General features: G+C 58.3%; 112 protein-coding genes and 2 tRNA genes (2 of these 114 only partly in view). 61 read left to right on the top strand and 53 right to left on the bottom strand.

Annotated elements, in window-relative coordinates; genetic code table 11:
- Together BLT54_RS02415 and BLT54_RS02410 are read left to right on the top strand one after the other, a co-directional pair.
- Positions 1-571 carry the 3' portion of a TRAP transporter small permease gene (locus BLT54_RS02415; RefSeq protein WP_074640660.1) on the top strand. The gene continues 131 nt to the left of window position 1, outside the view, so 571 of the gene's 702 nt are visible here — the last part of the coding sequence; its start codon lies beyond the left edge, outside the window; its stop codon occupies positions 569-571.
- 5 nt (positions 572-576) lie between these two features.
- The gene (locus tag BLT54_RS02410) at positions 577-1,971 is read left to right on the top strand and encodes a TRAP transporter large permease (protein ID WP_074640658.1); all 1,395 of its coding nucleotides are present in this window, start codon (positions 577-579) and stop codon (positions 1,969-1,971) included.
- 80 nt (positions 1,972-2,051) lie between these two features.
- On the opposite strand, the gene trpD is transcribed toward BLT54_RS02410, so the two are convergent.
- Entirely contained in the window at positions 2,052-3,083 is a 1,032-nt protein-coding gene (trpD, locus tag BLT54_RS02405) for an anthranilate phosphoribosyltransferase (RefSeq protein ID WP_074640655.1), read from the bottom strand.
- Entirely contained in the window at positions 3,080-3,667 is a 588-nt protein-coding gene (locus BLT54_RS02400; RefSeq protein WP_009571480.1) for an anthranilate synthase component II, read from the bottom strand. The genes trpD and BLT54_RS02400 overlap by 4 nt, the downstream gene beginning before the upstream one ends.
- A 286-nt stretch (positions 3,668-3,953) precedes the next feature.
- On the opposite strand from BLT54_RS02400, the gene BLT54_RS02395 reads away from it, so the two are divergent.
- Positions 3,954-5,456 (top strand): divergent polysaccharide deacetylase family protein, encoded by a 1,503-nt coding sequence (locus BLT54_RS02395; RefSeq protein ID WP_074640653.1) that lies wholly within the window; start codon positions 3,954-3,956, stop codon positions 5,454-5,456.
- Here BLT54_RS02395 and BLT54_RS02390 read toward each other — a convergent pair.
- Positions 5,453-5,881 (bottom strand): carboxymuconolactone decarboxylase family protein, encoded by a 429-nt coding sequence (locus BLT54_RS02390; RefSeq protein ID WP_074640650.1) that lies wholly within the window; start codon positions 5,879-5,881, stop codon positions 5,453-5,455. The genes BLT54_RS02395 and BLT54_RS02390 overlap by 4 nt on opposite strands.
- Entirely contained in the window at positions 5,808-6,242 is a 435-nt protein-coding gene (locus BLT54_RS02385; protein ID WP_074640648.1) for a MerR family transcriptional regulator, read from the bottom strand. Before BLT54_RS02385 ends, BLT54_RS02390 begins: the two co-directional genes overlap by 74 nt.
- Before the next feature lie 153 nt (positions 6,243-6,395).
- On the opposite strand from BLT54_RS02385, the gene BLT54_RS02380 reads away from it, so the two are divergent.
- Entirely contained in the window at positions 6,396-7,166 is a 771-nt protein-coding gene (locus BLT54_RS02380) for a DUF2189 domain-containing protein (protein WP_074640645.1), read from the top strand.
- 407 nt (positions 7,167-7,573) lie between these two features.
- Entirely contained in the window at positions 7,574-8,053 is a 480-nt protein-coding gene (locus tag BLT54_RS02375) for a hypothetical protein (RefSeq protein ID WP_074640642.1), read from the top strand.
- Between the two features lie 255 nt (positions 8,054-8,308).
- Here the strand turns inward: BLT54_RS02375 and BLT54_RS02370 are convergent, their stop codons facing one another.
- The 6 genes from BLT54_RS02370 to bcp all read right to left on the bottom strand — a co-directional run bounded on the left by BLT54_RS02370 (position 8,309) and on the right by bcp (position 13,140).
- Complete coding sequence (locus BLT54_RS02370) at positions 8,309-9,199, bottom strand: DMT family transporter (protein WP_074640640.1); 891 nt, start codon at positions 9,197-9,199, stop codon at positions 8,309-8,311.
- A gap of 97 nt (positions 9,200-9,296) precedes the next feature.
- The gene (locus BLT54_RS02365; protein ID WP_074640638.1) at positions 9,297-9,572 is read right to left on the bottom strand and encodes a hypothetical protein; all 276 of its coding nucleotides are present in this window, start codon (positions 9,570-9,572) and stop codon (positions 9,297-9,299) included.
- Positions 9,573-9,708: 136 nt separating this feature from the next.
- Complete coding sequence (locus BLT54_RS02360) at positions 9,709-10,239, bottom strand: bactofilin family protein (RefSeq protein ID WP_074640635.1); 531 nt, start codon at positions 10,237-10,239, stop codon at positions 9,709-9,711.
- Positions 10,229-11,533 (bottom strand): M23 family metallopeptidase, encoded by a 1,305-nt coding sequence (locus tag BLT54_RS02355; protein ID WP_074640633.1) that lies wholly within the window; start codon positions 11,531-11,533, stop codon positions 10,229-10,231. Before BLT54_RS02355 ends, BLT54_RS02360 begins: the two co-directional genes overlap by 11 nt.
- A gap of 300 nt (positions 11,534-11,833) precedes the next feature.
- Positions 11,834-12,685 carry a ferritin-like domain-containing protein gene (locus BLT54_RS02350; RefSeq protein WP_074640630.1) on the bottom strand — a complete coding sequence of 284 codons (852 nt, stop codon included), beginning with the start codon at positions 12,683-12,685 and terminating at the stop codon, positions 11,834-11,836.
- Complete coding sequence (gene bcp / locus BLT54_RS02345) at positions 12,682-13,140, bottom strand: thioredoxin-dependent thiol peroxidase (RefSeq protein ID WP_074640628.1); 459 nt, start codon at positions 13,138-13,140, stop codon at positions 12,682-12,684. The genes BLT54_RS02350 and bcp overlap by 4 nt, the downstream gene beginning before the upstream one ends.
- Before the next feature lie 131 nt (positions 13,141-13,271).
- Here bcp and BLT54_RS02340 point away from each other — a divergent pair, with 131 nt between their 5' ends.
- The 6 genes from BLT54_RS02340 (at position 13,272) to BLT54_RS02315 (ending at position 22,774) form a co-directional block, all read left to right on the top strand.
- Positions 13,272-16,766, top strand: a complete 3,495-nt coding sequence (locus BLT54_RS02340) for a YhdP family protein (protein ID WP_074640626.1) — start codon at positions 13,272-13,274, stop codon at positions 16,764-16,766.
- Positions 16,767-16,791: 25 nt separating this feature from the next.
- Positions 16,792-17,865, top strand: coding sequence for a tRNA preQ1(34) S-adenosylmethionine ribosyltransferase-isomerase QueA (gene queA, locus BLT54_RS02335; protein WP_074640624.1), 1,074 nt, complete (start codon positions 16,792-16,794; stop codon positions 17,863-17,865).
- Between the two features lie 85 nt (positions 17,866-17,950).
- Positions 17,951-19,234 carry an MFS transporter gene (locus BLT54_RS02330; protein WP_074640622.1) on the top strand — a complete coding sequence of 428 codons (1,284 nt, stop codon included), beginning with the start codon at positions 17,951-17,953 and terminating at the stop codon, positions 19,232-19,234.
- A 128-nt stretch (positions 19,235-19,362) separates the two neighbouring features.
- On the top strand, positions 19,363-19,971 hold the full coding sequence (locus BLT54_RS02325) for a DUF924 family protein (RefSeq protein WP_074640620.1): 609 nt from the start codon (positions 19,363-19,365) through the stop codon (positions 19,969-19,971).
- Positions 19,972-20,251: 280 nt separating this feature from the next.
- Positions 20,252-21,661, top strand: a complete 1,410-nt coding sequence (gene lpdA / locus BLT54_RS02320) for a dihydrolipoyl dehydrogenase (protein ID WP_074640618.1) — start codon at positions 20,252-20,254, stop codon at positions 21,659-21,661.
- Positions 21,662-21,808: 147 nt separating this feature from the next.
- Positions 21,809-22,774 (top strand): LysR family transcriptional regulator, encoded by a 966-nt coding sequence (locus BLT54_RS02315; protein ID WP_074640616.1) that lies wholly within the window; start codon positions 21,809-21,811, stop codon positions 22,772-22,774.
- A 74-nt stretch (positions 22,775-22,848) separates the two neighbouring features.
- On the opposite strand, the gene BLT54_RS02310 is transcribed toward BLT54_RS02315, so the two are convergent.
- Entirely contained in the window at positions 22,849-23,208 is a 360-nt protein-coding gene (locus BLT54_RS02310; protein ID WP_074640614.1) for a rhodanese-like domain-containing protein, read from the bottom strand.
- Between the two features lie 256 nt (positions 23,209-23,464).
- Between BLT54_RS02310 and uvrA the strand changes: the two genes are divergently transcribed.
- Together uvrA and BLT54_RS02300 are read left to right on the top strand one after the other, a co-directional pair.
- On the top strand, positions 23,465-26,359 hold the full coding sequence (gene uvrA / locus BLT54_RS02305; protein ID WP_074640612.1) for an excinuclease ABC subunit UvrA: 2,895 nt from the start codon (positions 23,465-23,467) through the stop codon (positions 26,357-26,359).
- A 4-nt stretch (positions 26,360-26,363) separates the two neighbouring features.
- The gene (locus tag BLT54_RS02300; RefSeq protein WP_074640610.1) at positions 26,364-26,786 is read left to right on the top strand and encodes an NUDIX hydrolase; all 423 of its coding nucleotides are present in this window, start codon (positions 26,364-26,366) and stop codon (positions 26,784-26,786) included.
- Between the two features lie 67 nt (positions 26,787-26,853).
- Here the strand turns inward: BLT54_RS02300 and BLT54_RS02295 are convergent, their stop codons facing one another.
- The 4 genes from BLT54_RS02295 to BLT54_RS02280 all read right to left on the bottom strand — a co-directional run bounded on the left by BLT54_RS02295 (position 26,854) and on the right by BLT54_RS02280 (position 31,161).
- The gene (locus tag BLT54_RS02295; RefSeq protein WP_074640608.1) at positions 26,854-27,480 is read right to left on the bottom strand and encodes a GNAT family N-acetyltransferase; all 627 of its coding nucleotides are present in this window, start codon (positions 27,478-27,480) and stop codon (positions 26,854-26,856) included.
- Between the two features lie 19 nt (positions 27,481-27,499).
- Positions 27,500-28,213, bottom strand: a complete 714-nt coding sequence (locus BLT54_RS02290) for a hypothetical protein (protein ID WP_074640606.1) — start codon at positions 28,211-28,213, stop codon at positions 27,500-27,502.
- Positions 28,214-28,331: 118 nt separating this feature from the next.
- A complete protein-coding gene (gene serS / locus BLT54_RS02285; protein WP_074640604.1) occupies positions 28,332-29,624 on the bottom strand; it encodes a serine--tRNA ligase in 1,293 nt (430 codons plus the stop codon).
- 73 nt (positions 29,625-29,697) lie between these two features.
- Positions 29,698-31,161, bottom strand: coding sequence for a pentapeptide repeat-containing protein (locus tag BLT54_RS02280; protein ID WP_074640601.1), 1,464 nt, complete (start codon positions 31,159-31,161; stop codon positions 29,698-29,700).
- 82 nt (positions 31,162-31,243) lie between these two features.
- Here BLT54_RS02280 and BLT54_RS02275 point away from each other — a divergent pair, with 82 nt between their 5' ends.
- The 9 genes from BLT54_RS02275 to BLT54_RS02235 all read left to right on the top strand — a co-directional run bounded on the left by BLT54_RS02275 (position 31,244) and on the right by BLT54_RS02235 (position 38,086).
- Positions 31,244-31,642, top strand: coding sequence for a VOC family protein (locus BLT54_RS02275; protein ID WP_074640596.1), 399 nt, complete (start codon positions 31,244-31,246; stop codon positions 31,640-31,642).
- 157 nt (positions 31,643-31,799) lie between these two features.
- A complete protein-coding gene (gene yajC, locus BLT54_RS02270) occupies positions 31,800-32,123 on the top strand; it encodes a preprotein translocase subunit YajC (RefSeq protein WP_074640594.1) in 324 nt (107 codons plus the stop codon).
- Positions 32,124-32,198: 75 nt separating this feature from the next.
- Entirely contained in the window at positions 32,199-34,826 is a 2,628-nt protein-coding gene (gene secD / locus BLT54_RS02265; RefSeq protein WP_074640591.1) for a protein translocase subunit SecD, read from the top strand.
- Positions 34,827-34,939: 113 nt separating this feature from the next.
- Positions 34,940-35,293, top strand: a complete 354-nt coding sequence (locus BLT54_RS02260; RefSeq protein WP_074640588.1) for an Mth938-like domain-containing protein — start codon at positions 34,940-34,942, stop codon at positions 35,291-35,293.
- Positions 35,294-35,323: 30 nt separating this feature from the next.
- Entirely contained in the window at positions 35,324-35,944 is a 621-nt protein-coding gene (gene ccmA, locus BLT54_RS02255; protein ID WP_074640586.1) for a heme ABC exporter ATP-binding protein CcmA, read from the top strand.
- Positions 35,941-36,597: a heme exporter protein CcmB gene (gene ccmB, locus BLT54_RS02250; RefSeq protein WP_074640584.1), complete on the top strand. Its 657-nt coding sequence runs from the start codon at positions 35,941-35,943 to the stop codon at positions 36,595-36,597. The genes ccmA and ccmB overlap by 4 nt, the downstream gene beginning before the upstream one ends.
- Positions 36,598-36,655: 58 nt before the next feature.
- Complete coding sequence (locus BLT54_RS02245; protein ID WP_074640581.1) at positions 36,656-37,393, top strand: heme ABC transporter permease; 738 nt, start codon at positions 36,656-36,658, stop codon at positions 37,391-37,393.
- Entirely contained in the window at positions 37,390-37,545 is a 156-nt protein-coding gene (ccmD, locus tag BLT54_RS02240; protein WP_074640579.1) for a heme exporter protein CcmD, read from the top strand. The genes BLT54_RS02245 and ccmD overlap by 4 nt, the downstream gene beginning before the upstream one ends.
- A complete protein-coding gene (locus BLT54_RS02235; protein ID WP_074640577.1) occupies positions 37,538-38,086 on the top strand; it encodes a DsbE family thiol:disulfide interchange protein in 549 nt (182 codons plus the stop codon). Before ccmD ends, BLT54_RS02235 begins: the two co-directional genes overlap by 8 nt.
- A gap of 96 nt (positions 38,087-38,182) precedes the next feature.
- On the opposite strand, the gene BLT54_RS02230 is transcribed toward BLT54_RS02235, so the two are convergent.
- Positions 38,183-39,463 (bottom strand): O-acetylhomoserine aminocarboxypropyltransferase/cysteine synthase family protein, encoded by a 1,281-nt coding sequence (locus BLT54_RS02230; protein WP_074640575.1) that lies wholly within the window; start codon positions 39,461-39,463, stop codon positions 38,183-38,185.
- Positions 39,464-39,901: 438 nt separating this feature from the next.
- Here BLT54_RS02230 and arsC point away from each other — a divergent pair, with 438 nt between their 5' ends.
- Positions 39,902-40,243 (top strand): arsenate reductase (glutaredoxin), encoded by a 342-nt coding sequence (gene arsC, locus BLT54_RS02225; RefSeq protein ID WP_074640572.1) that lies wholly within the window; start codon positions 39,902-39,904, stop codon positions 40,241-40,243.
- Positions 40,244-40,298: 55 nt separating this feature from the next.
- Here the strand turns inward: arsC and BLT54_RS02220 are convergent, their stop codons facing one another.
- Complete coding sequence (locus tag BLT54_RS02220) at positions 40,299-41,018, bottom strand: helix-turn-helix transcriptional regulator (RefSeq protein ID WP_074640570.1); 720 nt, start codon at positions 41,016-41,018, stop codon at positions 40,299-40,301.
- 101 nt (positions 41,019-41,119) lie between these two features.
- On the opposite strand from BLT54_RS02220, the gene BLT54_RS02215 reads away from it, so the two are divergent.
- From BLT54_RS02215 to BLT54_RS02200, 4 genes are all read left to right on the top strand, one after another.
- A complete protein-coding gene (locus BLT54_RS02215) occupies positions 41,120-41,743 on the top strand; it encodes a glutathione S-transferase family protein (RefSeq protein ID WP_074640568.1) in 624 nt (207 codons plus the stop codon).
- Positions 41,744-41,831: 88 nt separating this feature from the next.
- Positions 41,832-42,449 (top strand): flavin reductase family protein, encoded by a 618-nt coding sequence (locus BLT54_RS02210; RefSeq protein WP_074640565.1) that lies wholly within the window; start codon positions 41,832-41,834, stop codon positions 42,447-42,449.
- A 71-nt stretch (positions 42,450-42,520) separates the two neighbouring features.
- Positions 42,521-43,318: a heme-dependent oxidative N-demethylase family protein gene (locus BLT54_RS02205; protein ID WP_074640563.1), complete on the top strand. Its 798-nt coding sequence runs from the start codon at positions 42,521-42,523 to the stop codon at positions 43,316-43,318.
- Positions 43,319-43,481: 163 nt separating this feature from the next.
- The gene (locus tag BLT54_RS02200; RefSeq protein ID WP_074640561.1) at positions 43,482-43,985 is read left to right on the top strand and encodes a hypothetical protein; all 504 of its coding nucleotides are present in this window, start codon (positions 43,482-43,484) and stop codon (positions 43,983-43,985) included.
- Positions 43,986-43,994: 9 nt separating this feature from the next.
- On the opposite strand, the gene BLT54_RS02195 is transcribed toward BLT54_RS02200, so the two are convergent.
- Entirely contained in the window at positions 43,995-44,450 is a 456-nt protein-coding gene (locus BLT54_RS02195) for a tetratricopeptide repeat protein (protein ID WP_074640560.1), read from the bottom strand.
- A gap of 480 nt (positions 44,451-44,930) precedes the next feature.
- Positions 44,931-47,684 carry an aconitate hydratase AcnA gene (gene acnA / locus BLT54_RS02185; protein ID WP_074640557.1) on the bottom strand — a complete coding sequence of 918 codons (2,754 nt, stop codon included), beginning with the start codon at positions 47,682-47,684 and terminating at the stop codon, positions 44,931-44,933.
- 306 nt (positions 47,685-47,990) lie between these two features.
- Here acnA and BLT54_RS02180 point away from each other — a divergent pair, with 306 nt between their 5' ends.
- Both BLT54_RS02180 and BLT54_RS02175 read left to right on the top strand, forming a co-directional pair.
- On the top strand, positions 47,991-48,740 hold the full coding sequence (locus BLT54_RS02180) for a DUF1223 domain-containing protein (protein WP_074640556.1): 750 nt from the start codon (positions 47,991-47,993) through the stop codon (positions 48,738-48,740).
- A 111-nt stretch (positions 48,741-48,851) separates the two neighbouring features.
- The gene (locus BLT54_RS02175; RefSeq protein ID WP_245707933.1) at positions 48,852-49,514 is read left to right on the top strand and encodes a hypothetical protein; all 663 of its coding nucleotides are present in this window, start codon (positions 48,852-48,854) and stop codon (positions 49,512-49,514) included.
- Between the two features lie 28 nt (positions 49,515-49,542).
- Here BLT54_RS02175 and BLT54_RS02170 read toward each other — a convergent pair whose 3' ends face one another.
- The 5 genes from BLT54_RS02170 to purB all read right to left on the bottom strand — a co-directional run bounded on the left by BLT54_RS02170 (position 49,543) and on the right by purB (position 54,320).
- Positions 49,543-50,484 carry a lysophospholipid acyltransferase family protein gene (locus tag BLT54_RS02170; protein WP_074640555.1) on the bottom strand — a complete coding sequence of 314 codons (942 nt, stop codon included), beginning with the start codon at positions 50,482-50,484 and terminating at the stop codon, positions 49,543-49,545.
- Between the two features lie 7 nt (positions 50,485-50,491).
- The gene (locus BLT54_RS02165) at positions 50,492-51,391 is read right to left on the bottom strand and encodes a DMT family transporter (RefSeq protein WP_074640553.1); all 900 of its coding nucleotides are present in this window, start codon (positions 51,389-51,391) and stop codon (positions 50,492-50,494) included.
- Positions 51,392-51,478: 87 nt separating this feature from the next.
- Positions 51,479-52,600 carry a flagellar motor switch protein FliG gene (locus BLT54_RS02160; protein ID WP_342707827.1) on the bottom strand — a complete coding sequence of 374 codons (1,122 nt, stop codon included), beginning with the start codon at positions 52,598-52,600 and terminating at the stop codon, positions 51,479-51,481.
- 175 nt (positions 52,601-52,775) lie between these two features.
- Positions 52,776-52,940, bottom strand: a complete 165-nt coding sequence (locus tag BLT54_RS22460; protein WP_176832806.1) for a hypothetical protein — start codon at positions 52,938-52,940, stop codon at positions 52,776-52,778.
- A gap of 75 nt (positions 52,941-53,015) precedes the next feature.
- A complete protein-coding gene (purB, locus tag BLT54_RS02155) occupies positions 53,016-54,320 on the bottom strand; it encodes an adenylosuccinate lyase (protein ID WP_074640552.1) in 1,305 nt (434 codons plus the stop codon).
- A gap of 105 nt (positions 54,321-54,425) precedes the next feature.
- On the opposite strand from purB, the gene BLT54_RS02150 reads away from it, so the two are divergent.
- Positions 54,426-55,025: a GAF domain-containing protein gene (locus tag BLT54_RS02150; protein WP_176832805.1), complete on the top strand. Its 600-nt coding sequence runs from the start codon at positions 54,426-54,428 to the stop codon at positions 55,023-55,025.
- A gap of 60 nt (positions 55,026-55,085) precedes the next feature.
- Positions 55,086-55,532 carry a DUF6314 family protein gene (locus BLT54_RS02145; protein ID WP_074640549.1) on the top strand — a complete coding sequence of 149 codons (447 nt, stop codon included), beginning with the start codon at positions 55,086-55,088 and terminating at the stop codon, positions 55,530-55,532.
- Here the strand turns inward: BLT54_RS02145 and BLT54_RS02140 are convergent.
- The 4 genes from BLT54_RS02140 to BLT54_RS02125 all read right to left on the bottom strand — a co-directional run bounded on the left by BLT54_RS02140 (position 55,486) and on the right by BLT54_RS02125 (position 58,640).
- A complete protein-coding gene (locus tag BLT54_RS02140) occupies positions 55,486-56,172 on the bottom strand; it encodes a hypothetical protein (RefSeq protein ID WP_074640548.1) in 687 nt (228 codons plus the stop codon). The genes BLT54_RS02145 and BLT54_RS02140 overlap by 47 nt on opposite strands.
- A 101-nt stretch (positions 56,173-56,273) precedes the next feature.
- The gene (locus BLT54_RS02135) at positions 56,274-56,699 is read right to left on the bottom strand and encodes a DUF1284 domain-containing protein (protein WP_074641450.1); all 426 of its coding nucleotides are present in this window, start codon (positions 56,697-56,699) and stop codon (positions 56,274-56,276) included.
- 123 nt (positions 56,700-56,822) lie between these two features.
- Positions 56,823-58,229, bottom strand: a complete 1,407-nt coding sequence (gene glnA / locus BLT54_RS02130) for a type I glutamate--ammonia ligase (RefSeq protein WP_009571426.1) — start codon at positions 58,227-58,229, stop codon at positions 56,823-56,825.
- A 72-nt stretch (positions 58,230-58,301) separates the two neighbouring features.
- The gene (locus BLT54_RS02125; protein ID WP_074640546.1) at positions 58,302-58,640 is read right to left on the bottom strand and encodes a P-II family nitrogen regulator; all 339 of its coding nucleotides are present in this window, start codon (positions 58,638-58,640) and stop codon (positions 58,302-58,304) included.
- A gap of 262 nt (positions 58,641-58,902) precedes the next feature.
- On the opposite strand from BLT54_RS02125, the gene BLT54_RS02120 reads away from it, so the two are divergent.
- Complete coding sequence (locus BLT54_RS02120) at positions 58,903-60,477, top strand: bifunctional ADP-dependent NAD(P)H-hydrate dehydratase/NAD(P)H-hydrate epimerase (RefSeq protein WP_074640545.1); 1,575 nt, start codon at positions 58,903-58,905, stop codon at positions 60,475-60,477.
- A 141-nt stretch (positions 60,478-60,618) separates the two neighbouring features.
- Here the strand turns inward: BLT54_RS02120 and BLT54_RS02115 are convergent, their stop codons facing one another.
- Positions 60,619-60,939 carry a Hint domain-containing protein gene (locus BLT54_RS02115; protein WP_074640544.1) on the bottom strand — a complete coding sequence of 107 codons (321 nt, stop codon included), beginning with the start codon at positions 60,937-60,939 and terminating at the stop codon, positions 60,619-60,621.
- 149 nt (positions 60,940-61,088) lie between these two features.
- Here BLT54_RS02115 and BLT54_RS02110 point away from each other — a divergent pair.
- Positions 61,089-61,173: transfer RNA gene (locus BLT54_RS02110), tRNA-Leu, on the top strand.
- A 106-nt stretch (positions 61,174-61,279) separates the two neighbouring features.
- Here BLT54_RS02110 and BLT54_RS02105 read toward each other — a convergent pair.
- Positions 61,280-63,865, bottom strand: coding sequence for a Hint domain-containing protein (locus BLT54_RS02105; protein ID WP_083351649.1), 2,586 nt, complete (start codon positions 63,863-63,865; stop codon positions 61,280-61,282).
- Positions 63,866-64,188: 323 nt separating this feature from the next.
- Between BLT54_RS02105 and BLT54_RS02100 the strand changes: the two genes are divergently transcribed.
- On the top strand, positions 64,189-66,024 hold the full coding sequence (locus BLT54_RS02100) for a Hint domain-containing protein (RefSeq protein ID WP_074640542.1): 1,836 nt from the start codon (positions 64,189-64,191) through the stop codon (positions 66,022-66,024).
- Here BLT54_RS02100 and BLT54_RS02095 read toward each other — a convergent pair.
- The 7 genes from BLT54_RS02095 to BLT54_RS02065 form a co-directional block, all read right to left on the bottom strand.
- On the bottom strand, positions 65,990-66,928 hold the full coding sequence (locus tag BLT54_RS02095) for an AEC family transporter (RefSeq protein ID WP_074640541.1): 939 nt from the start codon (positions 66,926-66,928) through the stop codon (positions 65,990-65,992). The two genes, BLT54_RS02100 and BLT54_RS02095, sit on opposite strands and share 35 nt — an antisense overlap.
- Before the next feature lies 1 nt (position 66,929).
- Positions 66,930-67,730, bottom strand: coding sequence for an MBL fold metallo-hydrolase (locus BLT54_RS02090; RefSeq protein WP_074640540.1), 801 nt, complete (start codon positions 67,728-67,730; stop codon positions 66,930-66,932).
- Positions 67,727-68,545 carry a TatD family hydrolase gene (locus BLT54_RS02085; RefSeq protein ID WP_074640538.1) on the bottom strand — a complete coding sequence of 273 codons (819 nt, stop codon included), beginning with the start codon at positions 68,543-68,545 and terminating at the stop codon, positions 67,727-67,729. The genes BLT54_RS02090 and BLT54_RS02085 overlap by 4 nt, the downstream gene beginning before the upstream one ends.
- A 41-nt stretch (positions 68,546-68,586) precedes the next feature.
- The gene (locus tag BLT54_RS02080; RefSeq protein ID WP_074640537.1) at positions 68,587-69,753 is read right to left on the bottom strand and encodes a DNA polymerase III subunit delta'; all 1,167 of its coding nucleotides are present in this window, start codon (positions 69,751-69,753) and stop codon (positions 68,587-68,589) included.
- Positions 69,750-70,382, bottom strand: coding sequence for a dTMP kinase (gene tmk / locus BLT54_RS02075; RefSeq protein ID WP_074640536.1), 633 nt, complete (start codon positions 70,380-70,382; stop codon positions 69,750-69,752). The genes BLT54_RS02080 and tmk overlap by 4 nt, the downstream gene beginning before the upstream one ends.
- Positions 70,383-70,407: 25 nt before the next feature.
- Entirely contained in the window at positions 70,408-71,613 is a 1,206-nt protein-coding gene (locus tag BLT54_RS02070; RefSeq protein ID WP_143026716.1) for a D-alanyl-D-alanine carboxypeptidase family protein, read from the bottom strand.
- 100 nt (positions 71,614-71,713) lie between these two features.
- Positions 71,714-72,643 (bottom strand): SPOR domain-containing protein, encoded by a 930-nt coding sequence (locus tag BLT54_RS02065; RefSeq protein WP_176832804.1) that lies wholly within the window; start codon positions 72,641-72,643, stop codon positions 71,714-71,716.
- 266 nt (positions 72,644-72,909) lie between these two features.
- Between BLT54_RS02065 and BLT54_RS02060 the strand changes: the two genes are divergently transcribed.
- Positions 72,910-72,999: transfer RNA gene (locus BLT54_RS02060), tRNA-Ser, on the top strand.
- A 343-nt stretch (positions 73,000-73,342) separates the two neighbouring features.
- Here BLT54_RS02060 and ald read toward each other — a convergent pair.
- The 3 genes from ald to BLT54_RS02045 form a co-directional block, all read right to left on the bottom strand.
- Positions 73,343-74,455, bottom strand: coding sequence for an alanine dehydrogenase (gene ald, locus BLT54_RS02055; protein ID WP_074640534.1), 1,113 nt, complete (start codon positions 74,453-74,455; stop codon positions 73,343-73,345).
- Between the two features lie 176 nt (positions 74,456-74,631).
- Positions 74,632-75,708: a surface lipoprotein assembly modifier gene (locus tag BLT54_RS02050; RefSeq protein ID WP_074640533.1), complete on the bottom strand. Its 1,077-nt coding sequence runs from the start codon at positions 75,706-75,708 to the stop codon at positions 74,632-74,634.
- A gap of 89 nt (positions 75,709-75,797) precedes the next feature.
- On the bottom strand, positions 75,798-76,502 hold the full coding sequence (locus tag BLT54_RS02045) for a hypothetical protein (protein WP_074640532.1): 705 nt from the start codon (positions 76,500-76,502) through the stop codon (positions 75,798-75,800).
- Positions 76,503-76,866: 364 nt separating this feature from the next.
- Here BLT54_RS02045 and tig point away from each other — a divergent pair, with 364 nt between their 5' ends.
- The 3 genes from tig to BLT54_RS02030 all read left to right on the top strand — a co-directional run bounded on the left by tig (position 76,867) and on the right by BLT54_RS02030 (position 79,486).
- Entirely contained in the window at positions 76,867-78,195 is a 1,329-nt protein-coding gene (gene tig, locus BLT54_RS02040) for a trigger factor (protein ID WP_074640530.1), read from the top strand.
- A gap of 195 nt (positions 78,196-78,390) precedes the next feature.
- Positions 78,391-79,080, top strand: a complete 690-nt coding sequence (gene aqpZ / locus BLT54_RS02035) for an aquaporin Z (RefSeq protein WP_074641441.1) — start codon at positions 78,391-78,393, stop codon at positions 79,078-79,080.
- A gap of 94 nt (positions 79,081-79,174) precedes the next feature.
- Positions 79,175-79,486 carry a hypothetical protein gene (locus BLT54_RS02030; RefSeq protein WP_074640529.1) on the top strand — a complete coding sequence of 104 codons (312 nt, stop codon included), beginning with the start codon at positions 79,175-79,177 and terminating at the stop codon, positions 79,484-79,486.
- Here BLT54_RS02030 and BLT54_RS02025 read toward each other — a convergent pair.
- The 4 genes from BLT54_RS02025 to rpsF all read right to left on the bottom strand — a co-directional run bounded on the left by BLT54_RS02025 (position 79,483) and on the right by rpsF (position 81,393).
- Positions 79,483-79,968 carry a lytic transglycosylase domain-containing protein gene (locus BLT54_RS02025; protein WP_083351647.1) on the bottom strand — a complete coding sequence of 162 codons (486 nt, stop codon included), beginning with the start codon at positions 79,966-79,968 and terminating at the stop codon, positions 79,483-79,485. The two genes, BLT54_RS02030 and BLT54_RS02025, sit on opposite strands and share 4 nt — an antisense overlap.
- 205 nt (positions 79,969-80,173) lie before the next feature.
- Positions 80,174-80,776: a 50S ribosomal protein L9 gene (gene rplI, locus BLT54_RS02020; protein ID WP_074640528.1), complete on the bottom strand. Its 603-nt coding sequence runs from the start codon at positions 80,774-80,776 to the stop codon at positions 80,174-80,176.
- Positions 80,777-80,787: 11 nt separating this feature from the next.
- Positions 80,788-81,015: a 30S ribosomal protein S18 gene (rpsR, locus tag BLT54_RS02015; RefSeq protein WP_005852865.1), complete on the bottom strand. Its 228-nt coding sequence runs from the start codon at positions 81,013-81,015 to the stop codon at positions 80,788-80,790.
- 21 nt (positions 81,016-81,036) lie between these two features.
- On the bottom strand, positions 81,037-81,393 hold the full coding sequence (gene rpsF / locus BLT54_RS02010; RefSeq protein ID WP_009571394.1) for a 30S ribosomal protein S6: 357 nt from the start codon (positions 81,391-81,393) through the stop codon (positions 81,037-81,039).
- Positions 81,394-82,036: 643 nt separating this feature from the next.
- Here rpsF and BLT54_RS02005 point away from each other — a divergent pair.
- The 4 genes from BLT54_RS02005 to BLT54_RS01990 all read left to right on the top strand — a co-directional run bounded on the left by BLT54_RS02005 (position 82,037) and on the right by BLT54_RS01990 (position 84,764).
- Positions 82,037-82,321 (top strand): hypothetical protein, encoded by a 285-nt coding sequence (locus BLT54_RS02005; RefSeq protein WP_143026715.1) that lies wholly within the window; start codon positions 82,037-82,039, stop codon positions 82,319-82,321.
- Positions 82,322-82,525: 204 nt separating this feature from the next.
- Positions 82,526-83,455, top strand: a complete 930-nt coding sequence (fabD, locus tag BLT54_RS02000; RefSeq protein WP_074641437.1) for an ACP S-malonyltransferase — start codon at positions 82,526-82,528, stop codon at positions 83,453-83,455.
- A gap of 110 nt (positions 83,456-83,565) precedes the next feature.
- Positions 83,566-84,303, top strand: coding sequence for a 3-oxoacyl-[acyl-carrier-protein] reductase (gene fabG, locus BLT54_RS01995; RefSeq protein WP_074640524.1), 738 nt, complete (start codon positions 83,566-83,568; stop codon positions 84,301-84,303).
- A 227-nt stretch (positions 84,304-84,530) separates the two neighbouring features.
- A complete protein-coding gene (locus BLT54_RS01990; protein ID WP_009571390.1) occupies positions 84,531-84,764 on the top strand; it encodes an acyl carrier protein in 234 nt (77 codons plus the stop codon).
- Positions 84,765-84,867: 103 nt separating this feature from the next.
- On the opposite strand, the gene BLT54_RS01985 is transcribed toward BLT54_RS01990, so the two are convergent.
- Positions 84,868-86,043, bottom strand: a complete 1,176-nt coding sequence (locus BLT54_RS01985) for a PilZ domain-containing protein (protein ID WP_143026714.1) — start codon at positions 86,041-86,043, stop codon at positions 84,868-84,870.
- A gap of 195 nt (positions 86,044-86,238) precedes the next feature.
- Between BLT54_RS01985 and fabF the strand changes: the two genes are divergently transcribed.
- From fabF to cysE, 19 genes are all read left to right on the top strand, one after another.
- A complete protein-coding gene (gene fabF / locus BLT54_RS01980) occupies positions 86,239-87,501 on the top strand; it encodes a beta-ketoacyl-ACP synthase II (protein WP_074640520.1) in 1,263 nt (420 codons plus the stop codon).
- Positions 87,501-88,667: an endolytic transglycosylase MltG gene (mltG, locus tag BLT54_RS01975; protein WP_074640518.1), complete on the top strand. Its 1,167-nt coding sequence runs from the start codon at positions 87,501-87,503 to the stop codon at positions 88,665-88,667. The genes fabF and mltG overlap by 1 nt, the downstream gene beginning before the upstream one ends.
- A gap of 700 nt (positions 88,668-89,367) precedes the next feature.
- Positions 89,368-90,780 carry a DNA-packaging protein gene (locus BLT54_RS01965; protein WP_083351646.1) on the top strand — a complete coding sequence of 471 codons (1,413 nt, stop codon included), beginning with the start codon at positions 89,368-89,370 and terminating at the stop codon, positions 90,778-90,780.
- Positions 90,781-91,266: 486 nt separating this feature from the next.
- Positions 91,267-92,487 carry a phage portal protein gene (locus tag BLT54_RS01960; protein WP_074640515.1) on the top strand — a complete coding sequence of 407 codons (1,221 nt, stop codon included), beginning with the start codon at positions 91,267-91,269 and terminating at the stop codon, positions 92,485-92,487.
- A gap of 1 nt (position 92,488) precedes the next feature.
- Entirely contained in the window at positions 92,489-93,064 is a 576-nt protein-coding gene (locus BLT54_RS01955) for an HK97 family phage prohead protease (RefSeq protein WP_074640513.1), read from the top strand.
- A 102-nt stretch (positions 93,065-93,166) separates the two neighbouring features.
- Positions 93,167-94,381, top strand: a complete 1,215-nt coding sequence (locus tag BLT54_RS01950; RefSeq protein ID WP_074641433.1) for a phage major capsid protein — start codon at positions 93,167-93,169, stop codon at positions 94,379-94,381.
- Positions 94,382-94,552: 171 nt separating this feature from the next.
- A complete protein-coding gene (locus BLT54_RS01945) occupies positions 94,553-95,149 on the top strand; it encodes a head-tail connector protein (RefSeq protein WP_074640511.1) in 597 nt (198 codons plus the stop codon).
- A complete protein-coding gene (locus BLT54_RS01940; RefSeq protein ID WP_074640509.1) occupies positions 95,149-95,490 on the top strand; it encodes a head-tail adaptor protein in 342 nt (113 codons plus the stop codon). The genes BLT54_RS01945 and BLT54_RS01940 overlap by 1 nt, the downstream gene beginning before the upstream one ends.
- A complete protein-coding gene (locus tag BLT54_RS01935) occupies positions 95,487-95,897 on the top strand; it encodes a DUF3168 domain-containing protein (protein WP_074640507.1) in 411 nt (136 codons plus the stop codon). The genes BLT54_RS01940 and BLT54_RS01935 overlap by 4 nt, the downstream gene beginning before the upstream one ends.
- 25 nt (positions 95,898-95,922) lie before the next feature.
- Positions 95,923-96,336 carry a phage major tail protein, TP901-1 family gene (locus tag BLT54_RS01930; RefSeq protein WP_074640505.1) on the top strand — a complete coding sequence of 138 codons (414 nt, stop codon included), beginning with the start codon at positions 95,923-95,925 and terminating at the stop codon, positions 96,334-96,336.
- 3 nt (positions 96,337-96,339) lie between these two features.
- On the top strand, positions 96,340-96,654 hold the full coding sequence (locus tag BLT54_RS01925; RefSeq protein WP_074640503.1) for a gene transfer agent family protein: 315 nt from the start codon (positions 96,340-96,342) through the stop codon (positions 96,652-96,654).
- A gap of 10 nt (positions 96,655-96,664) precedes the next feature.
- On the top strand, positions 96,665-96,892 hold the full coding sequence (locus BLT54_RS01920; RefSeq protein WP_083351645.1) for a rcc01693 family protein: 228 nt from the start codon (positions 96,665-96,667) through the stop codon (positions 96,890-96,892).
- Positions 96,885-97,562 carry a phage tail tape measure protein gene (locus BLT54_RS01915; RefSeq protein WP_074640501.1) on the top strand — a complete coding sequence of 226 codons (678 nt, stop codon included), beginning with the start codon at positions 96,885-96,887 and terminating at the stop codon, positions 97,560-97,562. Before BLT54_RS01920 ends, BLT54_RS01915 begins: the two co-directional genes overlap by 8 nt.
- A 54-nt stretch (positions 97,563-97,616) precedes the next feature.
- Complete coding sequence (locus tag BLT54_RS01910; protein ID WP_074640499.1) at positions 97,617-98,249, top strand: DUF2460 domain-containing protein; 633 nt, start codon at positions 97,617-97,619, stop codon at positions 98,247-98,249.
- On the top strand, positions 98,249-99,148 hold the full coding sequence (locus tag BLT54_RS01905) for a DUF2163 domain-containing protein (protein ID WP_074640498.1): 900 nt from the start codon (positions 98,249-98,251) through the stop codon (positions 99,146-99,148). Before BLT54_RS01910 ends, BLT54_RS01905 begins: the two co-directional genes overlap by 1 nt.
- 4 nt (positions 99,149-99,152) lie before the next feature.
- Positions 99,153-99,593, top strand: a complete 441-nt coding sequence (locus tag BLT54_RS01900; RefSeq protein WP_074641429.1) for an NlpC/P60 family protein — start codon at positions 99,153-99,155, stop codon at positions 99,591-99,593.
- Positions 99,593-103,498, top strand: a complete 3,906-nt coding sequence (locus BLT54_RS01895) for a baseplate multidomain protein megatron (RefSeq protein ID WP_074640496.1) — start codon at positions 99,593-99,595, stop codon at positions 103,496-103,498. Before BLT54_RS01900 ends, BLT54_RS01895 begins: the two co-directional genes overlap by 1 nt.
- The gene (locus tag BLT54_RS01890; protein ID WP_074640494.1) at positions 103,491-104,204 is read left to right on the top strand and encodes a DUF2793 domain-containing protein; all 714 of its coding nucleotides are present in this window, start codon (positions 103,491-103,493) and stop codon (positions 104,202-104,204) included. The genes BLT54_RS01895 and BLT54_RS01890 overlap by 8 nt, the downstream gene beginning before the upstream one ends.
- Positions 104,205-104,473: 269 nt before the next feature.
- The gene (gene cysE / locus BLT54_RS01885; protein WP_074640492.1) at positions 104,474-105,286 is read left to right on the top strand and encodes a serine O-acetyltransferase; all 813 of its coding nucleotides are present in this window, start codon (positions 104,474-104,476) and stop codon (positions 105,284-105,286) included.
- A gap of 20 nt (positions 105,287-105,306) precedes the next feature.
- Here cysE and BLT54_RS01880 read toward each other — a convergent pair whose 3' ends face one another.
- The 8 genes from BLT54_RS01880 to BLT54_RS01845 form a co-directional block, all read right to left on the bottom strand.
- Complete coding sequence (locus BLT54_RS01880) at positions 105,307-106,431, bottom strand: hypothetical protein (RefSeq protein ID WP_143026712.1); 1,125 nt, start codon at positions 106,429-106,431, stop codon at positions 105,307-105,309.
- Positions 106,355-107,677 (bottom strand): pyruvate dehydrogenase complex dihydrolipoamide acetyltransferase, encoded by a 1,323-nt coding sequence (locus tag BLT54_RS01875; RefSeq protein ID WP_074640489.1) that lies wholly within the window; start codon positions 107,675-107,677, stop codon positions 106,355-106,357. The genes BLT54_RS01880 and BLT54_RS01875 overlap by 77 nt, the downstream gene beginning before the upstream one ends.
- 12 nt (positions 107,678-107,689) lie before the next feature.
- A complete protein-coding gene (locus BLT54_RS01870) occupies positions 107,690-109,078 on the bottom strand; it encodes a pyruvate dehydrogenase complex E1 component subunit beta (protein ID WP_074640487.1) in 1,389 nt (462 codons plus the stop codon).
- Between the two features lie 19 nt (positions 109,079-109,097).
- Positions 109,098-110,123 (bottom strand): pyruvate dehydrogenase (acetyl-transferring) E1 component subunit alpha, encoded by a 1,026-nt coding sequence (gene pdhA / locus BLT54_RS01865; protein WP_074640485.1) that lies wholly within the window; start codon positions 110,121-110,123, stop codon positions 109,098-109,100.
- 254 nt (positions 110,124-110,377) lie between these two features.
- Positions 110,378-110,986 carry a transglycosylase SLT domain-containing protein gene (locus tag BLT54_RS01860; protein ID WP_143026711.1) on the bottom strand — a complete coding sequence of 203 codons (609 nt, stop codon included), beginning with the start codon at positions 110,984-110,986 and terminating at the stop codon, positions 110,378-110,380.
- 57 nt (positions 110,987-111,043) lie between these two features.
- A complete protein-coding gene (locus tag BLT54_RS01855; protein ID WP_074640483.1) occupies positions 111,044-111,346 on the bottom strand; it encodes an FtsB family cell division protein in 303 nt (100 codons plus the stop codon).
- Positions 111,347-111,556: 210 nt separating this feature from the next.
- On the bottom strand, positions 111,557-112,450 hold the full coding sequence (locus tag BLT54_RS01850; RefSeq protein ID WP_074640481.1) for a fructose bisphosphate aldolase: 894 nt from the start codon (positions 112,448-112,450) through the stop codon (positions 111,557-111,559).
- A gap of 310 nt (positions 112,451-112,760) precedes the next feature.
- Positions 112,761-112,830, bottom strand: partial view of a phosphoglycerate kinase gene (locus BLT54_RS01845; protein ID WP_074640478.1) — the 3' portion only. It continues 1,118 nt past the right edge of the window; the window shows 70 of its 1,188 coding nt (coding positions 1,119-1,188); the start codon falls outside the window, past its right edge — the gene reads right to left on this strand; its stop codon occupies positions 112,761-112,763.

The raw sequence follows: 112,830 nt of genomic DNA, 5'->3' as shown, positions 1-112,830 counted from the left end.
CCTGTTCAACGACTCCCTGATTTGGGGGCTTGAGGTGGTGTTGATCCTGTTTGCCTGGCTGGTGCTTTTGGGCATCCCTTACGGGTTCAAAAAGACCTCGCATCTGGGTGTGGATGCGGTGATCAATATGTTGCCGTCGCGGGGGCACCGGATTTTGGCGCTGCTGTCGGCGCTGGCCTGTGTCGTCTATGCGGCGCTCTTGATGAAAGGGGCCTGGGATTACTGGGCACCCTTCGCCGGGCTTCAGCCCACAACAGGCCGCTGGTTCCCGACCGGCATCGACTCGGGTGTGCGCGACCGGGCATTTTATGTCACCGATCAAATCCCGATGCTGGGGATTTTCCGCTGGTTAGAGGCGGCGATCAACTATGGCGACAGCTATGACAAGCTGCCCCGCGTTGTGCCCTATTTCATCATCCCGCTCTCAGCCGCCCTTTTGGTGCTGCGTGTGGTTCAGGCGACGATCCGCATCATCCTTGGCACCCAGTCGATCCTGATCGTCTCCCATGAAGCCGAAGAAGACGTCGAGCGTGTCGCATCCCATCCTGCACACCCCGAACACGAGGTATAACCCCTATGGATGTCATTCTTCTTTTCGTCATGATCATCGGGTTCTTGCTGATCGGCGTGCCGATTGCGGTCTCTTTGGGTCTGTCCTCGATGATCTTTTTGTTGGTCTTCTCCGACACCTCCCTGGCCTCCGTCGCACAGTCCATGTATCAAGCCATGGCCGGGCATTATACGCTCCTCGCGATCCCGTTTTTCATCCTCGCCTCAAGCTTTATGTCGACGGGCGGCGTGGCCACGCGCATCGTGCGGTTTTCCATCGCCTGCGTCGGCCACATGCACGGCGGTTTGGCGATTGCGGGCGTGTTTGCCTGTATGATCTTTGCAGCTCTTTCCGGCTCTTCGCCTGCGACCGTGGTGGCCATTGGCTCCATCGTCATCGCGGCGATGCGCAAAATGGGCTATTCGCGGGACTTTGCCGCGGGCGTGATCTGTAACGCGGGCACTTTGGGTATCCTGATCCCGCCGTCCATCGTGATGGTGGTCTATGCCTCCGCGGTGGACGTCTCGGTCGGTCGGATGTTCCTTGCGGGCGTCATTCCGGGGATTTTGGCGGGCACGATGTTGATGATCGCGATCTATGTCATCGCGCGCATCAAGCACCTGCCAAAAGGCGAATGGGCGGGCTGGGGCGAAATCTACGCCTCGTTCAAAGACGCGTTTTGGGGCCTGATGTTGATCGTCATCATCATGGTCGGCATCTATGGCATTCCGGGCATCACCGGCGCAATCTTTACACCGACCGAAGCCGCCGCCGTCGCCTCTGTCTATGCCTTCCTTGTGGCCTCCTTTGTCTATCGCGACATGGGGCCGCTGGCGGGGCGGAACGGGGCGGGACCGACCCCTTTGTTGCGAAAACCGCAAGCCTTGCTCACCGCATGGTTTCACCCAGACACGCGCCAAACCCTGTTTGATGCGGGCAAATTGACCGTGATGCTGATGTTCATCATCGCCAATGCCTTGATCCTCAAACATGTGCTGACCGATGAACAAATCCCACAACAAATCGCCAATGCGATGCTGTCGGCGGGCTTTGGCAAGATCATGTTCCTGATCATGGTCAATGTGATTTTGCTCATCGGAGGCCAGTTCATGGAGCCTTCGGGCCTGATCGTCATCGTCGCGCCCTTGGTGTTCCCGATTGCGATTGAACTTGGGGTGGATCCGATCCATTTGGGCATCATCATGGTGGTGAACATGGAGATTGGCATGATCACGCCGCCGGTGGGTCTGAACCTGTTCGTCACCTCCGGCGTCGCCGGGATGCCGATGATGGCGGTGGTCCGCGCAGCCCTGCCGTTCCTTGCGATCCTCTTTGTGTTCTTGATCCTTGTGACCTATGTGCCGTGGATTTCGACGGTTCTGCCGAATGCGTTGATGGGGCCTGAGATTATAACAAAGTGATCTGAGCCAAAGCACAGACATGAAAAAGGGGCCTTTTGGGGCCCCTTTTGTTTGAGTATTTAGGTCACGGTAAAGAGGGCTTAGTGCCGTGAGGTCAGTTCCGCCAGCGCGGTCAGGCGACCGATGGCCTCACCTGAGGCGATGCTCTCTTTGGCAATCTCGACGCCGTCTTTCAGGGTCGTCGCCTTGTCCGCCACAACCAATGCCGCCGCCGCGTTGAACAGGACCGCATCGCGATAGGCGCCGGTTTCGCCGTTCAACAGCGCAATCATCGCGGCGCTGTTTTCCTGCGGTGTGCCGCCAAGGATGTCTTTCAGGCGATGCACCGGCAGGCCCGCGTCTTCGGGGTGGATTTCCATCGACTTGATCACGTCACCGTCAAGGGCCGCCACCGCCGTTGTGCCAGTGATCGAGATTTCATCCATCCCATCCGCGCCATGCACCAGCCAGGCTTTTTCAGAGCCGAGCATTTGCAGCGTTTCGGCCATCGGAAAGATCAAATCAGGCGCGAAAGCCCCGGTGAGTTGACGTTTCACGCCCGCCGGGTTGGTCAGAGGGCCCAAGATGTTGAAAATGGTTTTACAGCCCAATTCGACCCGCACAGGCCCGACATATTTCATCGCCGGGTGGTGCATCGGTGCCATCATAAAGCCGATGCCAATCTCGCGCAGCGCCTCTTCGACCACGTCCTTGCCGACCATGACATTGACGCCACTGACCGACAACGCATCGGCCGCCCCCGATTTCGAGGACAGGTTGCGGTTGCCGTGTTTGGCCACGGGCACACCCGCGCCCGCGACGACAAAGGCGGTGGCGGTGGAGATGTTGAGCGTGCCCAACCCGTCGCCACCGGTGCCGACGATGTCCATCGCGCCCTCAGGCGCCGCAACCTTGACGCATTTGGCGCGCATCACAGAAGCGGCTGCGGCATATTCCGACACCGCCTCGCCGCGCGCGCGCAACGCCATCAAAAAACCGCCGATCTGGGCATCCGTCGCCTGGCCTTCAAACAGAATTTCAAAGGCCTCCACCGCTTGCGAACGGCTCAAAGGCCCCTCGGAGGCGGCAAAAATCAGCGGTTTCATCGCATTGGGGTTCACAGGGGCGCTCATGCCGCTTCCTCCGCTTTGAGTTGATTGAGGAAGGTGCCGATCATCTCGTGACCATGTTCGGACCGGATGCTTTCCGGGTGAAATTGCACACCTTCAATCGGCAGGGTTTTGTGACGCAGCCCCATGATGGTGCCATCCGCCAATTCCGCCGTGACCTCAAGACAGTCGGGCAGGGTGGCGCGATCCACGATCAGCGAATGGTAGCGCGTGCCTTGCAAGGGCGAGGGCAGGCCGGCAAAGACGCCTTTGCCCTGATGATAAATCTCGCCCATCTTGCCATGCACGATCTCATGACAGCGCACGACATTGCCGCCAAAGGCCTCGCCAATGGACTGATGCCCCAAACAAACGCCAAACAACGGAATGCCCGCATCGGCGGCGGCATGAACCAAGGGCACACAAATGCCCGCCTCATGCGGCGTTTTCGGTCCCGGTGACAACACGATGCCAGACGGGCGCAGCGCCATGGCTTCTTGCACGTTCAAAGCATCATTGCGCACCACCTTGGCTTGCCACCCCATCTCGCCAATGTAATGGACGAGGTTGTAGGTGAAACTGTCGTAATTATCGATCAGAAGCAGCATCGCTTTGGTCCTTTGGCGTGACATGACGCGGTGAAATCCGCACATAAATCCGCACAGACACCGGCCAAGCGCCGCGCGGGGAGGGTTTGTGGCATGAAAGGGGGATGATCCTTTGATAAAGCCGGGTTATACATGATCCAAGGACCCTGAGGGGTCAAGGGGTTCGCCTTGACCAAAAGGGTGTAATCACGGCCTGATACCGCTGATTGTAAAAGGGCCGATAGAGCAAATGACAGGGCCGATGTGCGTGACACATCCGGCAACAGGGCAAGGAGCGCCAAAGACAATGGGGCGGGGAATTTTCACTGGGTTGATTTGGGGCGGTGTCGTTGGATTTGGGATCCTGACGGTCGCAAATGAGATCGTCGCACCTGTGACGTTGGACGTGACCCCTGTGGCATCGACCCCAATGGCATCCCCCCCTGCGGCACCTGCGTCCGCCGAGACGCAAGTGATCCCCGAGGGCACAACAGAGACCACCCCCGCCTTGACCACCGCGCCTGAGGGCGAGGAGGCCCCGGAGATTGCCGCCGATATGGCCGCAGCCGATCCAAACCGGTCCGGCACCCAGCCCGATGTGCGCACGCCCGAGGGCCAGGAAACGCCGCCCGAAACTGAAACAGCCGCCGCCGCCGCCCCCGAAATCTCCGCTCCCACCGGGCCGCACTCCGCCCCTGATGAAACGATGGAGAAGACGGCCAAAGCGCCTGTGATCGAACCGGTTTTGACCCCGCCACAAGGGCTGGCTCCCGAGGCCGAAACCCCAGACGCGCTGCCCTTTGCGGTGGAAAATGCGCCTCTGCCAACGCCTGAAGGATCGGATGTGGCGCCAGAAAGGACCGAGATGCCAGACAGCACTTCGATCGACACCGCTCTGATGGAAGCCGCACCGGAAGCGCCGGTGTTGAGTGGCCCAGCCCCCAAAGCGATGCCCGGCACGTCAGAGACCGGGATGCCGCAAACGACCGATCCCCTCAGTGAGCCGCAAGCGACGATTCGACCGGGCGAAAAGGTTGGCTCCTTTACCGAGCGCGAAGATGCCCGCAAATCCGTGCGCCTGCCCTCAATTGCCGCAGAGCCGAATGCCGATGGTGCCGCCCCCATGGTGCTGGCCGACGATCTTCCCGCCCTTGTGGCCTATTCCGCCGATTACGCCGGGACACCTGCGGGGCCAATGATGAGCATCGTTTTGGTGGATATTGCCGTGCTTGGCCCCAATGATCCGATCCTGTCCAAACTGCCGTTCCCGGTCACCTTTGCCGTCGATGCGGTCGCGGCGCGGGCGGGCGATCGGGCCAAAACCTACCGCGATAAGGGGCTTGAAGTCATGGCCATGGTGTCCTTGCCCGAAGGGGGGACACCGCAAGACGCTTCTGTGACCTTGCAACAGGCCGCCGAGCTTGTGCCGGTGTCCATTGGTTTTTTGGACGTCCCCTCGGGCACTTTCCAAAGCTCGCGCACCATCGCTGCCCAAGTTGTCGCAACGGCCCAAGACAGCGGGCGGGGGATATTGACTTTCCCGCGTGGGCTCAATGCCTTGGAGCAAGAAGCCCAGCGGGCCGATGCGCCCGCAGCCTTGGTGTTTCGCGATTTCGATGGTCGCGGTCAAGACATCGCCGCGATCAAACGGTTTTTGGATCAGGCCGCCTTTCGCGCCAATATCGACGAGAAAATCGTCCTTCTCGGTCGCTCAAAACCCGAGACGATTCAGGCGCTGGCTGAATGGTCCTTGGGCAATCGGGCGGCGGCGGTTTCGATCGTGCCTCTGTCCTATTTGCTGACGCATTAAGACATCTCCCCGGCCTCTTGCTTCCCGGCCTCTTGGTGCGCGAACACAGCCTTGGCCGCGGCAATGCCATTGAGCGCGGCGGGAAATCCGGCGTAGACGGACATTTGCATCAGGATCTCGGTGATCTCCACCCGTGTCAGGCCGACATTCAGCCCGGCGGCAATATGGACTTCCAATTGCGGGCGTGCCGTGCCCATGGCGCAAAGCGCGGCGATGGTGGCGATTTCGCGGTCGCGCAGGCTGAGGTCCGGGCGGCTGTAAATATCGCCAAAGGGAAATTCCAACAGGTAGGTGGCAAAATCCGGCGCGATCCCGGCAAGCGAGGCGATCACGTTTTCGCCCGCCTCACCGTCAATCGCGGCCAAGGCGGTTTTGCCGCGCTCCAGTCGGGTTTGTGATGTTGTCTTTGGTGTTGTCTGCGTCATTTGGGTCCATCCTTTCAGTCTCGCCATATCCGGCGATTTTGGTGTCGAGGACGGTGAGGGCGCTGTGAATCTCGGCCAGATGCGCGCGCACCCGGTCGCGATGTTCGCTCAAAAGTGCGGCGCGCGCGGGCCCGGTGCTGTCGCCCTGGGCGCGCAGCTTGGCATAGCGGAGCATGTCGCGGATTGGCATTCCGGTGGTTTTCAACCGGGACAGAAACCCGATCCAGACCACGCTGTCTTCGCCATAATCGCGCCGCCCGGAGCCATCGCGATGGGCATGGGGCAAAAGCCCGATCCGTTCGTAATAGCGAATGGTGTGGGCGGTGATCCCGGTGCGTTTCGCCAAATCTCCGATCTTCATGCCACCCTCTTTTCTTCGACGCTTTTGACCCTAGGGCTTTGAGCGCACTCTAAGTCAAGAGCGGATCTGCATATCACGCGTGCTTGACAGGCTGCGACATTTTGTCGTGAACTCGCAGCGAGGAGAACGGCGCACTGCCGACAGGGAGAGTTTATGGAACAGGTTCAGGCGGTGGCTGCGGCCCCGGTGCCCGATGTGGCGCATTTAACGATCTCGGATTTACGCGCCGCCCTGCGCGGCGGCTGGCGCGATTTTCGCCGCGCCCCCGCCTTTGGGATTTTCTTTTCCGCCGTCTATGTGTTGATCGGGTTTGGGTTTATCCTGTTTGGCGCGGGTACGGTGGCGTGGACCTTTGCCTTTTCGCTGGCCTTCCCGCTGTTTGCACCCTTTGCCGCCGTTGGCCTCTATGAGGTCTCTCGCCGGATGGAGGCGGGGGCGGCGCTCGATTGGTATCAAGTCCTGAGCGTTGTGAAGGCCGAAAAAGACCGGCAAATCCCGTGGATGGGGGCAATCATCGTCATCTATGTGCTGTTCTGGTCGTTCTTTGCCCATATGCTTTTTGCCCTCTTCATGGGCCTTTCGGCGATGACCAATATCAGCTCCTCTTATGAGGTGTTTTTGACCCCGAACGGTTTGACCATGATCGCGGTCGAGTTGGGCGTGGGCAGCCTGTTCGCCTTTCTGCTGTTTTCTCTCACGGTGACCTCCCTGCCTCATCTGTTGGACAAAGAGGTCGATTTCGTCACCGCCATGCTGTTGTCGTTTCGCGTGGTCAAAGACAATTTCTGGGTGATGCTGATCTGGGCAGGGCTGATCGCGATATTGTCGATCATAGCCTTGATCCCGTTGTTTTTGGGCCTGTTCATCGTCTTGCCGGTGATGGGCCACGCGACATGGCATCTCTACCGCCGGGCTTTGATTTAAGGCGATGGGTGTGATCCGCTGCCGCAGCTTTGCTGACGTTCGTCGCGCATCCTTAACGTGATGCGACGGATTTTCGGCATCCTATCAGCAGACCGTGCTATGCATATTGTCCCAACCGCCAAGCATGTCTGACCCAAACCGGACCTTGATCGCAACGTGCAGCGGGGTCTGCTATGTGGGACCGAGTTGCCTTTAGCCGCAACTCTCCCAACGTCCGGTTTTGGAATCGGGGCCAAAACAAAGGCCTTGAATGCGACTCCCACCACGGCAAGTAATTTTTAGAAGCTTTTTGCATTTATGGTGCTGGTGGTCGCAACAGTCATTGTCGTGACATCGGGAATGCGGGTATGCTTAGGTGGTGTAGAAATTGCTGCTTTCATCCAAAAATTACGAAGGGGGACGTAAAGATGGGTCCATTCGAACTTCGCACAATGTCAGAACATGGATTACTATTCATAAAGATGGTCTTCGCATTGCAGGATGCTATTGCGAAGTACAGCGATGCAAATGAGGCCGACCGGGTAAAAGCTGCTGAGCTGCTGCGAAAGATGGCGGCTTGCCTAAAAGAAATCGACCAGGAGGTGGCGGCGGAAAAACCGAACCCCACAAAACACGTCGGGTCGATGCGAGTATATCTATCAACCTTCAAGTCGCGTTTCGCGCCTGTCATAGGTGACCGAGAAGCTGAAAAGCTAGAACACGAGCTGATGTCACTGTTTGACACGACGGAAGGCGATGACGGCCCCATGATCTCAGGGTTCATCGCTTTGAAGAAATACGCCGAAGAGGGTCTCGTTGACGATGAGCATCTTAGAGCATCACTGATAACTCTTGTTCAGGTGCGAGAGCAATTGGAAGCCACGGCAGACGTCATCGAATTTGAATGAAGAGCGTTCGGGGTTTGGAGGCACTGGATCGGTGCTTATTCTTCTCGAGACCGAGAAAGCCGACATCCACTACATGTGAGTAAGTTGGGAGGTTCGGCCTCGTTCCCGCCATTCGCTGCGCTGTGGGCGAAGGCTCGGTTTTCCATTTGGGTCAGTTGCGACCGCTAAGGTCAAAGTCATGTGACATATGGTATTTGCGCGGACGGTGGTCTCTCGCTGCGGATTGAAGGATAAAGGGCGGTCTGCGGGCCGCCTTTACGCTCTGCGCCGGGAACTGATCATCAGCAACACACCGGCACCGACAATCACGGCACCCCCTGCCAGTTCCATCGCGTCGGGGCGCTCGCCAAAGACCAAAGCGCCCAGGATCATCGCGAACAACAGGCGCACATAGCGAAACGGCGTGACCACCGACAATTCGCCCATGCGCATCGCCATGGTGATGCCGGTGTAAGCGATGACGCCGACGACCACCGCCACCGACAAAAACGCCAGATCGACCAGCGAAGGCATGACCCACGCGTCGCCCCAGAGCAACAGGATCGCGCCCGAGGGGATGAGCGCGGCAAAGCCCGTGACGCCCAATTGCGCGTAGGACAGGATCGGGGGCGCGGCGCGGGTGGCCAGATCGCGCCCGGCAAAGCCGATCATGCCCAGCACTGCCAGGATCGACAGGGGCGTAAAGCCCGACAATCCCGGCCTGAGCACCATCAACACGCCGACAAAGCCCAATGCGATCAAGGCCCATCGCAGCGGCGAGACCTTTTCGCGAAAGATCAAAACGCCGGCGGCGGCCACGACCAAAGGCGTGGCTTGCAAAATCGCGGAGGTGGTGGAGAGGGCAGTGAGCGCCAGAGAAAGGGTGAAAAACACCCGGCCCATCATTTCAAACAGGGCGCGAATGGCCATCACGCGGCTGAAGAGGATCGGGTGAAAAATCCGTTCGCGGCGCTGACGTGTCAGCAGGGCAAACACCGTCAAACCGCCCAGACCGAACAAGATCAACACTTCGCCCACCGGCAAATGCGCGGTGACCGATTTCAACGCCATATCTTCGATCGAGAACCCGGCCATGGCCATGACCATCAACAGCGCGCCGCGCAGATTTCCGGCTTTGAGAAGGGTCAGGTCAGGGGCGAGGGTCATGGCGGCTCCACTATAGCGTGCGCGCCACCATGACCGGGACGACTGTGGGCCTCAAGGGCAAAACAGCTTTGCAGTTTTGCACCCTGTCCCGCTCAGATCACTTGCCCTTTTTCTTTTCGCCCAAAGACATTGGCTTGGCCGCGCCAAAATTGGCGGTGGCCAAGACCTTGGTCTTTTCTTGTTTCGGCTTTTTGACTTCTTTATTGCCGCGCTTGTTGTCGCCTTTTCCCATGATGATCTCCCAATGATCTTGCATGTCGATATGACCCTCCGGCGACAGGCCGAAGGGGTCTCCCTCAAGAAAATCAGGGTTGCCAGACGGGGCCTCAAAAGGCGGGGACCAAGCCAGGGCGATGATTTCGGTGAGTCGCAAACGCCGCTCTCTGGGCGGACGTGCTGACGATAATCTACGCCTGCGGCCCAATCTGCGCAAGTGTGGCGGTCCGAGAGCCCGATGCGAAAAAAGGCGACCCGAAGGCCGCCTTTTAAAAGTCAAATATGAGACCCGATCAGGCGGGTTTGGCCGGGGTCGGTTCCGGCGCTTTCGCAGGCTGGGGTTTTGCCCCACCCGCTTTCGAACCGATCGACAAAGGATCGTCAGCGCGCTGAACGGAGCCTTCAAAATGCGCACCGCTCTCAATCGCGATGGTTTTGTGGATGATGTCGCCTTCGACCCGCGCGGTTGAAGTCAGGCGGACTTTCAAGCCACGCACACGACCGACAACACGCCCATTGACCACCACATCATCGGCAATCACTTCGCCTTTGATCATCGCGGTTTCACCAACCGTCAAAAGATGGGCGCGAATGTCACCCTCAACCGTCCCTTCGATTTGAATATCGCCGGAGGTTTTCAGATTGCCCACGACAGTGAGGTCAGAGGACAGCACCGATGCGGGCGGTTTCGCCTTGGGCGCGGATTGGGAGAAGTCAGGGGCCGGAGTTTTCGGCAAGGCGGGCTTTGCAGCCGCCGTTTCGGGTTTTGTGATATCCTCGCCCTGTTTCGGGCCGGGTTCATTGATCCTGCTTTTAGAAAACATCGTTGGCAGCCTTAATGTAGATCATCGGGTTGACGGCCTTGCCCTGTACACGGACTTCATAGTGGAGGTGCGTGCCAGTGGAGCGGCCAGAATTCCCCATAGCACCGATTTGCTCCCCACGCGAGACTCTTTGACCAACTTTCACAAGAAGTTGGGATTGGTGAGCATAACGTGTCTCGATCCCGAACTCATGTTGAATTTTTACCAAACGCCCATAGCCCGAGGACCAGCCGGAAAATGTCACCACACCATCGGCGGTGGCATAGATCGGCGTGCCATAGGCGGCGGCGAAATCCGTTCCTTCATGCATCCGTCCCCAGCGTGGGCCAAAGCCCGAAGTGTAACGAAAGCCGTTTTTGAGCGGTAGGGCGAAGGGGGCTTTTTGGGCGGCGATCCGGTAAATGTTGAGCTTGTCCATCTTGTCGATCAGCGCATTGGCGCGCATCGAATCCGGGTCGATCATGCCGCCCTTGGTCGAAAATGTGATCGGGGTCAGCGGACCACCCTGGCCGGAATAGCCACGTTTGACCGTGGCGAGCATCGAGTCGACCGGCATCCCGGCGGCTTTGAACATTTTATCAAGCGGGGCAACGGACACGGTCATCGCATCTTCGAGCTGGGTGAAAATACGGTCATTCTTTTCTTCCATCAGCTTGAGATCGGTTTCCAACACATCGGCCATTTTCATCGCCTGGGACGCGGTCAGGGCCATCTCGTCGCGTTCTGCCGCCGTATCGGCCAGCGCCACGGCCAACACATCCACGGTGCTTTCCATATCCTGCGGCGTCATCCCCTTGGCCGCATTCGCGTCGCCATTGAGTTTGGACAGAACCTGTTCTTCGCTGAGCTGCGCTTCGTCGCGGGCTTTCAACGCATCGCGCAGATTGGCCTGAATCACATCCACGCCGGTTTCCAATTCGCGCACGCGCTCCTCAGAGGCCAAAAGCTGGGATTGCATGGCGGAGATTTGTTTGAGCGCGGTGTTGAACCGCTCCTGGGCGGCGGCGGCCTCGTTGGCGCGCATGTCGCGCTCATGGGCCAGTTCCGCCACGCGGTTTTCAAACAACACAAGATCACGCCCTGCCTGTTCGCGCAGATTGCCCGACCCGATGCTGTCCATCAAAATGATCGCGGAGGCGACGATCATCCAAGCCGCGATCACCGTTGTTCCGGTTACGGCCACCAATTGTGTCAGGGGAGAAAGCCGCAGATAGCGGGTCTCAGAGTCAGACCGCAGAAACACCCGGCGTTCGGGGAGTCTGCGCTCAAGCATGTGATTGAGCTTGTGTATCATTGTTAGGCTAAAACCGTCCTCATTCCCATCTCTCTCCGCCTTAGACCTTGTGAACTTTGAGTTTTGCACGTCTTTTGCGTGGCTTTTCCCAAATCGGCACTGACAATAAACAAGCGGTTGCACTCTGTTAGCGAACGAAGTCCAAGCGGGCAACGCTTTTGCCTTCCTGTCGGCGGTTTGGGCGAGCCATGGGCGGGAAATGACTGTTTGTGGGCGGTTTTTTGCCTATGTGAGCGCCACCATATCGGGTGACATTGCGCCCCCCCGCGACCGCCTGTCGCAGGGGGTATCCTTGACGCTTTATCGCCAGGCGGCGGGCATCTCATCGGACAGGGGCCAATAGAAATCCGGCGGCATCCCGGCTTCGGCGCGTTTTTCGTCATTAAAGGGTGGCTTGGTGCCCGACGGGAAGAACCGGCGCACAAGGGCGTGAAACTCTTCGGTCGGGTCCAGTCCCTCGCGGCCACAGAGAAAGTTGAACCATTTGGCCCCATAGGCGACATGGGACACTTCTTCGGCATAGATCACGTTCATCGCCTCCACCGTTTCGCGGTCTTTGGCATTTTGGAAAATCTTGATCATGCCCGGCGTCACATCCAAACCGCGCGCCTCCAACACCATCGGCACAACCGCCAGCCGCCCCATGATGTCCGCCACCGTATCCTCGGCGGCGCGCCACATGCCCGCATGGGCGGGCAGAGCGCCGTAAAAGGAGCCGAGCGCCTCAAGCCGGTCACATATCAGATTGAAATGTTTGGATTCTTCATCCGCCGCCTTGACCCAGTCGTCATAAAACCCAATCGGAAAGGGCACATGGGTGAAGCGCGCCACGATGTCCCAATGTAAATCGACCGCGTTCAGTTCGATATGGGCAATCGCGTGCAAAATCGCGATCCGGCCTTCGGGGCTGCCGGGTTTGCGCCGCGGCACATCGCGCGGGTCAAGCTGTTCGGGCCTGTCCGGGCGCGCCGGTTGCAGCGGCGGATGGGCCGTGCCGATCTCAATCGGGGTGCCGTCTGGCGCGCGCGACTGTCGCCACATCTCGGCATAGCGGTGGCTGAGCGCGGTTTTTTCGCGCCCACCCTTCGTGCGCAGCACCGCCTCGGCCATTTGCGCCAGCGTCAGGGGCCCTGTGTTCAAAGTCGCGCTCATGCGGTGGCGACCGCAAGAACCTCGTCCGCGTGTCCTGTGACTTTGACCTTGGGCCAGACATGGGCAATTTTACCGTCTTCATCAATAAGAAAGGTTGCGCGGACGATGCCCCAAAAGGTTTTGCCATACATCTGTTTTTCCGCCCAAACGCCATAGTCTTCGCAGACCGTGCCGTGTTCATCGGACAAAAGCGGGATGCCGAGACTGTGTTTGGCGCAGAAATTGTCGTGTTTTTTGACGCTGTCCTTGGACACGCCAAAGACCTGAATGCCCGCCGCCGCAAAGTCATCTTTGAGGGCGGTAAAATCCAGTGCCTCGGTGGTACAGCCCGGCGTGTTGTCTTTCGGGTAGAAATACAGCACCACTTTGTGCCCGCGCAGATCGGACAGGGTCACATCCGTGCCGCCATCGCGGGGCAGGGTGAAATCCGGGGCCATGGTTCCTTGGTCAAGCATGTCGATCTCCTTATAATGCCGTGTGAACACTTTTACGCTGTGAATACTTTTACGCGTTGCGCAGGCTTTCGGTTTCGTTTTAGGCCGCTTTACGACAAGATGAAACCAACACAAGCCTCAGAGCAGTTAAAATGAGCGAGCGTCCACCCCCGGATCACACGTCGGAGCAAACGTCTGATCACACGTCTGATCACACGCCGGGCACCGACCCGGAGCACAGCCCGGAGATGTCCGAAGCGCAGACCGCAGAGAGTGCGGCAGAGTCCCCCTCTGCGTCCCCCTCTGCGGCGGCCTCCGCTGTGGATGCGCCAGCCTTGGGGGCTGAACTGGGGACTGAGCAGGGAACCGAGACCGAGGAAACCCCCGCCGAGGCCCGCAAGCGCCTGCATCCGGCGCATCGCTTTGGCCTGTGGTCGCTTGCGCTCATGGCCCTTGTCGCGCTGTTCATCGGCATCGCGGTTCTGGCCTTCACCGGGCGCACCGTCATCCTGCCCGACGCGATCACCTCGCGCATCGAGACAAAGATCAACTCTGATCTCAACGGTGCCAAAATCTCCATCGGTCAGATCGTGGTCCTGGTCGATAAAACCTTTGTGCCCCGCGTCACCGCCCGCAATGTCGGCTTGATTGATGGCTCCGGTGCCGAAATCGCCCGGCTCAATGAATTGCGCGCGGTGCTCTCAAAAGACGCGCTCAAACAGATGCGGTTGCGGCCTGACACGCTGCGCCTTTCAGGGGCGCAGGTCACGGTGCGACGGCGGGCTGATGGGACGTTTGCCCTGGATTTCGGCGGCGCGCAGGGCACGGCAGGCTCGGCCGCGGAAGTGTTGGAGGCGATTGACCGCGCCTTTTCCACCGAGCCCTTGTCGAAAATCTCCCGCGTTGAGGCGCGCGAAATCACCGTTTCGCTGGAAGACGCGCGATCGGGCCGCTTGTGGCAGGCGACAGACGCTGCCGTGATCCTGCTCAACTCGGATGAAAACTTTGACATCACGCTGAATTTTGAACTGTTCAACGGCACCGAAGACCTTTCCGATGTCGAGGTGAGTTTTGCCTCGCAAAAAGGCTCTTTGGCGACGGTCATGTCGCTGAGCATGGACAATGCGCCGACCCGCGATTTCGCCCTGCAAAGCCCGGCCTTGTCGTTTTTATCCGTGGTCGATGCGCCCGTCTCCGCCGCCATGCGCGCCGAATTTGATACCAAGGGGAGGTTGGCGCAATATTCTGGCAAACTTGCCATTGGCGCCGGTCAGATCGTTGCCGGGGAAGGGGCCAAGCCTTTGGCCTTTGAAGGGGCGAGCGGGTATTTTGACTATGACCCCAGCAAAGAACGGATTGAGTTTCCTCAGTTTAGCCTCAAAACCGACGCGCTCGACATCAGCGGGCGCGGCCATATTTTGCTGCGTGATTTTGATGGGGCCTGGCCGCAGGTCTTTACCAGTCAATGGCGGTTTTCCGAGCTGAAACTTGCCCCCGATGGTGTGTTCTCCGAGCCTTTGGTGTTCGATCAAGGCATGGCTGATCTGCAATTGCGGCTCGCGCCTTTTAGCCTGGAGATTGGCCAGATTGATCTCAAACAAGGAGATATTTGGCTGCGCGGCGCGGGGCGCGCAGCGGCCACGTCCGAGGGTTGGCAGGCCGGGCTGGATCTCAAGGTTGATGCGCTGAGCCATGCCGAATTGATGGCGCTCTGGCCGCCAAAAGCCATCGCCAAAACCCGTGATTGGATGACCGAAAACATCCACTCCGCCACCTACCGCGACCTCAATGCGGCGCTGCGGTTTGTGCCTGGGCAAAGCGCGCCGACGCTGGCGCTCGATTGGCGTTTTGACGACCTCGACCTGCGCTATATCCCGGTGCAACCGCCGCTTTTGGGCGGGCATGGTTACGGGTCGATTTTTGGCAATGCTCTGACGGTGGTCTTGGATGGCGGCGCGGTCACGCCCCCTATGGGTGGCGCGGTCGATATGGCGGGCACGGTGGTGCGCATCCCCAATATCACCGAAAAACCCGCGCGTCTGGACATCGCTTTGGCCACCCAATCGACGATTGAGGCGGGCCTGTCCTTGGTGGCGGAAAAACCGTTTTCGGTGCTCAATGAGGCCGCCTTTGGTCCCGATGTGGCCAAGGGGCAGGCCAACCTGCGCGGCCTGATGTCCTTTCCGCTCAATAAGATCGTGACCTTTGAGGATGTGAATTTCCTGCTTAACGGCACGCTGAGCGATGTCTCGTCGGATCGACTGATGCGCGGGCAGGTGCTCTCCGCCGACCAACTGGCGCTGACCGTCGATCCCTCGGGTCTGACCCTTGCGGGGTCGGCGCGGATCGGGACGGCACAGGCCGCCGGACAATGGCGCAAAAACTTCGGCCCTGATCATCGCGGCACATCGGATATGACCGGGCGGATCACCCTCAATCAGGCGCTTTTGGATACGTTCAAGATCGCTTTGCCGGACGGCACGGTGGCGGGCGACGCGACGGGCACGCTGTCCGTGGCACTGCGCAAAGGCCAGCCGCCGAAATTCGATATTTCCTCTGACCTCTCGGGCATGCGGCTGAGTTTCGCGCCGCTCAAATGGGGTAAACCCGCCGGAACGCGCGGCTCGTTTACGATCTCAGGCACGGCGGGAGATCGGCCGGACATCACCAATCTGGCGCTTTCGGCGGCGGGGCTTGAGGCCACGGGCGGGCGGGTGACGTTGACGCCCGAGGGTGCGCTGGATCGGCTGGATGTGGATCGGTTCAAACTGGGTGGGTGGCTCGATGTGCCCGCCTCCTTGGTCGGGCAGGGACCGGGTCAGCCTGTGAAAGTCGAAATCCGTGGCGGGCGGTTTGACCTGCCGGGGGCAACGTTTGGTGGCTCTTCGGGGTCGGGCACGGGTGCTGCGATCCCAATAGAGGTGCGCCTTGATCGGTTTGAGATCACCAAGGGTCAAGAGTTGAACGCCTTTTCAGCGCGCCTGTCCCTGGCGGACGGGGTGACGGGGTCATTCCGGGGCGATCTGAACGGCACGGGCACCTTGACCGGCACGGTGCGCCCCGGTCCCTATGGCCCAACGATCACCGCAACCTCGAAAGATGCCGGGTCCATCGTGACAGCGGCGGGGGTTTTGGAGCGGGCGTCGGGGGGAGAGATGAGTTTTGGCCTGACCGCCTTGCCCGAAGCCGGCAGCTATGACGGGCGAGTGGTGATCCATGACATCCGGGTGCAATCCGCCCCGGCGCTGGCCGAGCTTTTGTCCGCGGTCTCTGTCGTCGGCCTGATTGATCAGATGACCGGGGCGGGCGGCATTCAGTTTTCGCAAGTCCAAGGCGATTTCATCCTGCGTCCGGGCAAATTGAGCCTCCGCGATGGCACCGCCGAAGGCCCCTCTCTTGGCATTACCCTCGAAGGGCTTTATGACACCAACGCAGGTCAGGTGGACCTCCAAGGTGTCGTCTCGCCCGTCTATTTTATCAATGCTCTGGGGCAGGTTGTGGCACGCAAAGGCGAGGGGCTGTTTGGCTTTACCTATACGCTCACGGGGGATGCCAAATCGCCCGCTGTCGGGGTCAATCCGCTCTCGATCCTGACGCCGGGGGCGTTGCGCGACATCTTCCGTAAAAAGCCCGCCGGGGGCGAGTAACCCAATCCGCCTGATGTGAGGCCATATGAAACTGTCTGATTTCGATTTTGATCTGCCCGAGGCTTTGATTGCCACACGGCCCGCCAAACCGCGCTCTTCGGCGCGGCTTTTGGTGGCCACGCCAGACAGTATCACCGATGGTCATGTCACCGATCTTTTGGACTGGTTGCAGCCCGGCGATCGGTTGGTGTTGAACGACACCAAAGTGCTGCCCGCGCGCCTGACCGGCAAACGTGGCCGCGACACGGCACAGGGCTATCAAGAGGCCAGGATCGAAGTGACCCTGTTGGAGCCACAGGCGCAGGCGGGGCATGGCGGGATGATCTGGCGCGCACTCATCAAGCCGCTCAAAAAGATCAAAGAGGGCGAAGAGGTGCGGTTTTCCGATGATCTGTCCGCCACTTTGGTCGCCAAAGACGAGGGCGAGGCGATTGTCGCCTTTAACCTCAAAGGCGAGGATTTTGATGCGGCCTTGGCACAGGCCGGGTCGATGCCCTTGCCGCCGTATATCGAGGCCAAACGCAAAGCCGACGCCCAGGACAAAGAGGATTACCAAACCGTCTGGGCCCGCAATATGGGGGCGGTGGCCGCGCCCACCGCTTCGCTGCATTTCGATGAGCCGCTGCTCAAGGCGCTGGCGCAAAAGGGCGTCGAATTCACCTATGTGACGCTGCATGTCGGGGCGGGGACGTTTTTGCCGGTCAAGGTCGACAATGTCGAGGATCACAAAATGCATGCGGAATGGGGCGAGGTCTCAGAAGGCGCGGCGCATGAGATCAACACCACCAAGCAACGCGGCGGGCGGGTGATCCCGGTCGGCACCACGGCGCTGCGGCTGATCGAATCCGCCGCGCCCGCGCCCGGCGTGATTGCACCGTTTTTGGGTGAGACCGATATTTTCATCAAACCCGGCTATCAGTTCCGCATTACAGATGCGTTGATGACCAATTTCCACCTGCCCAAAAGCACGCTTTTGATGTTGGTGGCGGCGCTGATGGGGCGCGAGCGGATGCGCGCGGTCTATGATCATGCCCTGTCCGAAGGCTACCGGTTCTTTTCCTATGGCGATGCCTCGCTTTTGCTGCCGCAACGCGATTGAGGTCGTGAGGCCCGATGTCTGTGGCATAAGACCTCGCCACACACCGCGGGTTTCCCTCCTCCTCGAATCCCAATAGGGTCCGGGGATGAAACAAGTCCTCGCCTCCTCCTCGCCGCTTCTTTTGGGCATTCTTTTACTGATGATCGGCAATGGTTTGCAGGGTTCCCTTTTGGGGGTTCGTGGCGGGCTTGAAGGTTTTTCGACGCTGGAAATCTCCATCGTCATGTCGGGCTATTTCTTAGGCTTTTTGGGCGGATCACGCGTCGCACCGCTGCTCATCCGCCGCGTCGGCCATGTGCGGGTGTTTGCGGCCCTTGCCTCTTTTATCTCCGCCGCGCTCATCCTGTTCCCGGTGGTCGCGGACCCCTGGGTCTGGACCGCTCTGCGGGTCTTGTTGGGGTTCTGTTTTTCCGGCGTTTATGTGACCTCGGAAAGCTGGCTCAACAATGCCGCCTCCAACGAAGTGCGCGGCAAGGCCCTTTCGGCCTATATGTTGGTTCAGATGGTCGGCATCGTCGTTGCGCAATGGATTCTGTCCCAAGGTGACCCGTCGGGGTTCATTTTGTTCATCGTCCCTTCGGTCTTGGTCTCGATCTCTTTCGCGCCGATCCTGTTGTCTGTGACGCCCACCCCCGCCTTTGAAACCTCCAAGCCGATGACGTTCAAAAAGCTGTTTGAAGTCTCGCCTCTGGGCTGTGTTGGCATGTTCCTGATGGGCGGTGTCTTTGCCTCGCAAATGGCGATGGGCGCGGTCTATGCCACCCAATCGGGCTTTTCTTTGGGCCAAATCTCCACCTTCATTGCCGCAATTTATATTGGCGCTGTGGCGTTTCAGATGCCGATTGGCTGGGTTTCGGATCACATTGACCGGCGCAAAGCGATCTTTGGCGTTGCGGGCATGGGCACGGTCGCCTGTCTCGTCGGCATTCTGATTCCCGGCAACTATGTGCTTGTTTTGGGCATCGCCTTTGTGGCGGGCGGGGCGGCGAATCCGCTCTATTCGCTGCTGATCGCCCATACCAATGATTACCTCGCCCCCGAAGACATGGCCGCCTCCTCTGGTGGGCTGTTGTTCATCAATGGGGTGGGGGCTGTCGGTGGGCCGCTGATTGCCGGTTGGTTGATGGGCAATATCGGTCCGCGTGGCTATTGGTTGATGCAGGCGGTGTTGATGGGGGGCGTGGCCGCCTATGCGCTGTGGCGGATGACCCGTCGCGCGTCTGTGCCGGTGGATGAAACCACGTCTTATGTCGCCGTGATGCCCTCGGCCTCGCCTGTGGTTGGGGAAATGGCCCAAGAGGTGGCGATTGAACGGGCCGAAGAGGCAAGCCATGAGGATGAGCCAGATCACAGGTCTCAAAACGGCTGATGAGGCTTGCGAGTGGCATTTTCAGCAACATTGATAATAGTTTGACATCAACATTATAATTAACTTGCGCACCACTCTTTTGGATTGTAACGGTTTTACAACGATGACGCCGTCGAGAGGAGCGACTGATGGCCCAGACTCACACCCAATCCCCGCAGAAAACGCCAGAGGATATTCTTGCCTTTTGGCTGGATGAGTTGACCCCGGCAGATTGGTATAAGGTGGATGAGGCCCTTGATGCGCGCATCCGCGATCAGTTCCTCTCTACTTGGGAAAAGGCTCAGGAGGGCGCCTATTCGCTCTGGCTGACCCATGCCTCCGGCGCGCTGGCCTATATCATTCTCAATGATCAAATGTCGCGCAATATGTTCCGCGGGCTGGGGCGCGCCTTTGCCTCTGACCGGATCGCCCTCACCGCCGCCAAGGCCGCGATTGATAAGGGCTGGGACATGCGCATTGATGCGCCCGCGCGGCAATTTTTCTACCTGCCTTTGATGCATTCCGAAAACCTCACCGATCAGGACCGCTGTGTGCGCCTGATGTTTGAACGCCTTTCGGAACAGCCCGACAATCTGCGCCACGCACAGGCGCATCGCGAAGTGATCCGCATGTTTGGCCGCTTTCCTTACCGCAACGCGGCTTTGGATCGGCGCTCAACCCACGTCGAGGCGCAATTTATCACTTCTGGTGGCTACGGCGCGGTGCTCAAAGACATGGCGGCGGCACGCGCGGCCTGATCCGGGCGCGGTTTTCCGAGCTTTCAAATCCTCGACCCAATCCATGCGTCTCCCGCTCAAGCTATGCGCTGAGCGGGACGCAGCCTTTCGGGCTGAGTGTTGCGCGCCCCGTTGCCACGATTTTCAAGATAGTTTAGCATCAAACTAAATTGTTTTGTCGTCGCTCGGGATCGCGGATCAACAGCAATGCGACGGCACGATTGAAATGGCGCGGGCCTTTTCGCTGACCTCATAGGGCAGGGCGCAAAAGGCGTTGATTTTGGTTTCGGGAGGACCCTCCATGTCTGACACATTTTCTGGCACATCTTTTGACCTCGTGGTCATTGGCGCAGGACCGGGCGGCTATGTCGCCGCGATCCGTGCGGCGCAGTTGGGGCTCAACGTCGCCTGTGTCGAGCGCGAAAACCTGGGTGGGATTTGCCTGAACTGGGGGTGTATCCCGACCAAGGCGCTGTTGCGCTCCGCTGAAGTCTATCACCAAATGCACCGGGCCAAGGAATTTGGCCTCTCCGTCGACAACATCGGCTTTGACCTTGACGCCATTGTCAAACGGTCACGCGGCGTCGCCAAACAGATGAACGCCGGGATCAAAGGCCTGTTCAAAAAGAACAAGGTTACCGCGATTATGGGCGAGGCCAAATTGGCCGGAAATGGCAAAGTCTCTGTCAAAACCAATGATGGCAAGGACGAGATCCTGACCGCCAAAAACATCATCGTCGCGACGGGCGCGCGGGCGCGGCAATTGCCGGGCCTTGAGGGCGACGGCGACCGGGTTTGGACCTACCGCGACGCTTTGGTGCCCAAACACATGCCGAAAAAGCTGCTTGTCATCGGCTCGGGTGCGATCGGCATCGAATTTGCCTCTTTCTACAACACGCTCGGCGCGGACACGACTGTGGTCGAAGTCATGGACCGTGTCTTGCCGGTCGAGGACAAAGACATCTCTGCTTTCGCCAAAAAGCAATTCGTTAAACAGGGCATGACCATCCACGAAAAATCCGGCGTCAAACAGCTGGACCGAAGCAAGGACAAGGTCGTCGCCCATATCGAAATCAACGGCAAAATCGAGAAACACGAGTTTGACACGGTGATTTCCGCCGTCGGCATCGTTGGCAATGTCGAAGGTCTCGGCCTTGAGGAGATGGGCGTCAAAATCGACCGCACCCATGTCGTCACCGACGAATATTGCCGCACCGGGGTCGAAGGCGTTTACGCCATTGGCGACATCGCGGGCGCGCCATGGTTGGCGCATAAAGCCTCGCACGAAGGCGTCATGGTGGCCGAACTTATCGCCGGTCTGCACCCCCATGCGATCAAGCCGAACTCGATTGCGGGCTGCACCTATTGTCATCCGCAAGTCGCCTCCGTTGGTCTGACCGAAGCCAAGGCCATTGATGCCGGATATGAGATCAAAGTTGGCAAATTTCCCTTTATTGGCAATGGCAAAGCCGTTGCGATGGGCGAGGCCGAGGGTCTGGTGAAAACCGTGTTTGACGCCAAAACCGGCGAGCTTTTGGGCGCGCATATGGTGGGCGCGGAAGTGACCGAAATGATCCAAGGCTACGTCATCGGTCGCGAACTTGAAACCACCGAAGAAGACCTGATGAACACGGTCTTCCCGCACCCGACCATGTCGGAAATGATGCATGAATCGGTGCTCGACGCCTATGGCCGTGCGCTGCATATTTAAGCTGACGTCGCTTTGAATGAAAAAAGCGCCCCGGCTCTGGGGCGCTTTTTATTTGCAAAACCATATCGTTTCATAAATACATGTGGGCAAAGCCCCGCAAGATAGCGCGCCCCTTGTGCGCAAATAGATGTGATGTAATGTGTCAATATGACTGACTGGGATTCTCTTCGTTATATTCTCGCCGTTGCGCGCGAAGGTGGCCTATCTGGCGCCGCCAGAGTGCTGGGCGTGAACCATGCCACCGTGTCGCGGCAATTGGCCAAGGCCGAAGACACCGCCGGTGTGCGGTTCTTCACCCGCCTTGCCTCCGGCCTGCAACCGACCGAAGCGGGGCAGGTGGCGATTGCCCATGCCGAAGAGGTCGAGGCGCGCATGGTTGCGCTCGATATGGCGCTCGCTGCTCGCGACGAGACCGAAGAAGGCGAATTGAAAGTCACCATCCCGCCGCTTTTGGCCGACAATCATTTCGCGCAGGATCTCAAAACATTCAAAGAGCTGCACCCGGCTATTGATTTGCAAATCGTCGGCGCGACGGAGGTGTTGAACCTGCACCGACGCGAGGCCGATGTGGCGATCCGGGTGACACAATCGCCCGAGGAAAGCCTCTGGGGCCGGATGATGTCGTCGCAACGCGCCGGGTGGTTTGCGGCCCCGAGTTTCATTGAACAGTATAAAGACGTGATCGAGGGGCGCGATACTGAAACGCATCTGCCGTATATCGCGTTTTTGGCTTGGGCGCAGACCAATCCGACCGCGCTTTTTGCCGATCTGCCAAGTTGCCGCGTGGCGATGCGTACCGATGATATGATCACGGCCATGGCTTTGGCGCGTCAGGGCGTGGGCATGGTCCGCACCGCGCATTTTCTGGGGGAAAGCGACCCGCATTTGGTGCGGGTGCCGGGGCTGAAGCTGACCGACCATACGCCGCTTTGGGTCTTGACCCACCCGGACCTGCGCCATGTGCCGCGGGTGACCGAATTCATGCGCTTTATCGCCGGACGGTTCACCGCGCGCCGGGGCTATTACATGGGCCCGGATGCCAGTTCCGCCGATACCGTCATTCGACCCGATGGGGCGAAGTTTGAGGGCACGGTGTCCGAGGCCGCTGAGTGATCCGTTCAATGTCAGACTGATAAAGGGCGGCCAAATGGCCGCCTTTTGTGTGTTTTACGCGAGGTGAAAGCGTCTTAGACGTTTACAACCTCACCACCACCGGCAACCCAATTGTGCAGCCCGCCAAGGTTTTGCACATCCTCATGGCCCAACCGTTTCAACAGGGAGGCCGCATTTGAGGAACGCGCACCGGAGGCGCAGTACAGCACCTTGGTGAGTTTCGTGTCTTTGAACGCGGGCAGGCAGTCGGGCGAACGCGGATCACATTTCGCCGCAATCACCGTCAGCGGCACATGGATTGCGCCCTTGGCCGTGCCCGTCATGTGCAACTCTTGCTTGTCGCGCACATCGACCAAGATCATCGTGCCCTGTTTCAGACCCGCTTTGACCGCATCCACAGAAATTTTCGGCCCACCGCCAAACAGTCCAAACATTTCATTCCACCTTTGCAATCTGTTGCATGTCTTTGCGCTGCTTCTAGGCCTGAGGGCAAGCGTGTGTCTGTGATGAAATCACCAAAGCCCTGTTCGGGCGTGCCGATGGTGGAAAAAACAGCACGCACGGCAAAAGTTCTTGTTACGTTCTTATTTTCCTATTGGAACATAGGCCACGCTCGCCTAGATATGGGGAGCGGCTGCGCCGGGGCAAAGATCTCGGTCAGATCGGGTGTGGACAGAGGGCAAGTGGGCTATGGTCGAACTCAAAACTATCGAAGTGCGCGGCGCGCGCGAGCACAATCTCAAAAACGTTGATGTGGATATTCCGCGCGACGAATTGGTGGTGATCACCGGCCTGTCCGGGTCGGGCAAATCCTCTTTGGCTTTTGACACGATCTATGCCGAGGGCCAGCGCCGCTATGTCGAAAGCCTGTCTGCCTATGCGCGTCAGTTTTTGGACATGATGGGCAAGCCGGATGTGGATCACATTTCGGGCCTGTCGCCCGCGATCTCGATTGAGCAAAAAACCACCTCGAAAAACCCGCGCTCGACCGTCGGCACGGTCACCGAGATTTACGACTATCTGCGCCTGTTGTTTGCCCGCGCCGGGACGCCCTATAGCCCCACCACAGGTGAGCCGATTGAGGCGCAACAGATCCAGGACATGGTCGATATCATCATGCGGATGCAGGAGGGCACGCGCGGCTTTCTTTTGGCCCCGATCGTGCGCGACCGAAAAGGCGAATATCGCAAAGAATTCCTAGAGTTACGCAAACAGGGCTTTCAACGCGTCAAGGTTGACGGCGCGTTTTACGAGCTGGATGAACCGCCGACATTGGACAAGAAATTTCGCCATGACATTGACGTGGTGGTGGACCGTTTGGTGGTGCGTGAGGGCTTGGAAACGCGTCTGGCCGACAGCCTGCGCACCGCGCTTGATCTGGCCGATGGCATTGCCATTTTGGAGACCGCGCCAAAAGAGGGCGAGGGCGATCCAGAGCGTCTGACCTTTTCGGAAAAATTCGCCTGTCCGGTGTCGGGCTTTACCATTTCGGAAATCGAACCGCGGCTGTTTTCGTTCAACGCGCCGTTCGGGGCCTGTCCGCAATGTGACGGGCTTGGGGTTGAACTGTTTTTCGACGAACGCCTGGTCGTGCCCGATGCGGCGTTGAAAATCGCCGACGGGGCCATCGCGCCCTGGCGCAAAGGCAAAACGCCCTATTTCCTCCAGACCATCGAAGCGCTGGCCAAACATTACGGGTTCAAAGCCTCGACGCCGTGGAAATCCATCCCCGAGGACGTGCAAAAGGTCTTTCTCTATGGCTCCGGCAAAGAGGAAATCCCGTTCCGCTATGATGACGGTGGCCGCGTCTATGAGGTGACCCGCAGCTTTGAGGGCGTGATCCCCAATATGGAACGCCGTTACCGCGAAACCGACAGCAATTGGGTGCGCGAAGAGTTTGAGCGCTATCAAAACAACCGGCCTTGCGGGCTGTGCGGTGGCTATCGCCTGAATGAAGCGGCGCGGGCGGTCAAGATCGGCTCCGTTGTAGATGGGGAAACCGAACTGCTCCATGTCGGCCAAGTGGTCGAAAAGTCGATCAAACAGGCCTATGAGTGGACGCTGGGCGTGATGGACGCGCTCTCACCGCAGAAACAAGAAATCGCCCGTGCCATCGTCAAAGAAATCCGCGAACGGTTGGGGTTTTTGAACAACGTAGGTCTTGAATACCTGACCATGTCGCGCAATGCCGGAACCTTGTCAGGTGGTGAAAGCCAACGCATCCGACTGGCCTCGCAAATCGGATCGGGGCTTCAGGGTGTGCTTTATGTGCTTGATGAGCCCTCCATCGGGCTGCACCAACGCGACAATGATCGCCTCATCGGTACGCTGAAAAATCTGCGCGATCAGGGCAACACCGTGATCGTGGTCGAGCATGACGAGGATATGATCCGCGAGGCCGATTACGTCTTTGACATGGGGCCGGGGGCGGGGGTCCATGGCGGGCAAATCGTTTCCAAAGGCACACCGCAAGAGATCGAAGCGGACGCCGCCTCGCTCACCGGGCAATATCTTGCGGGCACCCGCGAAGTGTCGGTGCCAAGCAAGCGGCGCAAAGGCAATGGCAAGACGCTGACCGTGGTCAAAGCCACCGGCAACAACCTCAAAGAGGTGACGGCGGAGTTCCCGCTGGGCAAATTCATCTGTGTCTCTGGCGTGTCCGGCGGCGGGAAATCGACGCTGACCATCGAGACGCTCTATAAAAACGCCGCCACCAAACTGAACGGCGCGCGCGAAACGCCGGCACCTTGTGAGACGATCAAAGGCTTTGAGCACCTCGATAAGGTCATCGACATCGACCAACGCCCAATCGGCCGCACCCCGCGCTCCAACCCCGCGACCTACACCGGAGCCTTCACCCCGATCCGCGATTGGTTCGCCGGTCTGCCGGAATCGAAAGCCCGCGGCTATAAGCCGGGGCGGTTTAGTTTCAACGTCAAAGGCGGGCGGTGCGAAGCCTGTCAGGGCGATGGCGTGATCAAGATCGAGATGCATTTCCTGCCCGATGTTTACGTCGAATGCGAGACCTGCCGCGGCAAGCGATACAATCGTGAAACTTTGGAAATTCAGTTTAAAGGCAAAAGTATAGCTGACGTTCTTGATATGACGGTTGAGGATGCGCAAGAGTTCTTTAAGGCCGTTCCGGTGATCCGCGAAAAGATGGATGCGCTGGTGCGGGTCGGGCTTGGCTATATCAAGGTCGGGCAACAGGCGACGACGCTTTCGGGCGGCGAAGCCCAACGGGTGAAGCTGTCGAAAGAACTGTCCAAACGCGCCACGGGCCGCACGCTTTACATCCTCGATGAACCCACCACAGGCCTGCATTTTGAAGACGTCAAAAAGCTGCTCGAAGTGTTGCATGAACTGGTCGATCAGGGCAATTCGATGATCGTGATCGAACACAATCTGGATGTGATCAAGACCGCCGATTACATCATCGACATCGGTCCCGAGGGTGGCGATGGTGGCGGGCGCATTGTCGCCTCCGGCACGCCCGAAGAGGTGGCCGAGGTCGAGGCAAGTCACACGGGGCGCTACCTCAAACCGATGCTTGAAAAGATCAAAGCGCGCAAGGCGGCGGAGTAGCTTGATGAGCCAAAGCGCACCTCAAATCCCGAAACTCGCGGTGCTGGCGGTCTGTCTGCATGAAGGGAAATTCCTTTTGGTGCAGCGCCGCAACCCGCCGGACGCCGGGCTTTGGGGTTTTCCCGGCGGGCATGTCGAGCTTGGCGAGAGTTTGGCCGAAGCCGCCGCGCGCGAACTCCATGAGGAGACCGGCGTGACGGCCACGGCGGGCGAGGTGATCGGGCATGTTGAATTGATTGATCGCGATGGCTCCGAGGTGATGCACCATTTCCTTTTGGTCGCCGTGGCCTGTGCCTATAAATCCGGGGTGGCGGTGGCCGATGACGATGCGATGGAGGCGGCTTGGGTCAGCGATGCAGATATGGTGAATCTGTCGCTTTCGGATCACGTCATGGACGTGGCACAACAGGCGTTGAAACAGACCTGAAAGGGGTCAGGCGAGGCGACTGAGGATGGCACAGATGGTCTGCGAACATGGGGCCACGCTGGCCCGCTCATTGGGGGCGCGCCGTATCCGCAACGGGGCTAAGAGCAAACCGCATCTCAGTCGCAGTTTGAAACCCAAACAGATGACGCAGCGGCCCAATCTGTTTGGTCTTTTGCGCGACAAACCCCTCACGTTCATAAAGCGCACGGGCGCGGGGATTGATGTCGATCACATCAAGGCGGACCGCATGGCAGCCCTGTGCCGCCGCTTCGGTTTTGATCGCTTGCAAAAGCGTGGTGCCAATGCCCAATCCACGCGCGTGCGGGGCGACAAAGATACCGTCCATGGTCAATACGCCGGGCTGTAGGTCGCGCTCCAAAAGTGAGAGGCCGACAGCGCGCCAAAGCGCCCCAAGCCAGCCATAGGCCTGTGCCAGATCCGACAGCCCGCCACCGACAAAGCTGCCCGTGTCGGTCTTAAACCCCGCGACGCCCAAAAGCGTGCCCTCGTCGTCCAGAACACTCAGGGCATGTGACGGATCGGCCACCTGAGTGAGGAATTGCAGTGCCGTCTCTTCTGGTCGCATCAACAGACCTAACTTGGCCTTGAACGCCTCCCAAAACAGGGCGGCGACTGTGGCGCGTTGATCTTTGGGAAACCCATGTTGGGCGATATAGGCTGATGGTTTGGACATAGGTCTTTCCGGCTCCGGCTCAAATCACGACTCTGCGCGCACTGTTTGCGGACAGGATCAAAAGGATCACCGCCCCGAAAGCGGCCACACAGGCCACGACCCAATGCGTGCCCCAATTGCGTACCACAATCGCGATCAAAGCCCAAGCCGTGCCCAGCGGATAGAGCGGCGCATCCTGGCGCATTTTATGGCCGATCAGGGCCACGACAAAGGCCCCGACAAGACAGATCAGGGCCCAGCCGACCTGACCAAAGATCACGCCATGACCGGCGGCCAAAATCCCCAAAGAGGCAAAGGAAGCGGCGGTCAACCACCCGGCGTAGAGCGACACCGGCGCGCGGGCCCACCGAGGGTCCGACACCGGTGCGCGGTCCATCGCCAGCAAGGCCAAACCCAACATGGCGAAAATCAAAACCGTGGCCCAAAGCGGTGACACCATCGCGACGGCCAACCACGGCGTGCCGATCACCAACGAGGCAATCAACGGCCAACGCATCGGGTCCCAGTCTTCTGCATCGGCACGTTTGAACAATCCGAACCCGCCGGAAATCACCAACCACGCATAGATCACTCCCCAAATCGCGAAGGCATAGCCAGCGGGCACAATCGGCGCATTGTCCTGTGGGATCGGAAAGAGCGAGGGGTCATAGCCGCCAAAACCGGGGGCCAAAAGCGGGCCTAAAAGGGCAAAGGCCAGAGCGCTGACAAAGGCGAAAATGGCTTTCATATGCATGGGATGTCCTTTCATGGGCCAAGCATGGAACGGGCCGCGCAGTTCTCCATATAGGACAGAAAACGGCGCCGGAAAGGGCGCCGTTTGTCAGACGATCATGTGAGGTGTTGTTGACGCGTTAGGCCAAGATACCCTCTGCGGTCAGAGTCAATTTGCCGCCCAAATAGGGCGCAAGCACGTCCGGTAACGTCACCGAACCGTCGGCGTTTTGACCGTTTTCCAGCACCGCAATCAAACACCGCCCCACGGCCAGACCCGAGCCATTGAGCGTATGCACAAACTCCGGCTTGCCGCCATCGGCGGGTTTGAAACGGGCGTTCATCCGCCGCGCCTGAAAATCGCCCGTGGTCGAGACCGAGGAGATTTCACGATAGGTGTTTTGCCCCGGCAACCACGCTTCGATGTCAAAGGTGCGGCGCGCGCCAAAGCCCATGTCGCCGGTGCACAACGCGACCGTGCGGTAAGGCACGCCGAGCTTTTCAAGGATGCCCTCGGCACAGGCCAACATGCGTTTTTGCTCCGCGTCGCTCGCATCGGGATGGGTGATCGAGACCATTTCGACCTTTTCAAACTGGTGCTGGCGCAACATGCCCGACGTGTCGCGGCCCGCCGATCCGGCCTCGGAACGGAAGCACAGCGAATGCGCGGTCATGCGGATCGGCAATGCCGCCTCGTCCAAAATATCATTCGCCACCGAATAGGTCAGCGGCACCTCAGAGGTCGGGATCAACCACCAGCCATTGGTGGTCTGATAGCTGTCCTCGCCGAATTTCGGCAACTTATCGGTGCCATACATCGCCTCATCTTTGACGATCACCGGCGTGTTGATCTCGGTCAGGCCGTTTTCGTCCACATGGGTGTCGAGCATGAATTGCGACAACGCCCGGTGGATGCGCGCCACAGCGCCTTTGAGCACCACAAACCGCGCGCCGGAAATCTTGGCTCCGGTCTCGAAATCCATCGCTTTGGAGACGGCTGTGATGTCGTAATGTTCTTTCGGATCAAAGCCGTAGCTGGGTACATTGCCCCAGCGCTTGATCTCGATATTCTCGCTCTCATCCTTGCCCTCGGGCACGTCGGCGGCGGGCAGGTTGGGGATGCGGGCCAGCATGTCGGTGAGCCGGGCGTCCTCGTCCTTGGCCTCATCCGTCAGTCGGGCAATTTCTGCCTTTTTGTCGGCCACAAGCGCGCGCAGACGCTCAAATTCGGCCTCATCGCCCTTGGCCTTGGCCGCACCCACCAGTTTGGAAGCCTTGTTCTGTTCCGCCTTGGCATCCTCTGCCGCCGCAATTTTAGCACGCCGATCCGCGTCGAGTGCCAGCACCTCGGACGACACCCCAGACAGCCCCCGCCGCGCCAAAGCGGCGTCAAATGCGTCAGGGTTTTCGCGAATGGCCTTGATGTCATGCATCGGAGTGGTCCTCAGAAGTGATTTGATCTTGGCTAGGCTTATGCCTCAGCGGGCTGGGGGGATCAACGGCGAGTTATTCGAGCGGTGTGCGGCGTTGCTGCGGGGCATAGGCTTTGGGGTCTTCTTTGAAACGGTCCCATTCCTCATGGTATTCTTTGTCATCCAGCACAGTGTTTGGCCATGTGTCTTTGACCAAGTGTTTGATGTCGTCGGGCAGGATCACAGAGGCATCACCGAAAGCGGATGTGACAAGACGTTCCAATTTAGGGACATCTTTCAAGTTGACAGCCCTCAGGGCCGCACCCGTTGCATGCACGGCCGTAAGGTCTGTGTCTCCATTGAGGCTCGCCCCATTGAGTTCCGCAAAATTGAGTGCCGCCCGATTGAGTTCTGTCCGATTGAGTATCGCCCAATTGAGTTTCGCCAGATTTAGTTTCGCCCCAATGAGGCTCGCCCCAAAGAGTTTCGCCCGATTGAGTTCCGCCTCATAGAGTTCCGCTCCATTGAGTTCCGCAAAATTGAGTTCCGCCCGATTGAGTTCCGCAAAATTGAGTTCCGCCCCATTGAGTTTCGCCCCATTGAGTGCCGCCCGATTGAGTGCCGCCCAATTGAGTTTCGCCCCATTGAGTATCGCCCGATTGAGTTTCGCCCCATCCAGTGTCGCGCCATTCATCGTCGCGTGCTCAAAGTTCAACTCGGACAGCCGCATTGCCTGCAGGTTGACCCCGCTCAGGTCAATGGCAAGGTTCTCTGGCGACACGCCTGTTTTATCATGCAAGCGTCCCAGCACCTGTGCGGCGGTTTCCATGTCGGATCGTTTGACGGTAAGGCCCCGTGCCCATTCGCGAATTGCTACGCCTTGCAAGCCTTGGGGCATTTCTTCAGCGCGATGTTCAGAAGACATTTCCCTGAGATAGACACATAAAATACGGGCGATGCGGGGGGCAAAACTTGGGTCTTCCACGGCCAGGGCTTCCAACCGATCAATCGCGCCATTGCGGCGGATGATGTCGTCTTGCCAGAGGTCGACATAGGTGCCGTCCTCCTGCTTTTCCGTCGTTTGATACCGCGCATGAAGGTCGGTGTTGGCGTCATTGAGTTTTTCATTGAACAACACATCGGCGGCATGGCGGGTTTGGGTGGCGGTGTGTTTGAGACGCAAGGCCGTAAAGGGCAGGGCGATCAACCCGCCCAGCACCGCCGTGAGCGCCGTTGTCTTGGTGAGCAGAAAACGAAAGTCGCTCTCACCCGCCGGTGTTTCGGGCCGCACAGTGCCCCAAGCGATTTCGGCCAAGAGCGTCAAAAGCCCCACCGCCAACACTGCACCAAGCGCGGCCCATAACAGGACAATCGCCACGGTTACACCATGTGGCATGTCGTCGGCGCCAAATGTTTTTTTAATTCGGGCAATCGGATCATCGGGCACATGTTTCTGAACCTGCCCAAGCAAGACCCCCACAGCGATCACGCCTAAAATGATCCATGGAACCCATGGGGTGGACAACATCTGGGTCAGGCGATTCATAAAATCAGTCATCGAAAGGCTCTATGCAAATGGGTATGGCCTCCCCATATGAAGCTCAAACCACCTCTATGAAAAGCCCAAAGGACCGAGACCCATGCAAGCCAAAGCCATCCATTCCTGCATCCGTGTCTTAGAGGAAGCGCGCTCGGTGGCGTTTTATCAGGCGGCGTTTGGGTTAGACGTGGCGGAGAAATTGGACTTCCCGGAGTTTGCGCTGATTTACCTGTCAAACCCCGAGTCTGCCTTTGAGTTGGAACTGACCGTCAACAAATCCACCACCGAGCCTTATGATCTTGGCAATGGCTACGGCCATTTTGCCGTGTCGGTCAAAGATCTCGCCGAGGAACATGCGCGGATGGAGGCGGCGGGGCTGAACCCCGGCAAGATCGTCGATTTCGCGCCTGCGGGCACCCGCGTGGCCAAGTTCTTTTTCATCACCGACCCGGATGGCTACAAGATCGAAGTGATCGAACGCGGCGGGCGGTTTTTGTGAGCCGTTTTTGATGCCGTTTTTGATGCCGATGACAGCCGCGTAAAACCTGGCGGGCATTGCTTGCCAAGGTCCAAGGCCCGCTATAGGGTGCGCGGCGACTTTGAAGGGTGGCGAGGGGCCGCTCTGACAGATTAATGACAGACAAAAGGACGACCAAATGTTCGTATCTCCTGCCTATGCCCAAGCTGCCGGTGGCGCCGCCGCAAACCCGATCATGCAATTCGCACCGTTGATTGCGATTTTCGCGATCATGTATTTCCTGATGATCCGCCCGCAGCAAAAAAAGGCCAAAGAGCATCGCGCGATGATCGAAGCAGTGCGCCGGGGCGACGAGGTGATCACCGCAGGTGGCTTGATGGGCAAAGTGGCGAAAGTGCGCGAAGATGGCACGCTTGAGGTCGAGATTGCCGAGGGCGTGAAAGTGCGCGTTCAAAAAGGCACGCTGGCCAACGTGGTGTCAAAAACCGAACCGGCCGCTTAAGTCCCAAAAACATCCAAGGCCCGGGCACACGCGCGGGCCTTTCCCTTTTCAGACCAAATCGCTCAGGCTCCCAACATGCTGCAACTCCCTCTTTGGAAACGGATCGTCATCTGGGGGCTCGTCGCCCTTGGCCTTTTGGGGGCGCTGCCAAACGCCTTTTATCCGCGGGTCGAAGGCCATAATGACGCCATTGCAGCGATTGAAAAATCCGGCGAGACGCCCGAACGCGCCGCAGCGCGCGACGCCTGGCCGTCGTTTTTGCCGTCCAATCTGGTCAATCTGGGCCTTGATTTGCGCGGTGGGGCGCATCTTTTGGGCGAAGTTGAGGTTGCCGAGGTCTACGGCGCGCGGATGGATGCGCTTTGGCCGGATGTGCGCGATGCGTTGCGTGATGAGCGCGCCACGGTGGGCACGATCCGCCGCATTGACGCGCCTGCGGGCCAGCTCCGCGTGCGTATTTCCGAACCTTCCGGCATGGAAACCGCGCTTGCGAGTGTCCGCAAACTTGGCACGCCGGTGGTGTCGCTGACCTCTGCGGGGCAAAATGACATCGACGTGTCCGCCACGGGCGACGTGATCACCATTCAGTTGTCAGAAGCCGAAAAAGCCGCCACGGATGACCGCACGCTTCAGCAATCGCTTGAAATCATCCGCCGCCGTGTGGATGAGGTCGGCACCCGCGAACCGACGATCCAACGTCAGGGTGAAAACCGCATTCTCATTCAGGTGCCGGGCATCGGGTCCGCCTCTGAGCTCAAAGCCCTGATCGGCACCACCGCGAAACTGACCTTTAACCCGGTCGTGGGGCGCACCACCAATGCCAATGAGGCCCCCGGCGCGCGCAATTTCATCGCGCCATCTGTGAATGAACCGGGTGTGTATTACATCCTCGAAAACACCGCCGTTGTGTCCGGCGACGAGTTGACCGACAGCCAGCCGGTGTTTGACCAAAACGGTCGCCCGGCGGTGTCGTTCCGGTTCAACCCGACAGGTGCGCGCAAATTTGGCGATTACACGGCGGCCAATGTCGGCGCTTTGTTCGCCATTGTGCTCGACAACGAAGTGATTTCCGCCCCGCGCATCCAAGATGCCATTCGCGGCGGCTCGGGCCAGATCACCGGCTCGTTTACGGTGGAGGAAAGCACCAATCTTTCGGTGTTGCTGCGCGCGGGTGCGCTTCCGGCCAAGATCAACTTTTTGGAAGAACGCACCATTGGGCCGGAACTCGGCGCCGACAGTATTGCCGCCGGACGCATCGCCACGGTCGTCGCCTTTGCCGCCGTGCTTTTGTTCATGGGCGTGTCCTATGGGTTGTTTGGTCTGTTCGCCAACCTCGCTTTGATCATCAACGTCGGGCTGTTGTTTGGTCTTCTCTCCGCCATCGGCGCGACGCTGACGCTGCCGGGCATTGCCGGGATCGTCTTGACCGTCGGTATGGCGGTGGACGCCAACGTGTTGATTTTCGAACGTATTCGTGAGGAATTGAAAACCGCCAAAGGGGTGGGACGCGCGATTGAGCTTGGCTATGAAAAGGCGCTTTCGGCCATTATTGACGCCAACATCACCACGTTTATCACCGCCGCGATCCTGTTTGTCATGGGCTCCGGCCCGGTCAAAGGCTTTGCCGTGACGCTGGTTCTGGGTCTGATCACCTCGGTCTTCACCGCGATCTATGTGACCCGCGCCATGGTCGTGTGGTGGTACGGTCGCAAGAACCGCAAAGGCTGGACGCTCAAGGGGTTCCAACTGGTGCCGGGCGAAACCACCATCGACTTTTTCAAACGCGCCAAGGCGACCTTTGGTCTCTCGGCGGCGTTGGTTGTGGTCGCTGTTGTGGCCTTCTTGGCCATCGGGCTGAATTTCGGCATTGATTTCAAAGGCGGCACCACCATTCGGACCCAATCCGAATCCGCCGTTGATGTGGCCGAATACCGCAGCGCCATGTCGACGCTGGGGCTGGGCGACATTTCGATCACCGAAGTGTTTGACCCGAATTTTGCCGAGAACCAACATGTCGCCATGGTCCGCATTCAGGCGCAAGACGAGGTCGAGGCGATCACGCCGGAAACCATCACGACGGTCGAAGAAGCGCTTAAAACCGTTGATCCAACGATCACCTTCCCCTCGGTCGAATCCGTGGGGCCGAAAGTGTCGGGAGAATTGATCTGGACCGCGGTCGAGGCCGTGGCCGCCGCCATCGTCGCCGTGTTGTTCTACATCTGGTTGCGGTTTGAATGGCAATTCGCGCTTGGGGCTGTCGTGGCCTTGGTTCATGACGTGGCGATCACCATCGGGATTTTCGCGATTTTGGGCATCCAATTCGACCTCACGATCATCGCGGCCCTTTTGACCATCGTCGGTTACTCATTGAACGATACCGTGGTGGTGTTTGACCGGGTGCGGGAGAACCTGCGCAAGTATAAGAAACTTGATCTGGGCGGTGTGTTGAACCTGTCGATCAACGAAACCCTGTCGCGCACGATCATGACCTCAGGCACCACTTTGGTGGCGCTCATCGCGCTTTTGGTCTTGGGCGGGGACGTGATCCGTGGCTTTGTGTTTGCCATGACGCTGGGCGTCGTGGTCGGGACATGGTCGTCGGTGTTTGTCGCCTCCAACATTCTGTTGTGGCTCGGCGTCAAACGCGACTGGGACAAGAAAGAGCCGACCCCGGGCATCCAAACGGACGGTAGCGCGGTGTGATCGCGTCGCCTTAGGGTGAGTATTTAAGTCACGATAAAGAGGTCCGCCGCCCGCGCGGGCCTTTTTGCCACAAATGAGCCACCACAAAATCAGCCACGAAGAGGAGCCGTATCATGCACTTCAACGAAATGCCTTTTGAAGACGCGATCCCAGTGGAGGGCTACGGCCCCGGCATGTTCCGCATCGCGGGACAGGTGCATCAGGGGGCTGTGCTTTTGTGTGGGGCCAAGGTGGTGCCATGGGGCGGCTATGCCGACCGCGACAGCCTGTTGGATTTAAAAGGCCAGATTGATTTCATCATCATTGGCACAGGTCCCGACATGACCCATTTGCCCAAAGAGTTTCGCGAGGTGTTTGAGGCGGCGGAGATCGGGCTTGAACCGATGGCCACTCCCACGGCGGCGCGCACCTATAATGTGCTGGCCTCTGAGGGGCGTCGTGTCGCAGTGGCGCTTTTACCAGTGTGACACGGTGCCAAGGCCGAGTAGGGTGGGCGGATGAAGCTGATTTATGTGAAAAATCTGACGGTGGCGCGGGGCGGGATGCCGGTTCTTGAGGGCCTGTCTTTTGACGTGTCGTCAGGCGAGATTTTGGTGTTGCGCGGACCGAACGGGGCGGGCAAAACCACGCTGTTGCGCACCCTCGCAGGGCTGCAACCGCCCTACGCGGGGACTGTTGAGACCGCTCCCGATGCGGTCGCCTATGCGGCCCATGCGGATGGGTTGAAAACGACTCTGACAGTGCGCGAAAATTTGATGTTCTGGGCCGGGGTGTACGGCGGTCGCGACATCGGCCCGGCCTTGCGCGATTTCAATTTGGACAGCTTGTCCGAGCGCCCGGCTGGCAATCTCTCCGCCGGGCAAAAGCGCCGTTTGGGCTTGGCCCGTTTGAGGGTCACCCACCGCCCGGTCTGGGTTCTGGACGAACCCACCGTGTCGCTGGATGTGGCCTCTGTGGACCTGTTTGCCGCCGCCGTCAAAGCCCATGTCGCCTCTGGCGGCGCGGCCATCATCGCCACCCATATCCAGTTGGGGTTTGAAGAAACCGTGTTCGACGTCACCCCCTATAAGGCCCGTATGGACGTGGTGCGCGACGATTTTGATGAGGCGTTTTTATGATCCGGCTGTTTTGGCGCGACCTCACATTGGCGTTTCGCTCTGGCGGCGGATTTGGCTTGGGCCTCGGGTTTTTCCTGATCTTGGTGACTCTGGTGCCCTTTGGCGTGGGACCCAATTCCGAACGCCTGATGGCGATTGCGCCGGGGATTTTGTGGGTTGGGGCGTTGCTTGCCTGCCTTCTCTCGCTCGACCGGATTTTTGCGCTGGATTTCGAAGACGGCTCGCTCGATCTTCTGGCCACCGCGCCGATTCCACTTGAAGGCGTGGTTGCGGTCAAAGCGCTGGCGCATTGGATCACCACGGGCTTGCCTTTGGTGCTTGCTGCGCCTGCATTGGGGTTTTTGTTGCATCTGGACTCTGCGGCCTACCGTTGGCTCATCATCACGTTGCTGATTGGCACGCCTGCGCTGTCGTTCATTGGTGCGTTTGGTGCGGCGCTGACCGTGGGGCTCAAACGCGGCGGCTTGTTGATGAGCCTTCTGGTCTTGCCGCTTTACATCCCGACCCTGATTTTTGGCGCCGAAGTGATACGCCGGGGCGCGGGCGGGTTTTTGGTGGCGACACCTTTGGCGATGCAGGCCGGGATCACGGCCGGATCGGTGGCTTTGCTGCCCTTTGCCGCCGCCGCCGCCATTCGGGTCGCTTTAAGGTGAGTTGAGATACCGCGCCGTTGCCCGTAAGGTGACGCGCGATCAAGGGAGATGAGGATCAATGGCATCCATCTGGGAATGGGCAAACCCGCGAAAATTCATGGCGTGGACGGACCGGGCTTTGCCGGTTTTATCCGTCGTCTCGGCCTGTATTTTTGTGATTGGGCTGGTCTGGGGGTTTTTCTTTACCCCCGATGACTATCGCCAGGGCGCAACGGTCAAAATCTTTTACCTGCATGTGCCAAGCGCGATGATGGCAATCAACATCTGGGGGATGATGTTGGTGGCCTCTCTGATCTGGATCGTGCGGCGTCACCATGTCTCGGCTCTTGCCGCGAAATCCGCCGCGGCGATTGGCATGACGATGACGTTGATCGCGCTTGTGACCGGGGCGATTTGGGGCAAGCCGATGTGGGGGACCTATTGGGAATGGGACCCGCGTCTGACCTCGTTTCTCATTCTTTTGCTGTTTTATATCGGCTACATGGCGCTGTGGGAGGCGATTGAGAACCCCGACACCGCCGCCGATCTGACCTCGGTTCTTTGCCTCGTCGGCTCGGTCTTTGCGCTGTTGTCGCGCTATGCGGTGAATTTCTGGAACCAAGGCCTGCACCAAGGCGCATCATTGTCACTCGATGCGCAGGAAAACGTCGCCGATGTCTATTGGTATCCGGCCTTGGTCGCCATTGCCGGGTTCATATTACTGTTTGTCACGCTTGTGTTGCTGCGCACCCGGACCGAAATCCGCGCGCGGCGTTTACACGCGCTGGACATGCGCGAAAGGGTTCAGGGCCAATGATGCCAGATTTGGGAAAATACGCCGGCGATGTGTTGACCGCTTACGGGATCACAATTTTGCTTTTGGCAGGGCTGATTTGGCGTTCTTTGGCGCGATCGGCGAAAATGAAACGCCTGTTGAAACAGGCAGAGGAGCGTCGCACGCATGGCTAAAATCAATCTGCTTGTGGCTTTGCCGCCCTTGGTGTTTGCCGGGCTGGCGGGTCTGTTCATTTTCGGCATGGGGCGCGAAGATGCGCAGCAATTGCCAAGTTCGCAACTGGGGCGCGACACGCCCTCCATCGCCTCGGTCACGCCTTTGGGCGATCTGCCGCCTTTGAGTGATGAGATGCTGGACCTGCCCGGCGTCAAACTGGTCAATTACTGGGCCTCTTGGTGTGCGCCCTGCCGCGCCGAACACCCGCAACTCAAGATGTTGCAAGAGGCGGGGGTGACGATCTACGGCATCAATTACAAAGACGAAGCGCCGAATGCTTTGGGCTTTCTCGACGATCTCGGCAATCCCTATGCGGCGATTGGTGCGGACGAACCGGGCCGCACCGCGCTTGAATGGGGGGTGTACGGCGTTCCAGAGACCTATGTTGTTGATGAAAAAGGAAAAATATCCTACCGATTTGCCGGGCCGATCACGGTTGAGATCATGGAAAAATACATCAAACCAGAGATCGCGAAGGCGGCGGGGGAGTCAAACTGAGATTTGTGCGCTTTGCAAACAAAGTTCATTCCATCGTCCACGCAAAGAAAAACCCGCCAATCTTTGGCGGGTTTTGCAATTTTATAGGGTCGGTGATCAGCAAAGTGCCGCGTCCAAATCCGCGATCAGGTCATTGGCGTCCTCAATCCCGATCGAGAGACGCAAGACATTCGGGCCAGCGCCCGCTTTGATCAATTCGGCTTCGGTCAACTGGCTGTGGGTCGTGGAGGCCGGATGAATGACCAGCGAGCGGGTGTCGCCCAAATTGGCCACATGCGAGAACAATTCGAGCTTTGCGACCGTATCGACACAGGCCTGATAGCCGCCTTTGAGCGCCACGGTGAACAATGCGCCCGCCCCGCGCGGGCAAATTCGGGTTTGCAGCCCGTAATAGGGCGAGGAGGGCAGGCCAGCGTAGGTCACCGCCTCAACCCGATCATCGCCCTCCAACCAGCTCGCAATTTCCCGCGCGTTTTGGACGTGTTTTTGCATCCGCAGGCTCAGGGTTTCGATTCCCATCAGCGTATAATGCGCCGCTTGCGGGTTCATCGTCATGCCGAGATCGCGCAGGCCAATGGCGATGGAGTGAAACGTAAAGGCCGCAGGGCCAAACGTGTCCACGAAATCAAGGCCGTGATAGGCGGGTTCGGGTTCGGACAGGGACGGGAATTTGCCCGAGGCAGCCCAGTCAAACGTGCCGCTGTCCACCACGCAGCCGCCGGTCACAGTGCCATTGCCGGTGAGGTATTTCGTGGTCGAATGCACCACCAATGTGGCGCCGTGTTTGATCGGGTTGCACAGGTAAGGCGTGGCGGTTGTGTTGTCGACGATCAACGGCAGACCCGCCGATTTGGCAATCGCGCCAAGCGCGTCCAGATCGGAAATCACACCGCCGGGGTTGGCGATGGTTTCACAGAAAATCGCGCGGGTGTTGTCGTCAATCGCGTCGCACACGGCGTCGAAATCGTCGAAATCAACGAATTTTGCCGACCAGCCAAAACGTTTGAAGGTCTGGGAAAACTGAGTCAGCGTCCCGCCGTAGAGCTTGGTCGAGGCGACAACATTGCAGCCCGGCATCATCAGCGGAAACAGCGCCATGATTTGCGCCGCGTGACCCGACGAACAGGTCACGGCCCCCGCGCCGCCTTCCAAGGCGCAAATCCGGTTGGCCAGCGCCATCACCGTCGGGTTGGTCAGGCGCGAATAGATGTAGCCGACCTCTTCAAGGTTAAACAACCGCGCCGCATGGGCGGCGTCTTTGAAGACATAGGATGTGGTTTGATAAATCGGCACTTGGCGCGCACCGGTGGTGGGGTCCGGTTCGGTGCCGGCGTGAACTTGCAGCGTGTCAAAGCCCAATTTGCGGTCTGTCATGATGATCCTCCCATTCGCGATTTGGGCGACCCTACCATGTGTTTAGGCGGTTTCAAGCATCGACCTTCTCAAGATGATTATGAAAAACGCGTAAAATTCCCGGCTCACCACCCCCCGGAGGGATGAGGGATATGGTGGTGAACCGGGTCGCGAGAACATTGGAATATCAGGCCTCGAAAGAGATCAGAGCCGGTGCAAAAGCCGCTATCCCGCCAAAATCATCACGGCCAAGAAAGGGACGAGCAACAAAATTTCGCCAATGGGCAGCGGGATATGGGAGAGAAGATGTTTCATGAGCTTAGATTTAGGGGCGAAAGGTTAATGTGTGATAACCGTGAACAGAGGTGGAACGGAAACAATCGGTTTCCTGATTTGTTCACATTGCCCCCGGTGACGTCCCGCCCCATTCTGCGTGTCAAATTCAGGTTGAAAAGGCGTGCCATGACAACGATCTATCACAATCCCCGCTGTTCCAAATCCCGCGACACCTTGGCGCTTTTGCTGGCCGAAGGGATCACGCCCGAGGTGGTTCTCTACGTTGAGACCCCGGTGTCGCGCGCCAAATTGGCCGCGCTTGTGGCCCGCTCTGGTCTGCCTGCCGGGGCATTTTTGCGTGCCAAAGAGGCCGAGGCAAAGGACATGGGTCTCACCGTCACCTCCGACCCTGAGGCGATTTTGGATGCCATTGCAGCCCATCCGCGTCTGATGGAACGGCCAATTGTCGAGACGGAGAAAGGCGTGGCGCTGGGGCGGCCTCCTGAGGCGGTCAAAGCGGTGCTTTAAACGCTACATCTCACCGTTTGCGATGATTTTGCGCCGTTGTCACAGGCTGGGGCGATCACAGGCTGGGGCGATCACTGGCCGGGGCGACCACATGCCGGGTTTTCAATTCGGCAATATAGTCGCGTAAAAGCCGGACGCGGTGAGGGCGAAAACTCTGGTCCATAAGCGTGAAATCGGTGATCGAACTGATGATGAATTGCCGAAATGCCTGCCTGAGCTGGCAAGACGCCAAGAGCATCAATTCACGGTCCAGATAGACAATGGCCAAGGGCCAGACCACGCGCTCGCTCCTCACGCCCGCACGGTCGCGATAGGTGATATGGATCGCGCGCTCTTGCCAACAGGCCTCGCGCAGAGCGGACATATCCACCGAGGGCACCGCAGGTGTTTGATAGCGATGCACAAGGCCCACGGCATGATGGATGTGGCGTTGTTTGTCCTCGGGCAGGGTGGCGGTGATTTTGGCCAAAGCATCGCTTGCGGCCTGAGACAGCGCCGGATCACCGCGATGTTGCACCTCAGAGAGGCCCAAAACCAGCGCTTCAATTTCCAATTGGCTCAGGGTCTGTGGCGGCAAGGCGATGTCTTCGCTGAGCGTGTAGCCAAGCCCCGATTCGCCTTCGATCCGCGCCCCTGCGACCCGAAGGCTTTCAATGTCGCGATACACTGTGCGTTCCGACACGCCCAGATCCTCCGCCATCCGCGCCGCGGTGACCGGGGCGGGCAAACAACGAAACAGGTGCATGACACGAAACAGGCGTGCTGATTTGCTCATATGCTGTCCTTTCGCCTCACTCTGGCAGGGGTCTCCTGACGGAATCTGTCAGTAGTACGGTGCCAGAGTGAGGATTATTCGCAAAGCAAAAAGGACATCCCATGCTGACGCTCTATCACGCCCCGAATTCGCGCTCGACCCGGATCATCACCCTGTTGACGGCCCTTGATGTCATGGATCAGATCGACATCCGCCTCACCGACATCCCGCGTCAGGACGGGTCGGGCGGGCGCGATCCGAACAACCCGCATCCTGAGGGCAAGGTGCCGTTGTTGGTCACCGAAGAGGGGGAAACAATCCGCGAAACCAATGCGATCATGCTTTACCTCTGTGATCGGTTTCCTTCCGATTTCGCGCCCAAAGTTGGGGCGCCGGGGCGGGCGACGATGCTGTCTTGGATGGCGTGGTACGGCAATGTGTTGGAGCCGGTCTTTGTGCTCAATATCGCCGAGATCAGCCATCCGATGTTGACCTCAACCTTTCGAGGCTTGCCGGAGGCAATCACGGCGCTGGCGGCGGGTTTAGAGGGACGCGATTACATTTTGGGCGCGCGCTATAGCGTCGTCGATCTGCTTTTGGCATCGCCGTTCTTGTGGTTCCCGCAGGCTTTGCCAGACGTGCCGGTGATCAAGGACTGGGTGGCGCGTTGTGGGGCACAGCCCGTCATCGCGCAAACCACCGCGTATGAGACAAAGGCCCAACAAAGGTTCACCGAGATGGCATAAATCACGCAAGCGCCGGGGGAGGTCCCTTGGCGCGTTGCCAATCCGCGCGCAGTCTGCTTGTTTGGGCCGAACCGATTGAGAGGTCCCGATGCAGTTTGATTTCACCACACTTCCCGCCCGCGACCGCTATCGCTTGTTGACCAATTTCGTTGGTCCCCGGCCCATCGCCTTGGTCACGACCCGCAACCCGGATGGTAGCAACAATGCTGCCCCCATGTCGTTTTTCAACGTCATGTCCTCCGATCCCGCGCTTTTGGTGCTGGGCATCGCCTCTAAACCGGATCAGGAAAAAGACACTGCCGCCAACATCCGCCGCAGTGGCGTCTGCGCCATTCATATGGTCGATCTGGCTTTGGCGGACACGATGTTGATCGCTGGGCTGTCGGTGCCCAATGGCGTGGATGAGCTGTCCTTGGCCGGGGTCGAGACCACGGATTGTGATGCCGTTGACGTGCCGCGCATTGTGGGCGCGTCTTGCGTGTTTGAATGTCGTATGGAGCGGATTTTGGACTGGCCGAACCGGGTTTTGGTCGTGCTTGAGGTGGTGCGGATGCATGTGCGTCGGGACTGTCTGGACAGTGAAGGCCGCTATGTGAACCCTGAGGTTTATCAACCGATCGCACGGCTGCATGGCGATTCTTATATCACCTCGGATCGGCAATTTGAGCTGACCGCCCCGGCCTTGGAGAGCGTGTTTAAACCGTGATCGCGCTGGCCTCATCCATGATCTGATCTGGCCTCTTTCCGCGCCCCCGTTTCCGATGCAGTCTACGGTCTATGGAACAGATTCTACAGACAAAACTGAGCTTTGCCCCCTGGGTGGACCCGCGCACCCGGCGGTTGCCGGGGGTGGTGCCATTTGAGCTTGAGGATTGGCTTGAGGTCGACAGCGCGTATGGTGCCCAAATGGCGTTGCGCGATCATTTGATTGCGACCCAGCCGGGGGAGGTCCTGGGGTTGGATGAGAGCGCCCGGCCCGCTGCCGAGGAATTATATGACATGGTGTTGGGGCTTTTGCCGGGGCTGGGGTTTGCGGTCTCGCAAGATGCGGTGACCCGACCCGATGGCGTCACCGTGGCGCTTCAGCGGGACGCGCCGATCAAGACCCTCGCCCGGCTGATGCAAAATGATTTTTGCCTGATGCAACCGGACCCGACGGGCGCGAGCATGCAAAGCGTGTTGACCGGCGGCGCGCTGTGTTTTCCCTCGGGCTGGCGTCTGTCGGAGAAATTCATGCAACCGATGCTGCGGATTCATCAGCCGATTGCACTTTATACGCCGGAGCTGGCCGCGCGGGTCCAGCGGATGATGAACGGGGTGCAGCCGGGACGGGGGCTGATGCGCGGCACCGCCTCGCGCTCTGATGCGCCTCTGAGCTATCCACGCTCCGAGGGCGACTTGCGCCACGGATCAAATCAGTCGCGCTATATTCGGGTCGAGCGGCAAAGCCTTGTGCGCCTGCCGAACACGCGGGCGGTGGTGTTCACGATCCATACACAAATTGTACGCCCCGAGGCGCTGACCCCGGATCAAGCCAAGGCACTGGCCGAGTTTCCGATCCGTTTGGCGGATTGAGATCGGTTTCGCCGTGATCATGTGCGTTGTGGCGGCTTTTGGGGCAGGGTCATGCGCCGGCTAACAGTATGTTCCTGTAAGGGGGCACCTCTTTAGCGTTGATTCAGAAATGCTTTTTAATCATGATCTGCAAAACATCATTTGAGGTGCGGGATACTGCGCGATGGCACGGCGATCCAAACAAGAGATGCGGGCCGAATTTGATCGTCTCTATGGGGTTTTTGAAACCATTGTTGCGTTCAAAAAGTGCAGTGTGCCCAAAGAGCATCTATCCTCCTTTGACGCGGTGCCGTCCAGAGAGGCGATGTTGAACTGGGTTGAAACCGGCAAAGCGACACTGAGTGGCCTCATCTCAGGGACAAACCAAGCCATCCATGATTTTAGCTGCGATCTTTATGAGGAGGGCGCCTTTGGTGACAAAAAGGTGCAAGATTTTTTAGAATTTTACTGTGCGCGCCACGATGGCCGCAGCTATTTCAGCGACGTCGGAGATCCCATCAAGGACGCGACCAAGATCCTTCGGCGCGGGGTGATCCGAAACAAAACGGAGTGGTTTTTGATCAAAGCGATCATGGATGATGTGGAGCAAACGTCCTTCACCCGATCAGAGCAAGATCAGCTCAGCCAGATGAGGGTCGCGTTTGAGCAAAAGGGGACAGCGGGCTAACCGTCCAGATCACCACTCTCGCGCCTTTTCAAGAAACTCTTGCAGCAACTCCGCCTGTATCAGCCCGGCAGAGTTTGCTCTGGCATAGATGTCCGTGGCATAGGCAATCGCGCCCTCTTGATCTCCTGAAATCGCAATGGCCCAAGCCATCTCATACATGAGGGGCACCGAGCTTGGGTAAAGGGTGAGACCTTCTTGTGCAATGCGGCGCGCATCTTCGCCGCGTTTGGCGAGATTATACACATAGGTCAGCGTGTAGAGCACTGCGTCCGAGGTCGGTTCAATTTGATAGGCTCGTTCACAATAGGTCATCGCCAAATCAACCTCTTGGCGGGTGATGAGGCGGTCGCAACAGTCGCGCGCGTGGTCTGCGCTTTGGGTCTGCGCGATCAAGGCATCCATGGTCTTGCGGTGCTCGTCCCAAAGTTGGGCTGTCCAAAACCTATTCGCCACATCTTCGAGCATGTGCTCCTGTGTCCCAGTCCGCGCAGCCTCCGCGTCGCGCGCATGTTCTGAGGTCTGTGCAACCTGTGGTAAGCAATGGCGCGCTGCGTGTAAAAGAGGGGCCAAGCGGCCTCAAGCACCCTGTCGTTCAAGACAAGGCTACAACTTTTCACCACCTTTTGCGGGCGTGTCAGGGGATTTTGATGGGTGCAGGCTTCGGCCTCCTCGGTCCAAATCTCTAAAAGACTATTTGGGCCCTCGTATTGGACAAGTGGGTCGCCATAGGGAGAGAGGTCTTCGCTGACTTGGATCAGATCGCTGTTGGACGCCATAGGCGGGTGCGAAAGGGCGAGAAGAAGGGCGAGGGGAAGACTGGAGAGCATGAAATCGACTTTGTGAAAAAGAGTGGGTCGGATGAGCGTAGCGTGATGTTGCCCCTTTGCCAAATATGCAAAAAGCCCCGCCGAAGCGGGGCTTTTCTATCTCAACCTGCGTAAACTCTTACGATTTCGCGAGGTTACGCAAAACGTAATGCAGCACGCCACCGTTTTCGATGTATTCGATCTCAGGGGCGGTATCGATGCGGCATTTGACTTGGATGATCTTCACAGTGCCGTCCGCATAGGTGATCTCGCAGGGCAGGGTTGCCAGCGGGGTGACCGTGTCGAGGCCGGTGATGGAGACGGTTTCGTCGCCGGTCAGGCCCAGAGATTTGCGATTGTCGTCACCGGTGAATTCGAACGGAACAACGCCCATACCAACCAGGTTGGAGCGGTGGATACGTTCAAAGCTTTCGGCGATGACGGCTTTGACGCCCAAGAGCGCTGTGCCTTTGGCCGCCCAGTCACGCGAGGACCCCGCGCCGTACTGTTCGCCGGCAAAGATCACCAGCGGAGTGCCGGCCTCTTGGTAGGCCATGGAGGCATCGTAAATGGCCGCCTGTTGCCCATCCGGACCCTTGGTGTAGCCGCCTTCGACCCCATCGAGCATCTCGTTTTTGATGCGGATGTTGGCAAACGTGCCGCGCATCATGATCTCGTGGTTGCCGCGACGCGAGCCGTAGGAGTTGAATTCACGGACCGGAACTTGGCGATCAATGAGGTATTTCCCGGCGGGCGTTGTCTGCGCAAAGGAGCCTGCCGGAGAGATGTGGTCGGTGGTGACCATGTCGCCCAGGATGGCAAGGACTTTGGCGTCTTTGACGTTGTGGATCGTGCCTTTTTCCGCCGCCATGCCTTGGAAGTAAGGCGGGTTCTGGATGTAGGTCGAGGTCGGCGGCCAGTCGTAGGTCTCAGAGCCGGAGACGTCCACAGCCTGCCATTTCTCATCGCCTTTGAACACATCGGCGTATTTCCTGAGGAAGGCTTCGCGAGTCACGGTTTGCTCAACCAGCTCCGAAATTTCCTCATTCGTCGGCCAGATGTCTTTGAGGTAGACGTCATTGCCATCATTGTCCTGACCGAGTGGCTCGGATGTGAGGTCAATGTTCATGTCACCGGCGATGGCATAGGCCACCACGAGCGGCGGGGAGGCGAGGTAGTTGGCGCGCACATCGGGAGAAATCCGGCCCTCGAAGTTGCGGTTGCCCGACAACACAGCGGTGGCCAGCAAATCACCATCTGAAATGGCTTTGGAGATTTCAGGCTGAAGTGGGCCGGAGTTGCCGATACAGGTGGTACAGCCGTAGCCGACGAGGTTAAAGCCGATGGCATCCAAATCCTCGGATAGACCCGCCGCATCGAGATACTCGGTCACAACCTGCGAGCCGGGGGCCAGCGAGGTTTTGACCCAAGGTTTGCGGGTCAGACCCAATGCGCGCGCTTTGCGTGCCACAAGGCCCGCGCCGATCATCACATAAGGGTTGGAGGTATTGGTGCAAGAGGTGATCGAGGCGATCACGACAGAGCCATCGCGCAGGGCATAGTCTTGGCCGTCGACAGCTTGTGATTTGCGCGGATCTTTGGATTTCCCGTTAGAGGGGGCCGGGCCTTCGGAGGCCATTTTTTCCGCCGCAGCACTGGTGTCGATCCCGCGATATTCGGTCACAACATTCAAAAAGGCAGGTGCCGCGCCAGTGAGGGCAACGTAGTCTTGCGGACGTTTCGGGCCGGAAATAGCCGGAACGATTTCGCCCATATCCAACTCAAGCGTGGAGGTGTAGATCGGGGCATAATCCGCACCGCGCCAGAACCCGTTCTCTTTCGCGTAGGCTTCAACCAAAGCAATGCGATCTTCGTCGCGGCCGGTTTGTTTGAGGTAGCGCAGGGTTTCATTGTCGATCGGGAAGAAGCCGCAGGTCGCGCCATATTCGGGCGCCATGTTGGCGATGGTGGCGCGCTGTGCGACCGGCAGTTTGTCCAAGCCTTCGCCGTAGAATTCGACGAATTTGCCAACCACGCCATGAGCGCGGAGCATTTCGACGACTTTGAGCACGAGGTCGGTGCCGGTGGTGCCTTCGACCATTTCGCCGGTGAGTTTGAACCCCACGACTTCGGGGATCAGCATGGAAATCGGCTGACCGAGCATCGCAGCTTCGGCCTCGATCCCGCCCACGCCCCAGCCCAAAACGGCCATGCCGTTGACCATGGTGGTGTGGGAGTCGGTGCCGACGAGCGTATCAGGGTAAGCCACTTCGACACCGGTTTGATCTTTGTCTGACCACACGGTTTGCGCCAGATATTCAATGTTCACCTGGTGACAAATGCCGGTTCCGGGCGGCACAACGCGGAAGTTTTCAAACGCGGTCTGGCCCCATTTGAGGAACTGGTAACGTTCCATGTTGCGCTCATATTCGCGGTCCACGTTCATCTGGAACGCACGCGGGTTGCCGAATTCGTCGATCATCACCGAGTGGTCGATCACAAGGTCGACAGGCACCAGCGGGTTGATCTTTTTGGCATCGCCACCCAGGGATTTGATGCCGTCGCGCATGGCGGCAAGGTCAACCACGGCGGGCACGCCGGTGAAATCCTGCATCAACACGCGGGCCGGGCGATAGGCGATCTCGCGCGGGTTTTTGCCGCCATTGGCGCCCCATTCAGCAAAGGCTTTGATGTCGTCGGTGGAGACGGAAAAACCGCCGTCTTCAAACCGAAGAGTGTTTTCCAGCACCACTTTGAGTGAGGCGGGCAGGTTGGAGAAATCGCCAAATCCGGCAGCTTGCGCGGCGGGAATGGAATAATAAGCGATTTTCTTGCCGTTCACGTCGAGTTCGCGGCGGGTTTTTGCGGTATCTTGACCGACAACTACAGTCATGGGGTTGGCCTCCCTTAGAGTGTCAACAGGGTTATGCTGCCCTGCTTTTGGCCTATTGGCCGAGTCCATTCAAGAGGGGAGATGCATTTTTGTGTGCAATGGTATACAAAAAAACCCGCGTGCCCGCCGCGCGTCGCTCAATCCGGGCGAATTGGCGCTTTCCTTATGAAATAAGTCGGATATCCCATGGCGCGCATGGCCTCTTTTACCCCTGCGGTCTTTACGTCACTGTAACGCTTTCTCGCAAAACCTTGATTGGCACCTGCGTTCTCACATCGTTATGCAAGGGACAAAGACGGAGACATCATGCGACAATTTATGGCAGGCCTCACCTTCGCGGTCCTTTCCGGTGTGATCACCGGAACACTTCCGGGCGCTCTTGTCGCTCAGGACGCTCAAGGCACCGCCACACAGAGCAGGCCCGCTTTGGTCGTCGTCGAACTTTTCACCTCCCAAGGGTGCTCCTCCTGTCCTCCCGCCGATGCCATGATGGCAGAACTCGCCACCCGTGACGACGTTCTGCCGCTCTCTTTGCATGTCGACTATTGGGATTATATCGGGTGGCGCGATGAGTTTGCCCAACCACAATTCACCGACCGGCAAAAAGCCTATGCCCATGCCGCCGGAAAACGTACCATCTACACACCGCAAATGATTGTGCAGGGGCTTGATCACCTCGTCGGTGCCAAACCCATGCGTTTGGTCGATCTTGTTGCTCATCACCACGCCAGCCCCGCCGCCCCTGTCACCCTCTCGGTGCTCCGTGCGGGCTCGGCCCTGACCGTGACGGCGCTCCCCACCGGGGCTTTGCCGCCGTTGATGCGGCTGTACCTCGTGCGTTACATCCCATATGCGCGTGTCGACATTGAACGCGGCGAAAATGCCGGGCGTGTGGTGGATTACACCAATGTCGTCACCCAATGGACCTCTGTGGCCGATTGGGATGGCACCGCGCCGCTCTCCGTGATCCTCGATGTCCCCGGCAAAGATCGCACCGCTGTGATCCTGCAAGCGGCAGGTCCCGGTCCGATCCTCTCGGTCGCCCGCGCCGACTAACGCGCGCCCCGTTTCAGACATGTGACGCTTTAACAGGCTCTAAAGGATTTGCGATTAGGCTTGCGGTTGACAAGGAGACACCCTTGTCGCGCATACCACTTTGGAGGTCACATGCCGCTGTTCCGCTTTCTTGTCCTAACGCTCGGTGCCGCTCGGGCGCAAACTGGGATTCAATCACTGGCGGCCACCGCCTGCGCCGTTTTGGGGATGACGTTGATCAGCACCACGCCGGTCTCTGCCGCCTCCATCGGGTTGAATTCGCCCGAGGCAAAGGCGGTGATCCAAACCTATTTTGAAGAAAACATTGCCCCTTGGCTGAGCGAACCCACGCTCCTTGGGGCTATTCGGGATCAAAACGAAACCACCGCCAGTTTGAGCGAGGCCGAAATCCTTGAGCTTGATAAAACATGGCGTGACCAGGTCGTCACCAAGGATCGCCCAATGGTCGATCAGGTGATCCACAGCAATATCGCGAATTTTTTCGTCCATAGCGTCGCTGGCAACGGCGGCATTATCACTGAAATTTTCATCATGGATGCCAAAGGTCTGAACGTGGCTGCCTCCATGCCAACGTCTGATTACTGGCAGGGCGATGAGGCGAAATTTCAACAGACGTTTTCCGTTGGCGTCGGGGCCGTTCACGTCGGTGACATCGAATTCGACCCTTCAACAGGCGTGTCGCAATCGCAAGTTTCGGCCACCATCACCGATCCGGCGACCGGTGAACCGATCGGCGCGATCACGGTTGGGGTCATTGCCGATATTTTGATGTGATCTGTTGCCGGCGCGCCAAAGCGACCTGCTATGCCTCGTGTGTCTCGTCTTCGGCTTGCGCCATTTTGGCCAGTTGGTCTTCCAAACGCTCCGGTTTCCAGCGCCGGTGAATCCAAAACCATTGCTCCATATGTTGACGTGTCACCGCCTCCAAACTATCGTTGAGCGCCTGCGTCATCTGCTCTGGATCGCCATGCGGCACGGGGGCTTCGACCTGAACCCGGAATGTCAGCCCATCCGGCTGCCGAATGCCGTAGATCGGCACCAAAAGCGCGTCATATTTCAACGCAAGTTCGGCCGCAGACAAAGCGGTGCGGGCCGGTTTGCCGAAAAACGTCAAAATCGGCCCGGCATGGACATAGACATCCACCAAGAACCCAATCATCCCGCCGGATTTCAAATGGGCCAGCAATTTGGCATAGCCTTTGCGTCCGCGCGGGAACAGGGGCTGACCGATGGTGCCAATCGCCTTGACGTAATGGGCGTTATAAAACTTGTTTTTCATCGGGTTATAGAGCGATCCGATGTCATAGCCTTTGGCAATCAACGCGGCGCGGGGGACGTCGTAATTGCCAAAATGCCCGGTTAAAAGGATCACCGGACGCCGTGCGGCACGGGCCTGTTCAAGGACCTCAACGCCGGGGCCCTCAAAGGTGACATCCTTCATCCGGTCAATGAAATCCACGCCGGAATAAATCTCGATCAATGTGCGACCGGCATTGTTTGCCACGGCACGCGTGAGTCGTTTGACCTCCGCCTCAGGCAGATCGGGCATCACATGCGCCAAGTTTTCGCGCACCCGCCGATCATATCCGGCCAAGGGCGCCACCACATGCGCCATCACCCACCCCATCATGCGCACGCGCGTTTGATAGGGCATCGCTAAAGTTGCGCCCAAAATCCCACGGATCAGCAGATTTTCAAGGTACTGTCCCAAGGACCCCTCGATATCGGCGCGTTTGATTTTCATGGCAGGCTCACTTTTGGGGCAGGTTTGCAGTCGGAGAGATACGGCTCTGTTTCTCGCGGTGCCAGACATAAAGCCCGGCTGCCACGATCACAAGAGCGCCAATCACGGTCCAAAAATCGGGCAGTTGGTGAAAGAAAACCATGCCCCAGCCCGAGGCCGCAAGCAATCCGGCATAGGAAAACGGCGCGATGGCCGAGGCCTCCGCCGCCGCATAGGCCCGGATCATCATCCATTGCCCAACCGCGCCAAGCGCACCCATCACAGCCATCAACATCAGGGCCTCGCCGCTTGGAGCAACCCAGCGAAACGGGACAATCAAGCTCATGATCGCGGTGCAGATCAGACCGGAATAGAGCAGGGCGGTGAACGGGTTTTCCTTGATCCCGATGTAACGTGTCGACAGGGCGTAGCCCGCCAAACAGACCGCCGACCCCAAGGGCCAAAGCGAGGCGAAAGAAAACACCGCGGCCCCAGGCCGGATGATGATCAACGCGCCGATCAGGGCGGCGATGATCCCCATAATACGGCGCGCGCCAACGTTTTCGCCCAAAAGAACCGCAGCCCCCAGCGTGATCAAGACGGGGGCCAGATCGGCCACGGCGGTGGCTTCGGCCAGCCCTTGGGTTTTGAGCGCCGCGAAAAAACATGCGGCGGCTGTGAGCTGCAGAAGCCCGCGCAGAATTTGGAGGTTTGGATGTTGGGTTTTGAGCAAGGTTTTGAGCCGTGGTGCAAAGAGCACCACCAAAATCAACAATTGCCCACCGTATCTGGCCCACAGGATTTGCGACAGGTCGATCTCCCCGCTCAACCGTTTGGCCACAGCATCCATCAGTGAGAAAAATGTCACCGAGGTGAGCATGAAAAGAATGCCGCGCGACTGGGCGGTGAGAGTTGAGAACCATATCATGGCGCGACGCTAGGTCTGAGGGCCGGATTTGTCCATATGGTCCAAATGCAATGGGCATTTGCACCAAGAACGATCGACCTGCGCAGCTTACTCTTCGTCGCCGGTCAAAAGGAAAATCTCCCCGGTGGATTCGAGGTCGCGGATGGCGGCGACAACGGCGTTCATGGCCTCCTCGGCATCCGATTCTTTGACCTTGCCGAGGGTGGCGATTTCTTCGCGCAGACCATCGGCCATGCGTTTGGACATATTGGACAGGATAAAATCGGTCGAGGCCGCCGCTTCGCCCGTGGCCCCCGCGAGCGCTTTGATCAGCATGTCTTGTTCAACCCCGCGCACCACTTTGGCGACATCACGGCCATCAATGCGCGTGGCGATATTGGCAAAGGTAAAGATATTGCGCCGTACCTCTTCGGCAAAGGCTTTGTCGGTCTCGTCCAAGCCCTCAAGCACACCCTCGCGGGTGGCGGAACTGGAAAAGTTGAGGATCGCGCCGACCCGTTCGGGCGGGTGATCGGCAAAGGCTTGTGGCGGTTGCGCGTCCAGTTGCGAGGCGATGGAAATGCCGATGCGCTGAACCACGGCCGGCGAGATCGAGGAGGTCAGAGAAATGGCATAGGCGATGCGGCGGGCGCGCTCGCCCGGCAGCATCGACATCAGTTGAGCCGATTTCGAGACTTTGAGTTTGGACAAAAGCACCGCGCCGACTTCCACGCTTTCCTCTTGCAGCACAGGCATCAGGCGGGAAATGTCGATGTCGGAAATGCGCTCCCACGGATCACCCGTCAAAGAAAATCCGGCATTTTTACGCAGTTTTGAGGCGGTGGTGGCCGAGATCGTACCATCCAAGACATGCAACGCGCCCTCAAGCCCGCCGGGGAAGGACAGGCCAATGGCCTCAAGTTCTTCTAAGAATTCTTCGACGACAGAGGCCAGCGTGTCCTTGTCGATATAGCGCAGATCGGTCAGTTGATGGGCCAATTCGACTTGCATTTCCTCGGGAAAATGCGCCAGAGGCAATTTGATGTCCTGGGCGGCGAGCAGTTTGACGATGACCGCGGCTTTCGCACGTTTGGACAGTTTGGCGGGCATGCGCGAGACGGGCGAGGGCATGTCAAACCCGCCCATATCTCCCATGTTGCCAAAATCGCCCATCGACCCGAGATCGGGGAGAGAACCCATGTCATCCGAAATTTGGGGAAATCCTGCCACGCGCGCCTCTTGATTTGGGTGTTTGGTGATTCACCGAAGTACGGGGCTACATTGGGCGATCAACCTTAACGCAAAGCTACCAGACGCGGACCAAACGCCCGCATGCGCAGGATTTTATCTAAATTTTGAGCTGAGATAGCACGGCGGCCAAACTCAAGCCCGGGTCACGCCAATTTTAGCCCATCACCTGTTCGACGCAGGTGCTGGTTTTGCTATCCCAGATGAGCCCTTCGGCACAGGAGGCCAGTTTTTGTTCGTGCGGGCAGGTGAGGTCCTGGGCCCAAACCGGACTGGACAGGGACATCAGGCAGGCGAGGGTGGTGACGATGCATTTCAACATAAAACTCTCCCAAAAGCGGTGGCCTTTGGGAGAGCATATCATAGAATCAGCCGGGTTTGGAGCGTCGGGCGTCGCTTAGGCGCCAAACACCCGTTTGAAAATCGTGTCGACATGTTTGGTGTGATAATCCATGTCGAATTTCTCGTTGATGCCGTCGACGCCTAAGGCGGCCACAACCTCTTCGTCAGCCAAGAGGAGGTCACGGAAATCCAGACGCTCTTCCCAAACTTTCAGCGCGTTGCGTTGCACCATGGAATAGGCGTTCTCACGCGACACGCCGGCTTGCGTGAGTGCAAGAAGCACACGTTGGCTCATCACGAGGCCCGGAAATTTGTTCATGTTGTCGAGCATGTTGTCCGGGAAGATCAACATTTTTTCGACCACACCGGCCAAGCGGTTGAGGGCAAAATCGAGCGTCACGGTGGCGTCCGGGCCAATGCCGCGTTCGACGGAGGAATGCGAGATGTCGCGCTCATGCCAGAGTGCCACGTTTTCCATTGCGGGGATTACGGTCATGCGGACGAGACGGGCAAGACCGGTGAGGTTCTCGGTCAACACCGGGTTTTTCTTATGCGGCATGGCCGAGGAGCCTTTTTGCCCCGCGGAGAAAAACTCGGCCCCCTCAAGGACCTCGGTGCGCTGCATGTGGCGGATCTCGATGGCGACGTTTTCAATCGAAGACGCGATGACCCCCAAGGTGGCAAAGAACATGGCATGACGGTCGCGCGGAATAACCTGAGTGGAGATCGGTTCGGGTTTGAGACCGAGTTGCGCGCAGACATGCTCTTCGACGGCTGGGTCGATATTGGCAAATGTGCCAACTGCGCCGGAGATTGCGCCGGTGGCGACCTCTTCACGGGCGGACTGAAGGCGGGCCTTGTTGCGGTCCATCTCAGCATAAAAGCGCGCAAAGGTCAGCCCCATCGTGGTGGGTTCTGCGTGGATGCCGTGGGAGCGACCAACGCGGATGGTCATCTTGTGCTCAAGCGCGCGGGTTTTCAGCGCGGCGAGCAATTTGTCCATATCCGCCAAAAGGATGTCGGCGGCGCGCACAAGCTGGACGTTCAGGCAGGTGTCCAAAACGTCGGAGGAGGTCATCCCCTGATGCACGAACCGGGCCTCATCCGAGCCGACATGTTCGGCCAGATGGGTGAGGAAGGCGATGACATCATGTTTGGTGACAGCTTCGATCTCGTCAATGCGCGCGACATCGAATTCGACATCGCGGGCTTTCCAGACGGCGTCGGCGTTTGCCTGCGGGATCACGCCGAGCTTGGCCTGCGCATCACAGGCGTGGGCCTCGATCTCGTACCAGATTTTGAATTTGGTGGCGGGTTCCCAGATGTCGACCATCTCTTTGCGGGAGTAACGGGGGATCATGGCAGTCCTTTCGTGTACGCAAACGCTCGCGCGCCTCATACGCGTCTGACGGGCCAAGAGCAAGTCAATGCGCATCCGGCAGGTGTGACCATGCATGAGGATCATATGCGAGGAAACGATCAAATCGCTTTGGGGTTTGGGCAAGAACGTGGTATCTTGGTGGGGCGACGTTTGAACGGCGTGGACGGGAAGTGGACAAGCTCTGTGTTTGATTTTGCCGACCCCAAGCTGATGAGATTTGCGCAGCAGCTGCATGACGACATTCTGCCCTCCGGGGTGGTGATTTTTCGTGCCCGCACCGGGGAAGTCGCGCCGACACTTGAGGTTTTGGCCAACACCAACCACCCCGTGGGCCGAAAGTTGGACATATTGCTCGTGCCCCGTCTGACCATTGGCCATCTTGTGATTGAGATGAACCATGAATTGATCATCGACGATACGCTCTCTCATCCGCTGGTCAAAGACAGTGATGCGGTCACTGAAATGGGGATCATGGCCTATATCGGCGTGCCCTATCGTCTGAACGGGCAGGCGGTTGGCGGCGTGTCCGTCGTGCATCAACATCGCCGCCAATGGGCCAGCGAACATATCCAGGCCGTGCGCGATGTGGCGCGACAATTGGATAGTATTGTTGCGGACCGACATGCGCGTGGTCTGGTTGGCGAGGCCTTGCCAGACATCCGCATGGATTCACCCTTGCCGTGATCCGGTGTGGCCCTCTTTCATCCCCTTTGACCCTGCGTGCACCCGCGTTATAGAGGGGGCATGACGCTTCAGCTTGCCGATTTTACAGGACTTTGGACGATCTCACGCCAGATCGACGACCGCCGTGCCGCCTCTGGACAGGGTGCGGCACGGCTTGCGGGGACATGTGATTTTACCTTGGATTCAGAAGGGCTTATGCAAGAGGAACACGGGCTTTTGTACATGCCCGGCGTCGACACACCGTTTGAGGCCACCCGCCGCTATCTCTGGCGCGCAGAAGGTGCTTTGATCGCGGTGTTTTTTGACGATGGTCGATATTTTCACAGCTTTGACCCGACCCAAACCCATCCCGAGGCCGACCATGATTGCACCCCGGATCGCTACGAGGTGCGCTATGATTTCTCGAAGTGGCCGGTTTGGCGGGCGCGTTGGCGCGTGATCGGGCCGCGCAAGGATTACGTCAGCGTGACCGAATACTGTCGCACGTCCTCGACGGTGCGGGATTAAACAGTACAGCGTCTTGATGTGCGTGGGCGGGGCGTTCACAAGCGCGATGATCGCCGTGCGCGCGCTTTCCGGTCGCGTCGTCTTTTTTGCCTCTGTGCCAACGCTTTAGCCGGCATCCTGCGGGGCGGGGCCGGGGGGCGGGACGCGGGACCCGGATATAGTCGGGTGCCTCCGCCAACAGGGCAGCCTGTGCCGTCTCGGGCGCATCCTCTTCGGCCTTAGCCGCCGAAAATCCACTCATGCCGCTTTTCGGCACCGGGTTGAGGGCCAGTGGTGGCGGACTTTTGCCCGCATCATAAAGCCGGATGCCATAGGTTTGCGCCGTACTGCCATAGATATAGAGATCACGCGGTCCCAGAACGCTGCCATTCGGCCATGTCGGATGGCCGTTGTTGATGTCGCCCGTCAAAATATGCTGATCGCGTTGCCACAACAGATGATAGCGCTGGCTGGCATAGAAAAAGACCCGCATGAATTTATCTGCCGGATGGGTGAAGCTGTGCCACGGGATCGGGATGTCACAGGTCGCGACGCCGCCTTTGGGCAGGGTCAACACATCGCCGCGTTCAAACTGACGGATTTCGATGGATGAGGTGCTGTGATTGACGACTTTCGTCACTCTGGTGATTTCTAAAACCATGATTGCTCCCCCTTAAGATATGTTCATCAGGCCAAGGCGCAATGTCGGTTTCAAGGGGAATTTTAGCCCGGGAGAGTAAAGGGCGGGCAGGGGGCGGGTGCTCAGAGGTCTCCCGTCAGCCGCACGCCCGCAAAGCCTCCCTGCGCCACATCCGTGCACAGATCGGCCCAGTCGCACCCTTGGCAAGCGATGCGGACATGCCCACTGGCAAACCCCGCCCTCAATTGTTCAAGCCGGGCGGCATTCAGGGTAAGCCTTACCCCGACCGTGATCTCAAGCCCCAGCAAAGCCCCCACATCGCGCGCCGCCAAGGCATCGCGCGCGCCCACGCTGTCCCCATGACAATGCGCTGCGTCCTCCTTCAAAAGCGGCGCACAAATGTCGTCCGGCCCGTCCACGATTTCAATTTCCTCACCTTTGGACATCCGCGCGGCAATGCGGTCATAATTATGAACAAAATCAGGGGTATACCCTTTTCCCACATAGGTGAGCAGGCACAAAAGGTGATGCGGGCGGAGATGGATCATGGGCCAATCATGGTGGAGCGTGGTCCGGGACGCAAGATGCGCCCAAAGTTTTGGCGTATAAAGCGCCCAAAAGAAAAGGGCCCCCAAAGGAGCCCTTTCCAAATCTTTGTAAAACCGACCTGCTTAGCAGGAGTAGTACATTTTGTACTCGATCGGGTGCGGTGTGTGCTCGTAGGCGTACACTTCTTCCCATTTGAGGGCCATGTAGCCTTCAAGCTGGTCTTTGGTGAACACGTCGCCAGCCAGCAAGAAGTCCATGTCGGCTTCCAATTCTTCAAGCGCCTCGCGCAAGCTGCCGCAAACCGTCGGGATCGCTGCCAATTCTTCCGGCGGCAGATCGTAGAGGTCTTTGTCGGACGAGGGGCCCGGATCGATTTTGTTTTTGATGCCGTCGAGGCCAGCCATCAACAGGGCCGCAAAGCACAGGTACGGGTTGGCGGACGGGTCGGGGAAACGGGCCTCGACGCGTTTGGCTTTGGGGGATTCCGACCACGGGATACGCACACAGCCCGAGCGGTTGGAGGCGGAATACGCCCGCAAAACCGGAGCTTCGAAACCCGGGATCAAGCGTTTGTAGGAGTTGGTGGACGGGTTGGTGATCGCGTTCAACGCTTTGGCATGTTTCAAGATGCCGCCGATGAAATACAGCGCCTCTTGCGACAGGTCAGCGTATTTGTCGCCTGCGAACAACGGCTTGCCGTCTTTCCAGATCGACATGTTGACATGCATCCCGGTGCCGTTGTCGCCAGACATCGGTTTCGGCATGAAGGTCGCGGATTTGCCATAGGCATGGGCGACGTTGTGCACGACGTATTTGTATTTCTGGATCTCGTCCGCCTGCGTGGTCAGCGTTCCGAAGATCAGACCAAGCTCATGCTGACAAGAGGCCACCTCGTGGTGATGCTTGTCCACTTTCATGCCCATATTGGCCATGGTGGTCAGCATTTCGCCACGAATGTCCTGAGCGTCATCAATCGGGTTGACCGGGAAATAGCCGCCCTTGATGCCCGGACGATGGCCGGTGTTGCCCATTTCGTATTCGGTGTCGGAGTTCCACGCACCGTCAAGCGCGTCGATCTGGTAGGACACTTTGTTCATCGACACGGAGAAGCGCACGTCGTCGAACAGGAAGAATTCAGCTTCCGGGCCACAGTAGAAGGCGTCACCGATGCCCGAGGACTTCAGATAGGCCTCGGCTTTTTGTGCGGTGCCGCGCGGGTCGCGCTCATAGGCTTCGCCGGTGTCGGGTTCGACCACGGAGCAATGCACGCACATGGTTTTTTCCGCATAGAACGGGTCGATATAAACCGAATCCGGGTCCGGGATCAGTTTCATGTCGGATTTGTCGATGGATTTCCAACCGGCGATCGACGACCCGTCGAACATAAACCCGTCTTCAAAAAAGCCTTCATCGATTTCGGTGTAGCGCAGTGTGACGTGCTGCAGCTTGCCGCGCGGATCGGTGAACCGCACGTCGACGTATTGAACGTCTTCGTCTTTGATGGTCTGGAGAACGTCTTGGATGCTCATTGTGACCTTTTCCCTCTGAGTTAGAAAAACATAAATTGACATGAGGGCGGTTCACTCCGCCCCATGCCCCCCTTACAACGCGTCTTGGCCAGACTCGCCGGTGCGGATACGAATGGCTTGTTCGACCGGAGAGACGAAAATCTTGCCGTCGCCGATCTTGTCGGTTTTTGCCGCTGCAACAATCGCCTCAATCGCGCTGTCGACCTGATCGGCGGCCAGCACAACTTCGATTTTCACCTTCGGCAAAAAATCCACGACGTATTCTGCACCGCGGTACAGTTCTGTGTGGCCCTTTTGGCGCCCGAACCCCTTCACCTCGACAACCGAAAGACCCTGAACGCCAATATCTTGTAGCGCCTCTTTCACTTCGTCGAGCTTGAAGGGCTTGATGATCGCTTCGATCTTTTTCATCGACCTTCGACTCCCTAAACTTGGTTCGCTGACTGTCAGACCATTTCTCATCTGCCGCCACAATCGGCTAGGCTGGACTAAGCGAGAAAGCCCCACAGGATTCGCATGGCTCTGCTTATAATTTGTGCGATGCGAGTTTAAAATGTGCAAAAATAAAACTTTTGAGGAAAACTATGGCGGAACTTTTGACCAGTGCCCAAATGCGCGCCATTCCCACCGCGCCTTCAGGCGCGGTCGCAACGGTTGAGCGGAGGCCCAAACGATGACCGAACTCCTGACATCGGCCCAAATGCGCGCCATTGAACAGGCTGCGATTGCCTCCGGATCAGTCACCGGGCTGACCCTGATGGAGCGCGCCGGGCAGGGTGTCGTGGACGCCATCCTGAAGGAATGGCCCGAGCTTGCCCTCACCGCGCACAAAGCCGTGGTCCTCTGTGGTCCCGGTAACAATGGCGGTGACGGATTTGTCGTCGCCCGCCTCCTGAAACAGCGCGGTTGGGAGGTGGAGGTGTTTCTCTATGGCGACCCCGAAAAACTCCCGCCGGATGCGCGGGCGAATTATAAGCGGTGGGGGGAATTGGGGGCGGTATTACCCTGTGAAGATGACACGTTTGATGGGGCATTTCCGACAGACGATCCGCCGTCCATTGTGGTCGATGCGCTTTTGGGCACGGGCCTCACGCGGCCCTTTCTTTCATTCAGGCATCTCTCAATGTTGCTCAACACATGTCAGAGCCAGTGGAAAACGCGGCGCATTGGGCCGCGAGTTGTTGCCGTAGATGTGCCAAGTGGGCTGTGCGCTGACTCCGGAAAATGGCTTGGGGACGATCAGCCCTTAGATTTTGCAAATGTCGCAAATCTTACGGTCTCGTTTCATGCAAAGAAATTGGGTCACGTTTTGGCGAATGGCCCTCAGTGCTGCGGCAAAACGGTTGTCGCGGATATTGGATTGAGACATGCAATGGAGGCATCGCACGTTCTTTCGGTCGAACATGGTTCGCAACCAAATTTTCTGACAAAGCGGGCGATCCAACACAAATACACCCACGGTCACGCCCTCATCCTCTCCGGCCCCTCTGGCAAAACCGGTGCGGCGCGTCTGGCTGCCCGCGCGGCTTTGCGGGTTGGGGCGGGGCTTGTGACCCTTGGCACAGCTCATGACGCGCTGTTTGAAAATGCGGCACAGCTCACCGCCATCATGCTCACGGAAATTGATGGGGTTGAGGCGCTGACCGAAACGCTCAAAGACAGCCGCATCAACGCGCTTTGCATCGGGCCGGGCTTTGGCGTTGAACGGGCAGGGGCGGTTCTGCCTGTTCTGCTGGCCGCCAAGCGCCCCACGGTGCTGGATGCCGATGCGCTGACGGCGCTCTCGCAGGACGAGGGTCTGTTCGCCGCCCTGCATCCCGGCTGCGTCCTCACGCCCCATGCGGGCGAATTCAAACGGCTGTTCCCGGACCTCACCGCCAAACTCGACGCGCCCGCCACCACAGGTCCGGCCTATTCCAAACTCGATGCTACCCGTGAGGCCGCCAAACGTGCCGGGTGCGTGGTTTTGTTCAAAGGCCCCGATACGGTGATTGCCGCCCCCGATGGCCGCGCCACTGTCAACGCTGCCGTGTATGAGCGGGCCGCACCCTGGCTTGCCACCGCTGGGTCTGGCGATGTGTTGGCCGGGATCATCACCGGGCTTTTGGCACGCGGGTTTTCGCCGCATCGGGCCGCCGAAACCGGCGCCTGGCTTCACACTGAGGCCGCGCGCAGCTTTGGCCCCGGTTTGATCGCGGAAGATTTGCCAGAGGAATTGCCGAAGGTGTTTCGTCAGCTTGGGCTATGAGTATTTGGGCTGCAATGAAGGGGGCGGCACAGTCTTTCAGGCTTTCGGGTCCAAATCCGCAAAATCCGGGGCGGTACAACAGCAAGACATGAAAAAGCGCGCCTAAAAATACGTCACTTTTGTCGGGAACTCGGCCGGTGATCAGGCCGCGAAGGGCAATCCGCTTTCGCTCATCACCAAAACGCCCCCGGCATAGATCGCTTCTTCGCGCTCAAACACCAATTTGAATCGTTTTGGCGCAAGCGTGTCGATGTCGCGCAGGCGGCGCATTCCGGCGCGGGTGATGATCCGATCACCCGGTTCAAGGTATTCAACCGGCAGGATTCCATCCGCCGTCATTACCTCAGTACCCATGGGCAAGCCATTGGCGTAATTGGAGAAAATATCCTGCACGCGAAGTCGTTGAGACGGATTACGCCCGTCATAACGCTCATTCTCGTGCCCGCTGCCGTTATCGGTCATGTCAGGGCCTTATTATGCGACTGCCTCAGTAGATTGACCCAGAATATGGCAATTTTTGGTTACCGGATAGGATTTTTTACGATTTGCCCCGCGATACCCGTGTTTTGTGGCTGGCATCAGGGAATGCAGTTTGCTAATTGAAGCGCCACGCGGGTGTGGCGAAATTGGTAGACGCACTAGATTTAGGTTCTAGCGCCGCAAGGCGTGGGGGTTCAAGTCCCTCCACCCGCACCAAATCCTTTCCTATGGAAAAGTGCAAACCATCCCCAAAATTTGTTCATGACGTGTATGACGCGTTCGAACTTATTGGCTTGAACGCCCAGATTTCTATTCAAAGGCTTTAGGCGACCAAAAGTCCCGCCTCATGCGCTTTTAAGCATTTGCGTGCGGTGTCGCCATGGCCCGAGGGCAGGGCGCGCAGCTCTGGGAACAGGCCAAACAGCTCATCACGCGCCGCATCTGCCACGCCTGTGAGTGAGTAATCCGAGACATGGAAACTCTCGGAAGGGGCGTCTTCGGCAAAGATCACCTCATGGGCGTCAAACATCAGGTGGTAATAGGTGACAAGCCCACCGACACGCGGTCGGATCGTGCTGTCATTGACCAGGTGTTTTGCAGCGGCAAAGACCTCTGAGGCACCAAAATGCATCTCCGCCTGCCAGCCTTTCAGCAACATCCGGTGTTGTGGTGAGACGATCAGAGTGTCGGAATTGCCCAAAGCGCCTTTGGCAATCTCGATCGGGGCAAACCGCCCCAGGGCGGGCACTTCGCGCGCACCAATCCAGCGCAGCGGTTGCGGGCCATGATCGAGCGTCAACACCAGGTCTCCGCGCTTCAGGTCTTCGACCCGGCGCGGACCATAAGGCGTGGCCACACGGGTGCCTTTGCCAAAGCAAATCACGGTTTCGATGTTGGAGAAAGTGATGGTTGTGCCATCGACCAATGTCAGGGAGCCGCTTTCGGGATCGGCTTCGTCATAGACAATCGAACCATGTACAAAGTTGGACCCCAACAGAGACAGGTCCAACACATCGCCCGTGTCACTGTCGCCGGTTTCCGAGCCGATGATGTTGATCGCATTGCCGTCCAATTGCGACGGGTCGATAATGATCGTATCATTGCCCTCGCCGCCGGTGATCGTGTCGCCGCCACCGGCGTAGATCGTATCGTCGCCGTCGCCGCCGTCGATCAGATCGGCACCAGCGCCGCCAATGATCGTGTCATTGCCCGTGCCACCATAAAGTTCGTCGTCGCCACCCGCGCCATCGAGGTAATCGTCGCCCGCACCGCCATAAAAGACGTTGGTATAGCTGTCGACGCCATCGGTGCTTTGGCCATCAAAGCCGATCAACGTGTCGTCAAAATCCGACCCGATGATGCCATCAATGCCGGAGCCACTGTCGCCCGTCGCATCGCCGCCAGAGAAAGTGCCGTTGGCCAGATTGACGCTCACACCGGCGCTTGAGGCGGAATAATCTACGGTGTCCTGACCGGAGCCACCGCTCATGCTATCGCTGCCCGCGCCGCCGATGAACGTGTCATTGCCGGTGCCGCCGCTCATCGTATCGTCGCCCGCACCCCCGATCAGCGTGTCATTGCCGTCTTCGCCAAAGAGCACGTCAGTGCCGTCACCGCCATCCAGAATGTCATCGCCGGTGCCGCCGTAAACGGTGTCATTGCCATCGCCGGCCACAACCGCGTCGTTGCCGGTGCCGCCGTAAACCGTGTCATCGCCAAGACCCGCGTCAATCGTGTCATTGCCCGCGCCCGCGTCGATCACATCGTCATAATCGGCATAGATCGCCTCAAAAGTGACGTCAGAAATATTGATGCCCTGATACCCGGTATCGGCATTGCCATAGGTGATTGTAAACGACGAGACAGGGCCTGAGATTTCAACCAAGATCGCGCCATTTGCGTTTCCGGCGGTGATCCCTGTGGCATCTGCGGTGCCGGTGGCGGTGTTGCCCGAAACGGAGACAGCCCCTTCGGAGGTGATTGTGACCGCAACGGGATTGCCGTCGGCATCAACCGCTGTGATGGTGATCGTATCCGTGAAACTGTAAACGTCGAGATCACTGATCCGAAAAGAGACATTTTGCACCTCGTCGGCCATAGCCCCGGTCGCAGAGGAGAAATCGAAGGTCAGGCTTGAGGTGTCAGAGCCGCCGCCCGAACTGTTATCGCCCAGCAAAAGCACCGAGCTGTCCCGGTCGAAATCGCCGTTTTCGGTGTAGAGGGTTTCATTTGATATGGTGGCGGATTGGCCCGGACCCAGATCGGTATAGCTGACATCAACTTGCACACCGTTGATGTCGGTCGACAGGCCACCCGCAATCGAACTGCCGTCGGTCCCAAGCGTTTCCCAACTGAACGTGCTTTCAACCGCGATCCCCTGATCCACCATTTCGCCTTGGGGGTCTTGGGTGGTGGTGCTGTTGATCGTGTCGTCGCCTGCGGTGCCTTCGATGACCCCATCGGTGTAATCGGCATAGCTGAACACCTGATCCGGGGTTGAATCCGTGGCATCGGGCAGGGAGTCATAGGCGACGACCTGATAGGTATGTCCCGGAATCAGCGGCGATTCAGACAGGGTATATGTGCCCGCCGCCGCGCCATTTTCCACGTCGAGAGAGGCGATTTGAAACACTTCGCCCGTGGTCATGTCTTTGACCGTCCAAACGGCTTCGGCGTCAATATTCGATCCGGTGGAGGTGTTCGCCCCCACGGTCACGGTGCCAGTTGTGCCGCTTTCCCCCGCATTGTCGTCGGTCAGCGCCGTTTGATTGACGCCTGTGCCCGTGTCGTTGATCAATGCCGAGCCTTCAGCCACGCTGGGGCCAGCATAGGTGAATGTCGATCCCGTGGTGTTCGAGATAAAGCTCGTCGGGGTGATCGTATAAAAATTCAGGTCATAGACGGCCATGGGAGTCCACTGGGTACGAGGTCAAAATCTAACGCCCGCAGAGAGCATGCGTTTCAGCAGGCCTTTGCGGATCTTGGTTAATGCTTTGACGCTGGTTTGAGGCGGGATTGGGGCAGGTTTGGGCAATTCATGTGAAATTTGGGGGCTTATGCGGCAGTGGTTTCGACGTGATGGTCTTTCGGACCGCTGTTCGCAAGCGAATTTCAGGCAATAAAATCAAATTTTAACAAGGTAGAGGGCAAGGATTCACCTTTTATCAGTCCCCGTTTTTTATGGTGAAACGTGCTGTGATCGGCCTCAAGACGGTCTTTTGGGTGTAAAACATGACGACTTTTTTTCTTCGTGGATATGATCTGAGTGATTTTTATTCGTCGACGGGTTCCGTAACGGTTTCTCCGGGCGATGTCATCCAACTTGCGCCCACTTGGGACGCGGCCTCTGATTATCTTCAGGTCAACGTCACCGATGATGAGGGCACCTTTCACGGTGACGCCAACTCTGACGAGGTTGGCAGTGACAGCAACCAATTCGGGACCATTAAAGATTCGGCTGGCAATACCTTGGCCAGTGGCCAGATTTACCTCGAAGAGCGCATCACCCTCTCCGATGGCGAGGGCAATATTGTCTATGTCTATGTGGTTGAAATGGGTGGTGGCGAGCAAGCGGTCCTCACCAACCCGCCCATCGTTCCCGGCGTCACCTATTCTGTGTCCGCCGTGGACAACGTCGATACCAGTTTGGGAACCGTACCCAATTACAATGATTTTTCCTGGTCGCCCTATGATGCCGCAATTGGCCAGACCTATGACGGGGGGGCCTTTTCCGATCAGATCGAAGCGGGGGGCGGGAATGACACCGTATACTCCGGCGGCGGCGCCGATACCGTTTATGGCGGCGATGGCAACGATACGATTTATTACGGAACGGGCGGCGCGACCCAGTCGGATGGTGACACCGTCTATGGCGGCGAAGGCGACGATGTCATCGACGATGTCGGTGGGGCCGAATACGTGTATGACGATACGCTGTATGGCGAAGGTGGCAATGACATCCTCTACGGCGGCGGCGGGGATGATGAGATTTACGGCGGTGCGGGGGGCGACTTTATAGCCGGTGAAACGGGCAATGACGAGCTGTTTGGCGGCGAGGGTGCGGATCAGATTTCCGGTGGTGAAGGCTATGACATCATCGTCGGCGGTGCCGGGGATGATATGCTCTCGGGCGGGGCTGACGACGATGTGCTCGTCTTTCAGGACGGCTCAGGCATTGATGTCATTACTGATTTTGACATGAGGGATGACGATCTAAACGGCGTCACCAATGATCAGTTCGATGTCTCCGCCTTGACCGACGCCAATGGCAACCCGGTCAATGCATGGGATGTGGTGGTCAGCGATGATGGGACCGGTAGTGCGGTTTTGACCTTTCCGAATGGCGAAAGCGTCACGCTTTGGGGCGTCTCGCCCACACAGGTCGATACCGCGCCGGAACTCTATTCCATCGGCATTCCCTGTTATGTCTCGGGCACCCGGATCATGACCCCTTCGGGAGAAGTGCCTGTCGAGGATTTGCGTGCGGGGGATCAGGTGACGACGCTTGGGGCCGGGCCGCAGCCGCTGTTGTGGCATGGCAAGCGCTGCCTGGGGCGTGACATTTTGGCCGAGCATCCCGAACTTTTGCCGGTGCTGATCCGCAATGGCACATTTGGCAATCGCGGCGATCTTTTGGTTTCGCCGCAACATGGGATTTACGTGCCTGACCCCCGGATCAGCCCAGATGCGGGCGCACACCGGGTTTTTGCGCGCGCCAAACATCTTGTGTCGACACAGGCGGGGGTGCGCGTGGCGTGGGGCAAACGGGAGGTGTGTTATCACCATCTGTTGCTGCCGCGTCATGCGGTGATCATCGCCAATGGGGCTCTGTCGGAAAGCCTCTATCCCGGGCGCTTTGCGTTATCGGGATTTGACCGCGTGGCAAGGGCCGAACTTTTCGGCCTTTTCCCCGCGCTCGAAGCGATCTTGCGTGTGCCGCGCACCGCTTTTGATCCTGTAAAGGCTGATCTTGTGACGACACAGCTCTACGGTCCGCCCGCGCATCCCTATCTGACCGGGGCGCGCTGCGCCGTTATGGCAGGATCACCAGCCAACACCAGATGGTGACAATCGACAGCGCCGTGGCAATCAACACGGAGGAGGCGGCCACTCGTTTCGCAACCCCGTACATATTGGCGAACAGATAGGCATTGACGCCGGGTGCCATGGCGGCGGTGATCGTGGCGGAGCGCAAGGGCGGGGTCGCAAGGCCAAAACCAAAATGCGCCAAACCATAGGTGACCGCCGGGTGCAGGATGAGTGAGGCGAACACGGCCCAAGCGATGATGCGCATGTCGCCTTCGGGCCGATAGCGCAGCAACACGCCGCCCAACCCGAACAGCGCCGCCGGGATCGCGGCCTTATTCATCATAAACACCGCGTCCCAGATCGGTTGCGGCAAGCGGATGCCGCCAACATTGACGATCCACCCGGCCAAAATGCCCAAAACCAAAGGGTTACGCAGGATCGCGGTGCCGATTTGCCGGATCAACCGCATCGCCGAAAGACCCTGTCCCGCCGTGCGCGCCAGCTCCATCGCGGTGATGCCAATGGCATAGAGCAGCGGCGCATGGATCGAAATGATCGCGAAATTCCAACTCAGCGCATCGGCACCGTAAGCACGCTCTGTGATCGGAATCCCAAGCAGGAGCGAATTGGAAAACAACCCGATAAAGCCGATGGCGACACTGTCGGTCAGATCGCGTTTGAACAGGTAGCGCGCGCCCAAAAAGCCGAAAATTCCGCCCGAAAACGCGCCTGCGTAAAAGGAGATCAGGATCGGCGGGTGAAAATTATGCGCCAGATCAATCCGCGCAATGCCCGCGAACAACAGCGTCGGCACGGCAAAGTTTTGGGCGAATTTCATCACCCCGTCGATGGTCGTATCCGACACCCAACGCCGCCACGCCGCCACATAGCCAAAGCCAATGACGATGAACACCGGCAAGATGACGTCGATCAGCGCTTGCATGTCAGATCGCGCCCGTGATCGGCAAGACCATGCCATCATGCGCCGGGATGATGTGATCGGCGGTCTCGGCATCGACCGTATCGTGATCAATGTCGACATGCATATTGGTCAACACAGAACGGCGGGGGGCGAGGCGGTCGATCCATTCCAATGTGAGCGCCAAATGGGCGTGGGACGGGTGTGGTTTATAGCGCAGCGCGTCGATCACAAAAGTATCAAGCCCGTTGAGCAGGGACCAACTGGCCTCATGGATTGCAAGCACATCTGGGATATAGGCCAGATCGCCGATGCGAAAGCCAAGGGCGTTGATCTGACCGTGATTGACCGGGACCGGGGTAAAGGTGATCGGCCCGCCGGGACCGTCGATGGTCACCGGGCCGCGAATGGCATGAAGGTCCAAAATCGGCGGATAATTCGAGCCCTCGGGTTGCACAAAAGCATAGCCAAAGCGCGAGATCAGATCGTTTTCCGTCTCGCTGTCGGCCCAGACTTTGACCCGCTCGCGCATGTTGAACACGATCTGGCGCAGGTCATCGAGACCATGGACGTGATCGGCATGGGGATGGGTGTAAATCACCCCATCAAGCCGCGTCGTGCCCGTCATCAACAACTGTTCGCGCATATCGGGCGAAGTGTCGATCAACACGGTGGTGGTGCCGTCCGGTCCATCACGTTCGACCAGGGCGGAACAGCGCATCCGGCGGTTTTTGGGATTGTTCGGATCACAATCGCCCCAAATCCCGCCAATGCGCGGCACACCGCCCGAGGAGCCACAGCCCAAAATGGTAAAACGCGCGCTCATTGCGGGTCCCCGGGGAGCACGGCCTTGGTGAACAGGCGTTCGAAATTGGCCTCCGTGAGGGCGGCAAACGCGGCGTAGTCCATGCCAAAGGTCTCGGCGGCGATGGCGGCGGTTTTGGCGGTGTAGGCGGGTTCATTGCGCCGTCCGCGATGCGGCGGCGGGGCCAGATAGGGGCTGTCGGTTTCGACCAGAATCCGGTCTTTTGGCACGTCGCGGAAAATATCGCGCAGCTCGCCGGATTTCGGAAACGCCGTGATCCCCGACATCGACAGGTAACAGTTCAACTCAAGCGCCGCTTCGGCCAAGGCGCGCGAGGAAGAAAAACAATGCATGACACAAGGATAGGCGCCGATCTTGTATTCTTCGGTCAACAGTTGTGCCATGTCCTCATCCGCGCCGCGGGCATGGATGATCAGCGGCAATTGGGTCTGACGCGCCGCCTCGATATGCAGGCGCAGACTGTGCTTTTGCACCTCGGCGCTCTCGGCGGTGTAATGATAATCAAGGCCGGTTTCGCCAATGGCGACAAATTTCGGGTGCTGCGCCAGCGCCACCAAGCCCTCGACCGTTACCATCGGTTCCTCGGCCACGGACATCGGATGGGTGCCCGCCGCCCAAAACACGGGGGCATAGGCCTCTGAGATGGCTTTCACTTGATCAACGTTTTTCAACTTGGTGCAGATCGTCACCATCCGGTGCACGCCTGCGGCTATCGCGCGGTCGATCACCTCGGGCAATTCCTCGGAAAAGTCAGGGAAATCAATATGGCAATGGCTGTCAGTGAGGCGCGGGGGGAGGCTGGAAGGCGTGGTCATGAGGCTGCTCTAAATCTATCGACCGCCGGGCGCAAAATGGATTATCCAGCGATGCGGGTGGCCGTGTCGTTGATCTTAAATACCATATCTAGGATCAGGGCGGCGGGGTCAAGGTTGACGGCCTTGGCATGGGCCGCGCGGGCCGAAAGCTCCTGTTGCAACACCGCCCAATCGCGGGCGGCAAAGCCATCGGGGGCCAAACGCCGCATCACATCGGCCTCACCGGGGGCGGCCTCGACAATCGGCGGACGCCCGGCCCCGGTGCGCGCCAACCGGGTCAAAAACCGATCGATCAACCCAAGGGTCAATTCATAGCGGTCCACATTGGCCGGACCGACACAGGCTTCGGCCAGTTTCAACGCCCGGCCACGATCCAACTGGGGCAGGGTGGCAAACAGCGCCACCACATCGCGATAGGCGGCCAATCCGTCCAAATTCGTCAAGCGCAGCGCCTCCCCAACTGATCCGGCTGAGAGTTCAGCCAATGCGTCTGACTGCTCTGCGCCGTCAAAGCCCGCCGCGTCAAGAGCGCGGGCCAAATCATCAGGCACAAGCGGGCCAAGACGCAATTCGCGACACCGCGAGCGGATGGTCGGCAAAAGCCGGGTCGGTTGATGCGAAATCAGCAAAAGCGTGGAATGTTTCGGCGGCTCTTCCAAGGTCTTGAGCAGGGCGTTGGCGGCGGAGACGTTCATCTCATCGGCACTGTCGACGATCACCACGCGACGACCGCCATCGGCGGCGGACATGTGGAAAAACCCATTGAGCTTGCGCACCTCATCGACCGAAATCCCCGCGCCGAATTTGTTTTTCTTTTCATCCCAGGTGCGGCGGATCAGACAGAGACGCGGCTCGGCCAGTTGCGCCGAGCGGCGATAGATCGGGTTGTCATGGCCGATGTCGAGATGGGTGGGGACAGGCGGGGCCTCACCAAAAAGACCCGTGCCTTGTCCGCCGTGCCCGTCTTGGCCCTCAACCGGTTGAGACAGCAAAAACCGGGCAATGCGCCATGCGAGCGTGGCCTTGCCGACGCCACGCGGGCCGGTGATCAGCCAGGCGTGATGCAGGCGATGCGAGGTGAAGGCGTCGAGAAAATCGGCCTCTGCCTGGGCTTGGCCAAAGAGTGTTGTGGTCTTGCGTGGATGCGGTGCTCCGGGGGCGCAATCGGCCTCGGGCAGATCTTCGATCTCACCAACGGGGGCTCTCATGGGCGGGCCTGTTGTGTCGTCCGCACAAGGCGGGCGGTGACCAGATCGGCCACCTCGCGGGCCACCACGTCAATGTCGCGCCCGGCGTCAATCACGGTGAAGCGCGGATAGGTCCGGGCCAGTGCCAAAAACGCGGCGCGGCATTTTTCCTGAAAATCCTGACCGAAATCTTCAAACCGCTCTTCGACGGTTCGGCGGCCCTTGGCACGGGCCAATCCAATGGCGGGGTCCATATCAAACAACAGGGTCATGTCCGGCTCGATCCCGATCATTTCGTCATGCAGGCGGTTGACCTTGGCCTGAAGATCGCCACGGGTGACGCCTTGGAACACGCGGGTGGAATCGGCAAAGCGATCACAGATCACCACCTGTCCGGCGTTGAGCGCGGGGAGGATGGTTTTTTCCATGTGATCGCGGCGCGCGGCGGTGAAGAGCAAAATCTCGGTCTCCGCCGACCAGCGATCCGGGTCACCTTCGAGCACCAGCGCGCGGATTTCTTCGGCCCCTTTGGAGCCACCCGGTTCGCGGGTGTGGATCACGTCAAAGCCCGCCACGCGCAGGGTCTCGGCCAAAAGCCGGGCTTGGGTGGACTTGCCGGACCCGTCGATGCCCTCGAAACTGATGAACATGGCGCTCCTGTCGGTGTTGGTTCGTCTATTCGGACACGGCCAATCCCGTTTGTCCCTCCAACTTGTCCTTAAGCACCACGAAGGCGGTGCGCAAGCGCGGGACCAACCCGCCGCGCGCGATGGAGCGGTCAGCGATCAAGGGAATGCGGGCTTCGGGCAGATCTTGGCGTGCGATCACCAGCTCGGCCAAAACGTCGCCTTGGGTGATCGGGGCCTCAAACGGGCCAGTGTAGACCACCTTTGCGCTGCCGTCTTCAAGTTGGGAGCCGGGCAGGAGCACGGAAATATCTTCGCCCGCGACCAAACCGACCTCGGTGTCATCGCCCATCCAGACCTGCGCTTTGGCAAACTCATGGCCTTTTTCGGCAATGGGCTTTTCGGCGAATTGGCGAAAGGCCCAGTTGACGACGCGCTCAGATTCCTGTGCCCGATCCGCCATCGAGTCGAGCCCCGAGAGCACAAACACCACCCGGCGTGTGCCTTGGGTGGCCGAGCCAACCAGACCATATCCGGATTCTTCGGTGTGGCCGGTTTTCAACCCATCTGCACCAATGCCAAGTTTCAACAGTGGGTTGCGGTTGTGCCGGTTTTGCGGCGCGCGGTTGTCGTAGGGGAATTCCAACTGACCAAAATAGCCATAATATTCCGGAAATTCGGTGATCAAGCGGATCGCCAGCATACCCAGATCCTGCATTGACATCCGTTGATTTGGGTTGGGCCAGCCGGAGGCATTGGCAAAGGTCGAATTGTTCATGCCAAGCGCCTTGGCGCGGTCATTCATCAGGCGGGCGAAATTGTCTTCGGTGCCGCCAAGCCCCTCGGCCACCACGACACAGGCGTCATTGCCCGACAGCACGATGATGCCCTGGATCAGCTCTTCGACGCTGGGACGATCGGTTTCGTTGAGGAACATGGTGGAGCCACCAATGCTTTTGGCCCGGGTTGAGACAGAAAACCGGGTGTCCAATGTCACCCGGCCATCGCGCAAGGCCTCGAACAACATGTTGAGCGTCATCAATTTTGACATCGACGCCGGCGGCAGTGGGGTTTGGGAGTTCTTGTCCATCAACAGCGTTTCGCTGGTCAAATCATAGACCCACGCCGCACCTGCCCGCGTTTCAAAGGCGGCGGCGGGCGTGGCGATACCCGTCAGGGTGAGACAAAAGACGAGGCTTTGGGCAAAGCGACGAAATATGTGGCGAAACGTGGTTTGAGGTAGCGTGCGGAGCATGGAGAGGTATCAATCCTTGGTCTTATGGCCAGAGGGGTCAACAAGGGCCATCGGTGCGGCGGCCCCCATCGGTCTCAGGGTTCGGGCTTGGAACAGGCCCTTAATGGGTCACAGAATAGGCGTCCGTGAAGCCCGCTTTTTTCACTTTTTCGAGAAGAGCGTTGCGTTCAGAGGCAGAAGACGCCGGGCCGACCACAACGCGCCAGAAGGATTTGCCGTTGGAATTGCCGGGTTTGACGGTCGCGACAAGCCCTTGTGAGGCGAGCATTTGAACGGTGCGTTCAGCATTGGCCTCGACCGAGAAAATTCCGATCTGCAAATAGGGTTTGTCCATCGTCGATGCCGCAGCTTTGGCAGCCGGTGGGGTTGCGGTGGCAGCGGGTGCTGGGGCGGGCGCGTCGATCGCATCCAAAGTGGCGGCGACATCGGCGATAGGGTCATCCAAGGGGGCCGCCGCGATGGTTTCCGTTTCGGCAATGGTCGCCACGGTTTCCGGCTCCGGTGCCACGTCTTCGCGACGCAGCGCGGTGATGTTCAACTCGGCCGGAGACCCGGCCAGCATGCCAAGCGCGTCGGCGGCATCAGACGAGACCTGAACGCCGGGGCCGGGCGAGGTGACTTCGCGTTTGAACAGTGCGCCGATGACGAATTTGCCATTTTGGGTGTTGCGGATGATCACGCGTTCGGGGTCTGTGACCTTGGCATGGGCCACCCAAACCCCGCCGAGCGACGGACGCCCGTCCCAAAGGCCCTTATCGGTGACCTGAAACACATCGGGCGCTTCGACGTCGCGCTCAACCAATTTGGTCGAGGTCGAGGCGGGCGCGGGGCCGTTTGTAGGGGCTTTCAAACTGTCGAAAAAGCTTTGCCCGTCTTGGCAGGCCGCAAGGGCGAGGACGGAGGAGACCAACAAAGCCAGATGCAATGTGCGTGAGAAACTGTCTTTGGATGTGATGTAGCGGTCGGCCTGCGCGGTTTGCCCGGCCTCTGCGTGCCCTGCGTGCATGGAATGGCCCATGATATTGCCCATGTTGTTGCCCCGTGATCCCTTATGCGTGCCTGTTGCGGCACGGGTCTTATTTGCTCTGCTCTGCTCTGGTCCAATGCGCAGCCCGGGCCAAATGGGGCGGGGGCGCACATAGATTGTGTGCAGTCTAACCTCAGAGCCCCAAACAGGAAAGCCCCGCGTGCGGTGTTGGGCGAAAATCGGCAGAGGAAAGGCCAAGAAATGAATGTCATGGGTTTTAGAATCAAAACAGGGAGGCTAATCCTGTCCGAACCCGCTTTACGGCTCTAGGAGGAGTGGCAGAGTGGTCGAATGCACCGGTCTTGAAAACCGGCGTGCGTGAAAGCGTACCGTGGGTTCGAATCCCACCTCCTCCGCCATTTAACAGTTTTATCCGCTTTGAATAGGTCGCCTTGGGCGGCCTTTTTCTTTGATTATCACGCGATCGTGCGGGGTTTCCTTTTTGTTGAATTTTTTGGTGTGTCCCATGTGCTTTTCTTGAGTGGCACAAGGTAGCGTTGAGATAGCGTCGGGAATTATGGGCGGTAAGGTCACCAAAATCCTAGCGGACGACGCGGAGCAGCCAAACCCGGACGACGATCACTTCAGAGGCTCAGTGATTTCTGTGCCCATGGCCTCTCTTTTGCACATCGCGGCGCCTTATGTTCGCTGGGATCGGCCCGCCCATCCAAAGACAGGCGGGCCTTGGTGGTTTTGTGCGGCTTACAGCACGCTTTCGGCAGGCACCGTGTTGAGGCCCAGAGCGGCGCCGACGGCGGCGTAGGTCAGTTGGCCGGCATGGACATTGAGCCCGTTCAAAAGGTGGGGATCGGCGCGGCAGGCGTCTTGCCAGCCCTTGTTGGCCAAAGCCAACACAAAGGGCATCGTGGCATTGCCAAGCGCCAGCGTCGAACTGCGCGCCACGGCACCGGGCATATTGGCGACGCAGTAATGCATCACGCCATCGACCTCATAGATTGGATTTTGGTGGGTGGTGGCACGCGAGGTTTCAAAACAGCCACCCTGATCAATCGCCACATCGACCAGAACCGCACCGGGTTTGAGCTCTTTCAACTGATCGCGGGAGATCAGTTTGGGGGCGGCGGCACCGGGGATGAGGACCGCGCCAACAATCATGTCGGCTTCACGGGCCAATTCCATGGTTGCGGCCTTGGAGGCGTAGCCGGTTTTGAACACACCGCCGAATTGATCGTCGAGCTGCCGCAAACGCGGCAGGGAGCGGTCCAACACGGTGACATCCGCGCCCATGCCCGCCGCAATCCGCGCCGCATGGGTGCCAACAACGCCGCCGCCGATGACCAGCACACGCGCCGGGGCCACGCCCGGCACGCCGCCCATCAAAACGCCGCGCCCGCCATTGGCCTTTTGCAAGGTCCATGCGCCAACTTGCGGTGCCAAACGCCCCGCCACTTCGGACATCGGGGCCAAAAGCGGCAAGCCGCCGCGCGCGTCGGTCACGGTTTCATAGGCGATGCAGGTCGCACCAGAGGCCAAAAGTGCCTTGGTTTGCACGGGGTCGGGGGCGAGATGCAGATAGGTGAAGAGGATTTGACCCGCGCGCAGCATGGCGCATTCGACCGGCTGTGGCTCTTTGACTTTGACGATCATGTCGGCGCGTTCAAACACGGTGGCGGCGTCCGGGGCAATCTCTGCCCCTGCGGTGATATAATCGTCATCGGTGAAACCCGCGCCAGCCCCTGCGCCGGTTTCGATCAATACGGTATGGCCATGTGCCACGGCTTCGGCCGCGGCGTCGGGGGTGAGGCCGACACGGAATTCTTGGGGTTTAATCTCTTTCGGGCAACCGATGCGCATAAATATCTCCTGTTGGATTGCGATGTGGTTGCCGAGAGTTTCACCCGATTTTGGGGAGATATCGTGCCGAAATGAAAGGGTGCCGGGTGAAATATGGGAGGATATGCCGATTTTTAGAAGAAATATGGTCGATGTTTGCGCTGCAACGCGGCGTCGCCGGGGGCTTTGTCCCGTGCTTAGAAATCGCGCCGAAACGAGAGGGCGCAATCGACCGCGTTGTAATCATAAAGCGCTACGTTTGAGCCATGATCGCGCAGGGTGCAGGAGAGCATGGGGGAGGTGTCGCGGAGTTTGAGCTTGGCGTGAGACAGGCCCAAACTCACCTCATTGACTTGATCCTCACGGGCATAGGACAGCGCGGTGAACGTGTCATCGTAGGACCGTAACGTGGCGGCAGCACCCAATTCCCAAGACAGGCCAGAGGCGGTGGTGCGGCCATAGCGTGCGCCCAATTTGATCGACCGATAGGACAGGCTTTCACGGGTGAGATCGGCCTGTTCCAGAGTGCCTTGAACGGTGATCTGGGACCTGCGGGACAGCGGATGGGTGACGCTGGCGGACAGCGCCGTGGTGAGGCCATCGCGATAGGCGTAATAAGCCTCATCGGAACTGCGGTCACTGGCGGTGAAAGTGCCACGCAGGGTGTCACCGGAGGCGAGTTTTCGCGCCGCAGACAGGGAGAGACCAAAGGCGGTCCAATCGAGCGACGGGTCTCCATCATGTTCAGAATATTGCGCCATGTCGTGAAACAGGCTGAGCGCGTAAGTGGCCCCGGTGTCGTACCACTCGTGCCCCACCCTCAGGCGTAGAAAGGCCGAAGACAGGTCGCGGTCACTGTAGAGGTTGCCGCCAAGATCCACACCGATCGAGATTTCCCGCCCCGGCTGATAGGCGCGGGCGGCGTTGGTTGAGAGGGTAAGGTTGAGGCCGAACCCACTGTGGTCTTTGTCGCTGTCACCGAGATAATAGGTGTCGCTGTCGGTGTAGAAATAGCTTTGCGAACTGGCGCGCGCGAGGTTGGTCGAGGGGGCAAGGGCGGCGGCGGCACCAAAGGTGAGGGGCTTGCCTTCCCGCAGTTTCGCCAAGGCTTTTTGATAGGTCAGGCTATGGGTCGGGTGATCCGTGTCGGTGAACAACAACCAGCGCAGGCGGTCGTAGGCGTTCTCTTTTTTGCCCGCCCGCGCATCGGCTTGCGCGCGGGCGAGGTTTGCGATCACCTCTTGCGGTTCAAGCGCATGGGCGGGGAGAGTCATAAGGGGGAGGGCAAAAGCCAGCAGGCAAGCGGCAAACCGTCTCGGTCTGCGCGCAAGCCTTGCGTGATATGGCAACAGGCGCATCGCGCTTAATCGCCGCTGCACAGGCTTTCGCAAACGACAAAACCGGTTTCTTTTCCCGGTGCCGCAGGATCGAAATCATACGCATCGGTGAGGTCATAGATTGTGCCTGTGGTGTCCCCGACCACGGTGATGTTGCCGCCAAAATTGCCAATGGCGCCCAATTCGGTGAGCGTCCCATCCGTGACCGTATAGAACGTGCCCGTCATGTCGACGTAGAGATCATATTGGGTGCCATCAACGCGGGTCAAAATCCCATCAAAATGGCTTGTGATACCGTCCCCACTCACGGTGCCCACATAGGTCATCGAGCCGCTGAGGGGTTCGGCGGAACCTTCGGTATGCGCGCCGCTTGCATCATCAAAGGCAATGAAGTTGTTGGTCATGGCGCCAGACACTGTGTCATTGCCGAAATTTGCCGTCATCGACATTTCACCAAGGATCGCGTCGGTGCCGAGCAGGTCATCGGACTGGATGCCGTAAATGCCGCTCATTTCGACCGTGTCACTACGCGCATCGGCGGCGGCGGTGCCCAAAGGAACGGCGGATGCGCGCAAGCCCGCGTCGGCGATTGCGTCATGGGCGGCGTTGTAGGTTTCATAATCACTTTGCGACGTCCCGGAACTGTTGGAGTCTGAATCCCCTCCGGCAGTGCCGCAGGCGGTCAGGCTAAAGACAATCAAAGACAGGCCGGTAAACGTCGAAATATTCATAAAGTTCCCCTGAGGATACGGGTTTTATAGTGGTCTGGTCGACCTTATATGGGTCGACCCTGTGATCCGGGACATTCGGAATCCCGGAGGGTGAAAGCATCCAATGTCAGATGGTTAACCGATGACAGGTCAAGGGTCGATGAAAACTTGTGCCCGAGTGCATGCCAAGGATCATCTTGATCCTCACTGTGACCTTTGTTCCACATCACAAGAGCAGAACCGGCTTTGAGCCTTGGGCGGGGAAGGCTGGTTGCGCCGGATGGTTGGAATCGCCTTGCACGATTGGCATTGACCCCCTAGAAGGGCGTCTGATTTAGTGGTCGCCTTGTTGCGGCCTGAGAGAGACGTAAGAAGGACGCCCAAGATGCAGGTCACCGAGACCCTGAATGAAGGTCTGAAGCGCGGCTATCAGATCACGATCACTGCCGCTGAGCTTGACGCAAAAGTCAACGCAAAGCTCAAAGAATCTCAGCCTGAGATCGAAATGAAGGGCTTCCGTAAGGGCAAAGTCCCGATGGCGCTTTTGAAAAAGCAGTTCGGCCCGCGTGTGCTGGGCGAAGCCATGCAAGACGCTGTTGATGGCGCGATGAACGAGCATTTCGAGGCCTCCGGCGACCGTCCGGCGCTTCAGCCTGACGTGAAAATGGATGCGGGCGAAGAGTGGAAAGAGGGCGACGACGTTGTTGTCACCATGACCTACGAAGCTCTGCCTGTGATCGCCGAGACCGACCTGTCCGGTGTGAAACTTGAGAAACTGGTGGTGAAAGCCTCCGACAAAGAAGTTGACGATGCTTTGGCGAACCTTGCCAAAACCGCCCAGAACTTTGCCTCCAAAGACGGTGCGGCTGAAGATGGCGATCAGGTTGTGATCGACTTCTTGGGCAAAGTCGATGGCGAGCCTTTTGAAGGCGGCGCGGCCGAAGATTATCCGCTCACGCTGGGCTCCGGGTCGTTCATTCCGGGCTTTGAAGAGCAGCTTGTTGGCGTCAAAGCCGGTGATGAGAAAAACGTCGAAGTCACTTTCCCCGAGGAATATGGCGCCGAGAACCTGGCTGGCAAAGCCGCTGTGTTTGAATGCAAAATCAAAGAAGTCAAAGCGCCTGCGGATGCTGAGATTGATGATGAGCTGGCGAAAAAATTCGGTGTGGAAGATCTTGCGACCCTCAAAGGTCAAATTGCTGAGCGTCTTGAGGCCGAATATGCCGGTGCGGCGCGCGCTGTGATGAAACGCGGTCTTTTGGACCAACTCGACAGCCTCGTGTCCTTTGACTTGCCGCCGTCCTTGGTTGAAGCCGAAGCCAAACAGATCGCGCACCAACTGTGGCACGAAGAAAACCCGGACGTGCATGGTCACGATCACCCGCAAATCGACGTGACCGACGAACACACCACGCTGGCCGTACGTCGCGTGCGCTTGGGTCTTTTGTTGGCTGACATCGGTCAGAAACAAGAGCTGCAAGTTTCCGACGCCGAATTCACCCAAGCGGTGATGACGCAGGCCCGTCAGTATCCGGGTCAAGAGCGCCAGTTCTTTGAATTTGTTCAGCAAAACCCGCAGATGCGTCAACAAATCCAAGCGCCTTTGTTCGAGGACAAAGTGGTGGATTGGATCGCTGAGCAAGCTGACGTGACCGAAAAAGAGATCTCGAAAGAAGAGCTCGAAAAGGCTGTTGAAGCTCTCGACGAAGAGTAAGACAGACCACTCGTTTGAATGAACGAGGGACAGATCAAGCCGCTCCAGAAATGGGGCGGCTTTTTTATGCGCGCCCTTTTCGTGGCATGGATGCGCTTAGGTGCCCTAAAGGAATGGCTGCAACATTGGAAATTTTCCCCATGCACGACACCGCGATATTCACATATGCGTGAGCATCACATTTGGAGAAAGACGATGTTGAAGAAACTTATGGCCGAAGGTGTCGGCACGTTTTGGTTGGTCTTTGGCGGCTGCGGCAGTGCGATTTATGCCGCCGGGACGCCGGGCGTTGGGATCGGTTGGCTGGGCGTGGCACTGGCCTTTGGGTTAACGGTTTTGACCATGGCCTATGCGGTCGGGTCGATTTCCGGCGGCCATTTTAACCCGGCCGTCACGCTGGGTCTGGTGGTGGCAGGGCGTCACCCGGCGGGCGAATTGCCGGCCTATTGGGGGGCGCAACTGATGGGGGGTATCCTCGCCGCCGCCGCCCTCTATGTCATTGCCTCCGGCCAGTCCGGGTTTGAGGGCGTGGGCGGTTTTGCCTCCAACGGCTATGGGGCTTTGTCGCCAAACGGCTATGGCATGACGGCGGCTTTGATCATTGAAGCCCTGCTGACGGCAGTGTTTTTGATCCTCATTTTGGGGGCGACCTCGTCGCGCGTACCAGCAGGGTTTGCGCCCATTGCCATCGGGCTTGGCCTGACGTTGATTCACCTGATCTCGATCCCGGTGACCAACACATCGGTGAACCCGGCACGTTCGACCGCAGTTGCGGTTTTTGCGCAGACTGACGCTTTGGGCCAGCTTTGGCTGTTCTGGGTGGCACCTCTTGTGGGGGCTGTGATTGGGGCTGTGATCTGGAAGATCATGTCCACCGAGGATTGAGGCTTATATCCGCGCATGAGAAGGCCGCCCGTTTGACGGGCGGTCTTTTTGTTGGATAAGACCTGACAGGAAACGCAGTGAGGGATGTCAGAGAATGCGCTTTTGGCTTTTATGCATGCTGATGGTGCCGGGGGCGGCACAGGCAATTTCGCCGGAATGGACGGCTGAGAAATGCGTCCGGTTTGAACGGGCATGGGATATGGCGACAGATGGCGAGACGATTGATGGATTAACGCCGGAGTTCATCGCAGCCAACCGTGTATTTCTTGAGGCGGGTTGTGCCATCAGCGGGGCGGTGTGCCCCCGAACGGCGGAAGAGCGAGAGCTTGCAGATGTGCTGTCGCTTATGGCTGTGGCTGAGGGCGCGACGGGGTCGTTCCTGCCATTTCGCTGCGCTGACGATTAACTTCTGAGACCCGTTTCATAAAGCAGGCCCTTTTTCTTGGCCTCGTAGTAATAGCCTTTCGCATACCATTTCATCGCGGTGTCAACGTCGCCATCGGCCACGATATAGGCCCCGCGCAGGTATTTACCGGCGTATTTCAGGTTCACATTCGGGTCCAAAAGCTCGCTTGGCGGGCCGTCATGCCCCATGGTGCGCGCCGTTTGCGGCAGGATTTGCAACAGCCCATAATAGGGTCCGTTGCGCGCCCCTGGGCGATGGGTGGACTCTCGGATGGCCTGACGATGGACCAATTCACGCGGGATTTGGTAGGTGTCGGCCCATTTGTTGATGAGCTGTCGCAGTTCCGGCGTTTCGTTGGGGAAGAGCGGTGGGTTATAGCCACCGCGGCTGATCTCTGGCTCTCGGCGACCGCAGGCGGTGAGCGCGAGGGTTGAAGCGGCCAGAGTGGACAGCATAAAGGCGCGGCGGGTTGGGTGAGGCATGGGAAATCTCCGAAAGGTCTCGGGGACAAAACCACGGGCGCTCCGTTTCGCCAAGACCCGAAGCGCGACGGGCAGGGGGCATCGGCAAGGATACGCTGAGGCGTGACGCCGTGGGCGGCCTCAAGAGGCGGGATCTGGCATGGCAAATCGCCACAAAAAAGCCCCGCCAAATTGGCGGGGCTTTCTGATCACGGATGCAATGAGATTAGGCTTCGTCGGATGCCGGAGCAGAATCGTAATCGTCGTCATTCGCAGCCGAACCCATGTCGTCGAAGAGTTCGGAGATTTCGAATTCAGCCTGAGCTTCGGCTTCTGCGGCGAGTTCCTGAATGGATTTGCCTTCGGCCTGAAGCGTTGCTTCTTCGACAGAGCGCGCCACGTTGAGAACGATGGTGGCGTCAACTTCCGGGTGGAGCAGGACATGCATTTCGTGCAGGCCGAGTTCCTTGATCGGAGCTTTGAGAGCGATCTGTTTGCGATCGACGGTGAAACCAGCGGCTTCGGCAGCGTCTGCGGCGTCACGCGGGGTGACAGACCCGTAGAGCGAACCAGAATCGGAAGCGGACCGAATCACAACAAAGATCTGACCGTCGAGTTTGGCGGCAGCAGCTTCGGCTTCTTTTTTGGTTTCCAGGTTGCGGGCTTCGAGTTGCACTTTCTGAGCTTCAAACGCCTTGATGTTGGCGTCGGAGGCACGGAGCGCTTTCTCTTGCGGCAAAAGGAAGTTGCGCGCGTAACCGTCTTTGACGGAGACGACATCGCCCATTTGACCGAGTTTGGCCACGCGTTCGAGAAGGATAACTTGCATGTGCTTTCTCCTTACTTCACGGCGTAGGGCAGCAGGGCGAGGAAACGGGCGCGTTTGATGGCGCGAGCCAGCTCACGCTGTTTCTTCGCAGAGACTGCGGTGATACGGGAAGGCACGATCTTACCACGCTCAGAGATGTAGCGCTGAAGAAGGCGGGTGTCTTTGTAGTCAATCGCGGGCGCGTTGTCGCCGGAGAACGGGCAGACTTTGCGACGGCGGAAAAATGGTTTAGCGGCCATAGGTTAGGTCCTTTCCTAAGATCAAGGGCGACGCGGGCGGCGCTCTTCGCGCTCGTCACGTTTCTGCATTTGGACGGACGGGCCTTCTTTGTGCTCGTCGACTTTGATGGTGAGAATACGCATCACATCATCATGCAGACGCATCAGGCGTTCCATTTCCTGCACGGCTTCCGACGGGGCGTCGGTGCGCAGGAAGGCGTAGTGGCCTTTGCGGTTTTTGTTGATCTTGTAAGCCATCGTTTTGACGCCCCAGTACTCGTGCTCGACGAGTTTACCGCCGTTGTCGGCGAGGACGGTGCCAAAATGTTCGATGAGACCTTCGGCCTGCGCGTTGGACAGATCCTGACGCGCAATGAAGACATGCTCGTAAAGCGGCATGGAGACTCCAGTTCATAAATCAAGCGCATTTCATAGGGCGGGCATTTTGGCCTTTTCACGGCCCGTCCACGAGAGGCTGCGCGGTTCACATATCGTGTGAAAAGGATGTGTCCTTATACGCATCTTGAGGTTTGGTTCAAGGTCCAAATCGCGAAGAGCGGCACCGCGCCTATGGTTGATGCATGTCTTGGGTCAACGAGCCACAGGGCGCGACGGGCGTTACCCAAAAACGGCCCGCGTTGGTCGTATTCGTACCTTTATTAATCATAACTTAAGGGGCAGGGAAACGGGGTGAGGAAGGCTTTGGGAAGATGGCTTGAGGAGATGGAGATGGCCACATCTCAGCAGAGCGAGATAAGAGACCGAGATAAGAGACAGTGTAAAGGCATCGGGGTAAGGGCATCCGGTCGGCGCGATCTGGCGGGGCCGTGTTGATGCCGTGCCTTTTAAAATTTTATGAAAATATGCGATGATAAAAACGGTAAATCATCCGTCGTTAAAGCACTGTTTTTGGGGGTCATATCCATATTAATGTATTCATTTTAAACACTAAAGTTTATTTTAGGGTCATTAACCAATGCCTGATCTTTTGCTGGATATTGCCCCTACGTCAGGCGTTACTCTGCGGGCAGAGATAAAGGTGATGACCATGTATTTTACACGGATGAAACTGAACCGCGTGGCCGGAAAACCCGATGCCGTATCTGCCGTACCCTATTGGGCCTGGGGGCAGGGCGTTTTCTTTGCGGCGGTCTTTGCCGTTGTGTTGGCTGGCTTTTTGGGCATGGTTGCGGGGGCGAATTTCGATTTTTCTGGCGCGCTTGAAGACCATATCGACGCGATTGAGGCGGGACGCATCCCGTGCCCGATCCATGATGGCATGGTGCATACCTTAGAGGGGCCAAAATATATCAGCGACCCGAGTTGAGCGGGGTGGTCGAGTCGCCGTGTGCCTCAACATTTGACCTGCATTTGACCTACACCCAATCTTGTCTAAGGATTGCGGGCCGATGCCGGTTCGAAATGCGCCCGCCCGGGCTTGCCGCGCGCCTGTTGGGCGGGTAGACCAATGCCCAACTTAAATCCAAATGAAAACAGTCCGCCTTCAGGGCGGCATATGGAGGGGGCGAAGATGACGCGCGCATTCGTGTTTCCGGGGCAAGGGGCTCAGACGATTGGGATGGGCAAGGCTTTGGCCGAGGCATATCCCGCAGCAAAAGCAATTTTTGATGAGGTGGATGAGGCGCTTGGCGAAAAGCTCTCGGCGCTGATTTGGGATGGTGAGATCGAAGCGCTGACTCTGACGCAAAACGCCCAGCCAGCGCTGATGGCCACGTCTTTGGCGGCTCTGCGCGCGCTTGAATCAGAAGGCTATGCGGTGACGGATGCCGCCTTTGTGGCCGGGCATTCGCTGGGCGAATATTCCGCACTGGCCGCGGCTGGATCTTTGAGCATTGGCGACACCGCGCGGCTTTTGCGCATCCGCGGTGAGGCGATGCAAAAGGCTGTGCCCGTCGGCGTGGGCGCAATGGCGGCGCTTTTGGGGCTGGATTTTAAGGCGGTCAAAGAGATCGCCAAAGAGGCCGCCCAAGGGCAGGTCTGTCAGGCGGCCAATGACAATGATCCGGGTCAAGTTGTGGTCTCTGGCCATAAAGAAGCGGTTGAACGCGCGGTTGAGATCGCCAAGGGCAAGGGCGCGAAACGGGCCGTTTTGTTGCCGGTGTCCGCGCCGTTCCATTGTGCTTTGATGAGGCCCGCGGCGGATGTGATGGCCGAAGCCCTTGATAACGTTGATATTCATGTGCCTTCCGTGCCGCTGGTGGCCAATGTGCGCGCTGCTGCCGTGACCGATCCGGCAACGATCCGGTCGCTTTTGGTCGAGCAGGTGACGGGATCTGTGCGCTGGCGTGAGAGCGTGGGCTATATGGCGGCGCAGGGCGTCACCGAGATTTGGGAAATCGGCGCGGGCAAGGCGCTGTCCGGCATGGTGCGGCGGATTGACAAGAGCATCGCTTGCACGGCCATCGGAACACCTGAAGACATCGCGAAACTGAAAGAATAAGGGAAGGGGCGCGGCCCCTCGCCGGACCTTTTTGAAGGCCCGGCTCACCACGGGATATTGCCCGGAATATTGAAAGACAAAAGAAGCAGGACGCTTCGGGAGAGAGTCACATGTTTGATCTGACAGGAAAAAATGCGCTGATCACGGGGGCGTCGGGTGGCATTGGCGGCGCGATTGCCAAGGCGCTTTATGAGGCGGGGGCCACAGTTGCATTGTCTGGCACGCGGGTTGAGCCTTTGGAGGCGCTGGCCGCAGAATTGGGCGCGCGCGCCCATGTGTTGCCCTGCAACCTGTCCGACAAAGAGGCGGTTGAGGCGCTGCCGAAACAGGCGATTGAGGTGATGGGGTCGGTTGATATTTTGGTCAACAACGCCGGCATCACCCGCGACAATCTGTTCATGCGGATGTCGGATGACGAATGGGACAGCGTGTTGAACGTGAACCTGACGTCGACGATGCGGCTGTGCAAAGGCGTGATGCGCACGATGATGAAGGCGCGCTGGGGCCGGATTGTGAATATTTCTTCGATCGTTGGCGCGACGGGCAACCCCGGTCAGGCCAATTATGCGGCCTCGAAAGCGGGCATGGTGGGCATGTCGAAATCGCTGGCCTATGAGGTTGCGACGCGCGGGATCACGGTGAACTGTGTGGCGCCCGGATTTATTGCCACGGCGATGACGGACAAATTGAGCGACGATCAGAAAGGCAAGATCAACGCGCAAATTCCGGCGGCACGGATGGGCACGCCGGAAGAGATTGCGGCGGCTGTGTTGTATTTGGCCTCGCAAGAAGCCGGGTACACCACCGGCACCACGTTGCATGTCAACGGCGGGATGGCGATGCTTTGAGCGTAAAAAAACCTTTTGGCATGTTGGGTCCAACGTGGGGTCACAAACCATTTGCCACGGGGGAGGATTGTGCTATGAGCAGCGAAGATTGGGCCTTGGACGCGAAAGCGACCGTGGTGTATGCCGTAGCGAAGACTTGAGTATCGTTTCGCAATGGACATGTAAGAAGAGCGGCCCGCGGGCCAAAGCTAATGTGGGCACTTCGCCCCAAACTATGAGGAAAGAACATGAGCGACATCGCAGATCGCGTGAAAAAGATCGTTGTCGAGCATCTCGACGTTGAAGAGGACAAAGTGACGGAAACGGCGTCCTTCATCGACGATCTTGGCGCTGACAGCCTCGACACAGTTGAACTGGTTATGGCTTTTGAAGAAGAGTTTGGCATTGAAATCCCGGACGATGCAGCCGAGACCATCCAGACTTTTGGCGACGCGGTGAAGTTCATCACGGAAGCCTCTTAAGCCGGCTTTGAGCCCTGTTTGGGATCGCAATATTTTAAAACGGCGCTGTTTTTCAGCGCCGTTTTTATTTTGGATGAGCGTCCCAAAGGCGAGCGCGATGAGGTCAGGCGGCCAGATCAGGATCTGGTGAGGGGAGATCATCCTGTGTGTCCTCGCCCCAATCGGAGGACAAGAGCGCCTGTTTCAACGCTGCCGCGTCATAGGCGGGCGGGGTAAAATTCTGGCCAAGGGCCTGCGCCTTGGCGCGCTCAGAACTGATTTTTTGGGCAAACGCCCCCAAAAGGTATTTCATCTCCGCCTCGGTGAGCAGTTTGTCAAATTTCACACCGATAAAATAATTGCTGCGCCACATCACGCGGGCTTTGCGCACAACAGGGCCGATGGTGAGTTTGATTTTCTGGCGGTCGCGCAGTTCCAGCGTGGTTTCGAGTTTCGCGCCGATTTGACTCAGATCGAGCGCCTCACCGAAAACCGGCAGGATTCCATCGAAAATCACCACAGGCAGGATGCAGGGATAGCGGGTGGCGCGGCGTTGCACGATGCCATAACGCATCCACGCCCAAGAGGTGATGGCGGAGATGAAGGTGAAAATCCCAAGGGCAAAAGCGGCGTTTCCCGAGGGGCTTAGGGTGACAGGCGCGACGACGGGGGGCGGGGCGGCCGCAGGGCGGAATTCATCGAAATTTTCGGGGTCAAAGGTCAAAGATGTGGGGGGCGCGGGGGCAGGGTCATTATGGGCCACGACATCGGCGATTTCTTTGATGCCCTCGCTCAGGCGTTGCAGCAGTGTCGATTTTCTTTCACCGTCGGATTCGAGAAAATCCGGAGCATCGGGGTCGCATTCGGTTGCGGAGAGGAACTGTGACAAGCTTTGAGATTGCGACGAAAAGCGCGGGTCCGCGCCGTAGCGCTTGGCCATTTCGCCCCAATTGTCACGTTGTAGATCAAGCAAGTGGTGGCGTGAGGTGATGAAATCAAACAGAGCTTGTTCATTGGCGCCTAAGTCCGCTTCGTTGATTTGTTTGAGCAATTTGTCGCGCTCGTACCGGTCCATTTCGGTTCGAAAGATGCGGGCGGCTTGGAGTTCGTCGGCGGTGCCGAGGGATTTGATATAGGTGTTGGCGCTGTCATTGAGCGTATTCAGCCAGCTTTCCAGCCGACAGGACGGGGCGGAAAAGGCGGGTGTGGCGACAAAAAACAGCGAGGCGAGGCCAAAGACCGCCATCCGGGCGAGGCCAGAGCGGAAAATCCAAAAAGTGCGCTTAAGATTAAAGGTCATGAGACGGGGCCACGCGTTTTGGTCCGTGATAACCGAAAAAGCGTCAAAATCTGGTTTACGCAACAGGAGCGCAGCACAGACCAAAGGGGCATGGGGCGATTTTCCGGTTGCGGAAATGCGCCCGAGCACTGTCTCGGACTTCCATCAGCGGAAAAGGCCGTGTATTGAAGGGCTGATCAAAATGAGGGGGCCAGAATGCGCCGAGTAGTTGTCACAGGACTTGGGATGGTTTCGCCGCTGGCGTGCGGTGTTGAGGAAACATGGACGCGCCTGTTGGCGGGGGAATCGGCCGGGGGCACGATTCAGCGGTTTGACGCGAGCCATTTGGCCACCGATTACGCCTGTGAGGTGAAAATCGGCGATGGCACCAACGGGACGTTCAACCCCGAAGATTGGATGTCGAACAAAGAGCGTAAAAAGGTCGATGATTTCATCCTTTTTGGCATCGCGGCGGCCGAACAGGCACTGACCGATGCGGGATGGAAACCAGAAGACGAGGAAGATCGTCTGCGCACGGGTGTGTTGATTGGCTCGGGCATCGGTGGTCTGTCATCAATCGCGGACGCGGCTGTTTTGTTGAAAGAAAAGGGCCCGCGCCGGATTTCTCCGTTCTTTATTCCGGGGTCTTTGATCAACCTGATCTCGGGCCAAGTGTCGATCCGCTACGGCTTTAAAGGGCCGAACCATTCGGTTGTGACGGCCTGTTCGACGGGCGCACATGCGATTGGCGATGCGGCGCGTCTCATTCAGTGGGGCGACGCGGAGGTGATGGTTGCGGGTGGCGCGGAAGCGGCGATTTGCGAATTGGGCATCGCGGGATTTAACGCCTGTAAAGCGCTTTCGACCAAACGCTCCGACGATCCGGCGAAGGCGTCGCGGCCCTATGACGATGACCGTGACGGGTTTGTCATGGGCGAGGGCGCGGGCATTGTGGTGCTCGAAGAATATGAGCACGCCAAAGCGCGCGGCGCGAAGATTTATGCGGAGATCGTCGGCTATGGCCTATCTGGCGATGCCTATCACATCACTGCACCGGCTTCTGACGGCGATGGTGGATTCCGGGCGATGCAAGCGGCGCTGAACCGCGCGGGGATTGAGCCGAAAGACGTGGATTACATCAACGCCCATGGCACATCGACCATGGCGGATACGATTGAATTGGCGGCTGTGGAGCGGCTTTTGGGCGATGCGGCGGCGAAAACCACCATGTCGTCGACAAAATCCTCTATCGGCCACCTTTTGGGGGCTGCGGGGGCGGTTGAGGCGATTTTCTGTGTCCTGGCGATCCGCGATCAGGTGGCCCCGCCAACGATCAACCTTGAAAACCCGGCAGTGGCACCGATTTTGGACTTGGCTCCGAACATGAAACGTGAGCGCGAGATCAATGTGGCGCTGTCCAACTCCTTTGGCTTTGGCGGCACCAATGCGTCACTTGTGTTGAAGAAGGTCACGGATTGATGTGGCGGTCTATCGCCTCGAATGCGCTGACACTTTTGATTGTGGTGCTGATCGCGTTTGCCGGTGTGATTGCATGGGGCAAGCGCGAATATGCGGCGGTTGGTCCGTTGGATCAGGCGGTGTGTTTGCGCGTGCCCTCCGGGTCAACAATGCGCCGGGTGTCGGATGATCTGGCCTCAAAAGGTGCGATTTCATATCCGTCGATTTTCCGCATTGGCGCGGATTATTCTGACAAAGCGCAGCAGTTGAAAGCCGGGTCGTTTTTGGTGCCCGAAGGGGCGTCGATGGCGCAGATCACCGATTTGATCACCCGTGGCGGGGCCTCGACCTGTGGCACGGAAGTGGTGTACCGGATTGGGGTGAACCGGGCGCAGATGCAGGTGCGGCAACTTGATCCGGCGACTTCGGCCTATGTTGAAACGATTGAGTTTTTACCGGGCGAAGAGGGGGTTGAGACACCTGAGGCCTATACCAAGGTGCGCGGCGAGACGGACACGCGGTATCGCGTGTTGGTGGCCGAGGGCACAACGGTTTGGCGCGTGGTGGAGAGCCTGAAACAGGCGGATTTCCTCACAGGCAGCGTTGAGGGCGATGAGATGCCGAAAGAGGGCATGTTGGCACCTGACAGTTATGAGGTGCGTGCCGATTCCGATGTGGATGATCTTATCGCACGCATGCAAGAGGCGCAGCAGATGCGGATTGATACGATCTGGGCGCAGCGTACCGAGGGCTTGCCGTTTGACACGCCGGAAGAGATGCTGACGTTGGCGTCGATCATCGAGAAAGAGACGGGCGTGGCCGAGGAGCGGCGTCAGGTGGCGTCGGTGTTCGAGAACCGTTTGAAACGCGGGATGCGGCTTCAGACCGATCCGACGGTGATTTACGGTGTGACCAATGGCGTGGGTGTTTTGGGCCGGGGCTTGCGGCAGTCTGAGCTGCAATCTGACAGCCCCTATAACACTTATGTGGTCGAGGGCCTGCCGCCGGGTCCGATTGCCAATCCGGGGCTTGCGTCCTTGGAGGCGGCGGTGAACCCGGATACGACACCTTATTTGTTCTTTGTGGCGGATGGCACGGGCGGGCATGCCTTTGCCGAGACTTTGGCCGAACACAATGCCAATGTTGTGAAATGGCGCGAAATCGAGGCACAAAGAGCGAGCCAGTAAGTCATTAAAGCGTTCCGTCATGAACCTGAATCACGGGTTTATGGCGGAACGCGTTAATATAATTTAGAGAAGGGCGCGTTCATCGCGCCTTTTTCGTTTTGAGGGACCGAGAGTGAAAACATTGGCGAGAAGCCGGACGTCGTGAGGATCTTTCATCTTCGCGTATATCTTCGCGTCTATGTGTGCGGTGATGTTTGATTACGCGTTTGTTTTCAGGGGGAAAGGCTTGGGGCGCAAAAGGTTAATGGCGCGGAAATCCGAGAGTTCTCTTGGTTAACTTATTGAAAGTATTAAATAACTTGACGTGAGAACGATTTGATGGCAGCCTTATGGCATGCTAGAAGACGTGGGTGAAGCGGCCAAAGTGGGTGCCTGAGGGGGTGCGCGCGATGGGCCGCTTTTTCTTTGGGGTGATCCCGTGGGACCATCCATATCAAAGCGCTCGCCTCTCTCGTGCGGAGATTCAATGCATGAGAGGCAGATCCTATGAAAATAGAGACTTCATCTGTGGGGGATGACCGCAATCTCGACAGTCTGGTTGAGATCGCAAATGAGAGTGTGGTCCGGGCGATCCGGGCCATTCACGATGCCATTGACGGCGTGCGTGCCGGAGATCCGAAATCGGCGAGCGAGATCGCCAAACATATGGCGGATCTGAACAAAGCGCTGAATATTTCGTTTGAGGAAAGGAAGCGTCTCGATGACCACAAACGCAAAACCGGAGAGCTTGGGGGCGGGGCAATCGACCTTGGGGCAGCCCGATCTCAGATCCTTGATGGCCTGGGTCGCCTCAGAGCCGCGAGAGGTTCAGGACCAATTTCTCAATGATCTCGATGAGGGAGCGCTTTTGGCGCTCCCTTTTTTGTTCGAGGCTTGGGCTTTGGATCACCAATTGCCACCCAAGGGGGATTGGCGCACTTGGGTGATTTTGGGCGGACGCGGCGCGGGCAAGACACGGGCCGGGTCCGAATGGGTGCGCGCGATGGTGGAAGGATCGCGGGCCTGTGATCCGGGGCGGGCCAAACGCGTGGCCTTGGTCGGCGAGACCTATGATCAGGCGCGCGAGGTGATGGTGTTTGGCGACAGCGGCATTTTGGCCTGTAGCCCGCCGGATCGGCGTCCGAAATGGGTGGCAACGCGGCGGACGCTGATTTGGCCGAATGGGGCGGAGGCGACAGTGTTTTCGGGCAATGACCCGGAGGCGTTGCGCGGGCCGCAGTTTGATGCGGCGTGGATTGACGAATTGGCGAAATGGAAAAAGCCGCAAGAGGCATGGGACATGCTGCAGTTCGGCCTGCGGTTGGGCGATGATCCGCGCGCGGTGGTGACAACGACGCCACGCAACATCGCGATTTTGAAAGCGCTGTTGCAGCGGTCCTCGACGGTGTCGACCCATGCGACGACAGAGGCGAATGCGGCCAATTTGGCGGCGTCTTTCCTTGAGGAAGTCAAAACGCGCTATGCGGGGACACGATTGGGGCGGCAGGAATTGGATGGCGTGTTGATCGACGAGGAAGAGGGCGCGCTGTGGTCTTTGGCCAGACTTGAAGAGATGCGGGCGGACGCGTTGCCGGAGTTTGACCGGATCGTCGTGGCGGTGGATCCGCCGGTGACGGGCCATGCGGGATCGGACGAATGCGGGATCGTCGTGGTGGGTGCCGTGACCCAAGGCGCGCCGCAGAATTGGCGGGCCTATGTTTTGGAGGACGCGACGGTGTCGGCGTCGTCTCCGACGGTGTGGGCCAAGGCGGCGATTGATGCGTTGGCGCGCTGGGAGGGCGACAAGATCGTGGCCGAGGTGAACCAAGGCGGCGATTTGGTTGAGACCGTGTTGCGGCAGATTGATCCGATGGTGCCGTATAAATCGGTGCGCGCGACGCGGGGCAAGGCGGCGCGGGCGGAACCTGTGGCGGCTTTGTACGATCAGGGTCGGGTGCGGCATGTCTGGGGCGGGTTGGACGCGCTGGAAGATCAGATGATCAAGATGACCGCGCAAGGGTTTCAAGCGCCGGGCAGCCCGGACCGTTTGGACGCGCTGGTTTGGGCTGTGCATGAGTTGATGATTGTGCCAGCGGCGGGGCATTTGCGGCCACGCATTCGGACGCTTGGTTAAAGCGTCACGCCTTTAACCTGAGACAGGGAAAAGGCGTGACGTTGCCAGACATATCAATGGTGTGGGCGTTCGGCCATAAGCCCGTGAGACAGGTTTATGGCGGAACGCTTTAGGTGTTGCGTTCCAAAGGGAGCAGCGCACGGGCTGCTCAGAACTTCTTTTACCCTGTCGTTTAGAACGTTTTTACCGAAGGCGCAGTGATGGAAACATCAAGGGGGCCAAGGGGCGGGAGAGCCCGCGAGAGGTCTCGGGGAGGCGCGGGCGCCACGACAGGTTTGGTGAGGTTGAAAGACCCCATCATGCTCCCTTTCCGGGCCTCGTGTGCGTCAGGTTGATCGGGGCAATTGCCCGGACGTGTGATGCCACGAGGCCGAAACAATCGAGAGTAACAGCCAAGGCTTGGCGGGGTTCTTTGCGGGCCGCGCACAGTGGAGGCATGGATGCCACAGCGGCATCGCCGGACAAGAGATGAGGAGAGACACGGATATGGTGTTTGACTTTCTGAAGCGGGGCGCAAGCAATATGCCCGAGACGAAGGCCTCGGCGACCGGACCGGTCGTGGCGTCGGTTTCCGGCGTGGGCCGCGTGGCCTGGAGCCCGCGCGATACGGTGACGTTGACGCGGGTAGGGTTTATCGGCAACCCGGTTGGGTTTCGTTCGGTCAAATTGATTGCGGAAGCGGCGGCGGCATTGCCTTTGGTGATGCAGGATGCAGAGGCGCGGTATGACCAACACCCACTTTTGTCGGTGATTTCACGTCCCAATCCGGCACAGGGCCGGGCGGAATTGTTTGAGGCGCTTTATGCCCAGATTTTGCTGTCGGGCAACGCCTATCTTGAGGCGGTTGGCGACTGGGGCGCGGTGCCGCAGGAGTTGCATGTGTTGCGCTCGGACCGGATGAACCTTGTGCCCGGCGCGGATGGTTGGCCGATTGCCTATGAATATGCGGTGGGCGGGCGCAAGCACCGGTTTGACGTGATCGATGGGCATTCCTCGATTTGTCACATCAAAACCTTTCACCCGGCGGATGATCATTACGGGCTGTCCCCGATCCAGGCGGCGGCGACGGCGATTGATGTGCATAATTCGGCCTCGCGTTGGTCGAAGAGCCTTTTGGACAATGCGGCACGGCCTTCGGGCGCGATTGTGTACAAAGGCGTGGATGGTCAGGCGTCGATGGGGGCGGATCAATATGATCGGTTGCTCAGTGAGATGGAAAGCCATCACCAGGGCGCGCGCAATGCGGGTCGGCCGATGTTGCTCGAAGGCGGACTTGATTGGAAGCCGATGGGGTTCAGCCCCTCCGACATGGAATTTCAAAAGACCAAAGAGGCCGCGGGGCGCGAGATCGCACTGGCCTTTGGAGTGCCGCCGATGCTTTTGGGCATCCCCGGCGACATGACCTATTCGAATTACCAAGAGGCGAACCGGGCGTTTTATCGCCTGACGGTGCTGCCGATGGTGAGCAAGGTGACGGCGGCGATTGGGCATTGGCTGTCTGAGCGCACGGGGGAGGCGATTGAGCTGAAACCCGACCTTGATCAGGTCTCCGCGCTGTCGAGTGAACGCGACGCGCAATGGAACCGGGTGGCGAGTGCCGATTTCCTCACACCCGAAGAGAAGCGCGCGATGTTGGGTCTGCCGCCTTTGGCTGCGGAATCTTCACCAAAGGCTGAGGATCAGACCCAAGAGGATGAGGGGAACTGAGATGAACAAGGAGTTTCAAAGCGGGCTTGAGCACAAGTTTAGCCGTTTGGGCGAAGATATTGTGGTGACCGATGGTGTTGAGATCGAAGGCTATGCCTCGTTCTTTGGGCTGACAGATCAAGGCGGCGATGTCGTTTTGAAAGGCGCCTACGCCAACTCTCTCAAGGCGCTGAAATCGAAGGGCCGTTCGGTGAAGATGCTGTGGCAGCATGACCCGAGCCAGCCCATCGGCATTTGGGACGAGGTGCGTGAAGATGCGCGCGGTCTCTATGTCAAGGGACGCCTGCTGACCGATGTTGCAAGAGGTCGCGAAGCGGTGGCGCTGATCGAGGCGGGGGCGATTGACGGATTGTCGATCGGATACCGCACCGTGAAGGCGCAAAAGGACGCGAAAGGCACACGCCTTTTGTCCGAACTGGAACTTTGGGAGGTGTCTTTGGTGACATTTCCGATGCTTCCCGAAGCGCGGTTGAGCACGGAGGCAAAGGGGGATGACCCGTTTGCGACCGAGGCGATGCTGCGTGACCTTGCGGACGCTTTTACCAGTGCCCGCAAGCAGCTGGCCAGCGAGAGCTAACGCCAGCGCATTCACCCGCGATACCCAACACAACAACGAAGGATTGTTTGGATGAGCAAAACCGAGACGAAGGCCCGGAACGGCTTTCAGGCCGGGACCGGTATGTCCGAGACCTCGGCCTATAAAGGGAGCCAAAGCGGTGCCCAAACCGGGGCCCATGTTGGGACCGGACCGGCCACTGAGGTGAAGACCGCGCTGGCCGAATTCGTAAGTGATCTCAAAGACTTTCAAACCGAAATCAAATCTAAGCTTCAAGAACAGGAAGAGCGACTGACCATGCTTGATCGTAAATCCCATACCTTTGGCCGTCCGGCCTTGTCCGCAGCACGTGATGTGGACATGTCCCACAAATCGGCTTTTGTGACCTATGTCCGCAACGGCGACGATGACGCTTTGCGTGGCGTTGAACTCGAAGGCAAATCCATGTCCACGGCCATCAATGGCGACGGTGGCTATCTTGTGGACCCGCAGACCTCTGACGTGATCAAATCGGTGCTGAAATCCACCGCCTCCATTCGGTCTATCGCGACTGTGGTGAACGTCGAAGCGACCTCTTATGACGTGTTGATCGACACCACGGATATTGGGTCTGGCTGGATCACGGAAACCGGCGCTGTGGGCGAGACCACCACGCCGACGATCGACCGCATTTCGATCCCGTTGTTTGAGCTGTCGGCCTTGCCGAAAGCCTCTCAGCGCCTTTTGGACGACTCTGCGTTTGACATTGACGCGTGGCTTGCAGGTCGCATCGCCGACAAATTTGCCAGTGCTGAGGCGTCTGCCTTTATCAATGGCGATGGCGTGGACAAACCGACCGGCTTTTTGGCGCACGCACAAGTGGCCAATGACAGCTGGGCCTGGGGCAGCCTTGGCTATGTTGCGACGGGTACGAATGGCGCGTTTGATGCGGTCAATCCGGCGGATGCGATTGTTGAGCTGGTCTATGCGCTGGGCGCACAGTACCGCGCCAACGGCACCTTTGTGATGAACTCGAAAACCGCGGGTCAAGTGCGCAAACTCAAAGATGCGGATGGCCGTTTCTTGTGGTCTGACAGTCTTGCAGCGGGCGAGCCTGCGCGTTTGATGGGCTACCCGGTTCTGATCGCAGAAGACATGTCGGATATCGCCTCTGATGCGGCAGCAATTGCCTTTGGTGACTTTGCGTCGGGTTACACCGTTGCAGAACGCCCGGATGTACGCATCCTGCGTGACCCGTTCTCGGCCAAACCACATGTGCTGTTCTATGCCACCAAGCGCGTGGGCGGTGATGTGTCTGACTTTGCAGCGATCAAACTGTTGAAGTTCTCGATCTCCTAAGGCTGTTCGAAGACGTGCTCATGGCCGCACCGCACCGGTGAGGTCATGAGCAGTGGATGCGCGCCCCATAAAGCCCGTGTTGTCTAGCTGCTCCCCCTCCGTCCGAGCAACAAGGGGGGACGCGCATCCATACTCACTGCAACCAGGGGGACCCGGAAACGGAGATGTACCATGATGTTAATGGAGCAGACCCAGGTGCCCAGCGCGGCATTGCCAGTCGCTGAATTCAAAGATCATTTGAGACTGGGCACCGGGTTCGGCGATGATGGGGTTCAGGACGGGGTCCTTGAGACGTTCCTACGGGCGGCGATGGCGGCTGTCGAGGCGCGGACCAACAAGGTTCTGATCATTCGCGACTACACCTATACGCTGTCGGCGTGGCGTGATCTTGGCGCGCAGGGGCTTCCTGTCGCTCCGGTCAGCGCGATCACTGCCTTTGTGATTACGGATCGTTTGGGCGCGCAAACCACGATTGACCCAGCCAAATATGTGCTGGAGCAGGATATGCACCGCCCCCGGCTTGTGTCGACGGGGTTCGTGTTGCCGCAGATTCCGGTTGCCGGACAAGCGCGGATTGAATTTACGGCCGGGTTTGCAAATGCTTGGGGCGATTTGCCCGCAGACCTTGCACAGGCCGTGATGCTTTTGGCGTCGCATTACTACGAACATCGCCATGAGACGGCGGTGGGAGAGGCGACCATGCCCTTTGGGGTGAATGCCCTGCTTGAGCGGTATCGCAACATTCGTCTGTTTGGAGGGCGTTTGTGATGGCGGCGGTCGTTCACCTCAACCGCAAACTCGTTTTGGAGGAGGCCAATCGGGTCTCTGACGGGGCGGGTGGCTATGTCGAAACCTGGGCACAAATTGGCACGCTTTGGGCGTCCATTCAGTCGGGAACGGGGTCTGAGACCTCGGAGGATTTTCTGACCGTGAGCCGTGTGCCGATGAAGATCATCGTGCGGGGCGCGCCGGTTGGATCGCCCCGACGTCCCAAACCCGATCAGCGCTTTGTCGAAGGCGGGCGGATGTTTCGCATCTTGTCTGTGACGGAGCTTGATCCGCAGGGGCATTACCTGACCTGCAATGCGCGTGAGGAGGTGGCGTCATGAGTTACGGTGTTGCGGCAGCTTTGCAGACAGCGGTGTATCAGGCGCTTGTGGCCGATGCGACGCTGACGGGGATGGTGGGCAGTGCGATTTACGATGCGGCCCCGACCGGCAGTTTGCCCTCTTTGTATGTGAGCCTTGGCCCGGAGGACGTGACAGATGCGTCTGACAAAACCGGAGCAGGCGCGCGTCACGAATTCACGGTGTCCGTGGTGGCGGATACGGCGGGGTTTTTGACGGCAAAACAGGTGGCCACGGCCATTTCCGACGTGCTTGTCGATGCGGATCTTACGTTGAGCCGCGGCAGCCTCGTTGGGCTCTATTTCGTGTCGGCCAAGGCCCGGCGCGTTCAGGACAGTGATGTGCGCAGGATTGATTTGAAGTTCCGCGCGCGTGTTGAAGACAACTGATTATTCCAAGACGGAGTACACGACCATGGCTGCTCAAAACGGCAAAGACCTTCTCATCAAGCTGGACATGACTGGCTCCGGCTCTTTCGAAACCATTGCGGGGCTGCGGGCGACGCGGATTTCATTCAACGCCGAAAGCGTTGATGTGACCTCGCTGGAAAGTTCCGGCGGTTGGCGCGAACTCCTCGGCGGTGCCGGGGTAAAGAGCGCGACGATTTCGGGCTCTGGTGTGTTCAAAGACCAGAGCACAGATGAACGCGCACGTCAGATTTTCTTTGACGGCGAAGTGCCTAATTTTCAGGTGATCATCCCGAATTTTGGCATCGTTGAGGGGGCGTTTCAACTGACCTCTATCGAATATGCGGGTTCGTATAACGGCGAGGCCACCTATGAACTGGCGATGTCGTCGGCGGGTCAACTGACCTTTACGGCGGTGTAAGTCATGGCGAACCCCTTTCAAGGCGAAGTGGCGCTGACGCTTGATGGTGAACGTCATGTCCTGAAGCTCACGCTTGGGGCGCTGGCGGAACTCGAGGCGGGTTTGCAAACGGACACGTTGGTGGAGTTGGTCGAGCGCTATGAGGCGGGTCGGTTTTCGTCCGCGGATGTGCTGCGTGTTGTTGTGGCGGGTCTGCGCGGCGGTGGCTGGAAGGGGCGCTATGACGACATTTTGACGACCGAGATCGAAGGCGGGCCGCTTGAGGCGGCGCGCGTTGGCGCAGAGCTGATCACGCGGGCCTTTATGGTGCCTGGATGAGAGGATCCCAATGAGCCTGATGACAGATAAGGGCGGGTTTGATTGGCCCGCGCTGATGCGGCTCGGTATCCGGGGGCTTGGGTTGAAACCCGATGAGTTCTGGAGACTGACGCCTGCCGAACTGTTGCTGATGTTGGGCACTGGAAGCAGCACGGCACCGATGGGCCGCACCCGGCTCGATGAATTGGCCAAAGCCTTCCCCGATGAAGGCGCAATGAAAGGGCAAGACGATGGCTGAGATCAACGGCACAGATGTAAATGGCCTTGACGCCTTTGAAGATAAGGTCACGCAGATGGAAAGCGCCATTGGCGGTGCCGAGGCGATGGCGTCGGCATTCAACCAAGAGATGGTGCGGCTGCAGGCGACGGTGGCCGAGACACAGCGCGAAGTTTCCGCACTTGAGCGCGGGATTTCCCGAGGGTTGAAAAAAGCGATTGATGGCTTGGTGTTTGATGGCGACACGTTGGCACAGGCGCTCAAGGGCGTTGGCACGTCGATGTTGGATGCGGCTTACAATGCTGCATTGAAGCCGGTGACGAGCCATGTGGGCTCTGTGCTGGGCTCCGGTCTTGAGAGTATCATTCAAGGTCTCATGCCGTTTGAAAAAGGCGGGGCTTTTGCACAGGGCAATGTGATGCCCTTTGCCAAGGGCGGCGTCGTGTCCAGCCCGACTTATTTCCCGATGCGTGGCGGCACTGGCCTTATGGGTGAAGCGGGGGCGGAGGCGATTATGCCACTGACGCGCGGGGCCAATGGCAAATTGGGCGTTCAGGCCTCCGGGTCGGGCAGCCCAGTCAATGTCACGATGAATATCACCACGCCGGATGTCGAAGGCTTTCGACGCAGTCAAAGCCAAGTGGCCGCACAGCTCAGTCGTGCGCTGGGCCGTGGTCAACGCAATCAATAACGCAATACGGGCCGGGACCGGCCTCAACCGCCATTCGAATGGAGGGGAACACCTATGGGTTTTCATGATGTGAGATTTCCGGCGAACCTGAGCTTTGGGTCTGTTGGAGGACCGGAACGGCGCACCGATGTTGTGACGCTGGCAAACGGGTTTGAAGAACGCAACACCCCATGGGCACATTCCCGTCGGCGGTATGATGCGGGGCTTGGGATGCGGTCCTTGGATGATATCGAGTTGCTCATCGCGTTTTTTGAAGCGCGCCAAGGGCAACTTTACGGGTTTCGGTGGAAAGACTGGTCGGATTACAAGACCTGCCGGGCATCTGAAGCCGTGGGATTTCAGGATCAGATTGTGGCCTATGGCGATGGTGAAACCACACAATTCCAGCTCAACAAGAGCTATCAGTCTGGAGATGCGGTTTATGTTCGCCCGGTGAAAAAGCCGGTGTTGGGAACCGTCAAAGCGGGTGTGCAAGGTCAGGAGCTTTTTGAAGCGATTGATTGGGAGGTGAATACCCTGACGGGGATGATCACCTTTGCCACTCCGCCGGCGGAGAGCGCGGCCGTGAGTGCCGGATATGAGTTTGACGTACCTGTGCGGTTTGACACCAATCGGATCGCGACGTCTGTGGCGTCATTTCAGGCTGGAGAAGTGCCCAATGTGCCGATTGTGGAGGTGCGTGTCTGATGGCTTTTCCGGAAGATCTACAAATGCATTTGGCCAACGGGACGACAACGCTGTGTCGCGCTTGGGTGCTGGTGCGTCGCGATGGGGAAACCTATGGCTTTACCGATCATGACAATGACCTGAGTTTCGACGGGTTTGTTTTTAAAGCGGATACGGGTCTTACGGCCAATGCGCTTGAGCAATCCACGGGTCTGTCGGTTGACAACACTGAGGCGCTGGGCGCGTTGAGTTCGGCCTCGGTACAAGAAAGTGACATTCGGGCCGGGCGCTTTGATGGCGCTCAGGTGCGCTCTTGGCTTGTGAACTGGGCAGATGTGGACCAGCGTGTGCTGTTGTTTAAAGGGACATTTGGCGAGATTACACGGGTTTCCGGCGGCTTTCGCGCGGAACTGCGGGGTTTGACCGAAGAGCTCAACCAGCCACAAGGGCGGGTCTATCAACCCGGTTGTTCGGCGGTTTTGGGTGGAGAAGGCTGCGGCTTTGACCTCAATCAGCCGGGGTATTTTGCCGAAGTTACGGTGGAAAGCGTTGAGAAGGGGAAACTTTTTTCGTTTTCCAGCTTTGAGGGCTTTGATGACCGTTGGTTTGAACGCGGGCGTTTGAGTGTTCAAACGGGCGCGGCCGCGCACCTTGTGGGGGTGATCAAGAATGATCGCTTGTCAGCGGATGGGCGTAAAATTGAACTCTGGGAAGAGCTCAGAGCAGAGATTGCGCCCGGAGACCTCATTCGGATTGAGGCAGGATGTGATCGGCGCGCGGCGACATGCCGGTTGAAGTTTGACAACTTTCTAAACTTTCGCGGTTTTCCGCATATTCCGGGCGAAGACTGGCTGGCGAGCTATCCGATCCAAGGCAAAGCCAATGATGGTAGCAGCCGTAGCTCGATTTTTGGGGGCTAGAATGATGGATTTGACGATTGCCGATCATGCCCGCAGCTGGCTTGGAACGCCCTATCGGCATCAGGCCTCTTGCAAAGGGGCGGGGACCGATTGTCTTGGATTATTGCGTGGGATTTGGCGTGAGGTCTATGGCGAAGAGCCCGAAATGATCCCGCCATATACGAAAGATTGGAGTGAGCCTCAAAATGAGGAGCGGCTTTTCAATGCGGCGCAACAGCACCTTATATCGAAACCGGTGAGCGAGATGGCCGTAGGCGACGTGCTTTTGTTTCGAATGCGCGATGGGGCTGTGGCCAAGCATCTTGGCATCGTCGGGAGGGTGGGCGAAAGCCCCTCATTCATTCATGCCTATTCCGGTCACGGCGTCGTTGAGAATGCTTTGAGCACACCATGGCGCAGGCGTGTTGTGGCCTGTTTTGCATTCCCACTTAAGGGAGATAAGTGATGGCAACTATTGTACTTTCAGCCGCAGGTGCGGCGATTGGGGCCTCCGTTGGCGGAGGTGTATTAGGCTTGTCTTCTGTGGTCATTGGTCGTGCGATCGGGGCCACACTTGGGCGTGCGATTGACCAACGCTTGATGGGCGCGGGAAGCCAGACCGTGGAAACGGGTCGAGTCGAACGATTTCGTCTGACGGGTGCCTCCGAGGGAACGCCTGTTGCGCAGATTTACGGGCGGATGCGCGTAGGCGGACAGGTGATCTGGGCGACCGAATTTCAGGAGAATGTCGCCACATCGGGTGGTGGGGGCAAAGGGGCTCCAAGCGCTCCCACAGTCAAGCAGTATAGCTATTCGGTGTCTTTGGCGGTTGCCCTATGTGAAGGTGAAATTTCTCGTGTGGGCCGGGTCTGGGCCGATGGGGCTGAGATTGATGTGAGCACGTTGAATATGCGCCTTTACTCTGGCACGGAAGATCAGTTGCCAGATCCCAAGATGGAAGCGGTGGAAGGGGCGGGCGAAGTGCCTGCATACCGCGGCATTGCTTACGTTGTGCTTGAGGATGTCGATTTGACGCCATTTGGCAACCGGGTGCCGCAGTTTACGTTTGAAGTGATGCGTCCAGATCAGGCTGTGGGGCAAAAGAGTGATTTGACCCATTTGGTCGAAGCTGTTGCGATGATCCCAGGGACGGGTGAGTACGCGTTGGCGACAACTGCCGTGTATTTGGAGGGGGATGCCGGGGACGTTTCCGCGTCCAACGTCAATTCCGCCTCAGGCCAACCCGATTTTACAACCTCTTTGACGGCGATGTCGCAGGAGTTGAAATCCTGTAGATCGACGTCGCTTGTGGTCTCTTGGTTCGGAGATGATTTGCGTTGTGGTTTCTGTCAGTTGCAGCCGAAGGTGGAGCAAGTGGTGGCAGACGCCTCGAACATGCCCTGGTCTGTGTCTGGACTGTCGCGAAGCGCCGCAAACCTGGTGCCTCGCGACATTGATGACCGGTCTGTGTATGGTGGGACGCCGACGGACCAATCAGTGGTTCAGGCCATTGAAGCGCTGCATGATGCGGGGCAAGAGGTCATGTTTTATCCGTTTATCTTGATGGATCAACTGGCAGGCAATGGCTTGATTGATCCCTGGACGGGTGAAGGTGAACAACCGGCATTGCCATGGCGCGGTCGGATCACCACATCTTTGGCGCCGGGTGTTGCGGACACCACAGACGGCACAGTTGTGGCAGACGCCGAGGTTGCTGCATTTTTTGGCACCGCGCAGGCATCAGATTTCACTGTCTCCGGATCAACCGTGTCTTACACGGGGCCGGCCGAGTTTTCGTATCGCCGGATGATCCTGCATTATGCGCATCTGTGTGCGTTGGCTGGCGGAGTCGAGGCGTTTTGTATTGGCTCAGAGATGCGGTCTCTGACGCGCATTCGTGGTGCGGCTGGTTTCCCGGCCGTTGACGCCTTGGTCCAGCTTGCCGCAGACGTGCGTGGTATCCTTGGAACACAATGTAAGATTGGCTATGCGGCGGATTGGTCCGAATATTTCGGCTATCAAGCGGACGGCAATCTTTACTACAATCTTGATCCGCTTTGGGCCGACGCGAACATTGATTTCATTGGGATCGACAATTACATGCCGCTGTCGGATTGGCGCGATGGCGACGATCATGCTGACGCCGATTTTGGCTCGATCTATAATCTTGAGTATCTCAAGACCAACATCGAAGGCGGTGAGGGGTATGATTGGTATTATGCGTTTGATGAGCACGATAAGGCACAAATCCGCACCCCGATTGTAGATGGCACTTACGGTGAAGATTGGGTCTGGCGCTACAAGGACATTCGGGGCTGGTGGCAGAACGATCATCACGAACGGGTCGGCGGCGTCCGTAATGAGACACCAACGGTGTGGCAGCCGAGGTCAAAGCCGATTTGGTTTACTGAAATGGGCTGTGCCGCGATTGATAAAGCGACCAATCAACCCAACAAGTTTTTGGATGCGAAATCTTCGGAAAGCTCACTGCCGAAATATTCTTCCGGGCGTCGGGATGATTTCATCCAGCTTCAGTATGTCCGTGCGATGACGGAATACTGGAAGAATGAGAGCCATAACCCGATGTCCGACATCTATGGTGGACCAATGATCGACATGAGCCGGGCCCATGTTTGGGCTTGGGATGGACGACCATATCCGGCTTTTCCGGCTGTCACCTCTGTCTGGAGTGATGGGGATAATTACGCTCGCGGGCATTGGTTGAACGGTCGCAGTACGTCACGGTCTCTGGCCGACGTCGTCACTGAAATCTGTGCGCGTTCAGGCATTTACGAGGTGGATGTCAAAGAACTTTGGGGCGTTTTGCGCGGCTATAGCGTCAGCGACATCTCGGGGGCCCGCTCCGCGTTGCAGCCCCTTATGTTGGCCTATGGGTTTGAGGCAATCGAACGCGAAGGCCAACTCATTTTCCGGTCCCGTGATGGCAAAGCAAAGGTTGCGCTGAGCGAAGATCAAATGGCGGTCTCCGATGAGTTGGACGGGGTTTTGGAACGGACCCGTGCTCCAGAAGCGGAAGTGGCGGGACGGGTTAAGCTGACTTTTGTCGATGCGGACGGAGATTATGCTGCCCGCGCCGAAGAGGCCATGTTCCCGGATGAGCAAAGCTGGCTTGTATCCCAATCCGAATTGCCTTTGGCCCTCACGCGATCAGAGGGGCGGCAGGTTGTGGAACGATGGTTGGCAGAATCGCGGGTGGCGCGAGATACGGCCCGATTTTCACTTCCTCCATCGCTGTTTTCATATGGTGCGGGTGATGTGATCACTGTGACCACGGAGGATGGCGCTTTGCGCTACCGGGTGGATCACGCGACCTTTGGTGATCTACAACAGATCGAAGCCGTGCGTGTTGAGCAGGAAATCTATGTGCCATCGGATGCGGTAGAAGAAATCATCGAAGCCAAACCGTTTGCGGCCCCTGTTCCGGTCTATCCGTTGTTTTTGGATCTTCCGCTTTTGACGGGTGATGAAACGCCGCATGCACCGCATATTGCGGTCACGGCGAACCCATGGCCGGGCTCGGCTGCGGTCTATGCGTCGGCATCTGACAGTGGCTATGAGTTGAACACGTTGTTGCCAACCTGGGCCACCATTGGCGTAACACAAACGGCGCTTGAAAGTGCACAGCCTGCTGTTTGGGATCGGGGGACCTCTTTGCGGGTCAAGCTGACCAAAGGGGAACTGACTTCGGTCGATCTCATTGATGTTTTGAACGGGGCCAATGTCGCCGCGATTGGCGATGGATCGTCTGGCAACTGGGAAGTGTTCCAGTTCGCCACTGCAGAATTGGTTGCGCCGCAAACCTACGATCTGTCCTTGCGGTTGCGTGGACAGGTGGGGACCGACGGGCTTATGGCAAGCTGGCCTGCGGGATCTCGCTTTGTCCTGTTGAACTCGGCGCTTCGACAAATCGACATTGCCCAATCGGCTCGCGGACTCGCACGTCATTACCGCATCGGCCCGTCACAACGTGGCTACGATGATCCGAGCTATCAGCATGTGGTCGAAGCCTTTGATGGGATTGGTCTGCGGCCCTATGCTCCGGCGCATCTCAAAGCCGATTTGACCCTCTCGGGCGACACATATCTGACTTGGGTGCGGCGCACACGGATCGACGGGGACAGTTGGCAATCGGTCGAAGTGCCCCTTAGCGAAGCCTCCGAGCTTTATGTTGTGCGGGTCGTTCAGGACGGAGCCCTTTTGCGCGAAAGCGTCGTGGCGATGTCCAATTGGACCTACTCCGCCAGTCAGAAAACCAGCGACGGCGTGACCGGCGCTTATGAAATCCATGTTGCCCAGATGTCTGAAAGCTTCGGACCGGGCCTCTTCCAAAGGATTGAGATCAATGAGTGACACATCCCGCTTTGAATTGCCGCTGCTGCAAGCGTCGCAAGCGCAAAAACACGTAACCGTAAACGACGCGCTGACCCGGATCGACGGGTTGCTGCAACTCACGCTCCAATCGGTCACACTCAACACCCCGCCGCTGACCCCGCAAGAGGGGGAGGCTTACGGGGTGGGCGAGGCTGCCGTGAATGAGTGGGCCGGACAGGAGGGTATGGTTGCACTTTACATCAACGCGGGCTGGGCTTTTGTACCCACCACCTTGGGGATGCGCGCCTATGTTGCCGATCAAAACGGTTGGGCAGGGCACGATGGGGCCGGTTGGGTGCTCGGGATGCAGACTCTTTCCGCGCATGGTGCGGGGATGATCTCAAAGGTGATCGAGGTAGATCATGTGCTCTCTGCCGGGCCGACGTCCAATGCCGCTTATGCTATTCCGGGGCAATCCGTTGTGTACGGGGTCACCGGGCGTGTGCTGGCTGATATCACGGGGTCGGGTCTTACAGGGTTTTCTCTGGGCGTTTCCGGGTCCACCAACCGCTATGGCTCCGGCTTGTCGCCCACCCAGGGCAGTTGGCTTCGCGGCCTGACCGGGACACCTTTGACCTATTACTCCAGTGAAGATCTTATCCTCACGGCTGAAGGTGGGGATTTCACGGCTGGCACACTCCGTCTGGCCATCCACTGTTTGCAGTTCACGCTGCCCTCTGAATAATTCATTCCTAAAGCGTCACGCCTTTCACCTGAGACAGGGGAAAGGCGTGACGCTGCCAGACATATCCATGGTGTGGGCGTTCCGTCATAAACCCGTGCTTCAAGTTTATGGCGGAACGCTTTAAACACATTCTATACCCCGTGCCGTTCTCGGTGCGGGGCTTTTTCGTGTTTGCAGACTTCAAATTCACATCGTTTCACCCGATCGCACTCTTGCTCTTTTGAAATCAGGCCTATCTATAGTAAGCTCTCTCAAAAGAGGAAAAGCGCATGGCCAAAACACGCACTCACCTGTCTAAACTCGACCCCGTTTGGACTCAAATCGTTTCCGAGGCCCGTCAGGCCGTGGATGCTGAGCCCCTGCTGGGCGGGATGGTGCATGCCTGTATCCTTCACCATGAGACCCTTGAGGCCGCTTTGGCCTATCGCATCGCGCAAAAAATGGCCTCTGCCGAGATGTCAGAACAGCTCATCCGTGAAATCGCCGATGCCGCCTATGCCTCTGACCCGTCCTTGGCCGACTCCGCGCGCGCCGATATTTCCGCCGTTTATGAGCGTGACCCGGCGTGTCATCGCTACATCCAACCTTTGCTCTATTTCAAAGGGTTCCAAGCCATTCAGGCCCACCGCGTCGCCAATTGGCTCTGGCGCGAAGGCCGCCGCGATCTCGCCTATTTCTTCCAAATGCGGATGTCCGAACAATTCTCCGTCGACATCCATCCCGCCTGCCGGATCGGCAAGGGCCTGTTCCTCGATCACGCCCATTCGCTGGTCTTTGGTGAAACCGCCGTCATCGGCGACAATGTGTCGATCCTGCATGACGTGACCTTGGGCGGCACCGGCAAAGAGGACGAAGACCGTCACCCGAAAATCGGCGATGGCGTCCTGATCGGGGCCGGGGCCAAGGTGCTTGGCAACATCAAAATCGGCTGCTGCTCGCGCATCGCTGCTGGCTCCGTTGTCTTGGCCGATGTGCCGCCCGCCACCACGGTTGCGGGCGTTCCGGCCAAAGTGGTGGGCGAGGCGGGCTGTTCGCAGCCGTCCGTGTCGATGAACCAACTCATTGGCGCGCGCGACAAATAAGCCTCTCTCAGAGGTCTGGCTTAAGTTGGCTGAACAGCCACTTTGGGCGTGTATTGGCGCGGTTGAGCCTGCGCTTGATCAAACAGCATGTGATAAGTGGTCTCTTGCAGCGTGATGTCGAGGTTCTTTATGAAAAACGTCCGATGGGCGTGATCTTTTACAACCTCAATAAAGCGTTCGTAGGGCAAATATCGGCTCTCTGATCCGAGCTTGAGAACAACATCGCATTGATCAATGGGGTTAGGGGTAATGGTGCGAAGCCCTTGGTGCAGCAAAAAGAAACTGACATTTTGCGCTGGCGCTTTGGGCAACAAAAGCCCCAACATACCTGCCTTGACGCGTTTGGGTTTTAACACAATGTTCACCAAATCTGGGCAATAGGTCCCCTCCGCCCCCGCAAAAGCCTGAAGCTCTTTTGCCTCATCAAGAAGTTCATGCGCAATTTGGCTTGGGGTTTTGCTCTTCAAACGGGGCTCCGACAGAAACGCCTTGGAAATTGAAAAATCAATATGATGTCCAAGGATATGCAGAGCGTCGTCTGCGTCATCAGGCAGCATCCCAAGCAATGTCACGGTTTCCTCTGCTCGCTCGGAGAACCACGCCTTGTCAAAGATCGCATCCTCCCATTGCGCGCCAAAGCGATCGTGGAGATTGCGTGAAGACATCGGCTTTTCCATCGTTTCAAGCTTCAAAACACCGCCTATCGTCTCAACGAAAACCCGTACCAAGGCGGTAAAGAGTTCGGCATCCTCAACGGAAGAAAACGCATTGAGACCAAGCTCAATCGCGCCTGCGCGGACGTAAAGTGACACTCCACGCACAGACACGCCTTCACGGTAAAATATTGCCCGGTTGTCAATCCAATCATATCCGACATCGGCAAAAGGCAGGCCCTCTTTGACAGCCTCAAGGTCGAGGGGACCGGTCAAATCAATTCGGCAATAAAAGCTCATGTCAAATGCTCGCATAGGGAGATGAATGGGCGAAACCTTAGCGCTTGAACGCTGCCGGCACAATAAAAAGCCCCGCCAAATTGGCGGGGCTTCATGCTTTAAAAATGACCGGCCTTTACGCCAGCATCGCCACCGGATTCTCAAGATTATCAACGATGGCTTTGAGCAAATTCGCCCCCAGCGCCCCGTCAATCACCCGGTGATCCACGGACATCGTCACGCTCATCACCGTTGCAACCGTCAACTCGCCATCATCCCCAACAACCGGCTTTTTCACACCCGCGCCGACGGCCAAGATGCCCGCATGCGGCGGGTTCACGATGGCGTCGAAATTGTCGATGCCGAACATGCCGAGGTTGGAGATTGCGAACGACCCGCCTTGGTATTCATGCGGCGCGAGTTTGCGGTCGCGGGCACGGTGGGCGAGGTCTTTCATCTCTTTCGAGAGCGTGGAGAGTGACTTCATGTCCGAGTCCCTGAGCACCGGCGTGAACAGCCCGCCCTCAATCGCCACAGCCACGGCCACATCGGATGATTTCATCTGCAATACACGGTCACCGGCCCAAACCGCATTGGCCTCTGGGACCTCTTGCAGCGCGTTGGCGACGGCTTTGATGATGAAATCATTGACCGAAAGTTTGACGCCCTTGCCCGTGAGCTGATGGTTCAACTCGGCGCGGAATTTCAACAGCGCATCGAGTTTGATGTCGCGGCGCAGGTAGAAATGCGGGATGGTCTGTTTCGCCTCGGTCAAACGCGCGGCAATGGTTTTGCGCATCCCGTCGAGTTTGATTTCCTCATACTCACGATCCGCATACATTTTCGCAACCATATCTGCGGTTGGACCCGCCGGGGCCGCTTTCGTAGGGGCGGCCTCGGAGGTCGCGGCTGCTTTCGGAGCCTCCGCTTTCGGTGCGGCCGTGGCGTTTTCAACATCGGCTTTCACGATCCGGCCTTTCGGGCCAGAGCCGCTCATGGTGGTCAGGTCGAGACCCTTTTGCGCGGCAATCCGGCGAGCCAAAGGCGAGGCAAAGATGCGCTCGCCAGAGGCCGCAACCGGAGCTGCCGGGGCAGGGGCCGCAGCGCTGGCCTCGGTCTGTGGAGCCTCAGTTTTCGGAGCCTCTGCCGGAGCCGCTTCTGCCGCCGCGGCAGGGGCGGGAGCCGCCCCCATGTTGTCCATCGCAGAGGCGTCTTCGCCCTCTTCCAACAGGATCGCGATGGCCGCGTTGACCTTCACGCCCTCCGTGCCTTCCGCGATCAGGAGTTTCCCCATGATCCCTTCATCCACCGCCTCGAATTCCATCGTCGCCTTATCGGTTTCGATCTCTGCGATCACATCGCCAGAAGAGATCGTGTCACCCTCTTTGACCAACCATTTCGCCAAAGTGCCTTCCTCCATCGTCGGAGACAGCGCGGGCATAAGTAGTTCAATTGCCATTGTCTTTTCTCCTTAACGGTAGGTGACGTCTTTGACCGCCTGGATCACGTCAGCCGTGGTCACAAGCGCGAGTTTTTCCAAATTGGCGGCGTAGGGCATCGGCACATCTTTGCCCGCACAGGTGATCACCGGCGCGTCCAGATAATCAAACGCCTTTTGCATGATCACCGAGGAGATGTGGTTGCCGATGGACCCCACCGGGAAGCCCTCTTCGACGGTCACGCAGCGGTTGGTTTTCATCACAGAGGCCAGCACCGTGTCATAGTCGATCGGGCGCAGGGTGCGCAGGTCGATGACTTCGGCGGAAATGCCCTCTTCGGCCAGTTTGTCCGCCGCTTCCAACGCATAGGTCATGCCGATGCCGAAGGAGACGATGGTCACATCCGTGCCCTCGCGCCAAATCCGCGCTTTGCCAAACGGGATGGTGAAATCGTCCAGAACCGGCACCTCAAAGGACTTCCCATAGAGGATTTCGTTCTCAAGGAAAATCACCGGGTTCGGATCGCGGATCGCGGTTTTCATCAAGCCTTTGTAGTCGGCTGCCGAGTAAGGCATGACCACTTTCAGACCCGGAATATGCGCATACCATGCGGCATAACATTGCGAGTGCTGCGCGCCCACACGGGCCGCCGCGCCGTTCGGACCCCGGAACACCATCGGGGCGCCCATCTGACCGCCAGACATATAAAGCGTCTTGGCGGCAGAGTTGATCAGGTGGTCAATCGCCTGCATTGCAAAGTTAAAGGTCATGAATTCAACGATCGGACGCAAACCACCAAAGGCCGCCCCCGTTGCGATCCCGGCAAAGCCGTGCTCGGTGATCGGCGTGTCGATGATGCGTTTTGAACCAAACTCGTCCAACATGCCTTGGGAGATTTTATAGGCGCCTTGATATTCGGCCACCTCTTCGCCCATCAGGAACACGTTTTCGTCGCGGCGCATCTCTTCGGACATTGCGTCGCGCAACGCTTCGCGCACCGTTTGTTGTTTCATCTCGGTGCCAGCCGGGTAATCCGGCTCAACCGCTTTCGACACAATCGGTGCGGCGGCCTTGGCGGGCGCTTTGGCCGGGGCAGGGGCCGCATCTTCAACAGGTGCCGCCTCTTCAGCCGGGGCGGAGGCAGACAGGTTGGAGGCGGACAGGTTGGAGGCGTCTTCGCCCTCTTCAATGATAATCGCGATCGGGGTGTTCACTTTCACGCCCTCCGTGCCTTCCGCGATCAGGAGTTTCCCCATGATCCCTTCGTCCACGGCTTCGAATTCCATCGTCGCCTTGTCGGTTTCAATTTCCGCGATAATGTCGCCGGCGGACACGGTGTCCCCCTCTTTGACGAGCCATTTCGCAAGCGTGCCCTCCTCCATGGTCGGAGACAGCGCGGGCATCAGCAGTTCGGTAGCCATTGTCGTCTATCCTCCCAAATCAGGCGTCATGCTGCGGAATTTCATCCGCATAAATGTCAGTCCAAAGTTCGCTCTGCGCCGGTTCCGGGCTTTCTTTCGCGAACTCGGCGGAGGCGTTCACCACCGCCTTGATGTCCTTGTCGATGGCTTTGAGATCGTCTTCCGTGGCGTGGTTGCCGGTCAAAAGGATCGACCGCACCGCCTCAATCGGATCGCGCTCTTCGCGCATCTTCTGGACCTCTTCGCGGGTCCGGTATTTTGCCGGGTCGGACATTGAGTGGCCGCGATAGCGATAGGTTTTGACCTCAAGAATGTAGGGGCCTTTGCCCGCGCGACAATGCGCCGTGGCCCGCTCTGAGGCCTCTTTGACCGCCAAAACATCCATGCCGTCGACTTCTTCGCCTTCGATCCCATAGGCGGCGCCACGTCCCCAATAGCTCGGCGATTTGGTCGAGCGTTGGGTTGAGGTGCCCATGGCGTATTGGTTGTTTTCGATGACAAAAATCACCGGCAAGTCCCAAATTTCGGCCATGTTATAGGTCTCAGCGACCTGACCTTGGTTCGCCGCGCCATCGCCAAAATAGGCAAAGGTCACATTGTCATTGCCTTTGTATTTGTCGGAAAAGGCCAGACCGGCACCCAGAGGCACCTGCGCGCCGACGATGCCGTGACCGCCATAGAAATGCTTCTCTTTCGAGAACATATGCATGGAGCCGCCCTTGCCTTTGGAATAACCACCCTCGCGCCCGGTCAATTCGGCCATCACGCCTTTCGGGTCCATGCCGCAGGCCAACATATGGCCGTGGTCGCGATACGAGGTGATGCGTTTGTCACCCTCTTTGGCTGCGGCCTCAAGCCCAACCACAACCGCCTCCTGGCCGATGTACAGGTGACAAAAGCCGCCGATCAGGCCCATGCCATACAATTGGCCGGCCTTTTCTTCAAAACGGCGAATGAGAAGCATATCCTTGTAATAGGCGAGCAATTCGTCTTTCGAGACGTTCGCTTTGCTCGCCGGCGTGGATGCTGATTTCCGGGTTGCCATATGGCCTCCTCCTCCAAAGTCCGACATATAAAGTGGTCTGCATGACATCCGGGTGACAGATGCTGTGCAAGTCGCCCACACCCCACAAAGAGGCGCGGTCCTTCGCCGCTTTTCCCGATCAGGAAAAAGCGTAAAAGGGTTTAGTTTAGTATTAAACTATATAATACAGACGCAACGTCACGAATGCACGGGTTTTTTGAGTTGCAATTTGGGACGCAGCTATGCGTTTGGGGAATAGCTTTGATCCGACGCCCTTAACGACAGCTGATAAGCTGTGCCTCATAGCGCGCTGCGCGCACGGCGACCGCGTCGGCGGTGCTCAAAAGCCAGGATTTGCTCTGATATGTGCCGCGACGATACCCCGTGCGGCCTTCGTGATAGGCAAGGTAGCTGTTGCGCGCATCGCTGTTTGAGATGCCAAGGGCGGCGTTGTTGCCGCTGACATACCAGCCGATGAAATCCGCGGCGTCCCGAATGTTGCTCCGGCTTGCGCCCGCGCGTCCCGGCCCGTTGCGGTAGTCGTCCCATGTGCCATCGAGCGCCTGCGCATAGCCGCGCGCCGAACTGGCCCGGCCTTTGGGGATGATGAACAGCACATAGCGTTTCGGCGGGCGGGCCGTCGCGCGAAAGGTGGATTCTTGATAAATCAGTGCCATTTGCACCGGAATTGAGACACCCCATTTGCGTTCTGACGCTTTGAGCGCCTGTTGGTAATGCGGGCGTTCTTTGAAAATGGAGCAAGCGTTTTCGGGGTCCCGTGGTGGGTTGCCTCCGCCGCTGCACGCCATGAGTGTGCCAAGCAAAAGAGCCGCAAAACCCAATTTGGAGCGGCGCATCAGGCGGGTCGGGAACATGGCTTTCATATCGGGACTCGTTTTGCTCGTGTGTCCTTGGTGATCCGCCTTGGGCCTTGTGAGGGCTTAGCGAATGACGATCTCATCCGAACGCAGGTATCCCAAAATATCGCGAGCCTGTTCGTCCAGAAGGTCAAGGTCAAGATAGCGGTCTGACAAGCGCATCGTCTTGTTGCGCATCACCGCCAACTCTTCGTCAAGTTGGCCGCTCACCGTCTGCAATTCGGACAATTCAGCCTCGATTTGCAGACGGCGAAAAAGTCCGTATTCACCCTGCACGGAGGCAAAAGTGAAATAGCCACCTAAGGTGACAATGACGCCGGTGTACAAAAGCACGGCCAGCGACGGACGTTTGCGCGGATGAGCCATGATAGGCTTCTTACCTTTGTATGATAGGTGCTTTTGACACCTGTACTGCCTCAAACGGGCCACCTCTTTGGTCGGGTCGCTCCGTAACTCTCTTATGACACAAGTGATTCGCTCTGTGAATCCCAAAAACGAATCGTCGGCAGAAAAAAGCTCTCAAAAACAAAGCGCCCCAGAATTGGGGCGCTTTGCCGTCTTGTCATAGGGCGGGGGTTAGCCCGCGATGGAGGCCGCGTGGATGCTGTCCACGGCCGCTTGCAGCGTGGCGTCAAATTCCGCGTCGGTTTGTTTGGCGTTCAACCCTTCGGACAGGGCACGCGAGAAGGACGCGATCATGCCGGTGTTTTGGCTCAGGATGGCGTTGGCATCGTCGCGGGAATAGCCGCCAGACAGCGCCACAACCTTCAAAACGCGCGGGTGATCGACCAGCGGTTTGTAGAAATTCGCAACACTGGGCAGCGACAGTTTCAACATCACCTTTTTGCTCTCATCCAAGGCGTCGAGATGGGTCAAAATCTCGTCGCGCAGGATCGCTTCGGCCTCGGCCTTATCTGCGATGGTGATGGTCACTTCCGGCTCAAGGATCGGCATCAGACCCGCCGCAATCACTTGCTCGCCAATCTCAAACTGCTGATCCACGACCGCTTTGATCCCCACCGGGTTGGCGGCATTGATCACAGAGCGCTCTTTGGTGCCAAACACGCCCAATTTGAACGCCCGCGCCAAAAGATCGTCCAGACCCGGCATCGGTTTCATCACCTGAACGCCGTTGTCTTCGGCCTCAAGCCCTTTGTCGATCTTCAAAAACGGCACAACGCCCTTTTCTTCCCAAAGGTAATGCGAGGTCGGTTTGCCCGCCACATCGCGGTCCATCGTCATTTCAAACAGGATCGCACCGATCACTTTGTCGCCGGTAAACGCCGGAGATTGCATGATCCGCGAGCGCATCGCATGCACCGCGTCAAACATTTCAGCTTCGCCGTTATAATCGCTTTCCTCAACGCCATAGAGTTTCAGCGCCTTGGGTGTCGAGCCACCCGATTGGTCCAGTGCTGCAATAAAGCCTTGGCCTTCGCTCATCTTGGCGGTCATTTGTTCAATAGACATCTGTATCCTCTTTTGGCTCACTCGTTGCTCACGTGACCCCTCATCAAGGGGAGGCTGCGGGTCTTGCTCCGGGTTACCGTGCCCTGCGGTTTGTCGCAATCGTGGTGGCGCTAACATTTTGGATGATTGCGCTCACGGCCCCGTCATGTGGCACGCTAGGCGGTTTTGCAGGCAAAGGATTTGATTTGGAGCAACCGTGCGGGACATGGCCACCATGCTGTGACGCCATAGCCCCACGATGGCCCCCAGATGACAAAGGCCCACACGAGGGGATCGCGCGGGCCTTTATCTTTGTCAAAGAGGGGCGCATTTAACCGAGCGCCACAACCCCCGGAAGCGCCTTGCCTTCCATCCATTCAAGGAACGCGCCGCCTGCGGTC

The organism is Celeribacter baekdonensis (assembly GCF_900102315.1).
GTDB lineage: Bacteria > Pseudomonadota > Alphaproteobacteria > Rhodobacterales > Rhodobacteraceae > Celeribacter > Celeribacter baekdonensis.
Note: the sequence above shows the minus strand (reverse complement) of the source record. Positions and strands in the feature narration are given on the sequence as shown.

Bases quoted from the DNA above. Each gene is read 5' to 3' on its own strand.
- tig (WP_074640530.1), top strand. From the start codon at position 76,867: ATGCAGGTCACCGAGACCCTGAATGAAGGTCTGAAGCGCGGCTATCAG.
- BLT54_RS02005 (WP_143026715.1), top strand. From the start codon at position 82,037: ATGACCATGTATTTTACACGGATGAAACTGAACCGCGTGGCCGGAAAA.
- BLT54_RS02395 (WP_074640653.1), top strand. From the start codon at position 3,954: ATGGGGCGGGGAATTTTCACTGGGTTGATTTGGGGCGGTGTCGTTGGA.
- cysE (WP_074640492.1), top strand. From the start codon at position 104,474: ATGGCCAAAACACGCACTCACCTGTCTAAACTCGACCCCGTTTGGACT.
- BLT54_RS02180 (WP_074640556.1), top strand. From the start codon at position 47,991: ATGCGACAATTTATGGCAGGCCTCACCTTCGCGGTCCTTTCCGGTGTG.
- BLT54_RS02140 (WP_074640548.1), bottom strand. From the start codon at position 56,172: ATGGTTTTAGAAATCACCAGAGTGACGAAAGTCGTCAATCACAGCACC.
- BLT54_RS01965 (WP_083351646.1), top strand. From the start codon at position 89,368: ATGACCACAAACGCAAAACCGGAGAGCTTGGGGGCGGGGCAATCGACC.
- trpD (WP_074640655.1), bottom strand. From the start codon at position 3,083: ATGAGCGCCCCTGTGAACCCCAATGCGATGAAACCGCTGATTTTTGCC.
- BLT54_RS01955 (WP_074640513.1), top strand. From the start codon at position 92,489: ATGAACAAGGAGTTTCAAAGCGGGCTTGAGCACAAGTTTAGCCGTTTG.
- BLT54_RS02205 (WP_074640563.1), top strand. From the start codon at position 42,521: ATGGAACAGATTCTACAGACAAAACTGAGCTTTGCCCCCTGGGTGGAC.
- BLT54_RS01950 (WP_074641433.1), top strand. From the start codon at position 93,167: ATGTCCGAGACCTCGGCCTATAAAGGGAGCCAAAGCGGTGCCCAAACC.
- BLT54_RS02280 (WP_074640601.1), bottom strand. From the start codon at position 31,161: ATGACTGATTTTATGAATCGCCTGACCCAGATGTTGTCCACCCCATGG.
- bcp (WP_074640628.1), bottom strand. From the start codon at position 13,140: ATGCTTGACCAAGGAACCATGGCCCCGGATTTCACCCTGCCCCGCGAT.
- rplI (WP_074640528.1), bottom strand. From the start codon at position 80,776: ATGCAAGTTATCCTTCTCGAACGCGTGGCCAAACTCGGTCAAATGGGC.
- glnA (WP_009571426.1), bottom strand. From the start codon at position 58,229: ATGAGCATCCAAGACGTTCTCCAGACCATCAAAGACGAAGACGTTCAA.
- uvrA (WP_074640612.1), top strand. From the start codon at position 23,465: ATGGTCGAACTCAAAACTATCGAAGTGCGCGGCGCGCGCGAGCACAAT.
- BLT54_RS02105 (WP_083351649.1), bottom strand. From the start codon at position 63,865: ATGGCCGTCTATGACCTGAATTTTTATACGATCACCCCGACGAGCTTT.
- BLT54_RS02315 (WP_074640616.1), top strand. From the start codon at position 21,809: ATGACTGACTGGGATTCTCTTCGTTATATTCTCGCCGTTGCGCGCGAA.
- BLT54_RS02045 (WP_074640532.1), bottom strand. From the start codon at position 76,502: ATGAATATTTCGACGTTTACCGGCCTGTCTTTGATTGTCTTTAGCCTG.
- ald (WP_074640534.1), bottom strand. From the start codon at position 74,455: ATGCGCATCGGTTGCCCGAAAGAGATTAAACCCCAAGAATTCCGTGTC.
- rpsF (WP_009571394.1), bottom strand. From the start codon at position 81,393: ATGCCGCTTTACGAGCATGTCTTCATTGCGCGTCAGGATCTGTCCAAC.
- BLT54_RS01905 (WP_074640498.1), top strand. From the start codon at position 98,249: ATGGCTTTTCCGGAAGATCTACAAATGCATTTGGCCAACGGGACGACA.
- BLT54_RS01895 (WP_074640496.1), top strand. From the start codon at position 99,593: ATGGCAACTATTGTACTTTCAGCCGCAGGTGCGGCGATTGGGGCCTCC.
- BLT54_RS01925 (WP_074640503.1), top strand. From the start codon at position 96,340: ATGGCGAACCCCTTTCAAGGCGAAGTGGCGCTGACGCTTGATGGTGAA.
- BLT54_RS01960 (WP_074640515.1), top strand. From the start codon at position 91,267: ATGGTGTTTGACTTTCTGAAGCGGGGCGCAAGCAATATGCCCGAGACG.
- fabD (WP_074641437.1), top strand. From the start codon at position 82,526: ATGACGCGCGCATTCGTGTTTCCGGGGCAAGGGGCTCAGACGATTGGG.
- BLT54_RS02100 (WP_074640542.1), top strand. From the start codon at position 64,189: ATGACGACTTTTTTTCTTCGTGGATATGATCTGAGTGATTTTTATTCG.
- BLT54_RS02120 (WP_074640545.1), top strand. From the start codon at position 58,903: ATGACCGAACTCCTGACATCGGCCCAAATGCGCGCCATTGAACAGGCT.
- BLT54_RS02220 (WP_074640570.1), bottom strand. From the start codon at position 41,018: ATGAGCAAATCAGCACGCCTGTTTCGTGTCATGCACCTGTTTCGTTGT.
- BLT54_RS02200 (WP_074640561.1), top strand. From the start codon at position 43,482: ATGGCACGGCGATCCAAACAAGAGATGCGGGCCGAATTTGATCGTCTC.
- BLT54_RS02175 (WP_245707933.1), top strand. From the start codon at position 48,852: ATGCCGCTGTTCCGCTTTCTTGTCCTAACGCTCGGTGCCGCTCGGGCG.
- BLT54_RS01985 (WP_143026714.1), bottom strand. From the start codon at position 86,043: ATGACCTTTAATCTTAAGCGCACTTTTTGGATTTTCCGCTCTGGCCTC.
- ccmA (WP_074640586.1), top strand. From the start codon at position 35,324: ATGAAGCTGATTTATGTGAAAAATCTGACGGTGGCGCGGGGCGGGATG.
- BLT54_RS01935 (WP_074640507.1), top strand. From the start codon at position 95,487: ATGAGTTACGGTGTTGCGGCAGCTTTGCAGACAGCGGTGTATCAGGCG.
- mltG (WP_074640518.1), top strand. From the start codon at position 87,501: ATGTGGCGGTCTATCGCCTCGAATGCGCTGACACTTTTGATTGTGGTG.
- BLT54_RS02390 (WP_074640650.1), bottom strand. From the start codon at position 5,881: ATGACGCAGACAACACCAAAGACAACATCACAAACCCGACTGGAGCGC.
- BLT54_RS02080 (WP_074640537.1), bottom strand. From the start codon at position 69,753: ATGAGAGCCCCCGTTGGTGAGATCGAAGATCTGCCCGAGGCCGATTGC.
- BLT54_RS02310 (WP_074640614.1), bottom strand. From the start codon at position 23,208: ATGTTTGGACTGTTTGGCGGTGGGCCGAAAATTTCTGTGGATGCGGTC.
- rpsR (WP_005852865.1), bottom strand. From the start codon at position 81,015: ATGGCCGCTAAACCATTTTTCCGCCGTCGCAAAGTCTGCCCGTTCTCC.
- fabF (WP_074640520.1), top strand. From the start codon at position 86,239: ATGCGCCGAGTAGTTGTCACAGGACTTGGGATGGTTTCGCCGCTGGCG.
- BLT54_RS02125 (WP_074640546.1), bottom strand. From the start codon at position 58,640: ATGAAAAAGATCGAAGCGATCATCAAGCCCTTCAAGCTCGACGAAGTG.
- BLT54_RS02400 (WP_009571480.1), bottom strand. From the start codon at position 3,667: ATGCTGCTTCTGATCGATAATTACGACAGTTTCACCTACAACCTCGTC.
- BLT54_RS02095 (WP_074640541.1), bottom strand. From the start codon at position 66,928: ATGCAAGCGCTGATCGACGTCATCTTGCCGGTGTTCATCGTCATTGGC.
- BLT54_RS01940 (WP_074640509.1), top strand. From the start codon at position 95,149: ATGGCGGCGGTCGTTCACCTCAACCGCAAACTCGTTTTGGAGGAGGCC.
- aqpZ (WP_074641441.1), top strand. From the start codon at position 78,391: ATGTTGAAGAAACTTATGGCCGAAGGTGTCGGCACGTTTTGGTTGGTC.
- BLT54_RS02090 (WP_074640540.1), bottom strand. From the start codon at position 67,730: ATGAGCGCGCGTTTTACCATTTTGGGCTGTGGCTCCTCGGGCGGTGTG.
- BLT54_RS02410 (WP_074640658.1), top strand. From the start codon at position 577: ATGGATGTCATTCTTCTTTTCGTCATGATCATCGGGTTCTTGCTGATC.
- lpdA (WP_074640618.1), top strand. From the start codon at position 20,252: ATGTCTGACACATTTTCTGGCACATCTTTTGACCTCGTGGTCATTGGC.
- BLT54_RS02195 (WP_074640560.1), bottom strand. From the start codon at position 44,450: ATGCTCGAAGATGTGGCGAATAGGTTTTGGACAGCCCAACTTTGGGAC.
- ccmD (WP_074640579.1), top strand. From the start codon at position 37,390: ATGATGCCAGATTTGGGAAAATACGCCGGCGATGTGTTGACCGCTTAC.
- ccmB (WP_074640584.1), top strand. From the start codon at position 35,941: ATGATCCGGCTGTTTTGGCGCGACCTCACATTGGCGTTTCGCTCTGGC.
- BLT54_RS02145 (WP_074640549.1), top strand. From the start codon at position 55,086: ATGACGCTTCAGCTTGCCGATTTTACAGGACTTTGGACGATCTCACGC.
- BLT54_RS02070 (WP_143026716.1), bottom strand. From the start codon at position 71,613: ATGCTCCGCACGCTACCTCAAACCACGTTTCGCCACATATTTCGTCGC.
- BLT54_RS02300 (WP_074640610.1), top strand. From the start codon at position 26,364: ATGAGCCAAAGCGCACCTCAAATCCCGAAACTCGCGGTGCTGGCGGTC.
- BLT54_RS02290 (WP_074640606.1), bottom strand. From the start codon at position 28,213: ATGCATATGAAAGCCATTTTCGCCTTTGTCAGCGCTCTGGCCTTTGCC.
- BLT54_RS02025 (WP_083351647.1), bottom strand. From the start codon at position 79,968: ATGCCTCACCCAACCCGCCGCGCCTTTATGCTGTCCACTCTGGCCGCT.
- BLT54_RS01870 (WP_074640487.1), bottom strand. From the start codon at position 109,078: ATGGCTACCGAACTGCTGATGCCCGCGCTGTCTCCGACCATGGAGGAG.
- BLT54_RS02340 (WP_074640626.1), top strand. From the start codon at position 13,272: ATGAGCGAGCGTCCACCCCCGGATCACACGTCGGAGCAAACGTCTGAT.
- BLT54_RS02115 (WP_074640544.1), bottom strand. From the start codon at position 60,939: ATGACCGATAACGGCAGCGGGCACGAGAATGAGCGTTATGACGGGCGT.
- BLT54_RS02330 (WP_074640622.1), top strand. From the start codon at position 17,951: ATGAAACAAGTCCTCGCCTCCTCCTCGCCGCTTCTTTTGGGCATTCTT.
- BLT54_RS02375 (WP_074640642.1), top strand. From the start codon at position 7,574: ATGGGTCCATTCGAACTTCGCACAATGTCAGAACATGGATTACTATTC.
- BLT54_RS02050 (WP_074640533.1), bottom strand. From the start codon at position 75,708: ATGACTCTCCCCGCCCATGCGCTTGAACCGCAAGAGGTGATCGCAAAC.
- BLT54_RS01930 (WP_074640505.1), top strand. From the start codon at position 95,923: ATGGCTGCTCAAAACGGCAAAGACCTTCTCATCAAGCTGGACATGACT.
- BLT54_RS01915 (WP_074640501.1), top strand. From the start codon at position 96,885: ATGGCTGAGATCAACGGCACAGATGTAAATGGCCTTGACGCCTTTGAA.
- BLT54_RS02260 (WP_074640588.1), top strand. From the start codon at position 34,940: ATGCACTTCAACGAAATGCCTTTTGAAGACGCGATCCCAGTGGAGGGC.
- BLT54_RS02210 (WP_074640565.1), top strand. From the start codon at position 41,832: ATGCAGTTTGATTTCACCACACTTCCCGCCCGCGACCGCTATCGCTTG.
- BLT54_RS02275 (WP_074640596.1), top strand. From the start codon at position 31,244: ATGCAAGCCAAAGCCATCCATTCCTGCATCCGTGTCTTAGAGGAAGCG.
- BLT54_RS01920 (WP_083351645.1), top strand. From the start codon at position 96,665: ATGAGCCTGATGACAGATAAGGGCGGGTTTGATTGGCCCGCGCTGATG.
- BLT54_RS02355 (WP_074640633.1), bottom strand. From the start codon at position 11,533: ATGATACACAAGCTCAATCACATGCTTGAGCGCAGACTCCCCGAACGC.
- BLT54_RS02030 (WP_074640529.1), top strand. From the start codon at position 79,175: ATGCGCTTTTGGCTTTTATGCATGCTGATGGTGCCGGGGGCGGCACAG.
- BLT54_RS02065 (WP_176832804.1), bottom strand. From the start codon at position 72,643: ATGGGCAATATCATGGGCCATTCCATGCACGCAGGGCACGCAGAGGCC.
- BLT54_RS02385 (WP_074640648.1), bottom strand. From the start codon at position 6,242: ATGAAGATCGGAGATTTGGCGAAACGCACCGGGATCACCGCCCACACC.
- BLT54_RS22460 (WP_176832806.1), bottom strand. From the start codon at position 52,940: ATGTTGAAATGCATCGTCACCACCCTCGCCTGCCTGATGTCCCTGTCC.
- BLT54_RS02165 (WP_074640553.1), bottom strand. From the start codon at position 51,391: ATGATATGGTTCTCAACTCTCACCGCCCAGTCGCGCGGCATTCTTTTC.
- BLT54_RS02085 (WP_074640538.1), bottom strand. From the start codon at position 68,545: ATGACCACGCCTTCCAGCCTCCCCCCGCGCCTCACTGACAGCCATTGC.
- secD (WP_074640591.1), top strand. From the start codon at position 32,199: ATGCTGCAACTCCCTCTTTGGAAACGGATCGTCATCTGGGGGCTCGTC.
- queA (WP_074640624.1), top strand. From the start codon at position 16,792: ATGAAACTGTCTGATTTCGATTTTGATCTGCCCGAGGCTTTGATTGCC.
- purB (WP_074640552.1), bottom strand. From the start codon at position 54,320: ATGATCCCCCGTTACTCCCGCAAAGAGATGGTCGACATCTGGGAACCC.
- acnA (WP_074640557.1), bottom strand. From the start codon at position 47,684: ATGACTGTAGTTGTCGGTCAAGATACCGCAAAAACCCGCCGCGAACTC.
- BLT54_RS02135 (WP_074641450.1), bottom strand. From the start codon at position 56,699: ATGATCCATCTCCGCCCGCATCACCTTTTGTGCCTGCTCACCTATGTG.
- BLT54_RS01850 (WP_074640481.1), bottom strand. From the start codon at position 112,450: ATGTCTATTGAACAAATGACCGCCAAGATGAGCGAAGGCCAAGGCTTT.
- BLT54_RS02170 (WP_074640555.1), bottom strand. From the start codon at position 50,484: ATGAAAATCAAACGCGCCGATATCGAGGGGTCCTTGGGACAGTACCTT.
- BLT54_RS01890 (WP_074640494.1), top strand. From the start codon at position 103,491: ATGAGTGACACATCCCGCTTTGAATTGCCGCTGCTGCAAGCGTCGCAA.
- BLT54_RS01860 (WP_143026711.1), bottom strand. From the start codon at position 110,986: ATGAAAGCCATGTTCCCGACCCGCCTGATGCGCCGCTCCAAATTGGGT.
- fabG (WP_074640524.1), top strand. From the start codon at position 83,566: ATGTTTGATCTGACAGGAAAAAATGCGCTGATCACGGGGGCGTCGGGT.
- arsC (WP_074640572.1), top strand. From the start codon at position 39,902: ATGACAACGATCTATCACAATCCCCGCTGTTCCAAATCCCGCGACACC.
- yajC (WP_074640594.1), top strand. From the start codon at position 31,800: ATGTTCGTATCTCCTGCCTATGCCCAAGCTGCCGGTGGCGCCGCCGCA.
- BLT54_RS02350 (WP_074640630.1), bottom strand. From the start codon at position 12,685: ATGAGCGCGACTTTGAACACAGGGCCCCTGACGCTGGCGCAAATGGCC.
- BLT54_RS02370 (WP_074640640.1), bottom strand. From the start codon at position 9,199: ATGACCCTCGCCCCTGACCTGACCCTTCTCAAAGCCGGAAATCTGCGC.
- BLT54_RS01945 (WP_074640511.1), top strand. From the start codon at position 94,553: ATGATGTTAATGGAGCAGACCCAGGTGCCCAGCGCGGCATTGCCAGTC.
- serS (WP_074640604.1), bottom strand. From the start codon at position 29,624: ATGCATGACATCAAGGCCATTCGCGAAAACCCTGACGCATTTGACGCC.
- BLT54_RS02215 (WP_074640568.1), top strand. From the start codon at position 41,120: ATGCTGACGCTCTATCACGCCCCGAATTCGCGCTCGACCCGGATCATC.
- BLT54_RS02325 (WP_074640620.1), top strand. From the start codon at position 19,363: ATGGCCCAGACTCACACCCAATCCCCGCAGAAAACGCCAGAGGATATT.
- BLT54_RS01855 (WP_074640483.1), bottom strand. From the start codon at position 111,346: ATGGCTCATCCGCGCAAACGTCCGTCGCTGGCCGTGCTTTTGTACACC.
- tmk (WP_074640536.1), bottom strand. From the start codon at position 70,382: ATGTTCATCAGTTTCGAGGGCATCGACGGGTCCGGCAAGTCCACCCAA.
- BLT54_RS02245 (WP_074640581.1), top strand. From the start codon at position 36,656: ATGGCATCCATCTGGGAATGGGCAAACCCGCGAAAATTCATGGCGTGG.
- BLT54_RS01910 (WP_074640499.1), top strand. From the start codon at position 97,617: ATGGGTTTTCATGATGTGAGATTTCCGGCGAACCTGAGCTTTGGGTCT.
- BLT54_RS02360 (WP_074640635.1), bottom strand. From the start codon at position 10,239: ATGTTTTCTAAAAGCAGGATCAATGAACCCGGCCCGAAACAGGGCGAG.
- pdhA (WP_074640485.1), bottom strand. From the start codon at position 110,123: ATGGCAACCCGGAAATCAGCATCCACGCCGGCGAGCAAAGCGAACGTC.
- BLT54_RS01875 (WP_074640489.1), bottom strand. From the start codon at position 107,677: ATGGCAATTGAACTACTTATGCCCGCGCTGTCTCCGACGATGGAGGAA.
- BLT54_RS02295 (WP_074640608.1), bottom strand. From the start codon at position 27,480: ATGTCCAAACCATCAGCCTATATCGCCCAACATGGGTTTCCCAAAGAT.
- BLT54_RS02150 (WP_176832805.1), top strand. From the start codon at position 54,426: ATGCGAGGAAACGATCAAATCGCTTTGGGGTTTGGGCAAGAACGTGGT.
- BLT54_RS01990 (WP_009571390.1), top strand. From the start codon at position 84,531: ATGAGCGACATCGCAGATCGCGTGAAAAAGATCGTTGTCGAGCATCTC.
- BLT54_RS01900 (WP_074641429.1), top strand. From the start codon at position 99,153: ATGGATTTGACGATTGCCGATCATGCCCGCAGCTGGCTTGGAACGCCC.
- BLT54_RS02235 (WP_074640577.1), top strand. From the start codon at position 37,538: ATGGCTAAAATCAATCTGCTTGTGGCTTTGCCGCCCTTGGTGTTTGCC.
- BLT54_RS02380 (WP_074640645.1), top strand. From the start codon at position 6,396: ATGGAACAGGTTCAGGCGGTGGCTGCGGCCCCGGTGCCCGATGTGGCG.